This is a genomic window from Saccharothrix sabaoui, from assembly GCF_051756985.1.
In the GTDB taxonomy this organism is placed as follows: domain Bacteria; phylum Actinomycetota; class Actinomycetes; order Mycobacteriales; family Pseudonocardiaceae; genus Actinosynnema.
In genome coordinates this window covers 1-107253 of the sequence record NZ_JBPKJK010000008.1, presented here as the reverse complement: position 1 = coordinate 107253, position 107253 = coordinate 1, and the positions used below count along the sequence as shown (strand labels likewise).

Here is a 107253-nt window from a genome sequence, read left to right as displayed (position 1 = left end):
CGCTCCGGCTCCCCGGCGAACCCGACGTGGTCGCCGGGGAACGCGGTCGGTTCCACGCCGATCGCGGCGGCCAGCGCCCTGGACGTGCGGTCGCACAGCTGGCCCGCCGACTCCTCGCCGATGCCGACCACCACCCGGGACGGCGAGGCGCGCAGCACGTCCAGGTCGGGCGCCCAGAACGCGGTGGGCACGAGCATGGCCGAGTGCTGGTAGTCGGCGTCGGCGACGTCCTGCGGCGACCGCTCGCCGCCGGCCATGTGCTGCACGACCTCCTCGGGCAGGTCGATCGCCGCGAGCGCGAGGAACTTGCGGAACGCGCCCACGTGGTCGCCGCCGAGGTGGGTGGCCGCGATGTCCTCGGTGCGCGCCCGCAGCTCGGCGCGGTCGTCCAGCAGCCCGCTCAGCGGCGGTTCGTGCGCGACGGCGGTGCGCACGAGGTCGGGGCGGGCCTGCACGAGGGCCAGGGCGCTGACCGCGCCGCCGCTGGAGCCCAGCACGGCGGCGGGGCCGGCGTCGACGTGCTCGATCAGCCGGGCGAGGTCGTCGGCGCGCAGTTCCGGCGTCGAGTCGCGCTCCCGGTCGTCCACCGGGCTGCGGTTGATGCCGCGCGGGTCGGTGGTGAGCACGGTGTGGTCGGTGGCCAGCAGGTCGGCCAGCTGTTCGAACGGGCGTGCGTCCATCGGCGCGCCGACGAGCACGACGAGCGGCCCCGTGCCGCGCAGCTCGTAGTGCAGGGACGCGTCCGGGACGCGCAGGGTGCCGGTGGTGGCGGTCATCGGGTTCCTCCTGGTGGCGGGGTCGGTGTTGGGCGTTCGGGGTACTGGACTCCCGCCGTCGGGCAGAATCGTCGGTCGTGAGCGAAGTTTTTCCGGCACCCGTCCCGGAGGACCCCGACGTGGACCGCGCGCGGGCCGGCGACACCGCCGCGTTCACCCGTCTGGTGCAACCGCTGCGGCGGGAGCTGCACGCGCACTGCTACCGGGTGCTCGGCTCCGCCCACGACGCCGACGACGCCCTCCAGGACGCGCTGCTGCGCGCGTGGCGCGGCTTCGCCCGGTTCGAGGGGCGCGGTTCGCTGCGCGGGTGGCTCTACACCGTCGCCACCCACGCCTGCCTGGACGCGGTGGCGAGCCGGGCGCGGCGCGCGCTGCCCGTCGACCTCGGCCCGTCGAGCGAGCGCGCCCGGCCGGACGACGCGCCGCGCACGGACGTGGCGTGGCTCGGCCCCTACCCGGACGTGGTCGGGCCGGACGGCGCGGTCGCCCGGCGCGAGGCCGTGGAGCTGGCGTTCGTGGCGGCGCTCCAGCACCTGCCGGGCAACCAGCGGGCGGCGCTGCTGCTGTTCGACGTGCTGGGGTTCTCGGCGGCCGAGATCGCCGAGACCCTGGGCACGACCACGACGTCGGTGAACTCGGCGCTGGCCCGCGCCCGCCGGGTGGTGGCCGAGAAGGCGCCCTCGGTGGGCGGGCAGCGGTCGCTGCACCGCGTCGGCGACGTGCGGCTGCGCGAGGTCGTGGCCGGGTTCTGCGCGGCGCTGGAGCGCGGTGACGCGGACGCGATGGTCGCGCTGCTCACCGAGGACGTCACCTGGTCGATGCCGCCGCTGCCGCACTGGTACCGGGGCGTGGACGCGGTGATGGACTTCGTGGTGCGGGTCCCGATGACGGGGTGCGGTTCGTGGCGGCACCTGCCGACGAGCGCGAACGGGCAGCCCGCGGTGGGCTGCTACCTGCGGCGGCCGGGATCGGCCGGGCCCCACGAGGCGTGGGCGGTCACCGTGCTCGGGCTGCGCGGCGACCGGGTCGCCGAGGTGGTGTCGTTCATCGGGGCCGAGCACTTCGCGCTGCTCGGCCTGCCCTCGTCACTGCCCTGACCCGGCCGGTCCCGACGTCGCCGCAGCACCCGCGCGGTGCTACTGGTCGGCGGTGGGGTCCCCGCGCAGCAGCGGCGTCAGGGCGAGACCGGCGAGGTTGGCGGCGGCGGCGCTGGACAGGGCGATGGTCCAGCCGACCGGCCCCAGCGGGGTGCAGCCGAAGAAACCGCTCACGCCCGGCGTCTGGACCACCCCGGCCAGCGCGGCGGCCGATCCCAGGCTCGCGGCCAGCACCGCGCGGTCCGCGCCGCCGGTCAGCAGGGTCTGGCCCAGCTGGGTGCCGACGAGCGCCACCAGCGCCACGGTGCTCGCCCGGCGCGCCCGGCCGGTGACCCTCGCCGCCGCCCACGCGGCGGTCGCGCCGAGGGTCGTCGTCACCGCCCGCGCGGTCACGTCCCGGGTCAGCGCCGACCCCAGCGACGACGTCGGCCCCTCGCGCAGCAGCTCCGGCACCGACTCGCCGTCCGGCCTGCTCAGCGCGATGGCCATGGCGGGCGCCAGGTCGGTCAGCAGGTTGACCAGCAGCAGCTGCCGGGCGGTCAGCGGCGAGCGGCCGGTCAGCGCCGACCCGAGCACGCTGAACGCGATCTCGCCGAGGTTGCCGCCCAGCAGGATCGCCAGCGCCTCCCGCACCGACGCCCACATCGCGCGGCCCTCGACCAGGGCGGCCACGATCGTCTCCAACCGGTCGTCGGTGACGACCAGGTCGGCCGCGGCGCGGGCGGCCGGGGTGCCGCGACCGCCCAGGGCGATGCCCACGTCGGCCAGCCGGATCGCGGGGGCGTCGTTCGCGCCGTCACCGGTCATCGCGACCACGCGGCCCAGCCGCTGGTACCCCTCGATGATGCGGACCTTCTGCGCGGGCGTGCAGCGGGCGACGACGTCGGCGGTGTCCAGCAGCGCGTCCAGCGACTCGTCGTCGAGGGCGTCGACCTGCGCGCCGGTGACGACGGTGACCGGGCCGTCGCCGTTGACCTCGGTCGCGATGGCCTCGCCGGTCGCCGGGTGGTCGCCGGTGATCATGACGATCCGCACGCCCGCCGCGCGCAGGGCCGCCGCGGCGGGCGGCGCGCCCTCGCGGACCGGGTCGGCGAGCGCGACGAATCCGACCAGCCGCAGCCCGCGCACGTCGTCGTCGGTGACGCGGTCGCGCCGGAACCCGGTGCGCTCGGCGACGGCGAGCACGCGGTGGCCGCGCGCGGCGAGCCGGTGCACGCGGGCGTCGAGCCGCCTGCGGGTGCGGGCGTCGAGGTCGCAGCGCGGCAGGACGACCTCGGGCGCGCCCTTCGCGCTCAGCACCCCGGACGCGCCGAGCACCGCGTGGTACCCGCGCGACGGTTCGAACGGCAGCGCGTCGACCGGCACCCACCCCTCCCCCGGTCCCACCCGGACCGAGCGCGCGCCCTCCAGCACGGCCCGGTCGGTCTGGTGGGCGAGGTCGGCCGGGTCGTCGGCGCACGGCGTGGCGCGCACGGCGGCGGCCAGCACCTCGCGCAACCCGTCGTCCAGGACGCCGGGGGCGGCGGTGCGGCGGCCGTCGTCGACGAGGCCGACGGCGAGCCTGCCCTCGGTCAGCGTGCCGGTCTTGTCGAAGCACAGCACGTCCACCCGCCCCAGCGCCTCGATGGTGCGCGGGTTGCGGACCAGCGCGCCGTGCTCGGCGAGCCTGCGCGCGGCGGCCAGTTGGGCGGCGTTGACCAGGAACGGCAGGCCCTCGGGCACCGAGGCGACGGCGAGGTTCACCGCCGCGCCCATGCTCTGCCGCAGCGGCACGCCGCGCAGCAGGCCCAGCCCGGTCACCGCGGCGGCCGACCCGAGCGCGACCGGCATGGTGCGGCGGGTCAGCTCGGCCAGCCGCGCCTCGACCCCGGTGGTCGGCCTGGCCCGTCGTGCCGCCGCCATGCCGCGGCCGACCTCGGTGGCGTCGCCGGTGGCCACGACGACGGCCAGGGCCTCGCCGGCGGCGACCGTGGTGCCCTCGTAGAGCATCGACGAGCGGTCGGCGAGGTCGGCCGCCACCACCGGCGCGACGCCCTTGGGCACCGGGAGGGACTCGCCGGTCACGGACGACTCGTCGGCCTCCACGCCGTCGCCCCCCAGCAGCCGGCAGTCGGCGGGCACCACGTCGCCGGCGACCAGCCGCACCACGTCGCCCACCACGAGGTCGTCCGAGGTCAGCTCCTGGTCCCGGCCGTCGCGCACCACCGTCGCCCGCACCGCCGACCGCGCGAGCAGACCGGCCAGCGCGCGGTCCGTCACGACCTGCTGCACGCCGCCGATCAGCGCGGACACCCCGACGACGCCCGCCACGAGCGCCGCGTCGACCGGTGACCCCACGGCCGCGGAGAGCGCCGCGCCACCCGCCAGCACGGGTGTGAGCGGGTTGGCCAGCTCGGCGAGGAACGCGGCGCCGAGGCTCGTGCCGACCGACCCCGTGCCGGAGGACGTGCGCAGCCTGCGCTGCGCCTCCCGCCCGGTGAGCCCGCCGGGCCGCGACCCGACCCGCTCCAGGACCGCGGACACCGGCATCAGGTGCCACGGCTCGGTGCCCGGCATGCACGGGACGTCCCGCCCCTCCAGCGCGCGTGCCCGCCACACGCCGTCCGCGAACGCCAGCGCGGACGCGCCGTCGACGGCCCGCGAGGCGCGCTGGGCGGGCACGCCCTCCCGGCTGCCGAGCGCGCCGACCGCGCCGATGCCGGTGGCCGCCTTCGCCAGCAGGAGCCCGTCGCGGTCGACCCGGCGCGCGGCGGGCACCGCCTCGACCAGCAGGACGGCCACGTCGGGGTCGCGGACCACGACGTGCGCGCCCCACGGCGGCGGCGAACCGTTCCGGTGCACGCCGACGCCGCAGTCCGCCGACCCGAGGGCCCGGCGGTCGTCGGACACGACGAGGACCACGTGCCCGTCGGCCTGGAGCCCGCGCACCGCGCCCACCAGGCCGTGCCCGGACGGCACCACGTCGTCGGCGAACCGGACCGGGCAGCGGTCCCGGTCGGTGGCGACCACGACGCGCAGCCCGGCGTCCCGGGCGGCGGCGGCGAGCGCGTCGACGGCGGGGGTGCACTCGGCGTCGACCCCCAGCAGGGCGCGCAGGGCGGTGCCCTCGACCAGGCCGAGCACGGCGGCGTGCCCGGCGAGCGCGCGCCGCTCGGCGTCGTGGCCGGTCACGCCGAGCCGGTCGAGCGGGCCGAGTGCCCAGTCGCCGTCACGCCGCACCGCCGCGGGGTCGGTCGGGTCGAACAGCGCGAACGCCCGCTCGGCGAGTTCGCCGGTGGTGGGGGTGGATGCCTCGGCGGCGGCAGGGCCGGGTGCCGCGTCGGGGGCGAGGTCGAGTGCCGTGCCAGCGGCAGGGCCGGGTGCCTCGGCGGCGGCAAGGTCGGGCGCCGCATCGGCGGCAAGGGCGGAGGTCTCGTCGTCCGCGTCGGGGGCGGAGTCGGCGGCGCGGCCGGCTGCACCGGCGGCGGTCGCGAGGTCGGCCGGACCGGCGGCGATCGCAGAGCCGGCCGCATCGGCGGCGGTCGCAGGACCGACGGCGGCCCGGCTGACGGCAGCGTCGGCGGCGGTCGCGAAGTAAGCGGCGGCGGGATGGGTGGCGGCGGGGTAAGTGGTGGGGTCGGCGGCGGTGGTGATGTCAGCGGCGGCAGCGGCACCGGCGGGGTCCGCGGTGGGCTGCTCGGGGGTGGAGATGGGGATCAGGTCGGTGAGGGTGGAGCGGCCCGAGCCGAGGGCCGCGTCGTCGAGCAGCAGCACGTCGACCCCGGCCAGCCGGCGCAGCACGGAGCGGTCCATCACCAGGGCTCCCCGGCGGGCCAGCACGCGGCCCAGGCCGGCGGCGAACGCGGCACGCCCCACCGACGGGGCCTTGGGCAGGCTCGCCACCGCCAGGGCCGCCGCCCGGCGCGGGCCCGTGAACGGCACGGCCGCCGCCCCCGCCGCGACGCCGGCGGCGATCGCCCGGCGCGCGTACCGCTCGACCGGCCCCTCCGGGAACGGCGCCGGCCGCTCCGCGACGACCGGTTCGGCCTCGGCGTCCTCGGGCCCCTTGATCAGGTCCGCCTCGGCGGCGCACCACGCCCGTTCGTGCGCGCGGACCTCGCGCCACTGCTGCACGCGCTGCGCCACGTCGAGGAGGGTGCCCTCGCTGCGCGACGCCAGGCCGTGCACGAGCGCGGCGACCACCGACCTCGCCGTGTCCGCGCGCTCACGCCCCTGGAGGCGGTCCGCGACCAGGTCGCGCAGGTCGGGGTGCAGGTCGATCGCCGAGGTCAGGGCGGTCAGCTCGGCGGGCAGCGGTGCCCACGGCGCGACCTTGGCGACGGCGGCGAGGGCGAGTCCCGCGGCGTCGGCGGCCAGCGCGGACAGCAGCCGGGTGCCCTTGAGGCCGTCGGCCGGGTGGTGCAGCTCGTCCTCGACCAGGCGCTCGTCCTCGGTGGCGGGTTCGGCCTCGGCCCGCTGGACGAGCGCGACCAGTTCGGCGGTGGCGGGCGGCGGGTCGGCCACCGCCACGACCACGCGCGCGGACGGCGCGTTGACCCGGGCCCAGCGGACGCCGGGGTGCTCTTCGAGGGCGCGTTCGACCCGGCGCGCCACCCGCTGCCCGCGCGGGCCGCGCACGCCGTGCGCCTCGATGTGCAGCCGCCCGGGGCACGACCACACGTTGCGCCGCTCCCGCCGCGTCACCTGCTCCAACGGGGTCAGCGCCCACCCGAGCAGGCCCTTGGTCACGCGTGCGGGGTCGATGCCCAGGAGTTCCACCGTGCCTGTTTTCCCGCGCTGACCTGCGACTACGCCCCACGATCGGGTGACCCGATGATCATCGGATTGGGCCGTCCGAGCGAACTTTGTGTACCGGTCGTGGAAAAGGGCAACCGGATCGCGTGGTTCTCGACCTCAAGGGGGCGGTCGTGCGCGGACACCTGGTCATCCTCACCGCGGTCCTGGGCCTGGTGGCCGCCGGGTGCGGCGGGGTGGGCGCCTCCCCGGGCGACGCGCCCAACGCCCTGGTCACCATGGGCTTCGGGCTGCCCGACGAGCACGCGACGGCGCGCGTGGCCGTGTTCCGCGAGGCCAACCCCGGGGTGGACCTGAGGATCGTCGAGGGCGCGTTCGACGAGCAGCAGTTCCTGTCCGCGGTGGCCGCCGGCGAGCCGCCCGACCTGGTCTACGCCGAACGCCGCAAGCTCGGCGGGTACGCGGCGCGCGGCGCGGTGCAGAGCCTGGAGGACTGCGTCCGGGAGCAGGGCGTGGACGTGGGCCGGTTCCGCGAGGCGGCGGTCCGCCAGGTCACCTACCGGGGGCAGGTCCACGGGCTGCCCGACTTCGCGGGCGTCCGCCTGCTGATGCTCAACAACACCGTGCTGCGCGAGGCCGGCGTGGACCCCGCCTCGGTGTCCACGACGGACTGGGGCGCGCTGACCGCGCTGACCGACCGGCTCGCGCGCCGCGACGGGAACAGGCTCCAGCGCATCGGTTTCGACCCGAAGGTGCCCGAGTTCCTGCCGATGTGGGCCGCCGCCAACGGTGCGCGGCTCGTCGGCGACGACGGCCTCGACGTGCGGCTGGACGACCCGCGCGTGGTGGAGGCGGTCCGGTTCGCCGCCGACCTGGTCGAGCGGCAGGGCGGCTGGGCGTCGTTCAAGGCGTTCCGCGACACCTTCGACCAGTTCGGCGCGGCGAACCAGTACGCGACCGGTCAGCTCGCCGCGATGCCGATGGACTCCTGGTACCTCAGCACGCTCGCCGCGAACTCGCCCGAGGCGGACGTCGGCGTCGCGCCGTTCACCGACCGGGAGGGCCGCCCGGTGACCGAGCTGGGAGGGCAGGCGTGGGCGATCCCCAAGGGGTCGCGGCACCCGGACGCGGCGTGCCGCTTCATCGCCACGATGACGGCGACCGACACGTGGGTGACCGCGGCGACCGCCCGCCGGGACGCCCTGGCGAAGGCGGGCAAGCCCTACGGCGGCACGTTCACCGCCAACCGCGAGGCCGACGAGCGGATCTTCGGCGAGGTGTTCGACCCGAAGGGCAACCGCATCCTCGAACGGGGCGTGCCCGCCGTCCTGGCGTTGCAGGACGCGGCGTTCGCGATGCCGCCGAGCCCGGCGGCGAGCGAGCTGGTGCGCGCCTGGGAGGGCGCGGTGAACCGGGTGCTCACCGGCGGCCAGGAGCCCGGCGAGGCGATGGCCCAGGCGCAGCGGGAAGCCGAACGCGCCCTCCGGCGCGCGGGCGGGAGGTGACGCGGTGGCCGCGAGGACGGTGACCGCGCGCGAGGCGCGGGCCGGGTGGCTGTTCCTGCTGCCCTGGGTGATCGGGTTCCTGGCGTTCACCGCGGGGCCGATGCTCTACAGCCTCTGGCTGTCGCTGACGCACTACGACATGCTCAAGCCGCCCACCTACGTCGGGTTGGAGAACTACCGCGAGGCGGTCGCCGACGAACGGGTCGGCACGGCGCTGTGGAACACGGTGTTCTTCACCGCCCTGCACGTGCCCGCGCAGGTCGCGCTCGCCCTGGGCCTCGCGTCGCTGCTGCGCCGGGCGGGGCGGTCGGCGGGTTTCTTCCGCACGATCGTGTACCTGCCGGTGATGACGCCCCCGGTGGCGCTGGCCGCGCTGTTCCTGCTGCTGCTCAACGGGCAGAACGGCGCGGTCAACGAGTTCCTGTCCTGGTTCGGGTTCACCGGGCCGAACTGGACGACCGACCCCGCGTGGATCAAGCCCGGCCTGGTGGTGATGAGCCTGTGGACGGTCGGCAGCACGGCGGTGCTCTACCTCGCCGCGCTGACCCGCGTTCCCCTGGAGCGCTACGAGGCGGCCCGCCTGGACGGCGCGTCGCCGTGGCGGCAGTTCTGGCACGTGACGCTGCCCGGCATCAGCGGCACGGTCTACTTCACGGTGGTGGTGAACACGATCGCCTCGCTCCAGGTGTTCACCGAGGCGTACGCGATGTACTTCGGCGCGCGGGCCAAGCAGTCCGCCGAGGGCGACGCGGCGCTGTTCTACGTCATCCACCTGTTCCAGGAGGCGTTCGGGTCGCTGCGGATGGGCTACGCCTCCGCGCTGGCCTGGTTCCTGTTCGTCGTGATCGCGGTGGTGACGTTCGTGCAGGTGCGGGTGTCGAGGCGGTACGTCCACAACGAGGGTGAGCGCCCGTGAAGCGCGCAGGGGTCGTCTCGGGGCTGCTGGTCGTCACGCTGGCGTTCGGCTACCCGTTCTGGTGGCTGGTCAGCGCGTCGCTGAAGGACCGGGCGCACGTGTTCGACAACGCGCTGCTGCCCCGGCCGTTCTCGCCGCGGAACTACGTCGAGGTGTGGCAGGCGGTGCCGCTGACGACGTGGATCGGCAACAGCGTCGCGATCGGACTGGCCGCCGCCGCGTCGGCCACGGTGGCGAGCGCGCTCGTCGCGTTCGGCTTCGCGATGTTCCGCTTCCCCGGCCGCGACGCGCTGTTCGGCGTCGTGCTGGCGACGATGATGCTGCCCGGCGCGGTCACCATGGTGCCGGTGTACCTGGAGTGGCACGCGCTCGGCCTGGCCACCACCCAGGTCCCGCTGTGGGCGCAGAACCTGTTCGGCTCGGCGTTCTACATCTTCCTGCTGCGCCAGTTCTTCCTCGGCCTGCCGCGCGAGGTGTTCGACGCGGCCAAGGTCGACGGCGCGGGCGCGTGGCGGCTGTTCACCGGCATGGCCCTGCCGCTGGCCAGGCCCGGTCTGGTCGTGGTGTTCGTGTTCGAGCTGAAGGCCGCGTGGACCGACCTGGTCAAGCCGCTGATCTACCTGCGCGAGACCGAGCTGTACACGGTGCCGCGCGGCCTGAAGGCCGTGCTGGACCGCTTCGGCGAGGGCGGTGAGGAGCAGTGGGAGCTGGTGCTGGCGGCGAGCACGATCGCGACCGTGCCGATGGTCCTGCTGTTCCTCGTGGCGCAGCGGTACTTCGTGCGCGGAACGGTGACGCAGCACGTCGAGCAGTGAGCCGCCCGTGCCGCGGCGGTCACGATCTGTGCCGGTCAGGCCGTTCGCCGACCTCGTTCCGGTGAAAACGAGATGTTGATTACACCTCGTCAATGCGTTGTCCGGACCACCCGGTCGGAGAGGATGACGGGGTGACCAAGGCACAGAAGATCGCAGCGGCGTGGTCGGGCCTGTCCGCTGCCGACCTGACAGACGAGGTGAGGCACCTCGTGCAGACGCGCGACGCCGGCGCGCGGGCCATCTGGGTCGCGGTGCGCGAGAACGCCGTGCTCGCCGCGCGCGTGCGCGGGTCGCTGGCGGGCCTCAAGGCCGAGTACCGCGGTCACCGCGACGAGGCCATGTGGCTGCTGTGGGTGAACCAGGTGCAGCAGCAGCTGGCCGTGCCCGCCGCCGCGCCCGCGCCGGCGCCCGCCCCCGTCCAGGACGAGGTCGCGGACGACGACGCCGTCGTGGAGATCTCGCTGCCCGCGCCCGCCGCGCCCCGCCGGGCGGGCGCCGCGCCCGCCCTGCTGTTCCAGGAGCCGCTCTCCTCCTGACGGCCTGACGGCCGCACGACGCCCCATCGGCGTCTGTGGCCGGGCCGGGACGCCCCCTAGGCTCGTCGGTGTTCCCGTTCGGGGGGAGGACCCGTGACCCAGGAGGCGGCGCGCAAGGTCGACCGCGGCGAGCCGGTGGTCGGCTGCCCCGTCCGGCTCGACCCCGACGGGGTCTGGCGCATCACCGGCTACGAGGAGGGCCGCGCGTTCCTGCGCGCGGGCGGCACCGTGCAGGCGGGGCTGGGGATCGAGACCGTCGAGAAGATGCCGTCGCACATCCGTCGCCCCGTGCTCTACCGCGACGGCCCGGAGCACCGCGAGGACCGCAGGCAGACCGCGCGGTTCTTCACGCCCCGCCGGGTCGACGAGACCTACCGGCCGATCATGGAGCGGGTCGCGGACGAGCAGGTCGCGCGACTGCGCGCCGAGGGCGTCCTCGACCTCGCCGACCTGGCCTTCCGGGTGGCGATCGACGTCACCTCGGCGGTCCTCGGCCTCACCGAGAGCAGGCCGGGCATCCAGGCCCGGCTGGAGCGGTTCTTCCCGGAGAAGTTCGGCCGGCCCGGGTTCACCAGCCTGGCCGGCCTGCGCACGATCACCCGGCAGACCGTCGGCTGGCTCGCGGTGTACTTCGCCGACGTGCTCCCGGCGGTGCGCGCCCGCCGCGCCGCCCGGCGCGACGACCTGGTGTCCCACCTGCTCGACGAGGGCTGCTCGACCGGCGACGTCCTCGGCGAGTGCCTGACCTTCGCCGCGGCGGGCATGGTCACCACCCGCGAGTTCATCGTCGTGGCGGCCTGGCACCTGTTCACCGACGACGCGCTGCGCGCGGGGTACCTGGCCGCCGACGAACCCGGCCGCCTCGCCGTGCTGCACGAGGTGCTGCGCCTGGAGCCGGTGATCGGCCACGTGCGCCGCCGCACCACGGCCCCGGTCACCGTGGGCGGCACGACCGTGCCCGAGGACGCGCTGGTGCACGTCCACCTCGACACCGCCAACGTCGACCCGGCGGCGGTGGGCGACGCGCCGTTGACCCTGCGCCCGGGCCGGGCCGTGTCCGGCGGCGGCGCGCCGACCGGCCTGACCTTCGGCGACGGTCCGCACCGGTGCCCCGGCTCGCACATCGCGGTGCTGGAGGCGGACGTCTTCCTGCACCGCCTGCTCTCGGTCGACGGCGTCCGCGCGCTCGGCACGCCGACCGTGTCGTTCAAGGAGGACATCGCGGGCTACGAGCTGCGCGGGCTGCGGGTCGCCGTCGGGTGAACGGCTTCAGCGCTGCACGACGGTGGTCAGCTCGGTCAGCCCGCAGATGCGCAGGACCGGCAGCAGCAGGCGGCCGGCGATGAGGCGGATGTCCTCCGCGTGCGCGAACAGGGCGTTGAGGGCCGCGCTGTCGAGGTAGTCGACCCCGGTCAGGTCGACCGTCAGCGGTGTGCCCGCGGTGAGCCCCTCGGTCAGCGCGTCGGCGAACTCGGCGACGTTGGACAGGTCGATCTCGCCGGTCGCGGTCAGCGTCGGCGAGCCGTCGACCCCTCGGGAGTGGGTCACGGTCAGATCGGTCATGTGATCCTCGTGTGCATCTCGACGGTGGTGCCGGCGGCACCGTGGTGGACGGCGACGTCCCGCATCAACGCCCGGATGAGCGGGATACCCCGTCCCCGGTAGGTGTTCACCCGCGGCGCCCTCCACCGGCCGCCGTCCGCCACGGTGAGGCGCAGCTCGTCACCGTCGAGGGACACCCGCAGCCGGACCGTGCCGTCCGCGCCGCCCCGGTAGGCGTGCTCCACGGCGTTCGCGCACGCCTCGCCGGCGGCGAGCAGCACGGTGTGCTCCTGGTCCTCGGTCAGCTCGCAGCTGCGCAGCCAGGCGCGCAGGGCGTGCCGGACGGGGGCGAGCTGCGCGGTGTGGGCGGCGAAGTCCACGGTCAGCGGCGCGGGGTGCCGGTAGACGAGCAGGGCCACGTCGTCCTCGAACCCGCCGGGCGGGGCGAGGTCGGTCATCAGGCGGGTGGCGAGGGCGTCCACCGAGGCGGCCCGGCCGTCCCGCACGACGGCGCCCACGTCGGCGATGCCGTCGTCCAGCGCGCGGCGGCGGCGCTCCACCAGGCCGTCGGTGTAGAGCACGAGGGTCGAGCGCCCGGGGACGGCGGTCCGCGCCTCGGTGCGCGCCCGGTCGGGGCGCACGGCCAGCGGGATGGACCGGCCGCCGTCGAGGAGGCGGGTGGTGCCGTCGTGGTGCACGAGCACGCCGGGCGGGTGGCCGGCCGCCGAGTGCACCAGTTCGCCCGTGGCCGGGTCGAGCACCGCGCAGAACACGGTCGTGGACAGGGCGCCCGGCAGCGTCGCGGCGAACCGGTCCAGCGCGCCGAGCGCCTGGGCCGGCGACGGGTCGCGCAGCAGCAGCGCCCGGCACGCGCTGCGCAGCTGCCCCATCACGGTGGCCGCCTCCAGCCCGTGGCCCACGCAGTCGCCGACGACGATGCCGATCCGCCCGTCGGGCAGCCCGATCGTGTCGTACCAGTCGCCGCCGACCTTCAGCGGGCGCGTCGCGGGCTCGTAGCGCACCGCGAAGCCGTCGGGCAGGTGCGACGGGCCGAGGATCGCCCGCTGGAGGGCCAGCGCCGTCTCGCGCTGCTGGTCCATCTGGTGCACCCGGTGCAGGCCCTGCCCGAGGTGGCCGGCCAGCAGCGCCAGCAGGGTCCGGTCCTCGGCGGAGCACGGCCGGTGCTCGCCCAGGTCGATCCACAGCACGAGCGCGCCGCGCGGGTGGTCCAGCGCGATGCCGGCCGCGCCCGTGCCGTCGACGCGGGTGGTCAGCGCGGGTCCGGCGCCCAGGGCGAGGGTGGCGTCGCGCAGCGCGGCGGGCAGGTCCTCCCAGCGGGCGGGGCCGTCGGAGGCCACCACCTCGGGCGGGTCGGCGGCCACCGCGACGGCCAGGACGCGCCGGGCGTCCCACAGCGACCGCAGCTCGTCCACCGCGCCCCGGACCGCCTCGCCCAGGCTGTCCGCCCGCGACAGGCGCACGCTGAGCGCCGCCAGCGCCAGGTCGCGCTGCACGGCGTAGTGCTGGGCGGTGACGTCGCGGAACGTGCCGACGATCACCTGCCGGCCGGTGTCCGGGTCCTTGACCCGGCTGAACGCGGCGGCCACCCACAGCCGGTGGCCGTCGCGGTGGGTCACCGGGATGGTCGCGGCCCCCCGGCCCTCCTCCAGCATCCGGGAGACGGCCCGGTCGGCGCGGGCCAGCGCCTCGGGCTCCGCGCCGGGCGCCAACCACCACGGGTGGCGCGGCGCGTACGGCAGCCCCTCGGGGCCGTAGCCGAGGATGTCGGTGAACGCGGCGTTGACCTCGACGACCGCGCCGTGCTCGTCGCAGACGAAGAAGCCCTCCTGCAACGAGTCGATCAGCGCCGAGCGCCACGCCGCGTGGCGGTTGCGCAGCCGCGCCAGCCGCACGGTGGTCCGCACGCGGGCCAGCAGCTCGGCCGCCGAGAACGGCTTGACGAGGTAGTCGTCCGCGCCTGCGTCCAGGCCCTCGATGGACGCCTCCTGCCCGGCGCGCGCGGACAGCAGGAGCACCGGCACGCCGGCCGTGCGCGGGTCGGCGCGCAGCGCGGCGACCAGCTCCAGCCCGTCCAGCCGGGGCATCATCACGTCGCTGACCACCAGGTCCGGCGGGGACGCGCGCGCCGCGTCCAGCGCCGCCCGGCCGTCGACGGCGGTGGTGACGCGGTAGCCGGGCGCGAGGAGTCGCCGCAGGTAGTCGCGCATGTCGGCGTTGTCGTCGGCGACCAGGACGCGGGCGGGTCCCTCGTCGCCCGCCGCCGGGACGTGCCGCGGCAGCGGGCCGTCCACCTCGGCCGCGGCGTCGTCGGCGGGCAGCAGGCGCAGGGCCTCCCGCACGAACGGCTCGGCGGCGGCCGACACGGTGACGGGACCGGCGAGGTGCACGACGTCGTCGGCGGGCAGGTGCGCGGAGCCGAACGGCAGGCGGACGGTGAACGCCGTGCCCCGCCCCTCGGTGCTGGTCGCGGTGACCACCCCGCCGTGCAGGCCGACCAGCTCGCGGACCAGCGCGAGGCCGATGCCGCTGCCCTCGTGGGAGCGGGCGCGGGTGTTGCCGACGCGGTGGAAGCGCTCGAACAGCCGCGGCACCTCCGCCTCGGGCACGCCCACCCCGGTGTCGGCGACGGTCAGCACGGCGTGGTCGCCGTCCTGGCGCAGCACGACCCGCACCGAGCCGTCGAACGTGAACTTGAGGGCGTTGCTGAGCAGGTTCAGCACCACCTTCTCCCACAGCTCGCGGTCCACGTGCACCGGCCGGTCCAGGGGTGGGCAGTCCACCTCGAAGGCCAGGCCCGCGCGCTCCACGGCGGAGCGGAAAACGGCGGCCAGCTCGGTGGTGAACGCGGCCAGGTCGAGCGGCTCGTAGCGGGCCCGGAGCCGACCGGCCTCGATGCGGGAGAAGTCGAGCAGGGTGTTGACGAGCTTGCCCAGCCGCAGCCCGTTGCGGTGCACGGCCTCCAGCTCCTCGCGGGCCGGGTCGTCGGCGGGCAGCCGGTCGCGCAGCTCCGCCACCGGCCCCATGATCAGGGTGAGGGGGGTGCGGAACTCGTGGCTGATGTTGGAGAAGAACGCGGTCTTGGCGCGGTCCAGCTCGGCCAGCTCCTCGGCCCGCCGCTGCTGGGCCTCGTAGGCGAGCGCGCCGTTGACCAGGGACGCGGTCTGCCGGGCCACGAGCTGGAGGAACGACTCGTACGCCTCGTCCAGCGCCCGCGCGGCCCCCGCCGCCAGCACGATCGCGCCGACCGGCGCGCCGCCCGCGTCACCGGGCAGCGGCAGCACGACGGCCTCGGTGGGCCGGGTCCGCCAGTCGCCGGCCGGCACCTCGCCCGCCAGGTCGCGCAGCACGACCGGCCGGCCGGTGCGCAGCACCTCGCGGACCGGCCACGGCTGGTCGACCCGCGCCCCGGCGGGGGTCGTGGCCACCGGCTCGTCCTCGCGGTCGTCGCCGGTCGCGAGGTGGATCGCGGCGAACGGCACGTCGCGGCTCGACCGCTCCAGCACCCGCGCCACCAGCTCGCACGCCTCGACGGCGCCGCGCGCCCCGCCGGCCAGCGCGCCGAGGTCCTGGAGCACGGCGAGCCGCCGTTCGCCGACGACCCGCTCGGTGGTCTCGCTGACGGCGGTGAACACGCCGCGCACCACGCCGTCGTCGTCGTGCAGGGGGCTGTAGGAGTAGGTCCAGTAGGTCTCCTCCCAGTAGCCGTGGCGCGCCATCGGCAGCAGGAGGTCCTCGGACCAGGTGGCCTCGCCGGAGTCCATGACGGACCGCAGCATCGGTCCGATGGTGGGCCAGATCTCGCTCCACACCCGCTCCCCCGGCTTGCCCAGGGCGGGGTGCTTGCCGCCGAGCAGCGGGAGGTAGGCGTCGTTGTAGAGGAACGTGAGCTCCTCGCCCCACCAGACGATCATCGGGAACCGCGAGGTCAGGCAGATGCGCACGGCGGTGCGCAGGGTCGCCGGCCACGTGTCGGGTCCCGCGCCCCCCGGCCAGGGGTGGGCGCGCATCCGCCCCGCCATCTCGCTGCCGCCGGGGAACAGCAGCTCGGCCCGTGGTCGACTCTCCGGCACCCCGGCATCTTGCCCGGTACCGGGGAGATCCACATGATGAGCGACGCCGCGCCCGCCCGGTGGGTGGTGACCGGGAGGAGCATGGTGACCGTGCGTATTCGTGACGACACGTCGACGGCCCCGCGGTGACCCCCGTCGTGCCCGGCGGGTGGCCCGGTGACGCGGAGGTGCGCACGGCGCGCCTGCGCCTCGAACCGGTGCGCGCGGCGCACGCCGCGGCGATGGCCGCGGTGCTGGCCGACCCCGCGCTGTACGAGGTGACCGGCGGCGACCCGCCCGACGTGGCCGACCTGGAGCGCCGGTACCGGCGGTGGGAGCGGCCGGTGTCCGACGACGGTCGGGAGGGGTGGCTGAACTGGGTGGTGCTGGCCGGCGGGGAGGCGGTGGGCACCGTGCAGGCGACCACGTGGTCCACCGGGGCCGGGCCGGCCGCCGAACTGGCGTGGGTGGTGGGCGTGCCGTTCCAGCGGCGCGGGTACGCGACCGAGGCCGTGGGCGGGGTGCTGGCGTGGCTGCGGGAGCGCGGGGTGCGGGAGGTGCTGGCGCACGTGGCGCCGGGGCACGCGGCGAGCGAGGGCGTCGCGCGGCGGGTGGGGCTGCGGCCCACCGGCGAGTTCCGCGACGACGGCGAACAGCTCTGGCACCAGGTCCAACACGTGGATGCGGGATTCCTCCCACCACGGCCGGCGGTGTGACCGGCCCGTCCACACCCACCGCCGCGTGCACCCCACGCTCCTCCGTGGTGGGACCGATCCCCAGGAGGAGGTCACCGTGGGTGAGCGCATGGTGCCGAGCCTCGCGGCGGACCGGGACTGCGACTCGCTTGTGAACCGTGGACGGAAGGAGCTTCGCGACAAGTTCCGCGACTTGCTTGAGCAGGCCGGCGGGACCGGACGGCGGCCTCCCGGTGTTATCGCCCTGGCGAGGGCAACCGGTGTGTCCAGGTGGCGGGTGGAAATCACGCTTGCCGAACTGCGCGGCATCGCCAGGCGTCCTGCTGCGTGAAGTGGAGACGGGGTGGCGATGGCCGACTGGCGATCGTGTCGCCTTGCAGGGCATCGCGGGCGCCGTCGTCAGAGGTGGCGATCGGCGGGGTTGGACGGGAACAGAGGTTGAGGTGAGCCCAAGTCTGGGCCAGTCAGGTCTTGCCAATCCCGCAGGTCCCGCCAATCGCGGAGATTACCGCCCTACCACCGGTCCTCGGCTGCCGTCATCCGCGGAGGAATCTCGGTGAGGGCGTGGTCAAGTGCGGCCAACTGATCAACGCGGCCGACGAACCCCGCCGGTCGGGACCGAGCTGCCGTGGGGTGGGCGCGGGGTCGGAGTGGGGGTGGACCGCGCAGGTTACTGTCGAAAGCGGGATCGGCGATCACCCGCCGGAACACCGTATCGCCGGTCCGTCGCCTCAACATGCTGACTTCGCAGGGAACGACGCGAGAGGACCGACGTCAGCCGCATCACCCGACCACCGATATTCGACACTGGAACGAACCGAATAAAAAAGGACACCATGGCCTGTAAAGTCGCTGGTCATGAAGTGTCTTCCCCGCGCGAGCGGGGGTGGTCCTTCCTCCCGGGAAACCACCAGGGCGGGGAGGGGGTCTTCCCCGCGCGAGCGGGGGTGGTCCCATCGACCCGAGGACGTGGCCGTGATGGCACCCGTCTTCCCCGCGCGAGCGGGGGTGGTCCCAGCGGCGACGACGAGGACGGTACGCCCAACGTGTCTTCCCCGCGCGAGCGGGGGTGGTCCGTTGGTGTGCCCGTAGTAGCCGCCACCGGGCAGGTCTTCCCCGCGCGAGCGGGGGTGGTCCGGAGCTGATCGACAGGCACTGGCTGCGCCCGGTGTCTTCCCCGCGCGAGCGGGGGTGGTCCTGGACAGTCCGTCCGCGGTAACCGCGCCGGGCAGTCTTCCCCGCGCGAGCGGGGGTGGTCCGGCGCCCACGCCGTCACCCTCACCGCGAACACCGTCTTCCCCGCGCGAGCGGGGGTGGTCCCCGGCTCGCCGTGTCCGGCGCGGCCCTCAACCTGTCTTCCCGCGCGAGCGGGGGTGGTCCCGGGCGCACCGCGTTCGCCCGCGGCGAGCGTGAGTCTTCCCCGCGCGAGCGGGGGTGGTCCAGACACCCTTGGCTGCCCCGCCTGCGGACTTCGTCTTCCCTGCGCGAGCGGGGGTGGTCCGGCGGAGACCACGTCGGCCCCGCTCAGGGCTCGGGTTCGCGATACCGTCGTGCTTCCTGGCGGCGGTCCGTCCGCTGTAGCTACTGGCGCTGCTGCTGTCGGGCCTGTTGGTCGCGCCGATCTTCATCAACACCTTTCTACTGGTGGACAAGAAGATTGCCGTCGATTCCCGCAACGAGGCCGACAACTGGATTTCGGCCAGCACCAATCTTTTCAACGCCGTCATCACGGTGATCGTCGGTACCTACGTCGCAGGAGGTCAATGGATCGCAGCACTCGGCGTGCTCAGCGGGTGCGCAGCAGTGGGTCTGGTGGCCGCCTTGCTGACCCGCGTCCGGTCCGATCGGGCGATCGGACCGCCACCCGCCCTCACCGGCTCGGACGGCGAAACCCGCCTGGCCGTCGCCTACCCTTCACCCGTGTTCGATGACGCTCGCAGCTGGCAGGCGGTGTTCGCGCAGATCGTCAACCGGTCGCACCTGGCGACCGCGGGCGGCCTGCCGGGCATCCTGGACGAGGCGACCGCGTCGGTCGGGATGTCGGCGGAGCTGTACCTGGTCGACCTGGGGCAGCGGGACCTGCGCCCGGTCCGGCCGCGGGGCGGGACGTCGATGTCGATCGAGGCGACGCTGGCGGGGCGGGCGTTCGCGAAGCTGGAGATCGCGGCCTCGACGGCCGAGGACGGGGCGGCGCACCTGTGGGTGCCGGTGCTCGACGGCACCGAGCGCCTCGGCGTGCTGCGGATCGACCTGCCCGCGGGTGCCGATCCGCACGACCGCGTACTGCGCGAACGCTGCTGGGCGCTGGCCGGGCAGGTCGCGCACCTGGTGCTGAGCAAGCAGCTCTACAGCGACCTGTTCCACCGCGTCCGGCGCACCCGCCCGTTGTCGGTGGCCTCCGAGCTGCTGTGGCAGCTGCTGCCGCCGAAGGTGTTCGCCTGCGAACAGGTGGTCATCGCCGCGGCGATGGAGCCCTACGACCAGGTCGGCGGCGACGGCTACGACTACGCCGTGGACGAGGGCCGCGCCTACGTGGCGATCTTCGACGCGATGGGCCACGACCTGCACGCCGGCCTGACCACCTCGATCGCCCTGGCCGCGACCCGCAACGCCCGCCGCGCGGGCGCGGACCTGGTCGGCGCCGCCGAGCTGGCCGACGACACCATCGCCGCGCACCGCCCGTCCGACTCGTACTCCTACGCCACGGCCTTCCTGGCGCACCTGGAACTCGACAGCGGCGAACTGCACTACCTCAACGCCGGGCACCCGCCGCCCGCGGTGCTGCGCGACGGACGGGTGGTGCGGCTGCTCGACGCCCCCGGCCGCACCCCGCTGGGCCTGGGCGAGATGAACACCACCAAGCCCGTCGTGCTGCGCGAGCAGCTCGAACCCGGCGACCGGGTGCTGTTCTACAGCGACGGCGTGGTCGAAGCCCGCAACCCGCGAGGCCAACAGTTCGGCCTGGACCGGCTCGTGGACCTCACCGAACGCCACGAGGCAGCCGGCCTGCCCGCCCCGGAGACACTGCGCCGCGTCGTGCGCGCCGTGCTCGACCACCAGGGCGGACAGCTCCAGGACGACGCCACCCTGCTGATGCTGGAGTGGACCACCACCGACCAGGCCACCCTCCTGCCCGCTCTGTAACCCGCCCCGCCGGTACCGACGCCTCGGCGCGGCACTCCGCCGAGGCGAGCTGCTCGAACCCGGCCACCACACAGCCGCTTCAACCATCCGCCGCGTGATCAACGCCTGTACGTACCGCCCGCGCCCGGACGTGACACCGGTACCTCGTGGCGGCGGTTCCCCTGACTTCGCCTGGCCGGTCCGCCAACGCGGTGAGCGCCTCGCGGTCGTCCGGACTCAGCGCGCCGCAGGTACCGGCCAGCACCGTGCGCAGATCTGCGGCGCGCTCGCCGAGGTCCAGCGCGTCCAGCGGCGCGGCGCGCAGCTCCTCGACCAACTCCTCCACCGGGTGGTCCTCCGCCCGGGCGGCGACGATGCCCAGCGCCAGTGGCAGGCCCGCGCAGTGCCGGATCAGTTCGTCCACCGGGCCGGGCAACCGGGCAGGTGGCTTTCGGCGGCGGCAGCCGGAGTGGCCATCCTCCCAACCGAAGCCGCCGCCGTCGCCGCCGCTGCCAGTGCCGTGCGAATCGTTGAATCCGCAGGTCAGCACGGCCGTACCCCGACCATGTCCGGCCCCGCAGGTGGCGCCGAGCGGGCGGTGAAGGTACCGACGGGGTTCCGATGAAGCCGAGAACGTCGTCCCCGCCGATGGCGACGTTGGTGTCGACGCAAGTTTTCACGTGAACGCACTTCTGACCGATGTCGAACGACGCGGTGCGGGGCGGGCCCAGGTGGTGGCCCGGACCGTGTTGTCACCACGCGGTCCACGGCCTGCTGGACCAGGGCGTCGAGCTGTTGGAATGCGCGCGACGCCTGGGCGTGTCGCTCAACACGGTCAAGCGCTACGCCCGCGTCCCCTCTGATGGTGGACAAGCAAACGAAGCTTCCGGCGATGGCCTCGCCCTTGGTAGGAAGTCGTCCACCAGGAGCTTCGTTACGCTTGCGGCCCGCACCACCCGGTTGGAAACGACTTGGTCATGGAGGCATCTCAGTGGTGGCCGTGGCTGACGAGGGCATCGCCGGTCTCCTGCCGGGCACCGGTTCTCGTCGAAACCGCTCCGGAAGTCCAAGCGGTGTTTCCGGCGTACCGACTGGCACGACGGCATCGGTCGAGGTCGTGCGATCCCTTCCGCCCGCTCCGCGGCGCGGGGGTTCTGGACAGCCGACGCGCCGGCGCCTCCCGGTCGGGGGCTACACCCCTGTGGCAGCCGTCTCGGCGGCCTCGATCGCCGACTTGAAGTCGGGGGCGGCTCCGATCTGGGCGAGCATCACGCTCGTCGCGTTGTAGCAGTTGAACCTAGCGATCTTCCCCTCACGGAGGTACCAGAGGTCCGCCGCCGGCATGTCGATGCGCCTACCGGTCGGGCGGATGTCGCCGATCGGGGTCGGGAACCCGCCGAGGTGCGTTCCCTGGATCCGCAGTTCGACGGCAACGACATCGCCGAGCGCGCGGACTTCGAGCAGTTCGCGGTGGATGTCGGGAAAAATGCCGGCGAGGCCCGTCAACGCCTGAGGGATCTGGTCCCCGCGGAAGGTCTGGGAATTCGGCACGTCGTTGAACGTCCCGTCCTCGGTGAACAAGGCGTGAAAACCGGCTCCGTCGAGGACGTTCCCTTCCGCCAGTCGGTACGCCTCGCGGACGATCTCTTCGTTGCTCTTCACTTCTACTCTCCTGTGATTCTTCGCATCGCTGTAGGGAACAAGTCGCCGCCGCCCGGGCGGCGGCGCGGGCCCAGGGGCTCGCGGGCGGCCCGGGGTCGGGTGACGACGCTGTCCGCCAGGGCGACGACGCCTCCGACGTGGTCTTTCCGATGCGCGCCCAGTCAAGCTAGCAAGTTTTTGACCATATGGTCAATAACGTAAGCTGGCTCACGTGCCTCGTCCCCGCAAGTTCCGCGAGAGTGATGTCATCAGCAACGCCAGCGAGGTGTTCGCCGTGCGCGGCCTCGCCGCTGCGACACTGGATGACCTGGTGCGGGCGACCGGCCTGGGGAAGCAGAGCCTGTACAACGCGTTCGGCGGGAAGCGGGAGTTGTTCTTCCGGGCGCTCTCCGAGGATCGGGAGGAGGCGACGCGCGCCGTCTCGGAAGCGCTCGGGCACGATGGCGCTTCGCCACTAGAACGAATTCGGGGTCACCTGCTCACGATGGCGATCGAGTTCAGCAGCAGTGATCGGCGGGTCTCGCTCACCACGCGTGCGCTGGTCGAATCGACCGGTGAGGAGGATCCGCTCTCGACGGCCACGAAGGCCGGCATCGAACAGCTCGCCGGGATCTACGCCCGATGCCTGGAACACGCTCGGGAGAACGGGGATCTCGCGGAGGACGTGAACGTGCAGTCGCTGGCGCTCTACTTCGTCGCCGTCACCCGGGGGATGGAGTTGCTCGGCCGCGCCGGTGTCGGCCGCGGCGTTCTCACCGCGGTCGCACTCGACGCGCTTCGCGCGCTCCGCGGTCAGCGCATGGAAGAGGCCGGTGATCGCCCGTCCGTGCGGGAGTGACCGCCGACGTCCGGCCGCTGCCGAGGTGAACCCCCTTCGGCAGGTCCGCACACCCTCCGCCGGGTCGGTTGTCACCGGTCGTGGAAGTCGCTGTGATCCGGCTGGACATCGAGCACCTGCCCGGTACGGCGACACCGAAACCGTTGTGGCTCTGGTGCTCGACGACCGGTCGGGAAGCCACACCCACCGCGGCCCGGATGGATCGGTTGTGGCAGACGTTCCTGCTTCGGTTCGATCTGGAACACGGGACTTGGGACTTCACCCAATGCCGGGTAGTTAAGGATTTCCGTTCTCCTGCAAGGAAGTCGGCGACCAGGTCGTGGCGGCATAGAGACCGGGGTCGATCTTGTGGATGAATCGGCTGTCGGCCCATCGGGAGAGCTGTCTGTACATGGTGTCGAGGGTGGTGTCGCCGAAGTGGAGCGCGATGTCGCGGGGTCGCCAGAGACGGGTGGGATCTTCCTGCAGCAGGATCAGAATCCGGTGCCTGCGACGCTCGGCGGGGGTGATGTTGCGGTCGTCCCGGGAAGCGGTGGGCAGCGCGGGCTGCGGGTGCTCACCCGTGGCCGTCGGGACGGGAGGAGCGCGGCCAGGACCCGACGCGCGATGACCCCGGCGTGTCCGGTGTCGTCGGAGACGATGCCGGCTGCCTGGACGACCTGGTCGCGGGCGGCGTGCAAGGCGATGGTGAACCCGCAGCGGTCCGGGTCGGTGCCGGGCCGGGACTCAGCGGCGTCGACCATGACGGTGCGCAGGAGTTGGTGGAGCGTGAGCAGGGACCACATCTCCTGCTCGAGCCCGGCCGGGTCGCCCGAGCGCAGGACGCGTCCGCCGGTGATCGTGTGGCGCAGGGCGTAGTACGCCGATTCGTGTTCCCACCGCTGGTGGTAGAGGGCGACCAGGACGGCGGCCGGGTAGCGGCGGGCGTCGGTCAGGGTCGTGACCAGCCGATAGGTGCCGGTGAACGTGGTCCCGCCTGCCATGGTCACGGTGATCCGCGCGTCGACGACCCGCACCCGCACGGCGCCGATCGTGGACAGGTAGGAGCCGTCGACGAGACGGGCCAGGACGGGGATGCGCCGGTTGTCGCGCAGCCGTCCCAGGATCTTCGCGCCGGTGGCGTGCACGTCGGCGAGGAAGGCGTTGCTGTCGAAACCCTTGGCCCACAACACCACCATGTCCGGGGTGAGAAGGTGCGGCAGGCGTCTGGCGTAGTCGGTCTCGCCCTCGCGGGTGGGGCCGAACACCGCGCCGATCAGCGCTCTCGTGCCGGTCTCGACCAGTGTCATCAGCTCCACCAGGGGGTAGCCGCCGTTGCCCGGGGAATCGAGCCAGGCCCGGTTACGGGCGGTGTCGGGGACCCTGATCGAGCTGCAGCCGTCGAAGGAGACCATGCGGTAGGTCCCGAACCGGACACCGGGCGTGCAAGGTTGGGCCAGCGGCCCGGACAGCACCTTGAACAGGCGGCGCATCGGCGCGCCGCCGAGTCTGCGACGCAGATCCCGCAAGGCTTTCGCCGACGGCTCGGCCACCGCGAGACCGGCCAGTCCTCCGATCAGCTTCTGCCAGACCAGCCGGTAGCCGACCTCCGGGAACAGGCACATCGCCAACAGGAAGTAGATGGGGCTTGACCCGTCTTGACGGACATCCTGATCCTCACCCCGTCCGTCAGGACGGGTCGACCCCAGACCCGTTCGCTTCGACCTTGGGTCGTGGTACGCAGACACGAGCAACCGATGAGACCTGCCCGAACGCCACGGGCCGCGGAAGACGGTCCACGACCGGTTCCGGCGCCGGTCGCGCGACGGCACCCTCACCGCACTCGTGACGAAGGTCCGCGTCATCGCCGAGGCGATCGACGAACTCGACCGCGAGGTCGCCAGAGCCCGCCGCACGACCACCACCGCATCCCGCACAGGGGTGGTCGGGGCGTGCGGCGGGCACGGCGAGCCAGGTGATCGCGCCATCGGCCGCTCCCGCGGCGGACCCACCACCAGGACCACCTGACCTGCGACGGCCGCGGCCGAACCGGGTGATCGCGGACAAGGGCTGCTCCAGCCGCGCCATCCGCTCCCACCTGCGCCGGCGCCGCATCCCGGCCACCGTGCTCATCCGGCTTCGAGGGCAGGTACTAGATGAGGCCGGAGCGGACCGCGGCGGCTACGGCGTGGGCTCGGTTGCGGGCGTTGAGGCGGGTCATCAGCTCGTAGATGACGTTCTTGACGGTGTGGGCCGAGCAGGACAGCGAGTGGGCGATGGTGGCGTTGTCCAAGCCGTCGGCCATGAGGTGGAGCACGACGACCTGGCGGTCGGTGAGGGCGGGCAGGTGTCGTGGTTTCGTGAGCATGCCCCGACCGACGACCCGGACCAGGAGGTCGTGGGGCAGGCGACCGTCGCCGTCGTGGAGGGAGTGCAGGGTGTTGAGCAGGCGGGTGGGGGTGGCGTGGGCGGAGCGGAGGAGGGCGTCCGCGCCTGCCCGCACCGCCCGGGCGGCTTCGGCCGGGGAGAAGGTCTCGGCGATGACCAGTACCCGGCGGGTGGTGGGGCGGCCCGAGGCGTCGAGGGCTTCGTCGACCGTGCGGGCGGCGGCCAGGACCACCGGGGCGGAGGCGTGCTCGGGGGTGGGGGCGATGGCTATGCCGGCCTGTCGCAGCGTGGCGAGCAGGCGGTCGCGGGAGGTCGGGTCCGGGGTCCGGAGGCACACGCACAGGAGGTCGACGGCGGTCATAACAGGCCCGTCCGCAGGGCGTAGGCCACCGCGTGGGCGCGGTTGCGGAGGCGGAAGCGGTTGGTGATGTCGTGGACCACGCTCACCACGGTGCGCGCCGAGTAGGACAGTTCACGGGCGATCTCCTCGGTTTCGCGGCCTTCGGCGACCAGGCGCAGGACGCTGCGCTCGCGGTCGCTGAGAGCCGACGCCTTCCGGTCGGTCGTGGTGGAGGCGGTCGTCACCAGCCTGCCCAGCATGTCCGGCGGAACCGTGGAGTCGCCGCTCGCGGCGGCGAGCACGGTACGCGCCAGCCTGCCCGCGGTGGCCTCGGAGCGACGGAGCAGCCCGCGGGCGCCCGCGGCGATCGCGTGCAGCGCCTCGTGCGGCGCCACGTCGGTCGCCACCAGCACCACCTCGGGCCGGTGGTCCGCGCCGCGCACGGCGCGCACGAGGTCCAGGCCCTGTTCGCCGATGTCGTCGACGATGACCACGGTGACCGCGGCCGGCCGGCCGGGCAGCACGACGACGAGGTCGGGACAGCTGTGCAGCGCCGCTATCGCCCCGGCTTCCAGCATCGGGTCGAGCGCCACCGCGTTGACCGGCACCGGTTCACCCATCGATTCCTCCTCAACCGTCCATCAAAACCCCCGGCTACAGGATCGGCGGTCGGCGGTCGACCACGCATCGGTCCCGTTCCCGTACTTTCGCGTGGACCGGCTGAGCTGGGCGGACATCCGCCGTTGCGCCATCCGTGGCGACGGCGCGCCGCATGCGGGAGCGGGCCGGCGCAAGAGTGTGGGGGTCGGACACGCATGACCGCGCAACACACCGGTGGCAGGCTCTTCGGCATGCCGAAGCCTGTCCACCCGACCACCGCGGCCGTCCTTCCCGAGGCGTGGTGGTTGCCGGGTCTGGCCCCTCATGAACGCGGCGGGCACGCCACCTCCGGGTCCGCCGCTCGACAGGACGACCGCCGAATCGCGCTCCCCCGCGGCTGCACCGAGCCCGGACCGGGTCCCGGGACCGCGTGTGACGAGCTGCTCGGTGGTCCTCCCACCGGGGTGCGCCGCCCGGACTGGGCGGCCACGGTGGAGCGGGTCGTGCGCCGGGCGGCACCGGTGAGGACGGCGGTCGAGCTGGGCGGGACCTGGCGCGCGGCGTTCACCCGCGTGTTGCGGCCGTTCACCGACGACGCCGTCGCCCGGATCACCGAGGGCTCCGGCGCAGCGGCCCCGCCGGGGGTGCTGGCAAGTACCGGCACCGCCCTCGGCGATCGCCTCGTCGACATCGCCGCTCGCACGCTCGTCACCGAACTGCGGCGGTCGCGGGCCGGGGACGAGAGGAGCGCCCGCCCCTGGACGGGGCTCCCCGGCTTCACCCGCCACCTCAGCTCCCCCGCCGGGCTGGCCGAACTGGTGACCACCTACCCGGTGCTGGCCCGACTGCTCGCGCAGGCGTGCGACCGCACCGCCGTGGCGACGCTGGACCTGCTCGACCGCCTCGCCGCCGACCGCGCGCTCGTGGTCGACTCCCTGCTCGGCGGCACGGACCCCGGCCCGGTCGCCGCGCTCGTCCCCGGGGACCGGCACGGCGGTGCCCCACCACCGGTGCTGGTGCGGTTCGCCGACGGCAACCGCGTCGTCTACCACTCGCACGACGTGCTGGCGCAGGTTCGCGTGGGGGAGTTCGTGGGCCTGCTCGCCGGGGTGGTCCCCGACTTCCGCGTCCGCGCCGCGCGGGCCCTGCCCCGACCGGGGTACGGCTGGTCGGAGTTCGTGGCCGGGAACGGCGTTCCCGACGCTTCGGCAGCCGGCCGCTTCCACCGCGGACAAGGCGCGCTCCTGGCGCTGCTGCACCTGTTGCGGGCGACCGGCCTGCACCACACCAACGTGGTCGCCGACGGTGACACACCGGTGCTCGTCGACGTCCAGGCGCTGTTCGACCCCGACGTGGCCCCGTCGCCCGACCACGACCCGGCCGAGGAGGCGCTGCGGGCCTCGGTGCACCGCATCGGTCTGCTCACCGGCCCGGCCGGTCGGCCCTCGACCCCCGGCGACCACCGATCCGCGCTGCTGACCGGTTTCCGGCAGGCCTACGACGCCATCACGGCCTACCGCGGCACTTTCGCCGAGGCCATCGCGGCCTGCGCCGACATCGACGTGCGGGTGCTCGCCAGACCGGTCGCGCACTACCGCGCGGTGCTGGACGAGACCACGCGCCCGGAGGTGCTGCGCGACGCGCTCGACCGGGACCGGGTGCTGTCCGCGCTGGTGGCGGACCGGACCGGGATCCCGGCCCAGCTCGCCGACCACGAGGTCACCGCCCTGCGGAACGGCGAGGTGCCGGTGTTCACCGCGTCCGCCGGTCGCGGTCGGCTGCGCGCGCCCTCGGGCGCGCCGCTGCCCGTTCCTCTCCCCCGGTCCGGCGTCGCCGCGTCGATCGACACGTTGTCCGGGCTGGACGAGGTGGACCGCGCGAACCAGGAGTGGATCATCTCGGCGGCGCTGGCCACCCGCCACCGCGTGACAGCGCACCCGACCGCCGCGCCGATCGCCGCGCCGCGCGTCGGGCCGGTGGTCCACCCCGACCAGCTCATCGCGGCGACCTGCGCCGTCGCCGACCGGCTCGTCGTGCGCGCCTTCGGCGGGGACCGGGTGAACTGGCTCGGTGTCGAAGCGGTCGCGGACCGCCGGTGGTCGCTGTCGCCGCTGGGCGTCAGCCTCGGCAACGGCAGCCTCGGCGTCGCCGTGTTCCTGGCCCAGCTCGCCGCCGTCACCGGCGTCGCCCGCTACGCCGACCAGGCCGTGCGCGCCGTCGCGGGCACCACGGGGATGGTCGACGCGTTCGCCGGCAGGCCGGACCTCGTCGACGCCGTCGGCTGGGGCGGGCTGGCCGGTCTGGGCGGCGTCGCCTACGGCCTGGGGCGGCTGAGCCTGCTGCTCGACGACCGCGCCCTGCGGCACCGCGCGGCGCGCCTGGTGGCGCTCGCCGACGGGTCGGTGCCCGCGGTGACCGAGCCGGGCTGGGTCGGCGGGCTCGCCGGGTGCCTCGCCGCGATGACCGCCGTGCAGGTCGACCTCGGGCTCGACGGGGCGGGCGAGGTCGCGCGCGGCTGCGCCGATCGGCTCACCCGCCTCGTCGACCGCCCCGACCGGGACCGGGCACGGTTGCCGGTGGCGTTCGCCGACGGGCTCGCCGGGATCGGCTGGGCGCTGGCCACCCTCGGCCCCGAGACCGCGCACCGCGATGCGGGGTCGCGCCTCGGGGCCAGGGTCGCCGAGGACGTGGCCGCGCGCGGCGCCCCGGTGCCGGACGCGTGGTGCCGCGGCGGCGCGGGCGTCGCGCTGGTGGGCGCGGGGACGGCGTTCGCCGACGGTCCGGTGCGCCGGGACCTCTCCCTGTGCCACGGCGAGATGGGGGTGCTGGAGGTGCTGGGCCTGCTCTCGGGGTCGCGGGCGCGCCACGACCCGACGGCCGATGCGCTGCGGCGCCGCACCGGCCAGGTGCTCGACGTCCTGCGCAGGTACGGGCCGGCGTGCGGGGTCCCGGGCACGACGACGACCCCCGGCCTGCTGACCGGGCTCGCCGGCATCGGGTACGGGCTGCTGCGGCTGGCCGCGCCCCGGCGGGTGCCGTCGATCCTGCTGCTGAGCCCCGCGGCGATCACCGCAACGGGATAGCCGACTGCGGCGAAGCGTGAATGTCGCGGACGCGAGCCGGGGCCGGGTCCACGGGTGTTTCCGGTGCGCCGGTCGGTGGTAGTGAATTGCTGCCTGCGGACGCCCCGGAATCGCTTTCAGCCCAACGGATCCACATCCTTCATCGGTTAACAGTTTTCCATGTGGATTCACACTCGGGTGCTAATATCCGATTGTGGCTCATCGTTCGACGGAACTGGTCGGTCGTGAACGGGAACTGCACGTGATCGCCGACGCGATCGCCGACGCGGGCAACGGGCGCGGCCGGACCGTCTTCGTCACCGGTGAGCCCGGTATCGGCAAGTCGCGGCTGCTCTCGGCCGCCACCGAACTGGGGCACGCGGCGGGCATGGGCCTGCTGCGGGGGCGCGCCAGCAGCATCGGCCCGACCGCACCGTTCCGCCCGCTGACCGAAGCGATCCTCTACCTGCTCCGCGCGGAACCGGTGGACCCCGCCGAGCTGGGACCGTACGGGCCGATCCTCGGCCGGATCGTGCCCGGGTGGGGCGAGCCGCCCGCGGGGTACGACGGCGACTCCCTGGTCGTGCTCGCCGAGTCGATCCTGCAGCTGACCGGCCTGGTCGGTCGCGGTCGCGGCTGCCTGATCGCCCTCGACGACCTGCACGACGCCGACGCCGAGACGCTCTCCGCGCTCGAGTACCTGGTGGACAACATCGACCGGCAGCCCGTCCTGCTGGTGGTCGCCCTCCGCGACGAGGAGTGCGCCGCGCGCGTACTGGCCGCCACGGCGGCGCAGCGGGGGCGCTGCACGCCGATCGAACTGGACCGGCTGACCCGGGCCGATCTGCACCCGCTCGCCGGTTCCTGCCTGGAGGTCGACCCCGACCGCGTCCCGGACGACATCGTGGACCTGTTGTGGGCGGGCAGCGCGGGCAACCCGTTCACGGCCGAGGAACTGGTCACGATCATGGCCGACGACGGCGTGATCACCAGCGACGGGGACTCGTGGTCGCTCGCGCCGGACCTGGCCCCGACGCTGACCGCCGGGCTGTCGCGCCCGCTCGCGCGGCGGGTGGCGGGCGTCGGCCCGCGGACCCGCGAGGTGCTGGCGGTCGCGGCGACGTTCGGCTCGCGGTTCCCGCTGCCGGTGGTGCGGCTGGTCACCGGGCTGACCGACCACGCCCTGCTGAGCCTGCTCCAGGACGACCTGGCCGGTCACCTGGTGGCGCCGGACGAGCAGTCGCCCGACTGGTACGCCTTCCACCACCAGCTCAGCCGGGAGGCGGTCCTGGCGCAGCTCGGCGACGGCGAGCAGGCCCGGCTGGCGGCCTCGGTCGCCGACGCCGTCGACACCCTCCACCCCGACCACCCCGGCGAGTGGTGCGAGGTGGCGGCGCGGCTCCGGCTGGACGCGGGCGACCGGCAGGCGGCGGGCAGGCATTTCGCCGAGGCGGGCTGCCGCGCCTTGGCGCTCGGCGCGGCGAAGTCGGCCGCAACCCTGCTGACCAGGGCGTGGGAACTGCTGGCCGAGGAGCCGTCGACCCGGGCCACCGTGCTGGGCGAGCTGGTGCCCGCGCTGGCCGAGGCGGGGCTGGTGGAGCAGGCGCTGGCCTCGGTCGGCGACGCGCAGCGCGTGCACGACCTGATCCCGCGGCAGCGCGCCGCCCTGCACACCCAGCTGGCCTGGGCGGCCACCGTCGCCGGGCTGGCGGACCGGGCGCAGTCGCAGGTGGAGGCGGCGCGGGCGCTGCTGGCGCCGGACGCGGCGGCCGAGGACACCGCGCCGCTGGACGTGGTCGACGCGCACCTGGCCCTCGACCGGGTCGGGACCGGCCAACTGGGCGCCGCGGAGCGGATCGCGCGCAAGGCGGTGGCCGTCGCCGACTCCGCGCCGCTGCCGGTCGTGGCCTGTCAGGCGTGGCAGCTGCTCGGCTCGATCGTCCGGCACCGCGACCCCGACGAGGCCACGGTGTGCCTGGAACGCGCCCATTCCCTCGCGATGCGGCACGGCCTGCCGATCTGGCAGATCCACGCGCTGATCCGGCTCGGTGACGACGACGCGCTGCGCCACGGCGACGTGGCCCGGCTGGAGCGCGCCCGCGACCGGGCCCACCGGGCGGGCGCGGTCACCGCACGCCACCAGGCCGACGCGGGCATCGCCCTGCACCTGATCCTGCGGGGCGAGTACGCCGCCGCCCGCGCGCTCATCGACGAGGTGCACGCGTCCACGAGCCGATTACACCTGCTGGACACCACCAGGCGCATGACCCTGCTGCGCGCGGTGCTCGCCGCGCACGAGTGCGACCGCGCCGGGGTGGACGACTCGATGGCCGAGTTCGTGCGCCGCGGGGGCAACACGACGTCGCACGCCGCGCACGTGCACGGGCTCTCCGGCGCGTTCTGCTCGCTGCTGGAGGAGGACCGCCCGCGCGCCCTCGCCGACACCACCCGCGCGGTGTCCGGCGTGCACGACGGGTCGAGCATCCACCACCTCTCCGGCCGCCACGGCCTGCACGTGCTGCTGCGAGTGCTCTCCGGTGACGCGGACCGGGCCGAGCACGGCACGGTGACCTCCGACCCGGCCAGCGCGCTGCGCTGGGACCGGCAGTTCACGGCGTTCGCCGACGCGGTCCTGCTGGGCCGCTCGGGCCGCACCGCCGACGCCGCGCGCGCGGTCGCCGCGGCCGAGGACGTGGGCGAGCCCTACCCGATGGCCCGCAACCTGGGTCTGCGGCTGGTCGGCGAAGCGGCGCTGAAGGACGGCTGGGGCGACCCGGCCGCGTGGCTGCGGACCGCCGAGACCTACTTCTACGGCCGCGGGGTGACCACGGTGGCGGACGCTTGCCGCGCGCTGCTGCGCCGCGCGGGTGCGCGGGTGCCGCAGCGGCGCACCGGGGTCGACCGGATCCCACCCGCCCTGCGCTCGGCCGGGATCACGCCGCGCGAGTACGAGGTGCTGGGCTGGCTGGTCGGGCGACTGGGCAACCACGAGATCGCGGCGCGGCTGCACCTGTCCCCGCGCACGGTCGAGCGGCACGTCTGCAACATCATGACCAAGACCGGGCAGCCCAACCGGATCGCGCTCGGGGCGTACGCGGCGGCGTTCGTCGGCCGGGACGCGGCCGAGCGGGACTGACCCGCGCCGGCTCGGCGCGCCGCGGGAAGGGCGCGCAGACGGACCGGCCGCGGTGGCGCGGGTCACCGATCGGGCCGGTCGACCGCGACGAAGCGCAGCTCCGAGGTGTACCGCGCGCCCGCGTCGTCGACCAGCCACGCCTGCTCCGGGGTCGGCAGCATCTCCGTCACCACCACCCGGCCCGCGGGGGCGCGGCGGGCGAGCCTGCGCACCGCCTTGGCCAGCACGTTCACGTACACCGGCGCGTCGAAGTCCACGTAGAACGGTCGTGGCTCGCCGGGCAGCACCGCGAACGCGAACCGCGGCAGGCCCAGCGACCTCGCCCACGCCCTCGCCAGCACGAACCGCCGCGCCTCCGACTTCTGCTCGGCGAAGGTCAGCGCGCCCACGTCCACCGACCAGGACTCCCGGGCCACCACCAGCCGGTCGACCGCCACCCGGGGCGTGTGGTCGGCGTCGGCGGGCAGGACCTGGAACAGGTCCATGGCCAGCGTGGTGAGCACGTGGCCGAACACGTCGAGCACGGGGAACTCGGCGCCGTCGGGCAGCACGGCCACCAGGTCGCCGCCGCGCTCGCGCACGCGGGCGTCGGCGCTGAGCACCGCGCGGTCGCGCCGGAGGTCGGCCGTGTTGTCGACCAGGGCGACGCGGTAGTCCTCCGGGCGCGCCAGCGAGTAGTGGATGCGGGTCGACAGCCGTGACCGGTGCTCTTTGGGCAGCACCGGCAGCAGGCGCGGACCGGGGAAGTCGGTCGTCGTCTCGGCCACCAGCTCCCCCGGCGCGGGGTGCTGGTTGACGAACAGGGACGCGCCGAGGGTGTTGGCCGCGACGTGCAGCTCGCCGAGCACCAGGTCGACATCCCCTCGGCGCAGGTGCTCGTCGTCGGCGGCGACGACGAAGACGTCCGGGCTGGCGTAACGGGCCGCGCCCCAGCGGGCGCCGGGCTCGCCGAACGCCTCCCGCACCCGGTCGGCGATGTCGGTGCCGCGGACCCGGACCCGCCGGGCGCCCGGCGCGATGTCGAGGACCCGCGCCCACCTGGTGGACAGCGCGCGGCGCAGCGACTCCGCCTCGGCCGCCGCGGTGCCGTGCAGGACCGGCATGCACGCGAACCAGAACGCGGCCAGGTCGACCGACCCGGCGGCGGCGAGGTCCGCGTGGACCCGCCGGACGCCGTCCAGCACCGCGTCGGCCAGCCGCGCGGTCAACCAGGACGCGGCGGTCAGCAGGAGGTCGAGCGGGGCGAGGGCGGTCAGCACCCCGGCCCCGACGCGGGTGCTGCCCGCGCGGACGCAGTCCGCGTACACCAGTCCGCGGCCGGGCGCGGTGCCCGCGCCCTTGGTGCGGGTGGTGGCCGCGCCGGTCACCGCGGTGAACTCGCAGGCCAGGGCGTCGAGCGCGGCGGGCAGGTCCGCGTGCGCCGCCGTGCGCACCTGGTCGCGGGCGCGTTCGAGCCCGTCGAGCACCGCGAGGCCGCGGTGGCGCAGATCGGCGTCCCCGACGCCGGTCAGCCACGCACGCAGGTGCCGCTCCGGACGGGCCCCCGCGGGCAGGTCCAGCCGCTGGACGACCCAGCGGCGGCGGCACAGCTCCGCCAGCGCGGCGGCGACGTCGACCCCGTCCCCCAGCTCCCGTTGGATCGCCTGCTCGGTGCGGACGCCGTCGCAGAGGTCGAGGACGCCGCGCAGCTCCGCCGGGATGGTCGTGGGGGGCAGGCCCGGCAGCACGACCGCGCCCCCGTCGACGTCCTCGTCGACGCGGACGAACGGGACCCGGCGCGGCGCGATCCACCGCCGCGCGGCCGGGTCCGCGCTCAGCACGCCCGCGAGCGCGTCGACCGACCAGCTGGAGAAGTACACGGTGGACCGGGCGACCAGGCCGCGACCGGCGTCGACCTCCAGCCCGGGGATCGTTCCGTCCCACCGGCCCCACCCCACCGGGCCGAAGAAGCCGATCGTGTCGTTCTTCACGCAGAACCGCTGCCAGTAGTGCGCCACCAACTCCTCGCGCTGCCGGGGCTTGCTGGTGCGGCCCGCCGCGGAGGGGCGCCACGCGGTGAACGGGTCGACACCGGTCCGCAGCGCGGCGGGGTTCTGCCACTGGACCGCTGCCCGGAACGCGGGCAGGGCGGCCACCGCTTGCAGCTCGACGGCGGTTTCCACGGCCGACTCGGCGAACCGCTCCTCGAACAGCTCCCACGTCGGCCCGGAGAGAACCGGACCCAGCTCGTCGGCGGCCGCGGCGAGCCCGTCCGGGGCCAGCCTGAGCACGCCGTCGGCGGGGAACCCCGCACCGCGCACCGCGAACTGGTCCCACAGCCGCCACCGCTCGCTCAACCACACCATGCCGGTAGCACTCCTCACGTCGTCGGGGTCGGGCGGCGCGCGGGCTGCCGGGGCGTGTTCCCGCCGGAGACGATGACGGCGACCCGCCCGCGCGGCCGGGCGAGCAGCGCACCCGCGAGGGCGGCGCTGCCGCTGGGCTCCGCCGCCACGCCGTTGCGGTGCAGCAGGTCCATCGCGTCGAGGATGGCCTCGTCGGTGACCGAGAGCATCGCGTCGACCCGGTGCTGGACGATCGGGAACGGGATCTCGCCGGGGCGCTGGCCGCGCAGCCCGTCGGCGACGGTGTCCGAGGGCGGGACCTCGACCGGGCGGCCCGCGGCGATCGACCGGGCGTAGCGCGGCGCACCGGCGGGCTCCACACCGGTGATGCGCGTCCGCGCGCGCAGCCCGTCGGCAGCCAGGCACACCCCGGCCAGCAGGCCGCCACCCCCGGTCGGCACGAAGATCTCGTCCAGGTCCGGGACGTCCTCGAACACCTCGAGCCCCACGGTCCCCGCGCCCGCGACCACCAAGCGGTGGTCGGAGGACGGCACGAACACGGCCCCGGAGTCGAGCGCGAGCTCGCGCGCGCACCGGTCCCGCTCGGCCACGCCGCCGGGCACCTCGACGACCGCGGCGCCGAGCCCGCGGACGACGTCCAGCTTGTCCGCGCGGGCGCCCGCCGCGACGACCACCGTCACCTCGACGCCCAGCGCGGCGCCCAGCCGGGCGACCGCGATGCCGTGGTTGCCCGACGAGCCGGTCACGACCCGGGTGGCGGCCACGTCGAGCATCGCGTTGGCCGCGCCGCGCGTCTTGAACGAACCGCCGAACTGCAGGTGCTCGGCTTTGAGCAGGAACCCCGGCACGCCGTCCGGCGACAGCAGGGGCGTGCGGCGGACCCGGCCCGCGATCCGCCGCGCCGCGGCGAGCACGCCCGCGGCGCCGGAGCGGTGCACGTCGACGGTCATCGGCCGGACTGGTCGACCGCGACGAACCGCAGCTCCGAGGTGTAGCGCTCCCCCGCGTCGTCGACCAGCCACGCCTGCTCGGGGGACGGCAGCATCTCGGTCACCACCACCCGGCCGTCGGCGTCGCGGCGGGCCAGGCGGCGCACCGCCTTGGCGAAGACGTTCACGTACACCGGGGCGTCGAAGTCCACGTAGAACGGTCGCGGTTCCCCGGCCAGCACCACGAACGCGTACCGCGGCAGACCCAGCGACCTCGCCCACCGCCGCGCCGCGACGAACCGGCGCGCCTCGGTCTTCTCCTCGGCGAAGACCGCGTCGGCCACGGGCACCGACCACGACTCCCGCGCCACCACCAGCCGGTCCACCGACACCCGCGGCGAGTGGTCGGCGTCGGCACGCAGGGAGAACCGGTCCATGACCCGGTTGGTCATCGCGTTGCTGAAGACGTCGAGCAGGTCGAACTCCGCGCCGTCGGGCAGCACGGCCACCAGGTCGTCGCCGCGCTCGAGGACCTGGACGTCGGCGCTGAGCACCGTGCGCTCCCGCCGCGGGTCCACGGTGTGGTCGACCAGTGCCACGTAGTAGTCCTCCGGCCGGTCCAGGGCGATGCGGCTGCGTGCCGACCACCGCGGCGGCTGCTCCTTGGGCAGCATCGGCAGCAACCGCGGGCCGGGGAAGTCGGTCGCGGTCTCGGCGAGCAGCCGGTCGGCGTCCGGGTGCTGCATCACCCACAGCGACGTGCTGGTGGTGTTCATCGCGATGTGCAGCTCGCCCAGCACCAGCTCGAAGTTCCCGCGCGCCACCTCGGCGGCGTCCTCGGCGACGACGAACACGTCCGGGCTGACGTAGCGGGCCTGCGGCCAGGTCGGTCCCGGCTCCCCGAACTCCTCGCGCACCCGGTCGGCGATGTCCTCGGTGGACCGCTGGACCCTGCGGGCTCCGTCGGGGACGGCCAGAACCCGCGCCCAGCGCGCGCGCAGCTCGGCCTGGATCAGGTCGAGGTCGGCGATCGACTCCCCGTGCGGTGCGGGCAGGCACTCCATCCACAGCGAGGCGAGGTCCACGGTGCCGCCCCGGCCGCGCAGGCGCTCGTAGACCTGCCGGACGCGGGCGCCGACGGCCTCGGCGAACCGGGCCGTCATCCAGCGGGCGGCGGTCAGGCACAGGGTGAGCGGCGTCAGCGCATCGCGGACGTCGGTGCCGAGGCGAACGGTGGCCGATCTGCGGCAGTCGGAGTAGATCAGCGCGCGGCACGGCGCGGTGCGGGTGCCCTTGGTGCGCTGCGCGGCGACCTGGGTCAGCTCCTCGAACTCGGTCTCCAGCGCGGTGAACGCCGCCGACAGGGCGTCGGCGTCGGTGCCGGCCGCCCGGATGCGCTCCGCGCCGCGTTCGAGCACGGCCACCTTGGTCAGCGCGTCCCGCCGCGCGGCGGGGTCGGCCACCCGGTCCAGCAGGTCCCGCAGGTGCCGCTCGGGGTGCGCGCACGTCGGCACTTCCAGCCGCCACACGAGCAGGCGCCGGCGCACCAGCCCGTCGAGCACGCCCACGACGGCGTCCTCGGTCACCTCCTCGCCGAGGTTGTCGGACACGTCCGCCGCGAGCTGCCCGGGCAGCCGGGTGCCGTCGCAGCGGACGAGCAGTTCCCGTTCCAGCGGCTCCAGCCACCGCGGCGGCACGCCGGGCATGCGCGCCTCGCCCCCGCCGACGTGCCCGCCGACGTGCCCGTCAACGCGGACGAACGGCACGCGGCGCGGCGCGATCCACGCGCGCATCCGCGGGTCTGCGCCGATCACGCGTGCCACCGCGTCGACGGCCCAGCTGGAGAAGTAGACGGTCGATCCGGCGACCAGGCCCGTTCCCGGGTCGACGTGCACGCCGCTGACCGACTCGTCCCACCGGCCCCAGCCCACCGGGCCGAAGAAGCCGATCGTGTCGTTCTTCACGCAGAACCGCTGCCAGTAGTGCGCCACCAGCTCCTCGCGCTCGCGCCGCTTGCTGGTCCGGCCGTCGACCGACGGGTCCCACGCCAGGAACAGCCCGATCGCCCTGTCGAGCACCGCCGGGTTCTGCCAGGCCACCGCAGCCCGGAACGCCGGTGTCGCGGCGATCCGCTGCAGTTCACGCACGTTGTTCACCATCGCCTCGGAGAGCAGGTCCTCGAAGGCCGTCCACTCCGGGCCGGTGAGCGGGGAGTCGTCGTCGAACTTGTCCGCGGCCTCGGCGAGACCGGAGGGCGCCAGTCGCAGCACGCCCGAGGCGGGGAACCCGGGGCCGCGCAGGGCGAACTCCGTCCAGAGTCGCCACTGCCCGCCCGGCAGGAACACGTCGTCAGTCATGGCTCGGCCGCTCCCCCTGGATGTCGGCGCCCGCGCACCACTCCGGTACGGCGCGGGCGCTGTGGTACTTGTTCTGGGCCTGCGCGAAGGCGCGGCCGGCCGGTCCGTCGAGCACGTCGGCGGCGACCTCCTCGCCGCGGTGGGCGGGCAGGTCGTGCCGCTGCGCCACCACGGCGCCGCTGTGCTGGGCGTTGACCTCCGCCCGGTCGGGGAACCGCTGGTCCGGTCCGTGGCCCAGGGGCGTGCGCAGGCGCAGTTCCGCGCCCGGGAACCGGGAGGGCGCCGGCGCCGACGCGGTGTTGTCGCCCTCGCCGACGTGGAGGACGCGCACCCCTTTCACCCGGCCGAACAGCTGCGCGCCCAGCCGCAGCGCCCCGGCCGAGAAGGCGGTCCGCGTCCTGGTCGAGGTCTTGCGGAACAGCACACCGACGACCGGGTCGCGCAGCGTGCGCCCGCCCGCCCGCTCGCCGAGGGCGTGCTCGACCCCGCGGTGCGCGATCCAGCGCAGGTCGGCGTCGTCGAGGTCGTCGGTGGAGATCAGGTGACGACGTGCGGGGTCGGGCATGGCAACCTCCGTGGTGTGCTCGCCCCAGCGTGCTGCCCGCGGCGGTCGGGCCGGCAGGGAAGGAACGGCAGCATCGGGTGCGTCTGTGTGGCCGGGAACGGGGTGGCCGGGAACGGGGTTGGCCGGGAACGGCATGGGCAAGCCCGCGGGGGTGGACGTGGACGCCGCCGTCGCGCACGCGGTCCGCGCCGGGTCGCTCCGACGGCCCGGCGCTCAGCAGGTCGGCAGGAACCCCGGTGGCCTGCGAGCACGCGCGACCTGCTCGAACGCGTAGGCCAGCGCCAGCACCGCGGGCTCGCCGTAGCGGCCCGCCATGATCGACAAGCCGACCGGCAGCGCGCCGACGAACCCCATCGGGACGGTGGCGTTGGCGTAACCGGACACCGCGGCGGGCGTGGACGAGCCGAACAGGTACCGGTCGCCCTGGCCCAGGGTGGTCCGCCACGCCGGGGCGTTCGTCGGCGCCGCGACCGCGTCCAGCCCGTGCGCGCGGAGGGTGTCGTCCAGCCCCCGGCGGGCGGCGCCGCTCGCCGCCGCGCGCAGGCGCAGGTACTCCGGGTCGCCCGGGTTACCCGAGGTGGCCTGCGCCTCCTCGAACAGCTCCTGCCCGAAGTGGCCCATCTCGGCCTCCGCGTTGGCCTCGTTGAAGGCGATCAGCCCGGCCAGGTCCGGCGGGTGGTCGCCGGGAGTCGCCGCCAGGTACCGGTTGATGCCGTGCTTGAACTCGTGCGTCATCGCGGGCAGCTCGGCGCGGCCCACCGCGTCCAGCTCCGGGATCGCCACCTCGACCGCGGTCGCACCCGCCGACTCCAGCAGCGCCACGGCGCGGGCGAAGGCCACCATGGTCTCCGGGCTGGTGCCGCGGGTCGGGTCCCACACACCGATCCTCTTGTCGCGCAACGCGTTCGGGTCCAGGAACCCCGTGTAATCCGGGCGCTCGGGGGCGTGCGCGGTGGCCGGGTCCGCGCCGTCGCGGCCGCTGAGCACGCCCAGCAGGATCGCCGCGTCGGTGACGGTGCGGGCCATGGGCCCGGCGGTGTCCTGCACCCCCGAGATCGGCACCAGGCCGTGGCGGCTGACCAGCCCGGTGCTCGGCTTGACGCCGACGACGCCGGTGGCGCCCGCCGCGGTGACGATCGACCCGTTGGTCTCCGTGCCGACCGCGACCGGGGCCAGGTGCGCCGCGACCGCCGCCGCCGAACCGCTCGACGAGCCGCAGGTGTTGCGGTCGAGCGCGTACGGGTTGGCGGTCTGCCCGCCGACCGCGCTCCACCCGCTGGAGGAGCGCCGGTCGCGGAAGTTCGCCCACTCCGACAGGTTGGCCTTCCCGAGGACCACCGCCCCGGCGGCGCGCAGCCGCCGCACCAGGTGGGCGTCCGCGGCCGGCCGCGCCCCGAGCAGGGCGAGGGAGCCCGCGGTGGTCGGCTGCCGGTCCGCGGTGTCGATGTTGTCCTTGAGCAGCACCGGGATGCCGTCCAGCGGCCCGAGCCGCCCGCCCGCGCGCCTGCGGCGGTCGCTCTCCTCCGCCAGGCGCCGGGCGTCCGGGTTGGTCGCGACCACCGCGTGCAGGCGGGGGTTGAGCGCGCGGATGCGGTCCAGGTAGAACGCGGTCAGCTCGGCCGAGGTCAGCCGACCCGCGTCCATCGCGCGGTGCAGGTCCGGGATGGTGGCCTGCTCCAGGTCCACCCCGGCCACCTCGGGGCCGTGGACGGCGGCGGTACCGGAGGTCACGGGCCGACCTCCTCGGTCGCCTCCATGAGCGTCGTCAGCAGCCCGGCGAGGTTCGCCACGTGCGGCGGGCGCAGCACGCCCATGTGGTCGCCGCCGACCCGGTGGATCTTGAGACCGCCCGGGGCCAGCTTGACCCAGCGGTCCTGGTACTGCGCGTAGGTCTGCCCCTGGTTGGTGCTGTGCAGGCCGTCGGCCAGCTCGTCGCCCACGAGCAGGTGGGTGCGCCCGGGGTAGGGGCGCTGGCGGTAGCCGAGCATCGCCTGGGTCAGCTCGCGCCACACCCGGATGCGGCGCGGCCAGAACGTGTCCCCGGGGTTGGGCGGCTCCTTGGTGCCCTCGTCGATGATGTAGTCGAGCACCTCGGCGAACTGGCGCCGCACCTCGGCGACCTCCTCGGCGCTGGTCGCGACGTCGAGCTGTTGGAGCAGGTTCTCGCCGCGCAGGAAGACGGCGGTCTCCTCCCACATGCTCTCCCGCTTGTAGAAGTCCTGGGCGGGGTCGAGCAGCATCAGCGTGACCTGGTCGCCGTCGCGCTGCATCACGCGGGCCATCTCGCCGGTGACCAGGCCACCGGCGCACCAACCGAGCAGGTGGTACGGGCCGTGCGGGCGCAGCGCGCGGACCTGCTCGACGAACAGCGCGGCCACGCTCGCGATGCCCTGCGGCGGCGGGGTGTCGCGGTGCAGGCCGGGCCACTCCAGCGCGGCCACCGGCCGGTCGACGCCGATCCGGTCGGCCAGCCCCCTGTACCACAGGCCGCCACCGGGGTACATGCAGAACAGAGGGGGCTTGTCCCCGGTGCGGCGCAGCCACACCACGGCCTCGCCCGCCCACGACGCCGCCGACTCCACCGACGCGGCCAAGGTGGGCGGGAAGCCGCCCTGGATGGCCGGGTCCACCGCCGTGGCCAGGTCCATCACCGTGCGGTTGGCGTAGAAGTCGCGCAGCTCCACCGGGAGGCCGTGCTCTTCGCGCAGCTCCACCAGCACTCGGATCACCAGCAGCGAGTGCACACCGAGGTCGCTGAAGGGCACGTCGACGCCCACCTGGTCGACGCCGAGCGCCTTGGCGAGCACGGTGGCGAGGATGTTCTCCACCGCCGTGCGGGGGGCGAGCGCGGCGCGGGCCGTCGCCGCCGGCTCCGGCAGCGCCTTGGTGTCGAGCTTGCCGCTGGGGGTGGTGGGGAGCTCGTCGAGCACGACCCACGCCGACGGGACCAGGTATTCGGGCACGACGCCCGCGAGCAGGTCGGGCAACCCGGCGGGGTCCGGTCCGCCCTCGTCCGCGGGCACCAGGTAGGCCACCAGCTCCTGGTCGCCGTGGGCGGTGCGGCGGGCGCGGACGGCGACCTCGCGCAGCGCGGCGCAGGCGCGCAGCACCGACTCCACCTCGCCGAGCTCGACCCGGTAACCGCGGATCTTGACCTGGTCGTCGGCGCGGCCCGCGAACTCCAGCACGCCGTCGGGCCGGTACCGGACCAGGTCGCCGGTGCGGTAGAGCCGCTCGCCGACCGCGTACGGGTCCGGCACGAACCGGTCCGCCGTGAGGTCGGGGCGGCCGCGGTAGCCGCGGGCCAGCTGGGCCCCGCCGATGTGCAGCTCACCGAGCACGCCGATCGGCACCGGCCGCAGGTCGGCGTCCAGCACGCGCAACACGGTGTTCGCGGCCGGGCGGCCGATCGGCACCGGCCCGGCGTCGAGGTCACCGGCCGGGCGCACGTGCGCGGCGCAGCCCACGGTCGCCTCGGTCGGACCGTACTCGTTCTCCACCAGCGTGTCCGGGGCGTGCCGGGTCCAGGCGGCCAGCACGTCCCTGGTCAGTTCCTCGCCGCCGACGACGAGCCGGTCGGTGGCCGCGGCCAGGGCCTCGGCGGGCAGCAGCCGGGCGAGTGCCGCCAGGTGCGACGGGGTGACCTTGACCAGCCCGAACCCGCCGCCGCGCAGGGCGTCGACGAGCCCTTCGATCGCGGGGGCGCCGTCGTCGGGGGTCAGGGTCACCGGCCTGCCCGCCAGCAGCGCCGGGAACAGCGAGGTGACCGGCAGGTCGAAGGCCATCGACGAGTACAGCGGTGAGCTCCCGGCGGAGTCCGCGCGCCAGCACAGGTAGTTGACCAGGTTGCGGTGCTCGACCTGGACGCCCTTGGGGGTGCCGGTCGAGCCGGAGGTGTAGATGACGTAGGCCAGCGAGCGCGGCGCGGCGGTCCGGCCGAGGTCGTCGGCGGGCTCCGCGGCGATGGCCGGGTCGGCGACCAGGACCGCCGCGCGGTCGGGCACCCGGTCGGCGAGGGCGTCCTCGGTGACCACGGTGGTCGCGCCGGCCTCGGTGAGCACGGCGGCCAGCCGCTTCGCCGGGTGGCCGGGGTCGAGCGGCAGGTAGGCCGCGCCCGCCTTGAGGACGGCCAGCAGCGCGGTCACCAGGTCCGGGCCGCGCCGCAGCAGCACGCCGACGAGGTCCTCCGGTCCGGCTCCCCGGCGGCGCAGGTGGCGGGCCAGGCGGTTGGCGCGGGCGTTGAGGTCGGCGAAGGTGACCTCGGTCCCGTCCGCGCACCGCAGCGCGGTCGCCCTCGGGGTCGCGGCGACCCGGCGCTCGAACAGCTCGTGCACGCAGGCGTCCGGGTACTCGGCGACCGGGCCCGCCGCGAACGACAGCAGCCGCTCGACCTCGGCGTGCGCGAGTGCGGCGCCGCGGACGTCGCCGTCGGGATCGGCGGCCATGGCTTCGAGGACCCGCCGGTACATCGCGGCGAGCGCGGGCGCGTGCGCCGGGGCGATCCGGTCGGCCTGGGCCCGGAAGTGCAGGACGCCGGGGAAGCTCCACACGTCGACGCCGAACCCGTTGTAGCTCTCGTCGACGATCTTGGCCGTCTCCACCCGGCGGGTGTCGAACACGTGGAAGTCGAGGTAGGCGAAGGAGATGTCGACCAGGGGCCGCTCACCGCCCCAGCGGCGCTGGAGCTCGCCGAGCGGGAACCTGCGGTGCGGCCAGACCGCCACCTCCTCGGCGAAGACCTGCCGGACGAGCCCGGACCAGGTCGTGGCGGTCAGGTCGACGCACACCGGCAGCGGGTTGAGGTGCATGCCCCTGGCCAGCTCGCCACCGGGTTCCTCCAGCCTGCCGTTGTGCACCAGCCCGGTGTGGAACCGGCGCGTGCCGCCGATCGTGCTCAGCACCGTCAGGTGCGCGGCGAACAGCACCGACTTCAGGGAGGAGCCCGCCGCGGCGGCCAGCGCGCGCAACCCGGGCTCCAGGTCGGAGTACCGCACGCTGACCTGGTGCGGCAGGCCGTCGCGGCTCGCCGGCGCCGCCCAGCCGGGCGGCAGCTCGACGCGGCCGAAGCGGTCCAGCCGGTCGCGCCAGAACTCCTGGTCGGCTTCGTCGGCGATGGCGCGCTTCTCCAGCGCGATGAAGTCGGCGAAGCGCACCGGCACCCGGGACGGGACGCGGGGCGCCACGCCGTCCCGGCAGGCGCGGTAGGTGTCCAGCAGCTCTTCGAGCAGCGAGTGGTGGCTCCAGCCGTCCAGGACGGCGTGGCACTCGACGAACGCCAGCGTCCAGCGGCGCTCGGCGGTCTGGTGGGCGTGGAAGCGCACCATGGGCGCCTCGGTCACGTCCAGCGGGTGGCGGCGGGCCTCGGCGACGAACTCGGCCAGGGCGGCGTCGGCCCGGTCCTCGGCGAGGCCGCGCAGGTCGTCGTACCCGACGTGCATGGGGGCGTCGCGGTGCACGAGCTGCATGGGCTCGCGGAAGGTGGTCAGGTCGAAGCTGGTGCGCAGGATCTCGTGCCGCCGCACCAGCAGCGCCGCCGCCTCGCGCAGCGCGGGCAGCGCGAACGGGGCGTCGTCGACGACCGGGAACAGCGTGACGTTGTGGTAGAGCCCGACGTCCTTGTCCGCGACCATCTCGTAGACCATCGCGGTCTGGCCCATGGACATCGGGTAGGCGTCGGCCAGGCCCTCCGGCAGCGCAGCCCGGTCGGCCTCGCCGACCAGTTCGAAGGGGGCGACCCGGTGGTCGTCGACCGGGCCGACTGCCGCTCCGGCGACCCGGGTGAGACCTTCGACGGTCTGGTGCAGCATCAGGTCCTGCACCGTGACCGGCAGGCCGCGTTCGCGCAGCGCGCCCACCACCTGGATGGCCCGGATGGAGTCGCCGCCGAGGGCGAAGAAGTTGTCGTCCACGCCGACCGGCCCGACGCCGAGCGCGGTGCCCCACAGTTCGGCCATGGCCTGCTCGGCCGGGTCGCGGGGGGCGACCCGCTCCGCGCGCGGGGCCCGGCCCGTCGCGGGGTCGGGCAGCGCCGCCCGGTCGACCTTCCCGTTGGCGGTCACGGGGAACCGTTCCAGCAGCACGAAGGCCGCCGGGACCATGTAGGCGGGCAGGACCGCGCCGAGGTGGTCGCGCAGGTCCGCGGCGTCGACCCGCCGATCGGCGACCGGCACGGCGTAGGCGACGAGCTGCTGCTCCCCCGAGCCGGGCGCGCGGCGTGCGAGCACCACGGCGCGGGCGACCGCGGGGTGGCCGGTGAGCGCGGCCTCGACCTCGCCGGGCTCGATGCGGTGGCCCCGGATCTTGACCTGCTCGTCGGCGCGGCCGACGAACTCCAGGTCGCCGTCGGGGGTGCGGCGGGCCAGGTCGCCGGTGCGGTACATCCGGGCACCGGGGCGCGGGGCGTACGGGTCGGGCCCGAACCGGTCGGCGGTGAACACGGTGCGGCCGAGGTAGCCGAGGGCCAGGCCCGGCCCGGACACGTACAGCTGGCCGACCACGCCGACCGGCACCGGGTCGAGGTCGCGGTCGAGCAGGTAGAGGCGCAGGTCGGGCAGAGGCACGCCGATGGGGCTGCGCGCCCCGGCGGCGACGTCGGCCGCCCGCAGCCTGCGGCGGGTCACGTGCACGGTCGTCTCGGTGATCCCGTACATGTTGACCACGGCGGGTCGTTCGTCGCCGAAGTGGTCGAACCACGGCGCCACCTCGGTGGTGTCGACGGCCTCGGCGCCGAGCACGACGGTCCGCAGCGCCAGCGAACTCGGCGGTGTGCGCGCCTCGACGACCGCGTCGACCAGCCCGCGGAACGCCGACGGGGTCTGGTTGAGCACGGTGACGCCCTCGGTGACGAGCAGGTTGAGGAAGTCCCACGGCGAACGGGACACCGCGAACGGCACGACGACGACGCGCCCGCCGTGCAGCAGCGCGCCCCACAGCTCCCAGACGGAGAAGTCGAAGGCGTAGGAGTGGAACAGGGTCCACACGTCGTCCGGGCCGAAGCCGAAGTCGGCGGCGCTGGACCGCAGCAGCCGCAGCACGTTCGCGTGCGTGACCGGGACGCCCTTCGGCCTGCCGGTCGACCCGGAGGTGTAGATCACGTACGCGACGTCGCCCGGCCCGGCCAGGGGCTCGGGGGCGGTGTCGGGCCAGTCGGTGTCCACCTGGTCGAGCAGCACGGCGGTGACCCGCTCGCCCGCCGGCCACTCGACGAGCCCGCCGCGGCTGATCACCACGTCCACCCGGGCGTCGGCGCGCATCACGGCCAGTCGGTCGACGGGCTGCTCGGGGTCCAGCGGCACGTAGCCCGCCCCGGACTTGAGCACCCCGAGCAGCGCCACGACGAGGTCCGCGCCCCGGTCGAGGCTGACGCCGACCAGCCGCCCGGGGCGGGCGCCGAGGGAGCGCAGCCGGTGGGCCAGCCGGTTGGCGCGGGCGTCGAGCTGGGCGTAGGTGAGGTGCTCGCCCGCGGCGGTCACCGCGACGGCGTGCGGGGCGCGGGCGACCTGCGCGGCGAACACCTCGCCCAAGCCCTCCTCGACGGGGAGGACCAGCTCGGGACCGTTGCCCGCGGCCAGCAGCCGGGCGCGCTCGGCGTCGGGGAGCATGGTCAGCCCGGTGGCGCGGCCGTGCGGGTCGGCGACGATGCTCTCCAGCAGCCGGACGAAGTGGTCGGCCACCCGGCGGGCGGTCGCGGCGTCGAAGAGGGCCGTCGCGTACCCGAGCAGGCCGGTGATCGAGCCGTCCGCGCGGGTGGCCAGGGTGAGGTCGAGGTCGAACTTGGCCACCTCCCACCCCACGGGCTCGGGCTCGGCGCCGAGGCCGGGGAGCGACCGCGGCCCGCTGTCGTCGACGAGCTGGAACACCACCTGGAACAGCGGCGTGCTGGACGGGTCGCGTACCCCGGCCAGCTCGTCGACCACCAGGTCGAAGGGCACGTCCTGGTGGGTGTAGGCATCCAGGGCGGTGTCGCGCACCCGGGCGAGGAAGTCGGTGAAGGACAGGCGGTCCGACAACCGGGCGCGCTGCGCGATCATGTTGACGAACATGCCGACCAGGCCCTCGGTGGCGGCCTCGCCACGCCCGGCGACCGGGCTGCCCACGACCACGTCGTCCTGCCCGCAGTAGCGGGCGAGCAGGAGCTGGAACGCGGCGAGCAGAACCATGTGGGGCGTGGCGCCCTGCGCCCGGCCCAGCCGGGTGAGCGCGTCGGCCAGCGGGGCGGGCACGGTGACCGGCTCGGCGGCACCCGCGCTGTCCCGGACGGGCCCGCGGGGCCGGTCGGTCGGCAGTTCCAGCGGGGTGGTCGAGGCGAGCTGCTCGCGCCAGTGGTCGAGCTTCCCGGCGAGTTGCCCGGCCGCCAGGAGGTCGCGTTGCCAGGCGGCGAAGTCCGCGTACTGGACCGGCATCGGTGGCAGCGTGGACGGTGAACCCGTGACGAGCGCCGAGTACAGGCTGTCCAGTTCGGACAGGAGGATGGTCTCGGAGGCTCCGTCGGAGGCGATGTGGTGCACGGACAGGAGGAGCACGTGGTCGTCGTCGGAGAGCCGGACCAGCAGCGCCCGCAGCGGCCAGTCGGCGGCCAGGTCGAGCGGCCGGGTGCCCGCCTCGACGAGGACGCCGGTGAGCGAGTCCGGCTGGGCGGCGATGTCGACCAGCTCGAAGGGCACCGGTCCGGGCGGGTCGATCACCTGTGCCGGCTCGCCACCGGTATCGCCGACGGTGTAGCGGGTGCGCAGCACCTCGTGCCGGGCGACCAGCGCGTCCAGGGCACCGCGCAGCGCGGGCACGTCCACCGCGCCGAGGCGCAGCCGCACCGGGATCAGGTAGTCGGCGCCGCCCGGCCGCATCTGCTCCAGCAGCCACAGCCCGCGCTGCGCGCACGACAGCGGCAGCGGCCGGTCGCGGGGTGCGGGGGTGATCCCGCTCGCCGCCGCGGACCCGAGACCTCGCAGCCGTCGCCGCAGCAGCTCGTCACGGGGATCGCGCCGGGTGTCCGATCGGGTGTCCATTGGTCCGCCCTTTCCTGTCCGGCCACCGAAGACCCGGAGCCAGGGGTGATCAGGGCGAGGATGTCGCGCCGCCGCGGTCGCGCGGCAGGGTGAGGGCGGTGCGCGTACGCGCACCCGGCGCGACGCAGGTGTGCCGATCCTTCTCTGGGCACGGGCGCGCGTGCCCGCGAGCATCTGGCCCATGGGCAACCAGGCGCCGCCGCTGCACCGCAACCGCGACTTCGTCCTGCTCTGGACCGGGTCGGCGGTGTCGATCCTGGGTTCCAGCGTGTCGAGCATGGCCTACCCGCTGCTGGTGCTCGCGCTGACCGGGTCGGCCGCCGACGCCGGTCTCGCCGGGTTCGTGGCACTGCTGCCGCAGCTGCTGTTCCAGGTGCCCGCGGGCGCGGTGGTCGACCGGTACGACCGCAGGCGCATGATGATCTGGTGCGACGTGGTGTGCGCGGTGGTGCTGGGCACGCTGGTGGTGGCCCTGCTGCTCGACCGGCTGACCATGCCGCACATCCTCGTCGTCGGCTTCCTCGAAGGCACGTTCGCGGTGTGCCACCGGCTGGCCGCAGCGGCCGGCGTGCCCGCGATCGTGCACCCGTCCCAGCTGGCGCGGGCGCTGGCGCACAACGAGGCGCGCCGCCGGGGTGCGGCGATGCTGGGCAGGCCGTTGGGCGGGGTGCTGTTCGGCTTCGGGCGCGCGGCGCCGTTCGTGTTCGACATCGCCAGCTACGCCGTCTCGGTGGTGACCCTCGGGCTGATCCGCAGGGACCTGCAGGCTGAGCGGGGCGCCGTCGCCCGCCGCCCGCGGCTCGCGGAGTTCACCGAGGGCGCGGTGTGGTTGTGGCGGCACCCGTTCCTGCGGACCACCACGCTGCTGATCGCGGGCAGCAACCTGCTGTTCCAGGCCCTCTTCCTGGTGGTGATCGTGATCGCCACCGAGGGCGGCGCACCGCCGTCGGCCGTCGGGGTGATGCTGGGCGTCCTCGCCGTCGGCGGGGTGCTGGGCTCGCTGGCCGCACCCGCGGTGTCCCGCCGGCTGTCGCTGCGCGCTGTGGTGGTCGGGGCGAACGCGGCGTGGCTGCTGCTGCTGCCGGTGCTGGCGCTGGTGCGGGACCCGCTCGCGCTGGGCGCGGTGTTCGCGGCGATGGCGTTCGTGGGGCCGCTGTGGAACGTGTCGGTCTCGGCCTACCAGCTCTCCGTCACCCCGGACCGCATCCGGGGCCGGGTGCTCGGCGCCGCGGGCATGATCTCCTTCGGGACCGTCCCGCTCGGCTCGCTGGCGGGCGGGCTCCTGATGGGCTGGGTGGGGGCCGCGGCGACGGTGTGGGTGCTCACGGGGTGGATGGCGGTGCTGGTGCTGACCGCGGTGCTCAGCCCGGCTGTGCGCACGGCCCCGGCCCCGGCCGACGCGGGGTCGCCCGCTCCGGCGGTGCCGTAGCGGGCGACCCGGTCGTGCGCGGCGGGACGCGGGAGGGTCAGGTCCGGGCGAGCTCGTCCAGCGGGACCTCGCCGAAGTGCTCGGCGACCCAGGCGTCGTTGTAGATGGTGTCCAGGTACCGCTCGCCGCGGTCGGGGAGGACCAGGACGCAGTTGGCCCCCGGCGGCACGTGGTCGCGCACGCGGTCGACGGCGGCGACCACGGCTCCGGAGGAGCCGCCCGCGAGCAGCGCCTCCCGGGCGGCGAGCCTGCGGCAGCCCCGCACGCTGTCCACGTCCGGGACGTGCACGACGAGGTCGGCCAGGTCGTCGCCGTGGTGGTGCGGGCGGACCGCGGCGCCGTGGCCGGGGATCAGCCGCGGACCGGGGGCGTCACCGAAGATCGCGCTGCCCGCGGCGTCCACCGCCACGATCGTCACCGACAGCTCGTTGGCCCGCGCGTACTCGGCGCAGCAGCGCAGCGTGCCGCAGGAGCTGGTGGCGCAGAACAGGAAGTCCAGCCGGCCGGGGACCTGCTCGACGATCTCGCGCATCGTGGTGCGGTGGGCCGCCGGGTTGGCCGGGTTGGAGTACTGGTCCGGCCAGTAGGCGTGCTCCAGGCTCGCGACCAGCTCGCGGATGCGGCGGATGCGAACCGGCAGGTAGTCGCCGGTGACCGGGTCGACGTGCTCGACCACTTCCACCTCGGCGCCCGGGGCGCGCATCACCGCGGGGTTCTGCCCGTTGACGCGGGGGTCGACCACGCAGACATCGACAGCGCGGCGCGGTCCTTGCTGCTACCGCCGGGGTTGTGGCCTTCGAGCTTGGCGAAGAGCCGGAACCCCGCCGACGGGTGGAGCTTGGTCAGCTCGACCAGCGGTGTCGCGCCGACGGCGCCGAGCACCCCCGCCGGCGCGGGCCCTGCCAGGTCCGCGGTTCCCGCCGGGTTCACGGGGCGGTCGCGTCCAGCTGCCTGCGCAGGCTCAGCGGCCGCATGTCGGTCCACACCTCGCCGATGTGGGCGAGGCACTCCTCGCGGTCGCCGCGCGTGCCCTCCGCTCGCCAGCCTGCGGGCAGGTCCCGGTCGGCGAGCCAGACCGAGTACTGCTCCTCGTCGTTGACCACGACCAGGTACGTGCGCTGGTCGGTCCGCTCCTCGGGCATGTCATTCTCCTGGAAGTCACCGACGCGCCCGGGTGTCGGGCCGCCGCGGGCCGATCCTGCCCGCGGCGGCGAACGCGGTTGCAGAGAAGAACGCGCAGAACGGCGGGCACGCCCGGTGCGCGCCGTGCTACCCGTCATTCTCTTCTGGGCGCACCGGGCGGGCGGACACGATGGCGGACATGTCTGCACCGTCCGCATCCGCGGCACACCAGCCCACCGGGCCGGAGAGGCCCCTGCCCTTCGTGATCACCCCGGCCGCGGGCGAGGTGGGCGATGCGGCCGCCGTCGCGGCCCTGCGGCCCGCCGTCCGGGAGCGACTGCTCGAACACGGCGCCGTGCTGCTGCGCGGGTTCTCCGTCGACGACGTGGACGGGTTCGACGCCACCGTCCGCGCGCTGGCCGGCCCACCGCTGACCTACCACGAGCGGTCCTCGCCCCGCAGCACGATCAAGGGGCAGGTGTACACCTCGACCGACTACCCGGAGGCCGAGGAGATCTTCCTGCACAACGAGAACTCCTACCAGGCCGCCTGGCCGATGAACCTGTTCTTCTACTGCGTGCGGCCGCCGACGACGCTCGGCGCCACCCCGCTGGCCGACACCCGGCGTGTCCTCGCCTCGATCGACCCCGCGGTGCGCGAGGAGTTCGCGGCGCGCGGCTGGACCGTGGTGCGCAACTACACCAACGCGTTCGGCCTGCCGTGGGACCAGGTCTTCAACACCGACGACCGCGCCGAGGTCACCGCCTACTGCGCCCGCAACGGCGTGGAGGCGGAGTGGCTCGACGGAGGCGGCCTGCGCACCACCGCCCGGCGCCGGGCCGTGCACCACCACCCGACCACCGGCGAGGCGGTGTGGTTCAACCACCTCACGTTCTTCCACGTGACCACGCTGGCCGAGGACGTCTGCGCGGGGCTGCGGGCGATGCTCGCCGACGAGGACCTGCCGACGAACACCTACTACGGCGACGGCGGCACCATCCCCGACGACGTGGTCGCCCACCTGCGCGAGTGCTACCGCGCCGCGACGCGGCGCTTCGACTGGGAGCGCGGCGACGTGCTGATGGTCGACAACATGCTCTCCTCGCACGGCCGCGAGCCGTTCACCGGGCCCCGGAAGATCGCCGTGGCGATGGCCGGGCCGGTGACCGGCGAGAACGCTTGAGCGTCCCGACCACGAAAGGCAGGACCAGGTGGGAAGCGGTGAGGTGCACCCGCTGTCGTCGGCGCAGGAGCAGCTGTGGTTCATCGAGCAGTTGCGCTCCGGCGCGACTGTCGAGTACCTGCTGCCCGCGGCGCTGCGCCTGCGCGGCCCGCTCGACGTCGAGGCGCTGGCCGCCGCGCTGACGCGGATCGCCACGCGGCACGCGGTCCTGCGTTCCCGGTTCGACGTGGTGGACGGCGTAGCGGTGCAGGTCGTCACCGACCCCGCACCGGTCGAGCTGTCCGAGGTGGACCTCCGGGCCCGGCCGGCCGCCGAGCGGGAGGGGCTGCTGCGGGAGGTCCGGCTGCGGGACCTGCGCACCGGGATGGACCTGCGCGCGCGGCCCCCGTGGCGGACCACCCTGGTCCGCATGGACGACGACGACGCCGCCCTGCTCGTCACCGTGCACCACATCGCCTTCGACGGCGTGTCGTGGAGCGTGCTGGCCCGGGAGCTGCACGCCTTCTACGGCGCACCGGAGGACCCCGCGCCGCTGCCGCCCCTGCCGTTCCAGCATCACGACGCCATGCGCCGCCGGGACGCGGGGGTCGACGTGGACGGGCTCGCCCACTGGACCGAGCGGCTGGCCGGGCTCCGTCCGCTGGAGCTGCCCACCGACCACGCCCGGCCCGCGCACTGGGTGGCCGACGGCGACGCGGTCACCTTCACCGTGCCCGCCGACCTCGCCGACCGGCTGCGCTCGCTGGGCCGCGCGCACCGCGCCACGCCGTTCATGGTGCACCTGGCCGCCTTCCAGTTGCTGCTCGCCCGCTACGCACGCCAGGACGACGTCGCGGTCGGGGTCTCGGTCTCCACCCGGCGCCCGGACGAGCTGCCGCTGATCGGCATGTTCCTCAACACGCTGGTGATGCGCGGCGACCTGTCCGGCGACCCCTCGTTCGCCGAGCTCGTCGAGCGGGCCAGGGCGACGGCGCTGGCCGCCTACGCCCACCAGGACGTGCCGTTCGACCAGGTCATCGCCCGCTTGGCACCGACGAGGGACCCGGCGCGCAACCCGCTGTTCCAGGCGGGCATCGCCTGGTACGACACGCGCCGCCGGCCGTACGCGCTGTCCGGCCTCGACGTCGAGCTGTGCCCGCCGCTGTGGGCGGGCTCGGCCTTCGACCTGTCGCTGCACCTCGCCCGGTTCGCCGACGGCTCCGTGCAGGGCCAGCTGATCTACCCCAGGGCCCTGTTCGACCGCGCCCGCGTCGAGCGGATGGCCGCCAACCACCTCCGGCTGCTGAGCGAGGTCGCCGACGCGCCGCAGGCACCGGTGCACGCGCTCGACCTGCTCGCCGACGGCGAACGGGATCGGCTGCGGTCCGCCGGGACGGGCGCCGTCGCCACCGACCGGCGCTCCCTGCCGGAGCTGTTCTTCGCCCGAGCGGCGCAGACCCCCGAGGCCGTCGCCGTCGTGTCCGACGCGGACGAGCTCGGCTACGGCGAACTCGCGGCCCGCGTCGACGCCCTCGCCCGCCACCTGCGCGCGCTCGGGGTCACCCGCGAGACGCCGGTCGGCGTGGCGATGGAGCGCGGCACGGACCTGGCCGTCGCGCTCCTGGCGATCCTCACCGCGGGCGGCACCTACGTCCCGCTGCCGCCGGAGCACCCCGCCGAGCGGCTCCGCCACGTCGTCGTCGACACCGGCATCGCCCTGGTGCTGTCGAACACCGCGGTCGACACCGGGCTCCCGGAGTCCCTCACCCGCCTGGACCTCGACGAGCACCGCGACACCGGCGACCTCGCGGGCGCACCGGGCGACCACCCGGTGATCCACGGCGCGCAGACCGCCTACGTCGTGCACACCTCCGGGTCCACGGGCACGCCCAAGGGCGTCGCGGTCACCCACGACGGCATCCGCAACCGCGTCCTGTGGTCGGTGCGCACGCAGCTCACCGCGGCCGACCGCGTCCTGCACAAGACCACGACCGGGTTCGACGCCTCGGTGTGGGAGCTGCTGGCACCGCTGGTCGCGGGCGCCACCGTGGTCATGGCCCCACCGCAGGCGCACCGCGACCCCGCCGCCATGGCCGCGTCGATCACCCGTCACGGCGCCACGGTCCTGCAGCTGGTCCCCTCGGTGCTGCGCCTGCTGCTCGACGAGCCCACCTTCGGCGGGTGCGCGTCGCTGCGACTGGTCTGCTCGGCGGGCGAGGCCCTCCCGGTGTCGCTGTGCGAGCGCCTGACCGCGCTGCTGGACGTCGAGGTCGACAACACCTACGGCCCCACTGAGTGCTCCATCGACGCGACCGCCTGGCGCTACCGGCCCGGCGGCACGGGCACGGTGCCCATCGGCACGCCGCTGAGCAACACGCGGGTGTTCGTCGTCGACGACGCGGACCGGCTCGTGCCGATCGGGGTGCCAGGTGAGCTGTGCGTCAGCGGCGACGGCCTGGCCCGCGGCTACCTCGGCAAGCCCGGCCAGACCGCCCGCCAGTTCACCCCGCACCCGTACCCGCTGGTCCCGGGCGAGCGCTGGTATCGCACCGGCGACCTGGCCCGCTGGCTGGACGACGGCACGGCGCTGGAGTTCCTGGGGCGCGTCGACCACCAGGTCAAGATCAACGGCGTGCGGATCGAACCCGCCGAGGTCGAGGCCGCGCTGTGCGCACACCCGGACGTCACCGCCGCGGCCGTGGTCCCCCGGCGCACACCGGCCGGCGACACCACCCTCGTCGCCTACGCGGTGCCGACCGGCGGCGCCACCCCGGCCGCCCTGCTCGACCACCTGGCCGGGCGGCTGCCCGCACCGATGCTCCCGTCGGCCGTCGTCGTCATCGACGCGCTCCCGCTCGGCCCGACCGGCAAGCTCGACCGCGCCGCGCTGCCCGCGCCGAACGCCGCGGCCGAGCCGGCCCCGCACGACCGGACCGCACCGACCACACCGGCGGAGCAGGCCGTCGCCCGCGCGTTCGAGGAAGTGCTCGGTGTCGAGCACGTCGGCGCCCGGGACGACTTCTTCGCCCTCGGCGGGCACTCGCTGATGGCCATCCGGCTCATCCTGCGGCTGCGGCGCGAGTTCGGCGGCGAGCTGACCATCGGCGAGCTGTTCGACGACCGCACCATCGAGCGCATCGCCGCCCGGCTCGACGCGGCCCCCGCCCCTGGCGCGGCCACCCAGCCGATCCAGCCGGTCCCCCGCGACGGCGACCTGCCGCTGTCGTTCGCCCAGCGGCGGATCTGGTTCCTCGACCAGCTCGACCCGGGCAGCGTCGAGTACCTCGTCCCGCTGGCGCTGCGCCTGTCCGGCCCCCTGTCGATCGAGGGGTTCCAACGCGCGCTGGACCGGGTCGCCACCCGGCACGAGGTCCTGCGCACCCGCTACGTCGACCAGGGCGGCGAGCCCACCCAGGTCGTCGACCCGCCCGGACCGGTGGCGGTACGCGTGCTCGACCTCACCGGCAGGCCGGACGAAGCGCTCGAAGCGCTCCGGCACGCCTCCGGGCTGCCGTTCCGGCTCGACCGCGAGCACCCGCTGCGGGCCACGGTGATCCGCGTCGCCGACGACGAGCACCTGGTCGCCCTGACCATGCACCACATCGCCGTGGACGCGTGGTCGACGGCCGTGCTGTTCCGCGACCTCGACGACGAGCACGGCGCGCCGCTGCCCCTCCAGTACGCGGACTTCGCCGCCTGGCAGCGCCGCACCCAGGACCGGAGCCGCCAGCTGGCGTACTGGACGGACCGGCTGGCGGGTCTCACGCCGGTGGAGCTGACCACCGACCGGCCGCGTCCGGCGCAGCGCGACCCGCGCGGCGACGTGGTGTCGGTGACGGTCCCGGCGGGGGTGGCCGCAGCCGTGACCGACCTGGCCGCCCGCCGCGGCGCCACACCGTTCATGACCCTGCTCGCGGCGTTCCAGGCGCTGCTCGGCCGCCACACCGGCCGCACCGACGTCTCGGTCGGCACCCCGGTCGCGGGCCGCACCCGCCAGGAGACCGAAAACCTCGTGGGGCTCTTCACCAACACCCTGGTCCTGCGGACCGACCTGGCGGGCGCACCGACGTTCACCGCGCTGCTCGACCGGGTGCGCCGCGACTGCACCGACGCGTTCGCCAACCAGGACGTGCCGTTCGAGCACCTGGTCGACGCGCTGCAGCCCGACCGCGACCTCTCCCGCAACCCGCTGTTCCAGATCATGTTCGAGCTGGAGGACCTGGAGCGCCGTCCGGGCACGCTGCACGGCACCGCCGTCGAGCGGGTCCAGGCGGGCGCCTCGGTGGCCAAGTTCGACCTCACCGTGTCCGTGCAGCAGCGCGACGGCGGCGAGCTGCGGTGCGTGTTCGAGTACGCGACCAGCCTGTTCGACCGGGTGACCGTCGAGCGGATGGCGGGGCACTACCTGCGGCTGCTCGCCGCCGCCACCGCCGCCCCGGACCGGGAGCTGGCCGGGATCGACGTGCTCGGCGACGACGAGCGGCGGCTGCTGCTGCACGAGTGGCCCGACCCGGACGCCGACCGGCTGGCCGAGCTGGACCCCGCCGGGGAGCACGACTCGTGCGTGCCCGAGCTGGTCGGGCGGCAGGCGCGGCTGCGCCCCGACGCGGTGGCCGCGGTGTGCGGCGACCGCGAACTCACCTACGCCGAGCTGGACGCGCGGGCCACCCGCCTCGCCCGGCTGCTGCGCGAGCGCGGGATCGGCCCGGAGACCGTCGTCGGGGTCTGCCTCGAGCGGTCGCTGGACGCCGTGGTGGTGTGGCTGGCCGTGCTCAGGTCCGGCGGCGCGTACGCCCCGTTCGACCCCCGGCACCCCGCCGAGCGACTGGGCTTCGTGCTCGCCGACGCGGGCGCCCGGCTCGTGGTCACCACCCGCGAGTTCGCCGACCGGTTCGCCGGCTACGAGGTCGTGGTGGTCGACGGCGACCTGGCGGACCCCTCCGACGCGGACGAGCCGCTGCCCGCGCCCCACCCGCGCGGCCTGGCCTACGTCATCTACACCTCCGGCTCGACCGGGCGCCCCAAGGGCGTGATGACCGAGCACCGGTCCTACGCCCACCACTGCCGCGTGATCGCCGACGCCTACACCATCGGCCCGGACGACCGGGTGGTCCTGCTCTCCGCGCTCACCTTCGACGTGTCCATGGACCAGATGGGCGCGACCATGCTCGCGGGCGCGACGATCGTGGTGGGCGACCCGGTGCTCTGGTCGCCGGCGGAGCTGCCCGCCCGCCTGGCCGAGCACGAGGTGACGATCATCGACACCACGCCCGCGTACTACCGCGAGGCGATGCGCTACGACCCGCACCTGCTGGCGGGCCTGCGCCTGATGAACGTCGGCGCCGACGTGGTGACGGTCGACGACGCGCGGCGGTGGGCGGCGACCGGGCTGCCCGGGCGGTTCCTGTGCAGCTACGGACCCACCGAGGCGACCATCTGCTCCCTGCTGCACCCGGTGGCGGACGACCTGGCCGGGCAGCCCGCGGGGGCGGCCATGCCGCTGGGCCGCGCAGTGGCGGGCACCCGCGCCCACGTCGTGGACGCCGACCTGCGGCTGGTGCCGATCGGGGTGCCCGGCGAGCTGTGCCTCGGCGGGGTCCGGCTGGCCCGCGGGTACCACGACCGCCCCTCCCTCACCGCGGAGCGGTTCGTCCCCGACCCGTTCGGCCCGCCCGGGACCCGGCTGTACCGCACCGGTGACCTGGTCCGCCACCGCCCGGACGGCACGATCGAGTTCCTGGGGCGGATCGACCAGCAGGTGAAGGTGCGCGGGCTGCGCATCGAGCCGGGAGAGGTCGAAGCCGCCCTGCTGCGGCACGACGAGGTGGAGGCGGTCGCGGTGGTCACGGCGACCGGACCGTCCGGCGACCCGCTGCTGGCCGCCTACGTCGTCGGCGGGCCGGGACCGGACGCCCTGCGGGAGCACCTGCGCGCGCTGGTGCCGGAGTACATGGTCCCGACCCGGTGGGCGCGGCTCGACGCCCTGCCGATGACGGCGAGCGCGAAGGTGGACCGCAAGGCCCTGCCCGCCACCGCGCTGTCCGCACCCGACGTCGGGGGGCACGAGGAGCCGCGCAACCCGACCGAGCGGATCATCGCCGACATCTGGTGCCGGGTCCTCGACGTGGACCGGGTCGGGGTCACCGACGACTTCTTCGCGCTGGGCGGGCACTCGCTGCTGGCCACCCGGGTGCTCGCCCAGGTGCGCCAGGCGTTCGCCGTGGACCTGCCGCTGCGCCGGGTGTTCGAGTCCGCCACGGTCGCCGGTCTGGCGGAGTCGGTGGCGCGGGCGATCGAGGACGAGATCGCGGGCCTGTCCGACGCCGAGGTGGCGCGGCTGCTGCCGAGCGAGGCGCCGTGACCTTCGTCGACGACGTCCTCGCCCAGGCCGGGCGCGCTCCGGCGGCGGTCGCGGTCCGCACACCCGACGGCGACCTGACCTACGCCGAGCTGGCGGGCGGGATCGAGCGGCTGGCGCAGGTCCTCGCCGGTGACGGGCTGGCGCCCGAGCAGGTCTGCGCCATCGCCGTCGAGCGCACCGTCGACGCCGTCGTCGCCATGGCGGCGGTCGCGCGGGCCGGCGGCGCGTTCCTCGCCCTGGACGCCGACCTGCCGCCCGCCCGGCTCGACGCCATGTGCCGCTCCGCGGGTGCGCGGCACCTGGTGACGACGGCGGCGCTCGCCGGGCGGCTGGCGCTGCCGGTCCCCGGACCGGCCGTCCTGATCGACCGCCGCACGCCGCCCGTGCCCGCGGTGCGGTTGCCGCCGGTGGGGCCGGGCGGGCTCGCGTACGTCAGCCACACCTCCGGGTCGACCGGCATCCCGAACGCGGTGCTGGTCGAGCACCGCGGGCTGCGGTCCTACCTGCGCGCGTTCGCCGCCGACAACGGGTTGGGCCCGGCGACGACCGCGCTGCAGGTCGCCCCGATCGGCTACGACGCGTCGATCCGCGACGTGTTCGCCCCGCTCGTCGCCGGCGGCACCGTGGTACTCGTGCCGCGCTCCCGGCTGCTGCGGCCGGAGGAGTTCGCGGAGGTGGTGCTCGGTTTCGGCGTCACCGCCCTGCTGAGCGTGACCCCCTCGTTCCTCACCCACCTGATCGGCAGCGCGACCGCTGCGGACGCGCTGCGCGGGGTCGAGCTGGTCGTCTCCAGCGGGGAGTCGCTGCTGCCGTTCCTGGCATCCGGGGGCCGGGCCGCGCTGCCGGGCAGGCTGGTGAACCAGTACGGCCCGACCGAGTGCACCATGACCTCGACCCGCCACCCGGTACCCGCCGAACCGCCGTCCGACGTGGACGCCATCGGAGTGGCCATCGACGGGGTGTCGGTCCGGCTGCTCGACGCGGACCTGCGGCCGGTGGGCGACGGCGCGGTCGGCGAGGTCCACATCGGCGGCGTCGGGGTCGCCCGCGGCTACGGCGGTCGACCGGACCTGACCGCGGACCGGTTCGTCCCGGACCCGTTCGGCCCGCCGGGCGCGCGGATGTACCGCACGGGGGACCTGGCCCGCTGCGCCGAGGGCGCTCTGGTGTACCTCGGCCGCATCGACCGCCAGCTCAAGATCCGCGGTCACCGGGTGGACCCCGCCGAGATCGAGGGCGCGCTGCTGGCCCACCCGGCGGTCACCGGCGCCGCCCTCACCGCCGCGGGCGACGACCGCGGGCGCACCGCCCTCACCGCCCACGTCGTGGGCGACCTGGCCGAGGTGACCGACGCCGCGCTGCGCGCCCACCTGGCCGCGTCGCTCCCGCCGCACATGATGCCGCGCCGCTTCGTCCGCATGGACCGCCTGCCCACCACGCACAGCGGCAAGATCGACCGGAAAAAACTGGCCCGAGGCAACGAGAACGGAACACGATGATCTCGACCCACGATGTCCCCGACCTGATCGCCGACCTCTACCGGAACGCCCTCGGCGATGCCGCGCTGGACGCCGACAGCGACTTCTTCGAAGCGGGCGGCGACTCCCTGGCCGCCTTCCAGATCACCGCCGGGCTGCAGACCGCCCTCGGTGTCGAGGTCCCGGTGGCCCTCGTCTTCGCCTACCCCTCCCCCAGGGACCTCGCCTCCGTCCTCGCCGCGGACGACCAGTCCCCCGCGCCCGGGGTTCGTTGACGGACCGGGCCGCACTCCGCCCCGGCACGACCCCGCACAGATCCCGGAGCCCGGGTCGTCTTCCGAGAACCGGCCACCGGGTTCCGTGCCGCGGTGGTGGGGGCTTGATCGGGTCGAGCGGCTGATGAGCCAGGCCGGTGCCCGATCGGGTGGAACGGAGGATCTCGCTCAGGACAACGGGCCGAGCAAGGCCAGGTCCGGTGGTACGAGGCTGGTGGACAGCACCAGTTCGCGCAGCAGGTCGTCGTTGAGCGTGTTGCCGACGGGTTCCCCGACCTCCTCGCGGAGCAGGCCGTGGACACCACCGGCCGACAACCGCGCGCGGACGTCGGCGATCATGTGCTCGACGCGCTTGGCGCTCCAGCCGGCGTCCGGCTGGGGGACTGTAAAACGAGTGGCTCTGACCCGTAGTCGGTGGTGACGCTGTGTATCTGTCAGGGTAGGAGGATGCGGTGGCGGAGGAGGTCGAATCCGGCGCGTCCGTGCATCTGTCTCATGATCCTTTTGGTGCGGGTGTTGACGCCTTCGGTGCGGCCGTTGTGGTAGGGCAGGGTAAGGGCAGCGTCCACGGCGGACCGGTCGATCTCCAGACCGTTGGTGAGACTGCGCAAGTACGGTAAGTCGACGGCGCGGGCCGCTGTGATCCACTCGGTGAGTTTCGCGTCGTTGCCCGCGGCCGGTGTCAGCAGGGCGGCGAAGCCACGTACCAGGCCGGCGAGCGCGGTCATCTCCGGGCAGGCCGCGGTGATCTTTTCCAATAACTCCGTGTCCTTCGGACGCAGGTTGTCGGATTTGGTAAGCAGGAGGCTGCTTGCATGGCGGGAGGTGGTGACGGGGCGCTCGCCTTCGGCGCGGCCCTGGTTGAGGTAGCGGACCAGCAGGTTGGCGCTGCCGGTATAACCCAGCTTCCGGATCTTGGCGAGCAGGCCGGTGACCGGGACCGCGGGATCGGCCGCGCGGCGGGCGCGCAGATGCTCGCGGTAGGGGTCGACCAGCGTCGGACGGTAGGTCGGGGCGATACGCAGAGTGTGGGGTTCGGGCATGCGGACGTAGCGTTTGACGGTGTTCAGGCCCACGCCCAGGCGCCGCGAGCAGTCGAGCAGACCGACACCTTGATCGAGCAGCTCGTGGACCTTGTTCCAGCGCTCGCGGACGGTCTGCTCGTGAACCCCGCCCGGGCGTGGCGGGTTGAGGGTGGCCCAACATCCGGCGTGCGCACGGACCTCGACCAGGACCTTGTCGCAGAGATTGCGCCACAAATGCCATCGGTCGCTGACCTGCACCGCGTTGGGCAGGGCACGTCGGACGGCCTCGGCGTAGGTGGCCGAGCCGTCCCTGCACACGACCTCGACACCGGGATGCCCGCGCAGCCAGGACTCCAGGGTGGTGGCGTCGCGGCCGGGCAGGACCGCGACACGGCGACCGGTCTCGGCGTCGATGACGATCGTGGCGTAGCGGTGCCGGCGGCGCAGGGCGAAGTCGTCCACGCCGATCACCCGCGGAACCACCAGTTCTGGCAGCGGCAGGCGCCACAGGTGGCGCAACGCCGTGCTGCGGGACACCGGCACGGCCAACAGGCCGGTCAAGCGCGCGGCCGCCCTACCGCACAACTCCCGCGCCACCTGGGATGTCTGCCGGACAAGCCGCACCGTGCGGCGTTGGTGGCGCTCCACCAGGCCGGGAACCTGTTCCCGGAAGGTCTGCCGCGGGCAACCCCGAGCCGCGCAGACCAGCCGCCGGACCCGCAGGTGCACGACCACCTGACGGCTGTCGACCGGCACGTCCTTGAGCGTCCGATGGTGGTAGCCGTGCACCTTCGCCGTCGCGGTCCCGCACCCGGGACACGGCACGGCCGCATCCTGGGTACGGGCCGTGACCACCACCATTCCGCCACCGTCCGCCACGTCCTGGACGATCAGCGCCGACAGCCCGGAAAACACCGTCCCCACAAGGGAACCGACATCCATCACAAGATCATGATTGCGGATGGTTACTCCACGTCACCACCGACTACGGGTCAGAGCCGCTCGTTTGACAGACCCCCGGAGTTCGTCGATCGAGCAAGCGCCTCTTGTTCGATCGCCTCTCTTGCGACGGAGAAGGGTCGCCCAGAGGCCGTACGGGGGTTCGTTCGGCCCGTTGCGTCAGAGCGAAATGACGGGGCTGTAGATCTGCGGAATCTCGGTGATGGTGTTGTCGGGCCAGAGGACGGCGGCGATGGCGCCACTCTCGTAGGTCGCCGACACGTGCGGCGACGCGGAGGGAAATGCGTTGGCGAACGCCGCGGAAACCCTGTGGCTCTCGGTGGCGGCGACCAGGTTGCCGTTGCGGTAGAGGCCGACCGCGATGTAGATCTCGGGCATGACGTGGGTGCAGTTCAGATTGCCGAATGCCTGTTCGCCACCGCCCGAGCCGCCGTACCACCGGTTGGGGAGGGTCGCGCTCAACGTGCAGGACCAGACGCCTCTGGACACCGTGGCCGTGGTCTGGACGGAGACGTTCGAGGTGTGCGTGGACAGCGCGGGTGTGCCGAGCCTGGAGGCTTCGGTGTCGGCGTGTGCGCCGGGACCGGCCGCCACCAGCGCGGCGGTCGCGATCACGACGGCGGCGAGTCGGCCCAACTGGGAGCGCGGCTGCCTTTTACGTGTTTCCATGTGCGTCCTCAACGTCGGGGGCGATTGACTCGGGTTCTGGGAGCACTCAAGCTATCCGCCTCCCGATCGGATCGTAAATGCGCTTGCCGGGTGACGACCATTCGGCTCGCAGCCACCGGGAACCGGCACTCCGCCATGCGGCGAAATGGGAATACGACAAATACAGTCCGAGCTGTCCGCATAAATCGCGCGTGAAAATATTGCAGGACCGGACTACGCCATTTGGCGCGCCAACGACCGCTCCTTGTCGACGGGCGACTCAAGGGACATCAGCCCGACCGGCACGATCATTCGCGTGCGCCACCACCGCATTCCGATGACAAGGCGAGTGCGGGTGTCGCTGTCTTATGGGGCGGGTGCAGGCGGTGCCGTGTCGTCGAAGGCCGGGCCGGAGGTCATGGCATTCCTGTCGGGCGGCACCGTCGCAAGCGTGCCCTCCCATCGATGTGAGAGGCCGACCGCAGGTACGGGATGTCTACACCGGCATCCGGATTTCCCCCGCCAAGGCTTCGATCTTCAAGGCGCATGGGCGAGGGGGCCTGTGCGACTTGCAGTGGCGGCTGTCCGGACAGGCATGTCGAGCCTCACGGCACCCATGGGGGCGGGCACCGTGCATCGCTGTTGTTGCGGGGGGTGCGGGTACACGACGCCCGTTCTCGGTCGGCGGCGTTGGCGGAAGGGACGTCGGCAGCTGCTTGGCGTTCGGTGACCTCGAAGAGGTCACCGAAGGTGGCCGGTACGAGCGCGGCCAGCGTCGGCGATGAACTCCGGTCTCGATTTGAGTTGTCTGGTCGTGCCCCTGCTGACGGTGGATCGGTTGACGCCCATGCGGTCGGCGAGGGCGTAGTTGAAGCGGATGTCGGCCGATCTCATGGTGCGGGTGAACCGCGGGAGGCGGAGCTTGATGACGAAGGCCGTGGTCGACGAGCCAGCCGCGCCCCGCGGCTGCCGGCGCGCCGCTGGTGGGCAATGTGGAGGCGTATCCCTTGAGCGCACCGGGGGTCGTAGCGGTGCTGGTTCTGTGTTGCGACCGGTGACCGAGTTCGTCGCGGCAGGCGGGATCGGGGTCGTTGCGGCCCTTGTCGTACGGCGGTTCATGTTGGCGCGGCCGGTGCGGTGGCTCGGGATCGCACCGGCCGCAGGGTTTGCCGTGCCCTATTCGTCGTGGGTCGTCGGGTGGTCGATGTTCTTGGCCGGGCCGGTGATGATCTCGAAGAGGTCTTCGAAGTTCGCCGGTGACAGCAGGGTCAGGGCTGCGGCGATGAAGGCCGGTCCGGGTATGAGTTGGCCGGAGACGACGCGGGAGATGGTGGAGCGGTGGACGTGCATGGCGTGGGCGAGTGCGTAGTCGGAGCGGTATCCGGCTGCTTTCGCGGCGGCGGTGAAGGCGAAGACACGTAGCTTGACCGTGGGACGCATGGGAGCGGTCATCCTCGCGCGGAGTGGCTGATGACGGCGAGCATGCGGGCGGGTCCTGGGCCACCGGTGGTGTGGCGTTGTTGCGAGGGCAGGGGGATGCCTTCGGCGAGGCGCCACGCGGCGTCGCAGTCGGTGCAGGTGGGCCAGCACCACTGCTGTTTGCTCGCGCGTCCGGTGGGAATCGTCAATTCCGCTCCGCAGAGCGTGGCGGTGTGCTGGGTGGGGAAGGCGTCGTGGTGCACGGCGTGGCGTCGGCCGTCGTGGGGTTGCCAGCGGAACGGGCGCGGCGTGGTCATCACCGGTTCCTCTTGTCGTAGGCGTAGGCCCAGTGGGCGATGACCTCCCGGGACTGGGCTTCGGGCAGGGCGCGGGCGTGGAGTTCGCGGATCCTGCGCTGGTGGTGCTCGACCTCGGCGGGGTGGTCGTGGAAGACGACGGCGGTGCCGTTGTCGCCGTAGGCGAGGGGGCGGGTGGGCGGGTCGAAGGTGAGCAGCGCGGCGTGGTGGGCCAGGGCGGGGTGTGCTCGTGCGGTGAGGGGGATGACGTGGGCGGTGACGTCGGGGCGGCCGGTCATCAGGGTCAGGTGCAGCAGTTGGTCGCGCATGGTGGCGCGATCGCCGACGACCAGGCGCAGGGCGACCTCGTGGATGTGGAGGACGGTGATCGGTCCGCCGTCGGGCTTGAACACCTTCTGCCGTGCGATGCGGGCGTCGACCAGGTCCTTGTCGCCGGTCAGGGCGTGGGCGTAGGCGGGGGTCTGGGCGAGGGCGGGGATGGTGAGGGGGTCGTAGGTGGTGATGGTGGTGGCGGCGCGTTCGTGCAGGGTCAGGGCGGTGAGGCTGTCGGGGTGGCCCGCGTGGGTGCGGGTGAAGGTCCCGGTGTCGGGTTCGTGCGCGATGGCCATGACCCGGTCGCGGGTGGGCTTGTCCGCGGCACAGCGGCCGACGAGGGTGGCGATCTCCCACGGGCTGGTGCCGCGGCTGCCGGTTTCGAGTTTGCTCAGCTTGCCCAGTGACCAGCCCAGGCTCTCGGCGACGACGGCGGAGGACAGGCGGGCACGGTGGCGGATGCGGCGCAGTTCCTCACCCAGCTCCCGGCTGCGGGCGGTGCTCAGCCTCGTCGGTGCGGTCTTCTCGTCGGTGTCCATGGTGGTTCCTCGATGTGCTCGGATGCCGCGGCGGGCGGCGGTGCTCGGGGCGGGTTCAGTCCCACTGGGGTGCGGGCCAGGCGGGTAAGCCGAACTCGGCGGGCACCGGCACGTCCGGCCCGGTCCCGGAGCATGCGGTGGTCGTGGCATCGACGAGGCGTCGGGCGGCGTCGTCGCGGGGGACGGCCCCGTTGAGCAGGGAGCGGGCGCGGGTGAAGTGGGAGTGTGCCGTGACCGGCTGGTCCAGTGCCCGGTGCGCCTGACCCAGCAGGGCTTGGCAGGCAGCCCGGTGCACCGTGGTCAGGGTGGTGTCGCCGAGGCGGCGGTAGACGGCGTCGGCGGGCTGGAGGTAGGCGTCGACGGCGTGCCCTGCCCGGCCGCCGGCGAGCATGACCGCGCCGAGTTCGCGCAGCGTCCACGCCCGGTGCACGTCTTCGGCGAGGCGGTGCCGGACCTGGAGTTCCAGGAACTCGTCGAGCGCGTCGGCCACCTCGTGCAGGCGCCCCAGGGCACGGTCGATGCGGGCCAGTGAGCCCAACGCCGTCAGGTAGCCGGTGAACGTCGTGGTCGACAACGCCGACTCGACGTCCGACCTCGCGCGCCACACCGCCAGCTCGTGCACGCCCATCGCGTAGGCCGGTCGGTAGTGCCCGCCTCGGGCGTAGAACCGGGCGGCGCACCGCAGCAGCTCGGCCACCGCGACCGAGGTAGGCTCACGCGCCGCCAGGTCCAGGCTCACCGCCGCCAGTCGTTCGACTTGTCCCGCCGCGGTGTCGACCGAAGTGGAGACCCACTGCCGGGCCAGGTCACGGGCGAGGTGGTCGTACTTGCCTTGTTCCGCGCGGCCCCAGGGCGGGCTCGGCTCGCGGTGCGGTGCGGTCGTCACGATCGTCCGTCCCGAGGACTGTCGAGCCGGTCGAGGACGAAGCCGAGGGTGTCTTCGAGGGCGTGGTCGTGGCCGTCGGCGGGCAGCAGCCGGTGCGGCAGGCCGAGGTCCCGGAGGACTTCGCCGACGTGGTGGTCGGCCAGGCGGCGGAAGTCGGCGTCCGGGTCGCGGGGCTTGTCCGTGCCGAGCGGGATGCCGGGATCGAGGGTGGTGCGGTAGAGCAGGTCGTAGTGCACGCTGTGGTCGCGGACCACGCTTTCCAGGCGGGCGTACACCGCCGGGTCCGGTCGCTCGTCGCGGTCGGCCAGCGCGGCGCGGTAGTAGCCCAGCGCGTCGGGGACGGCGCGGTCGACCAGGACGACGTCGCCGTGCGGCCACGCCTCCAGCTCGTCGCTGACGCCCCGGGTGATGATCCACAGGGTGGAGGCCCAGGTGTGGTTGCGCAGGATCGGCAACCCGACCCGCTGCGCCCGCTCCCCCAGGTCCGCCACCGTGCAGACCTGCAGGTGCTCGCGCCGCAGCTCGTGGGCCAGCCGGGCCAGGAAGGTGGACTTGCCGGTGGAGTGCGTACCCGTCACCGCCACCACCAGCGGCTTCTCCACCTCCGGCGTCACCACAACCCCTCCCCCTGCTCCTCGACGGGCAGGAAGTCCCTCAGCGCCGCGACCCGCACCAGGCCGTCCCAGCCGAGATCGCTGTCTGCGAGCAGTGCCCGGAAGAGTTGCCAGACGCACCAGGTGTCGTAGCCGGCGCGGTGCGGGCGCTGCCCGGCGACGTCGGCGGTGTCCAGGTCGGCGTGGGCGACGAGCTTGTCCAAGCCGTAGCCGGGCAGACCCGGCCAGACGTGGCGGGCCAAGCGCAGCGTGTCGAGCACCATCGGCGGCCGCCACGCGGGCAGGTGCGCGCCGAGGACCCGGTACTCGGTGGTGGCGTTGTGCGCGACCAGCGTCCGACCGGCCAGGGCGGGTTCCACCTCGCGGGCCACGCCGTGCCACGGCGGCGCGTGCTCGACGTCGTCGTCGTCGATGCCGTGCACGCGCCGGGCCATCGGCGAGATCGGCGCGGCGGGCCGCACCAGCCAGGTGCGCAGGTCGCGTCCACCGACCGGGCCGTCGTCGACGGCGAGGACGGCGATCTCGACGATCTGCGGCGGCTGCCCGCCGTTGCCCTCCAGGTCGACCACCACCAGCGGACGACCGCGCAGCACGGCGGGCAGGGCGGGGCGCGGGGTGGTCATGACGCCTCCGTGACGGTGGGCCAGCCGAGGTCGGCGCGGCCGTGGCGGTGCGGGTGGTGGGGCTTGGTCACGTCGTGCACCTGGTAACCGAGGCTGTGCTGCATCAGGTAGCGGCGCTGCTCGTCCAGACCCTCCACCACGACGGCACGATCGGTGACCGCCAGCAGCCTGCCGCCCAACCCCTGCGCCATCACGGACACCACGCCGGGCTCCGGCCGTACCCGTGCCGCCTCGCACCGCACCAACTGCCCGACGGGGCAGATGTCGCACAACTCGCGGACGCCGACGTGCCCGTTGTAGTCCGGCACACCGTGGGCGTAGGCCACCGCGCAGGAGGTCTTGCGGAACAACACCGCGTCCCCCGCCGGTCGTCCGGCTGCGGCCAGCAGGATGCGGGCCTCCAGGTGCTCCGGGAGGATCTTGCGCCGCGCCTGGTCCTCGTAGGGTTCGGGCAGGCCGTGGGAACGGTAGTAGTCGCGGATCTCGTCGCGGTAGAACAGGCCGGTGAACACCGCCGCGTGCGCGTGCCGGCTCAGCTCCAGGCCGCGTGCGATGTGGGCGTCGGAGTCGTTGAGGCCAGGCACGATCGGCCGCCAGTACAACACCACCCGAAACCGCTCCGCGTGCGTGAACGCCGTCTTCAACGACTGTGCCGCGATGCTTGAGTCCACCGGCTCGACCCGCTCGTCGTCGATCCCCGAATGGGTGACCAACAAGGTCACCTTCAGGTTGCGCAACGCGTTGAGCGCCGCGCAGTCCTCCGGCTCCACCCGCCACCGGGTGATCACCAGCACATGATTGGTCAACCCTCGCTCGTCCAGCATCCGCAACACCCGCAGCAGGTGCGGCTTCACCGCGGGCAGCATCGGGTCGGTCGCCCGGTTGAGCAACTGCACCGGCGTCACGTGCGGCCGGAAGAACCGGTGCCCGGTCAGCACCTCGACCGCCGCCTCGTCCGACATCAGCGCACGGGGCACCTTCATGCCGAAGTTGCCGAACAGGTGCCGCACGCAGTACCCGCAGTCCAACGGACACCCGACGATCCAGTTCAGGCTCAACCCCGACTTCCGGTACTCCACCACCTCCCGCAACTCCGGCCGCAACCCCGCCGCTTCCGCGTCACCGAGCAACCGCACACCCGACCTGGTCCGCACCCCGACATGGTCGGCGTCCATCACCCACCCCTTTCGAAACACCGGAATCCGTACGCACACATTTCAACCAGGACCGGTACAGTCAGGGAACAACGCAAACCACGACACGCGGTATTTGCCCCCTATTTGCCCCCTAGCGCAGGCGGAGGCGACATGAGCGACGACGAACACCCCGACCCGACCGAACCCGCCGGTGTCCGACTCGCCCACGAGATCCGCCGACGACGCACCGCAGCTGGCCTCAGCCAACCCCAACTGGCCCAGCGCATCGGCTATACCAGGCAATACGTCTCCCTAGCCGAACGTCCGGACCACAACCTCCCCTCCGCCGAGATCGTCAAGGCCATCGACGGCGCACTGGGTACCGATGGCGCGCTGATCGCACTTCGCGAGCAAGGGAAACACGAACAGAACCAGCGGCGGCTGCACTCGACCGCAGGCTCGACGACAAATGACGGACCCCCGGCCGTCGACGTTGCGAATAAGCAACGCCCCCTTCCGAGCGGGATATCCGTCGCGAGATCCGGTCCTGGCGTGTCGCGTTATGCTGAAGCGCTAGTGGACAGGTTGCACCGCACCTACCAAGCCGCCCGCTACGACGAGGTCGTCGACGCGCTGCCCGGCACGCTGCAGACCGTCGACTCGATCGTCGCCGACAGCAGCGGCAGCCAACGGCGCCAAGCCCTGAGCCTGCGGTGCCAAGCCTCGATCGCAGCGGCCAAGGTCGCCACGAAGGTCGGCGACGGCATCGCCGCCTACGAGGCCGCCGAACAAGCGCGCACCGCCGCGGAAGCCGCCGACGACGTCTTCGGGCAGGCGTCCGCCGCCTACCAACTGACCTGTGCCCTGCTGCGCCTGGACGCCGCGGACGAAGCGGAGCACCACGCGGTGGAAGTCGCCGGGAGCATCCGCGGACAAGATCCGCACAGCTGCACGTGGCGCGGTGCGCTGGTGCTCATCAGCGCCGTCATCGCCGCCCGCAGGGGCGACACCGGCGAAGCCGATCAACGACTGGAGCACGCCGGACGACTCGCGGCCCTGCTGGGACACGACGGCAACATCGGCTTCAGCGCGTTCGGGCCGACCAACGTCCGCATCCACCGCGTGTCCGCGGCGGTGGCGGCAGGCGATCCGCACCGGGTGCTCACCGAGGCCGAGCACGTCGACGTCACTTCCCTCCCACCGGGCCTGCACGGCCGACAGGGACGGTTCCACCTGGACAACGCGTGGGCGCAGGCGCAACTCGGCGAGGACCCGCCGGCGGTGATCCACCTGCTGGAGACCGAACGCGTCGCCCCGCAACTGCTGCGCACGCACCGGACCGGACGAATGCTCGTACGGGAACTCATGGCACGCGAGCAGCACCGGAAGACACCCGGCCTGCGCAGCCTGGCCCAGCGCATCGGCGTACTCGCATGAACGACACCGCCCGCACGGTCTACCTGGTCGTCACAGCAGCACCACCGGTACTCCGCATCGACCGGCTGATCGAGTCCCTCCACGCCACCGACTGGCAGGTGTGCGTGATCGCCACCCCGACGGCAGCCTCGTGGCTGGACCTCGACGACCTGGCCCACCGGACGGGGGCACTGATCAGAACCCATGCCGGCCTACCCGGACAGCACGACCCGCTCCCCCGCGCCGACGCACTGCTCGTCGTCCCGGCAACCTTCAACACCATCAACAAGTGGGCACACGGCATCAGCGACAACCTCGCCCTCGGCCTGCTCAACGAACTGCTGGCCACCGACGTACCGATCCTGGTGGCCCCCTGCGTCAAGCAACTGCTTCGCGACCACCCGGCCTACGCCACCAGCGTGACCACACTGACCGCCATGCGCGCGGTGTTCATGGACGCCGATCTGGTGACAACCCGATCTTCCGATGGCCTCGCCACCTTCCACTGGGAGCAGATCGCCACCACGTTCGACGAACTCACCGGCGCTTCGGGCGAAACTGCCCGCTGTTCAGCACAGCGGGAGGCGATGTGACCGACAACGAGCACTTCTCAGCACCTGAACCCGCCGGTGTCCGGCTCGCCCACGAAATCCGTCGACGCCGTACCCAGGCCGGGCTCAGCCAACCCCAACTGGCTCGCAAGATCGGCTATACCAGGCAGTACGTCTCCCTCGCAGAACGCCCCGACCACAACCTCCCCTCCGCCGAACTCGTCAGGGCGCTCGATGACGCCCTCGGTTCAGGCGGAGCTTTGACCACGATGCGAGAGCAAGGAAAACGCGAGCAGGAGAGTGTGCGCAGGAAATCAGCAGTCAGCCAAGCGAAATGGCAGCACCCGCCATTCGCGACAACAACGCATGAACCGGCCGCGGAGATCACAACGGACTTTCGCGCGATCGAATCGCTCGACAGGTTGAAGTTGGACGTACCGCTTCGACGACGAGCAGGTCAGGCAGAGGTTGAACAGGTAAAGCTGATGAGCGGTGCACTGGCCTCCAGTGAGAACCTCTACGGCGGCGGTATGGCGGTCGAGGCGGGTATCGCCCACCTGCGTTGGGCGTGCCGGACGCTGGAAGCGCAGTCCCACCCCGCGGTCACGTCGTCCCTGTTCGAGGCTGTCGGGAACCTGGCCGGCGTGGTGGCCTTCTCCGCGTTCGACATCGGTGACCACACGAGCGCGTCGCGGTGCTTCCGGATCGCCTTGTCGTGCGCCGAGCAGGGTGGTTCGTGGGAACTGCGCGCGGCCACTCTGACCGACATGGCACGCCAGGCCATCTACCTGCGCGACTTGGACGAGGCCCTGTCACTGATCGAGTTCGCCCAGGTCCGCGCCGACCGGTTGACGACCACGGCCAGGGCTGTGACCGCAGTGGTCCGCGCCCGCGTGCTGGCCATGTTGGGCCGTCACGACGAAGCCAGGGCGGAGATCGACCGCGCCGACGCGTACTTCGCCGAACACCGAGCAGCCACCGCTCCGCCGTGGCTCGTCTACTACGACGATGCCGAACACGCCGGCAGCAGTGCCCGGGCACTGATTCCCGTCGCTGTAGCCCGCAAACAGCCCGCAGAGGCCGCCGAACGCCTGACCACGGCGATCCGCCTGCACAGCGACGCCTACCCGCGTTCACGCGCGTTCTCCACAACGCGGCTCGCCACCCTGCACATGGCGGCAGGAGACCCACACGAGGCCGTCGCACTCGGGCAACAGGCGGTCGCGGGTGCCGCGAGGTTCCACTCCCGGCGGATGAACGAGGAGCTGCGCGTCCTGATGCACACCGCCCGACGGCACCTGTCGATCACCGGCGTAGCGGACCTGTCGCACTCACTGGCATTGGCCACCGGTGATGCCTGACCTCGGCACTGGAGCACCTCTTCCCGCGTATGACGTGCTCAGCAAAGCGGGCGTCGAAGCGGGTGTACCCACCATCGGGGCGGAGCTGATCCGTGACGGCACCAACGTCCTCTACCGCTTGCCGGACGGGATCGTCGCCCGTATCGGCCCCGCGGGCTCGTACCGCACCGCCGCACACTCGGTCCGCATCTCGCGCTGGTTGGCCACCACCGCTGTACCGGCAGTCCGTGTCGCGGACCATGGCCAACAGCCCGTCTTGGTCGAGGACCGGCCCGTCACCTGGTGGGCGCAACTTCCCGAACACCGGCACGCCACCCCCACCGAACTCGGAGCAGCGCTCAAGGAAGTCCACGCACTGGCAGTACCCGCCCTCCCGCCATTGCCCGCGTTCGACCCCTTCCACGAGCTGGACCAGGTGATCGCCGCTTCCGCCGCAGTCACCGACCGAGACCGGGCCTGGCTCACGGACCTCATAGCCGCGCTACGTCACGAGTACTCGGAACTGCTCTCCGAACTGCTCCGCTGCACCATCCACGGTGACGCCTGGCAGGGCAACCTGGCTGTCCCCGAGAACCATGCCCCCACGCTGATGGACCTCGACCACTTCGGACTTGGTCCCCGTGAGTGGGACCTGATCCCGCTGGCCGTCGACCGCACTGACTTCGCCCGCATCACTCCTGCGGAGTACGAAGCGTTCGTCGACGCCTACGGCGGCTATGACGTGACCGGCCATCCCGGCTATCGCACACTGGCCACCATCACAGAACTTCGTTGGATCGCCTTCGCCATCCGCAAGGCCAAGACCAGCCCGAAGGCAAGGGGTGAAGCCGAGTACCGCCTGGCATGCCTGCGCGGTGACATCGAGCGCCCTTGGCGGTGGACCGCATTGTGAACACCGACATCACCGCACCAAATCAGCTGCACAACGCATCTCAACAGACGGGGGCGACATGAGCGATGAACACCCCGACGCGACCAAACCCGCTGGTGTCCGACTCGCTCACGAGATCCGCCGACGCCGCACCGAAGCCGGGCTCAGCCAACCCCAACTGGCCCGGAAGATCGGCTACACCAGGCAATACGTCTCACTGGCCGAACGTCCGGACCACAACCTCCCCTCCGCTGAACTCGTCAAAGCCCTCGACCAAGCCTTGAACGGCAAGGGTGCTTTGACAGCGCTGCGCGAACTGGGCAAACGAGAGCAGGAACGACAGCGACGCCAGTCAGTGCGCAAAGATCCTGACGTCCCGGAAACGCGCACGTCGACTCAACCCGCGTTGAGCCGTTTCACGGAAACACATGTCGACGACGCCATCCGACATCTTCGCGAACAATGGCACCTGCTCGTCAAAACGGACAACCTGTTCGGTCCGCGCTTCGCCATCACGTCGGTGCGGGAGCACATCGACCTGATCAACGAGATTGCGGCGACGGTCCGGGGAGTTCCTCGACGTGAGGTGGTGGGTCTGGCCGCCCGGTACGCCGAGTCGGCGGCGTGGTTGTACGAGGACGCCGGGGAGGCTGCCCTGGCGTTGCACTGGACGGACCGGGCGATGGAGTGGTCCTACGAATCAGGGCAGCGGACGATGCCGGCGTGGACGCTGTTCCGCCGTAGTCAGCAGGCCACCACCGACGCGGACCCGGCGCGGGTGATCGGCATGGCCGAGGCGGCCGGCCGGGACGCGGCGGTGCTGTCGAGCCCCATGCGCGCGGCCATCACCCAGCAGGAGGCGCACGGGTACGCGCTCGACGGGGACGAGCGCACCGCCCACCGCAAGCTGGACCAAGCTCACGAGTGGGCCGCGCGCGACGATCAAGGCGACGCGCGTGACGGGCACGGGTCCTTCTGCACCGGTGACTACCTGGAACTGCAACGCGCCCACTGCTGGTCGGTCCTCGGCAGGCCCGACAAGGCGATCGCGCTCTACGAGAAGGTGCTTCCCGCGCTCCCGGCGGCCTACCGCCGGGATCGGGGGACGGCGTTGAGTCGCTTCGCGGCGGCCGCGGCCGCTGTCTGCGAGCCGGAACGGGCCGCGCGGCTCGCGGACGAGGCCCTGGACATCGCACGCAGCTCCGGCTCGCGGCGCACAGAACGCGAAGTGCGGGACGTGGCCGTCAGGCTGTCCGTGCACGGCCACTTGCCGACGGTGAACGCGTTCCGCGCCAAGGCGCTGTCCGGGGATGCGCGGTGACGGCGTCGGAGGCCGAGGTCGCGGCGATGCGGAGGGCGATCGTGCTCTCGGCGTTCGGTCTGGGCACCACCAGCCCCAACCCGCCCGTGGGGTGCGTGATCCTGGACCGGCACGGCCACGCGGTCGGCGAGGGCCACCACGTCCGCAAAGGTGAGGCGCACGCCGAGGTCCACGCCCTGCGGGCGGCCGGAGAACGCGCCCGTGGCGGTACCGCGGTGGTCACCCTCGAACCGTGCAACCACCACGGCCGCACCCCACCCTGCCGCCAGGCGCTCCTCGACGCCGGGATAGCCCGAACGGTCATCGCCCTGATCGACCCCACCTCGCGGGAAGAAGGCGGCGCCGCCCGCTTGGGTGCGGCCGGGGTAGACGTGGAAATCGGGCTGCTCGCCGACTCCGCGCGCGTCGTCCTGCGGCCGTGGCTGCACAGCCTGACCACGGGACGTCCTCACGTCACCTGGCTGTACGAAGTCGATTCCCAGGGGCGGGTGCGCACCGCCGGTGAAGCACTGCGGACGTTGCACCGCACGACCTTCGACGTGGTCCTGGACGATGCGGGTGGCCTCTCCGAAGGCGTGCCGAACGGTCACGGCGGAAGCGCCTTCGCCCTTCCGGTGACGACCGCGGACGAGCCCGCACGACTCCTGGCGGCGCTGCACGAAGGAGGCGCGCGATCGCTGCTGCTCGCGACCGCCCCCCGAACGGCACACCGGTTCCTGGAAGCCGGTCTGGTCGACGCGACGACCTTCTACGCACCGTCCTCAACTAGACCTGTGACGAAGGCGACCGAAGCAGCACGGGTGCACAACGGCTTCAAGCTCGAAAGAGTCGAACGGCACGGCGACCACCTGCGCTTCGACACCACATAGGTCCTGCCCGGGCCCAGTGGATCGGTGTCCTGACGTGGACCACACCCCACGGTCGCGTCCTGGATCGACCTCGACGAGACAGCCACCGCGGCAGGAACCGCAGTCAGGGTCGCCACGAGACCACCGGGAAACCAGAACCCGCTTCCTCGACCCGACGCCGTGCTCGTCGTGCCCGCCACTTTCAACACCATCAACAAATGGGCGAGCGGTATCAGCGACAACCTCGCCCTCGGCGTGCTCGACGAACTCCTGTCCACCGGCGTACCGGTCCTCGTCGTGCCCTGCGCCAAACAGCCGCTCCGCGAACATCCCGCCTACCGGCCCAGCACCCAGCGGTTGATCGACGCCCACGCAACGTTCATGAACCCCGACCAGGTGACCACCCGCGCACCGGACGGACTCACGACCTTCCACTGGAACCCGATCCTCGACGCGTTCACGCGGCTCACCGCATGAGCCAGGTCGGCGCAACCGACGGACGCGCCGACCACAACCTGCCCTCACCCGAGATCGTCAGGGCCATCGACCGCGCCCTGGACGCGGGAGGGGTTCTGGTCTCGCTGCGGGAGCAGGGTAAACGCGAGCAGGAACGCCTGCGTCGGGAATCGGCACCACGAGAGGCGGAAGACCGAAGTCGGGCATCAGTCGAGAGGGGCCAGGACGTGCTGCCGTTTCCCACTGCGGCGGACATCGATCCCCGGGTACTCGCGGATGCCTTGACGCACTCCCGCATCGACGGCACGGCATTCGATCACATGGAACGCGCCGCAACCACAACGGTTGCGTTGTCGCGTGGCGGTCCTGTCGGGGTGCTGGCGGGGATCGCCGGTCACCTCGACCTCGACCGCCACAGTGACGCCGATCGGTACTTCGACCTGGCCGGGTTGGCGGCACTCGAAGCGGAATCCCCCGATCTCGCGGCCTGGGTGCTCGCGGTCCACTCGCTCGGCCCCTTCTTCAGGGGAATCACCGGAACGGACTTCTTCGACGCGGCGCGACTGGACGGCATGGCGGGCACCACCCACCTCCTGCTGCGCTGGACGGACCACGCCGCACCGCTGTTGCGCTCCGCGCTCGAACGACGCGCCCACACCGACGTCGAAGGACGGGCGCTGCTCGCCCTGGACCTGGCGGAATGCCACCTCCACGACGACGAACCGGACGAAGCGGCACGAGTGGCCACCACCGCGCTGGAGTGGGCCGGAAACACCATGGTCGACCCCATCCTCACCCGGGCGGAGAGCATCCGGGCCCGTGTGGTTCGCTCGATCGGCCCCGCGGGCGCGCGGAGCCTCGACGCCCGACTGCGGGAGGCAGTGCGTGACTGAGGACCCGGCGCGGTGGACGGTCCGGGGCACCCGCAGGGTCTACGCCTCCGAGTGGGTCAACGTCGACCTCGACGACGTCGAGATCCCCGGCGGCCCCCGCTTCGAGCACCACGTCCTGCGCTTCCCCCGCGCCTCCGTCGGAGCCGTCGTGGTCGACCACGACTGCGTCCTGCTGCTGTGGCGACACCGCTTCACCACCGACACCTGGGGATGGGAGATCCCCGCGGGCTGGTCCGACGACGGCGAAGACCCCGCCACCGCCGTCGTCCGCGAAGTCCGCGAGGAAACCGGCTACCAGCCCGGCGAGGTCACGCCCCTGGTCACCTACAGCCCCATGACCGGCATCAGCACCCAGCGGTACCGCGTCTACCTCGCCACATCCGCAACCCCGGTAGGCACACCCGACGCCACCGAGGCCAGTCGGATCGAATGGGTCCCGACGGCCGAACTCCCCCGTCTCATCACCGCGGGACACATCACCGACGGCCCGTCACTGACCGCTCTCGCCGTCTACCTCGCCACCGGGCTCGATCACGGAAGGAACGTTGCCCGATAGCGGCATTCCCGCCCAGGCCGCTGGTACCACGTCCCACTTGCTACCGAGCCCACAGGACGACACTGCCTGCCACGAACGCACCGGGTTGCGGCCGGTGGCCGACGGTGTTCGAAGAAGTCGGCCGGGGACGTCGTGATGCCGAGGCAAAGCCCCCGTCGGGTACCGGCGTAGATCGCGCTTACCCGGCGCGCTGCGCACCCGTCACGGCGGAGGTGCCGAGGTCGGACTTGGGCAGCGAACGTCCGGCGGCAGCGGCTTCGGCCCAGGTCGTGGTGTCGGCGACGGCGGCGAAGTTCGAGTGGAACAGTGCCATCAGCGTGGTGTGGACCGTTTTGGCGTCGACGAAGCCGGCGTCGTTGGCGATGTTGATCGCGCCGGTGGCGTCGGAGAGGACCTCGGCGGCCAGTCCGTGCGTCTCGGCTTCGGCGGCGGAGGCGAGCACGCAGTTGTTGGTCATGTAGCCGACGAGGGTGACGGTGTCGATCCCGTGTTTCCGCAGCCAGGCGAGGAGGTCGGTGCCGGCGAACACGGTGCCGTACTGCTTGACGACCGACTTCCACTCGTCCGTGCGGCGACTCGCGACTTCCGGGTGCAGTTGGAAGCCCGGCCGGGTGGGGTTGAACACGGGTGCGTCGTCGCCCGCCGAGTGCTGGACCGCGACGACGGGGATGCCGGCGGCGGTGGCCGCGTCGATCGCCCGCGTGATCCGGGGCAGTGAGTCGGCGTGCGGCGGGTACTGGATCTCCAGCGGCCCGCCGAAGTACTCCTGCTGCACGTCGACGACGACGAGGGCGCGGCGCGGGGTGGTCATGACCGGTGTGCTCCTTGCTGTCGGTGCCGCCGCTCGTACGGGCGGCACGTCGAGTCTGCGGGCCGGGACCTTCGCCGACCATTGACACGTGTGCGTCGTTACGATGGAATCGTGCCAACCTCCGGAGGTGCTCTGCGCGTCGCCGTCTACGCCTTCGACGGCGTCACGATGTTCCACCTCTCCGTGCCGCAGCTCGTCTTCGACGAGGTCAGGCGGCAGGGGTTGGGCGACTGGACGACGGTGCTGTTCTCCGACCGCGCCGGGTCGATCCGCACCGCCGAGGGGTACCCGATCGGCGACGTGGCCGGTCCCGCGGCGGCCGAGGACGCCGACGTCGTGGTCGTCCCCTCCTGGTTCGAGGACGGGCGCGCCACCGGCCCGGTACTGCGGCGGACCCTGGCGGAAGCCCACGGCCGCGGCGCCACGATCGCCGGGCTGTGCCTGGGGGCCGTCGCCGTCGCGGACGCGGGCCTGCTGTCACGGCGTACCGCGGTGACGCACTGGCAGGCCGTCGACATGCTCGCCGCACGCCACCGCGACGTCGACGTCGACGCCTCCGTGCTCTACGTCGACCACGGCGACGTGCTGACCTCCGCGGGCACGGCCTCGGCGATCGACGCCTGCCTGCACCTGGTGCGGGGCAGGCTCGGCGCCGCCGCGGCCAACCGGGTCGCCCGCAGCCTCGTGGTGGCCCCGCACCGCGAGGGCGGACAGGCGCAGTACATCGAACGGCCACTGCCGGCGCAGTCGGCGAACGACCCGATCGCCGCCGTGCTCGACTGGGCCCTGCGACACCTGGCCGAGCCCTTGCCGGTCGAGCGCCTGGCCGGTGTCGCACACCTGAGCCGACGCACCTTCATCCGCGCGTTCCAGGCCTCCACCGGGACCACCCCGGCGGCGTGGGTCCGGCTCCGGCGCCTCGACGAGGCACGCCGACTGCTGGAGTCCACCGACCTGCCGATCGACCAGGTCGCCGCCGCCTGCGGCTTCGGCAGCACGGTCACCCTGCGGCAGAGCTTCGCCACCGCCTTCCACACCTCGCCGTCGGAGTACCGTCGACGCTTCGACACCCGCACCGCGGACAACAACAGCGCCGATCAGGTACACGGTTGATCAGCAGCTCACCGGCGGGCGTGAGCCATCCGTCCACCCCGGCGAGGCAGCGCACCACTGAGCGGGACAGGGGAAGAGCCTCCGGTCGACCACCCGGTGATATCGGCGTCGTAGGTGACCAACTCGTGGGCGGGGTTCCGTGGCCCGAGAAGGTGATCACCACGACGTCATCGGAATGACAGGTCGTGCGAGCCCCTCGAGTTCACGTACGAGGCGATCGCGAGTGGCGAACTCGTCACGCAGGTGGACGTTCGCCCCACCGAGGTTGTCGCCGAAGAGGGCGTGCAGGGCAGCAGTTTGCGATGATCCATCCGTCACGGGCGCACCACTTCAGTCGGTCTTGCAGGCCAGGACACCTCGTCCTCGATCAGGTCGTAGGGCGGCTGGCCCACTCGTGCAGGTGTTTGCAGAAGTCCGCTACGGCCACGCTGTCGGCGAACTCGGCGTCGTGGTCACCGCCTTGCCCCAGGTTCTTCTGCGGGCTGTCGATCACGAGGAAGCCGGGGTGGGCGCTGCCGGTCTCCCAGGCGATTTCGAAGAGGGACAGGGCCCAGGCCAGGGAGATCAGGGTTCGTCCGCCTGATTTCGACAGCGTCTTCCAAGCCGACGATCTTCACGTGATCAAGAGCGAGCCGCAGGCGCCCCGGATGAACGCCCACTGCGAACGGGTCATCGGCACCATCCGACGCGAACTCCTCGACCACATCCTGATCCTGGGTGAGAACCGTGCACGCCAGGTCCCCGAGATCTACGAAGACCACTACAACCGACACCTCCCCCACCAGGCTCGAGACCGGCTACCGCCCGAGGCTCAGCAGAACCCTCCCGCGGTATACAACGCGGCGTGCGCCTCGGCGTCGGCGTCGGTGACATCGGTGGGCGCGAACGGGGAGCCGGTCAACTCGGTGGGGACGACCTGGCGGGCGTCGGGGAACGCTCCCAGCACGGCTCGCCCGGTCACGGGGCGCGGGCCGCGCTCGATCATCGACAGTCGTCGCCAGGAGCGCACCTCGCGGAGCCGACGGCCGATGTGGTTGTCCGACGTGCGCATCTCCGGAGCCGGTTCCGGGGTAGCGGGGTCCGGTCGGCACACCGGTCGGGTGACTGCGCTCGGCTCGGGAGGCGTCCCACCACCCGGGCTCCCGAAGTGGTGCTCGCTTCCACGGCCGTCGAATGCGAAGATCTTCCGCCTATGCGGCAGATCACCGGCGGGGTCCGGGCGGGGTACGCGACCGGGTCCTTCGTGACCGGCGCGTTCGGCACCGTGCCCGGGTTGCTCCTGCTGCCCTACCTGACCGACGGCCTCGCCGTGCCCGCCGCCGTCGCGGGGCTGCTCGTCCTCGTGCCGAAGGCGTGGGACGTGCTGTTCAACCCGGTCGCCGGCCGGATCAGCGACGCGGCGGGCGTGCGGCGGCCGTTCCTGCTGCGCGGCGGGCTGGCCACGGCGGTGCTGTTCGCGCTGCTGTTCGCCGGGCCGTTCACCGGCGCGGGCGCGGCGGTGTACGTGGCGCTGGTGTTCCTGCTGTGCGCGACGGCGTACGCGTTCTTCCAGGTGCCGTACGTGGCGATGGCCGTCGAGATCACCGAGGACTACGACGAGCGCACCCGGCTGATGGCGTGGCGGATGGCGTTCCTGGCGCTGGCGATCCTGGTCAGCGGCGCGGGCGCGCCCGCCGTGCGCGACCTGTTCGGCTACCCCGCGATGGGCGTGGCGGTGGCGGCGCTGATGGTGGCGGGTACGGTCGCCACCCACGTCGGGACGCGCGGGGTGCCGGCGTCGCGGCGGGTGGCGTCCTCGGCGTCGTTCGGGGAGCTGGTGGCGGCGGTGCGCGGGTCGCGGGCGTTCCGGCTGCTGCTGGCCGCGTTCGTGGTGCAGGCCGTCGGGCTGGGCACGATGCTCGCGGGCGTCGACTACTTCGCGCGGCTCGTGCTGGGCGACCGGTCCCTGCAGACACTGCTGTTCGTCGGGTTCGTCGGCCCCGCGCTGCTGGTCATGCCGCTGTGGCAGCGGGTGGGCGCGCGGTGGGGCAAGCGGGCCGGGCTGGTCGCCGCGTCGCTGCTGTTCGCGGTCGCCGTGCTCGGCCTGCTGGCCGCCCCGGTGCTGCCGGTCGGCGCGGTGCTCGGCCTGATGGCCGTGGTCGGCGTCGGGTACGCGGGCATGCAGGTGTTCCCGCTGGCCATGCTGCCGGACGTGATCACCGCCGAGGAGCGGCGCGTCGGCGTGACCAGGGCCGGCCTGTTCTCCGGCGTCTGGACGGCCGGCGAGACCCTGGGCCTGGCGCTCGGCCCCGGCGTGTACGGCCTGGTCCTGGCCCTCGGCGGGTACGTCGCGAGCACCGGCGGTTCGGCCGCGCAGCCCTCCGGCGCGGTGACCGCCGCGCTGCTCGGATTCACCGCGATCCCCGCCGTGCTGGCGGTCGCGGCCCTGCCCCTGCTGCGTGAGGAGAGGTCCGGATGACGTCGCCGGAGTCCGTCCTGGCCGAGCTGCGCGCCCTGCGGGAGGGCGACCTGCCCACCCACGGCGGTCGCACGCTGGCCTACGTCTACGACAGCGCGGTGCCCGGCCTGGACGAGCTGGCGGCCTCGGCGCACGCGCTGGCGTCGTCGGTGAACGGGCTCGACCCCACGGCGTTCCCGAGCCTGCTGCGGCTGGAGAACGACGTGGTGCGCACCGCGGCCCGGTTGCTCGGCGGCACCGACGCGACGGTCGGCACGGTGACGTCCGGCGGCACCGAGTCGTGCCTGCTGGCGGTGGTCGCGGCCCGCGACGCTCGGCCCGACGCGCGCGAACCGTCGATCGTGCTGCCGGAGACGGCGCACGCGGCGTTCCACAAGGCGGCGCACTACTTCGGGCTGCGGGTCGTGCCGGTGCCGGTGGACCCGGTGACCTACCGGGCGGTGCCGTCGGCGATGGCGGCGGCGATCGACGACTCGACCGTGCTGGTCGTGGCGAGCGCGCCGTCCTACGCGCACGGCGTGCTGGACCCGGTGGCGGAGATCGCCGGCATCGCCTCGGCCGCCGGTGTCCGCTGCCACGTGGACGCGTGCATCGGCGGGTGGGTGCTGCCGTTCGCGGCGGGCGTCGAGCCGTTCGACCTGTCCGTGCCGGGGGTGACGAGCCTGTCGGTGGACCTGCACAAGTACGCGTACGCGCCGAAGGGGACGTCCGTGCTGCTGCACGCGTCGGCCGACCTGCGGCGGTCGCAGTACTTCGCGAGCGCGGCGTGGCCCGGTTACACGATGCTGAACCCGACCACGCAGTCCACCCGTTCCGGTGGTCCGCTGGCGGCGGCGTGGGCCGTGCTGCGGCACGTCGGTGAGGACGGGTACCGCTCCCTGGCGGAAACCGCCCTGTCGAGCGCCCGCACCCTCCGCGAGGGCGTGGGGAAGGTCGACGGCCTGCGCGTGCTGGGCGACCCGGTGTCCACCCTGCTGGCGGTCACCGCGACCGACGACGACTTCGACGTGTTCACCGTGGCCGACGAGATGAAGGCGCGGAACTGGTACGTGCAGCCGCAGTTCGCGTTCGGCGCCTCCCCGGCGAACCTGCACCTCACCGTGACGGCGGCCAACGCGGGCCACGAGGAGGAGCTGCTGACCGACCTGCGCGACTCCGTGGCCGCGGCGGTGGCCGCCGGACCGGTGCGGGTCGCGCCGGAGGTCGTCGCGTTCATCGGCTCCCTCGACCCCGACGCCCTGACCCCGGAGGAGTTCGGCGGCCTGCTGGCCGCGGCGGGCATGACCGGCGGCGCCGGGCTGCCCGACCGGATGGCGGCGGTGAACACCCTGCTCGCCGCCGCCCCTCTCCGCCTGCGCGAACGCCTCCTCGTCGAGTTCCTGGGCGGCCTGTACTCGTAGGGTCACCGGCACCGCGGCCCGGAACTGCCGCGGCGCGACCGCTACGCGGCGGTTCCGGCGGCCTCCGGGGCGGCCCGCACGGGACGCCGGTCCCGCCCGGCGTGGCCGAACCGGCGCATCACCGGCCGTTCGACGAGGTGGAACAGCAGCGCACCCACGAACAGCGTCGCGACGAACAGCACGAGCACGACCAGGGCGGCCGTGAGGTCGTCGTGCGCACCGCGCAGCAGCCAGCCGCCGTAGATGACCACGAAGCCCTGGCAGAGGTAGAAGCCGAAGGAGATGTCACCCAGCCACTGGGCGGTCCGGCCGCGCAGGGCGCTGCGGGTGCCCTTCACGTCGGCCGTGGCGGCGGCGCAGATGAGCGCGCCGAGCGGGATGGCGGTGGCCACGTTGAAATCCCACACCACCGGCGCGTGCAGCGCGGCGACGTACCCGACGACGGTCAGCAGCGCCGCGGGCAGGACGCCGATCGAGGGCCACCGGCCGGTCACCACGATCCGCGCCAGCACCATGCCCAGCACGAACTCGAACAGGCGCGAGGGCGGGAAGACGTAACCGAACCAGAACTGGAGGTCCGAGAGCGGCGCGCCGGCGGTGCGGGCGCCCGGGACGACGTACTGGGTCACGAGCTGGAGGGCGACCATGCCGGCGACCACGAGGCCGGCCCAGGTCCACAGGCGGCTGTCGGCGATGCGCTTGATGCCGCGCAGCAACGCCGGGAACAGCAGGTAGAAGAGCAGTTCGCAGCACAGCGTCCAGGCCGGCACGTTGATGCTGCGGTGGATCTCGACCTGCGGGAAGAACGCGTGCACCAGCAGCAGGTTCGGCAGGTAGGCGATCCACGGCGTGATCGCCGAGGCGAACAGCAGGAGCGTCGCGGCCCACGTGACCACGTGGTTGGGGAAGATCTTCAGCACCCGACGGCGCCAGAACGGTCGGGCCGCCTCACCGTCGCGGGCCGACCAGGTCAGCACGAACCCGCTGAGGATGAAGAAGAAGGAAACGCCGACGTAGCCCGCTTTGCCGAACAGCCACGCCAGGTCCTGGGCGGTGCCGGGATCGCCGAACGGGGAGAGCATCGCGTGCGGCGCGATCGGCGAGGGCATCATCACCGTGACGTGGAAGAGGAACACCAGCAGCGCCGCGACGAACCGCAGCCCGGTCAGCGACGGCAGTCGCGCCGCTCCCGGCACGAGGTGGACGGGCGACCCGGACGGCACCGGTTCGGTCGAGGCCATGCTTTTTCCTTGCTTTCCCCGCTCGGCGAAGCGGCAACAACACGACGTGAGAAAAGGACCACCGGAAACCCGGCGCTAATATATGTCCACTCCCGTCGACGGACAAGAACTTCGACGAAGCGAATTAAATGACCTTTTCATGTCCCCTGCGGAGACCGCCGGTAACGCGCGGGTTTCACCGGTGAAGAGCGGGGATCATCGGTGACGACGTCCGGCGACGCTGTCGTCGACATCACGACCGCATCAGCCGAGTGACCCTCGACCGGGTGGTTGTCACACGGTCGACGGCGCAGCCGAGCCGCACGGGCGGGATTCCCGGCAGGTACGACGGCGGTATCGCGCCACCTGCGCGATCATGGACCCATGCACCTCGATCTGAGCGGGAAGACGGCACTGGTCACGGGTTCGACGCAGGGCATCGGCGAGGCCATCGCGACGGGCCTCGCCCGGGCGGGCGCGCGGGTCGCGGTCAACGGCCGCAAGCCGGGCGCCGTGGACGAGGCCGTGGCGCGCATCCGCTCCGCCGTGCCCGGCGCCGAGCTGGTGGCCGCCCCCGCCGACGTGGCCGCGGCCGAGGGGGCCGAGGCGCTGGCGTCCGCGCTGCCCGAGGTGGACGTGCTGGTCAACAACGTAGGCATCTTCGGCGCCACGCCCGCCCTGGAGATCACCGACGACGAGTGGCGGCGCTACTTCGAGGTCAACGTCCTGGCCGCCGTCCGCCTGACCCGCGCGTTCCTGCCCGGCATGCGCGACCGGGGCTGGGGCCGCGTCCAGTACATCGCCAGCGACTCGGCCGTCGTCATCCCGGCGGAGATGATCCACTACGGCATGTCGAAGACCGCCCTGCTGGCCGTCTCCCGGGGTTTCGCCAAGGAGGCGGCGGGCAGCGGCGTGACGGTGAACTGCGTCCTGGCCGGCCCCACCCACACCGGCGGCGTGGAGGACTTCGTCTACCAGCTGGTGGACGGGGCCCTGCCGTGGGAGGAGGCGCAGCGCGAGTTCATGCGCCTGCACCGCCCGCAGTCCCTGCTGGGCAGGCTGATCGAGCCGGAGGAGATCGCGAACCTGTGCGCGTACCTGGCCTCGCCGCTGGCCTCCGCGACGACCGGCGCGGCCGTGCGCGTGGACGGCGGGTACGTGGACTCGATCCTGCCCTGAGCCGCCGTCACCACTCGGTGTTGATGATCGCCTCGACCAGCACCTCCCCGTCCCGGGTGAGCGCGACGGTGCGCGCGGCCTCGTCCAACCGGACCAGGCCGCGCGCCTCCAGCGAGCGGAAGCGGCCCAGCCACGGGTCCGCGAACAGCGAGCGCCCCGGGAAGCGCCGCCCGTGCACGGCGTCGTCGAGCGGTTGGAGGGTGGACAGGGCCATCTTCACCGCGCGCGACTCCTGCCCCTCGGGCGTGAAGCGGGTCGCGGAGCCCAGCGGGATGCGGCCCGCGGCGACGGTCTCCGCGTACCGCTTCGAGTTCACGTCCGTGATGGCCTCCGAGGCGCGGCAGCTCGAACTGCCGCCCAGCCCGATCGCCACCTCCGGCTCCTGGCGGTCCTGGTCGACCATGATGGACTTCCACTTCTCCGGCCCGAGGCCGTCGCGGGCGAAGTACATGGTGGGGTGCTCGGTGTAGCCGCAGCCGCGCAGGCCGTCGGTCAGCACCTCCCGCATCTGGTACTGCTCGCCCAGCGTCGGCCAGCGGTGCCCCTTGTCGACCAGGCGGTCGCGGTACTCGGGGAGCTGCCACGCGGCGGGCTTCTCCCCCGTCACGCCGGTGCGCGAGTCCGCGTAGGAGGCCAGGTGCAGCTTGGTGCACACCACGGCGGGCACCTCGTTCTCCAGCACCACGTCGAGGTCGCGGCGGACGCTGTCCAGGGTCTGGTCCAGCAGGCCGTACATCAGGTCGACGCTCACCCACTCGAACCCGGTCGCCTTCGCGTTGCGCACGAAGTCCAGGCACATGTCGGCCGTGTGCTCGCGACCGCTCTCGCGCAGCACGTGGTCGTCGAACGACTGCACGCCGCTGGACAGCTTGGTGCAGCCCAGCTCGCGCAGCAGCTCCAGCTTCGAGGGGGTGAACGTGCTCGGGTCGCCCTCGAAGCGGACCGTGGTGCCGCCGGTGAAGCCGAAGTTCTCGCGGTAGAAGTCCAGCAGGCGGCGGATCTCCGGTTCGGGCAGCAGCGAGGGCGTGCCGCCGAAGACGTTGAACTCGCCGACCTCGGCGCGGGCCAGGTTCGGCACGGCGGCCAGCCACAGCCGGGCCTCGGCGATGTTGAGGTCCACCCAGTGCGCGGCCCGCTCCCGGGTGACCTCCGCGGGGCCCTTCACCACGACCACCGGGTACTGGCAGAAGCGGCACCGGTAGGCGCAGGTCGGGATGTAGGACCACAGGTGGATCGGGCCGGCGGACGGCAGCTGCGCGTCCAGGTCGGCCAGGAACTCCTCGGGTGCGAGGCCGGGCACGTCGCCGGGGAAGACGTGCGCCCCGAACGGGTCCTCCTTGACGTAGTCCAGCAGGTGCTGGTTCTCCGGCGCCTGCAGGGCGTCCAGCACCGCCGGGCGCGGCCACGCCGGGTCGAGCACGTGCAGCGAGTCGACGGCCTGCTCGTAGGTCAACGTCATCAGAACACCCCTCCGTTGCCGAAGTAGTTGTGCGCCTCGCCCGACTCCCGGTCCTCGCAGTAGTAGCGGACGAACTCGGCGAACCGCTCGGGCGGCACGTCCCGGAAGCAGGGCGGCAGCGGCGGCGGGTAGCCGATGTCCTCGCCGACGTGCAGCCGCAGCCGGGCGAAGATCTCGTCCGCGAACTCCAGGTACAGCCGGTAGGACGGCGTCTTGTAGGAGTGGATCGGCGCGAAGTCGGTCACGCGCATCTCGTCGCGGATCTCGGCGATCCGCCGCCCCAGGCGCTCGGCCAGGTCGGCGCCGAAGAACTCGACGACCGGCTCGTCCTCCAGCAGCGACGGCGTGAGCAGTACCGGCAGGATCGTGTTCTTGGGCGTGAAGTCCTTGATGGAGAACTCCCACGCCAGCCGCGCCTGCTCCTCGGTGAGGTCACCGGCGGCGGTGGCGGGCGGTTCGGGGCGGATGTCGCGCATGACGATGATGCCGTCCGACCCGTAGGCGCGGCCGGTGACGACCTCGTCGATCGCGTGGTCGATGCGCCGCGGGTTGATCTCCACCCGGGAGCGCGGCGCGTAGGTGATGGGACCGCCCGCGTTCGCCACCTTGATCCCGAAGTCCCAGTCGTCGGACAGGTGGTTGACGAACTCCCCGTCCTGGAGCTGGTAGAACACCTCGATGCCACCGACCCGCTCGTAGGCGTCGCGCTCGACGGCGAAGCCCTTGCCGTCCGGGAAGCCGCCGAACAGCGAGAACGTCACGGCGCGGCACCGCAGGGTGCGCTGGATCGCGTCCCACAGCCGGGGGCGTCCGGTGAAGTGGTCCGGGTTGTAGTAGTAGTCGCAGACCGCGATGGCGGCCTTGGACGTCTCCACCGCCGCGAGCAGCTCGGACAGCCAGTGGGGGTCCACGCGGCAGTCGGCGTCGGCGGAGACCAGGTAGAAGCGCTCGCCGACGTCGGTGCCGGGCCGGTTGCGGCTGCGCGCGGCCGCGAACTCCATGCCGGCGCGGCGGGCGCACGACACGCCCTGCTCGGGTTCGTGGATGACGTGCACGGCCAGGTCGGGGTGCGCGGCGGCGAACGCGCGGGCGATGGCGACGGTGTCGTCGGTCGAGTTGTTGTCGACCAGCACCACCTCGTAGAGGTCCTTGTCCAGCGGGCCGTCGCCGTCGCGCTGGTCGTGCAGCGTGCGCAGCACCTCGTCCAGGTTGGCGGCCTCGTTGTAGACCGGCAGCACGACGCTCATCCGCGCGCGGGGCTTCATCGGCGGCGGGTAGAGCCGGTCCAGCAGCCCGGCCGCGACCCCCTCGCCGAACAGCGCCTCCCCCGCTTCCCGGTTGTGCTCGACCACTTCCGCTCGCTTCCCCTCGTCCGTGATCAGCTCCGCCACCTCGTCGGCGAACGCGCGCGTCGGCAGGTCGTGGACGCGGACGTCCAGCACCGGCGCCCGGAACCCCCTGTCGCCGTACACCGCGTCGTACAGCTCGTAGCGGCTGGTGGCGTAGGGCGTGCCGGAGGCGACGGCCTCGCTGATCGGGTTTCCGTAGCTCTCGTAGTCGTAGGAGGTCAGGAAGGTCACCAGGTCGGCGTGCGCGAGCAGGTCGCGGACCGAGTAGCGGCCCTCCAGCCGGGTGTCGTACGGCGTCAGCCACCCGCCGAACACCACCCGGTCGCGCACCCCGAGCCGGGTCGCCAGGTCGACCAGTCGCGCGTGCTCCCCCGGCGCCTCGGCCACGTCGCCCGCGACGAACAGGTGGGCGTCGAGCCGCTCGGCGAGCGCCGCCAGCAGGTGGACGTCCCGGTCCACGCGCTTCTGCGGGATGATCCGCGTGACGCGGGCCAGCAGCGCGGCGTGCTCGGGGATGCCGTGGTCGCGGCGGAACGCGGCGTTGCGCCCGTCCACCTCGGCGGTGCGGCAGGTGAACGTGTTCGGCAGCACGTCGATGTTCACCAGGTCGGGCACCCAGTCGAGCGTCCGCGCCCGCGCCTGCTCGTGCAGCGCGAAGTAGTGGACGTGCGGCGAGTTCCGCGGCGCGGGCGTCGTCGGGTACGGGAACCGGCCGTACTTGGCCGCGCCGGGCTCGCTCTGCCACATCAGGTCGTGGTCGCGCCACAGCACGAACCGGCCGAGCCGGTGGCGCGCGCCGTAGCGCTCGATCGCCCGGTAGAGCGCCCTGGTGTAGGTGATGTTCTCCGGCAGCGTGCCGTTCTCGACCACGACGAGGGTCACGCCGAGGCGTTCCCAGGTCTCCTCGATGCGGTGGGCCACCTGCTCCGCGATCCGCTCGACCTCGCCGAGCAGCCCCGGGTCGCCCCTCTGCACCACCTCGGTCAGCACCCGTTCGACGAAGTCCCGGTCGTAACCGGGAACGTCCTCCAGGTGCTCGACCCGGTCGAGCGTCACCCAGTCCGGCAAGAGCGCGGCCTCGTCGCGGTAGGGGCGGAAGAACGCGTTCTTGTCGGCCTTGATGTCGTAGCCGAGGTCGAGGTGGACGCGGTAACGGTTGTCGCCCCTCAGGAGGCGGGCGGTCTTCAGGAATTCGACGACCACGCCGGACAGCGGGGTCGCGTCGAACGAGACACCCCAGAGCACCGTCATCGGCAAGGACTCCAGTGTCGGCTGCGCGAGTGCTTCCCACGCTACCCGGGGTGGGACCAGTAGAATTCCCAGCGAAACCGCGCCATACATGAGGACCGGTCACCTCGCCACCGCACCCGGTGGCGGCGCGGTCGGCGCAGGTGAGCGGTCAGTTCCCGGCGTGATCGGCCCCCGGACGACCACCGGGACGGGACTTCGGCAACGCGCAGGCGGTCACAGCCCCCCGAGGTCGAGGTCGCGCATTCCCGGCAGCTCGTACCCCTTTTCCTCGTCCCACTCCACGTCGAGGTCGTCCAGGTGCACGCGCCACTCGGCGTCCGGCAGCGCGCGGCGCAGTGCGGTGACGGAGTCGAGCACGTGCACGACGACCGGCCCCAGGTGGGCCGGGTCGAACGGCATCTTCGTGGACCCGGCCAGCACCTCGCCGTCGCCGTTGTCAGGCCGGTCGTAGAGGTACAGGCCCTCCTCGTCGTCGAACGGGAAGCCCTCGTGGTGGGCGGCGACGACCCGCCCCACCTCGGCCGCCTCGTCCTCGGTCAACGGCACGGCCCGGCGTGCGGAGTAGTACAGGGAGACGCTCACCCGTTGAGCCTAGGCGAGCGGCACGCGCGCCATGGCGTTCCGGATCGTGACGGCGGGGTCGGGCGAGTTCATCCCCAGCTCGCGGAGGCGATCGGCCACCTCGGTGATGGTCGTCGACAACGTTGCCGCTGCTTCGACCAAGTGCACGAGGGGCACTGGTTCTTCCCCCCGCAACCACGTGTCGGCCCCGTTGAGCGAACTCGACAGGAGGACCACGTCCTGAGCGGAGAACCTGGCGGGCAAGTGCGTCGTGTCGACGTCGAAGCCGTACTCCACCAAGCGGGCTACGACGTTGTCGTCAGGCGAGACGGACAACCGCAGGTAGCGCGCGATGTGGTGCGGTTTGATCGGCTCATCGGTGGTCAGCCACGGCGCGACCCCGTCGACGTCCGACGACAACAGCACCTCGTCTTCTTTCACCGGGCGGGCCACCAAGCGCTCCGGGCACCGGAACCCGTGAGTCGTCAGTCGTTCGGCCACAGCCGCCACGGGCGTCCCGGTCACCGAAGCGGCCTTCACCACGTGTCCGGGCGGGACCGGAACCGATCGGTCCAGCCACGGCGGCGATCCGGCGATCCCATTGCTCAACACGACGGGGTCGTACCGATGGTCGAAATGTGCCCCGTTGCTGCTCGACTCGACCTCGAAGCCGTACTGCGCCAGTCTGCGACCGACCTCGTCCACGTGCATGCCGAGCTTGTCCGCGACCCACCACAGGTGCACGAAGGGGATGGACGACCCCAAGGCCAGCCATGGCCGCACACCCGAACAATACGAGGACACGAGGTGCACGTCCTCCCGCTTGGGGGACGAGGGAAGGAGGTCGAGCACGGTCAGGTCGAACCCGTGGTGCTGAAGACGACGAGCGATCTCCTCCAGGCTCAGTCCCAGACCGAAGAGCCCGTTCAGCACCTGCCCCGGCGACGCCACGCCGGAGTGTTCGTCATAAGCGCAGACTTCGCCCACGCTGTTGAACAGGAGCCCGAGGTCCACGCGATCGGGTACCGACTCTGCCGAGAACCGCTCGACGACCAGGTCGGTGAAGCCCAACGCGGAAGCGCGGTGCGCGACTTCACGTGGTGTGCTGCCGGTCCGCTGTGCGATCGTCACGATGTCGTGCGGCGAAAGACGCTCGTCAGCGGAGCGCCATGAACGGGCGCTTTCGAAGATGTGCGAGACGACCGCGAGGTCCGACGGACGTGCCCGCAGCAGCCGGTCCACCTCGATCAACTCGGGCACGATCTCCAGCAAGCCGCTCAAGGCCGCGTTGGGGCTGTTCACGAGCAGGCGCCAGAGGTACACGTGGTCTGCCAGTCGGGTGAACGGCACCACTTCGAGCAGTCGATCCGGAGGGGTGACCCCCTGGACGGACCTGCGGTCCGGATCGAGCACCACGTGCAGGTCCTGCGGGAACGAAACAGCTTCACGCGGAACTGCCCAACCCCGGCGTTCCGCGCGCGGGTGGGACGTCCGGGGCTCGCGAGAACTGGCGATGTCCGCCAGCCTCGGTATCCACCACCCGACCTCGCTCATCCACTGCAGGGTCGGCATCGGGGTGGCCGAGTCCGTCATCTCGTCCACCCCTCGGACGAGGAGGTCCTCCACCGCCGCCGCCACGTCGTCCACGACCTTCGTGCGGTCGACGGAAAGGCGCGGAGCCGCCTTGCCGGTCAGGTTCACGACGCAGCCGGTGAACGGGCTGTCGTCGTCCGGTCCCGCCAGTACGCCGTGCCGGAGGTCCGGATGGGCCAGTAGGCCGTCCACGAGCAGCGCGCCGCCCCATTCACACCACACGACCTGACCACCGACAGCCGGTATGAGGATGCCGTGGGCGTTGATGCCGTGTTGTTCCCAGGGCTGACGTCGCCGTCCCTTGAACACCCCCGGTTCCCACCGCTCGTGCTCGGCGTCGTGCGATGCGACGGTGTCGAACTCGGCGATGCCGAGGACTTGGCGCAACACCTGCACGCAGGAGGTTCTCCCCGCGTTCCGCAGGTACAGCCGGATGGTGGTCCCCGGCTCCGCCCGGTCGGCGACCGGCTGGATCTGGAACAGGTGGCCGGGACCGGAGATGGTGGCCCGCAGGGTCCGACCAGGTCGGCCGCCGGTGCGGGCCGCGCGGCACGTGGTCACGGTGATCTCGTCGGCCAGCATGAAATAACTCAGAACGCCGATGCCGAAACGGCTGTTCGGGAACAGCTCGACGGGCGGGTCGAGGCTGTTCCAGTCGGCTTGCTCGTCGCGGAACTCGGCGAGATCGGCGAAACGGGCGCCGGCTCGGGCGAAAACGCCCTTCAGCTCGGGTTCGCCCATGCCGATGCCGTTGTCGGCGCACTCCAGGTAGGCGCGGCCGTTCTCCTCCACACCCTGGGTGAACAGGATGCGCCCTTCCCACGTCGTGGCCCGGCACGCGGTGCGGTGCAGGTACTGCTCGCGGGCACGGCGGTAGCGGCAGGCGTCGAGGGCGTTCTGGTACAGCTCACGGACGGCGAGGTTCCGGTCGCGGTAGAGTTGTTCGCCCATGAGCAGCTCGCGGACGCGGTCGTCGTCCAGGCTGAAGCGGCTCCAGCCGCTGAACTCGGGACGGCCGTCTGCGTCACGCGCGGCATCGACCCCGCTCGCCGAGGCCCTGGCGGGCAGTTGGCCGAGGACGGTCAGGGTGCTGTGCACCTCGGCGGCACGGCGGACGGCGTCGAGCAGGGAGTCCACCCGCACGGTGTGCTCGCGGAGGGCTTCGATCACGGCACCGTGCTGGCAGTCCGCTTTGAGGACCAGGTTGTCGGCCTCCGGAACCCACACGGCCTTCGCGACCGCCCGGTGCAGGCGGTCGACGTCGACCGGGGCAGGGATGCCCAGGTGCCACGGGATGGTGTCCGACAGGTCGGTGATCGGGACCGAGGTGGTGTGCGCAACGGCGAGCAGCAGACCGAGCAGGGGCACTCGGACGTGCTCTTCATCGGGTTCACCGCCGTAGAGGGTGTCCTGGTGCGTGATGCGGTTGAGGCGGTCCGTGCCGCAGAGCGCCTGTGGTTCCAGCCGCAGGCCGTGGAGGAGTTCCCGGACCCGATCGGTGCTCAGCACCTCGCCCAAACCCGCCTCGACCACCCCGACCTCGGCGAGCAGCGCTCCGACCGCACGCGGTTTGACGAGTTCCGCACGTTGCCGAACCCACCGGTTGAACAACCACCAGCCGATCTCGCGCCGGGCGTTCGGCCGGTCGGGCAGCGCGGGCAGCAGCGCGCGGTCGACCAGGCGGGAGTTCTCCGCCAGGTGGTCCTGGTAGTCGGCGCGGTCGCCTTCCGCGCGGTGGCGAGCGAGGTCGACGGGGTCGATGGCGCTCAGCTTCGCGGCGGCGGCGCACCACAGGGTGTCGTTCAGCAGCGGGACGACCGCGAGCAGCGCGGCCTCCGCCGGGTCGAGGAGCAGGGACGTCGTGCCGAGTTTCTGCTTGAGCAGCCAGCCGATCCGCTTGGCGAACCGCTCGGCCTGGGAGGTGTCCAGCCACGGGTCGTCGCCCAGGACGTCGACAGCACGGCGCCGGACCTCGCCGAGACCACCGGCCACGAACGCGATCCGGTCGCGCAGGTCTGCTGTGTCCCGCTCGGCTTTGACGTGCGCCCACGCCTCGGCGCGCACCGCGAGGTCCACCCAGGGGTCAGCGGGTGACGCGGGTTCGGGTGGGCGGGAGCCGTAGTAGTTGTTGTTGACGGTGTCGATCTTGTTGGCCTGGACCACCGGTGCGTTGACGGTGCCGCTGATGTCGTTCCTGGTGTCGTCGCCACCACCGGTGATCGCCAATTCCGCTACCCCCTCGCATCGCTCGGAGGCTAGCGCGCGCAGGGAGGTGAGAGGGCCTCACGTGAGAGGGCTGCCGCGGGCGCGGCGGGCCGCCGCTCTGCCGCGCCCGCGGCCCCGGTCGGGTCAGTACCCGACCTGGAAGGTGGCGTCGGCGCGGTCCGACGCGGTGGTGACGGGGTCGATGCGGAGGAGGTGGTTCGCGTGGCGGAGGTGGCGGTCCGGGTAGTTGTGCGAGCGGAACGAGGTCCAGGTCGGGTCCGCCAGGCCGGCGACCTGGGTGAAGGTGGCGTCGGCGGCGAAGCCGGCGCTGCCGTCGTTCGCGGCCAGGCCGACCACGTGGTTCGAGTGCCTCAGGTAGCGGTCGGGGTAGTTCACCGAGCGGAACGAGACACCGGTGCCCGCCAGGCCCGAGACCAGTCGCCACTGGGAGTCCTGGTACGGGTCGAACGGGTACGGGTCGATGCGGGCCGCGTTGTTCCGGTGGCGGACCAGGTGGTCGGGGTGGCTGTACGACTTGATCCTGTTCCAGGTGGGCGCGCCCCAGCGGGTGACCAGGTTGTCGTACTCGGTGGTGGTGATGCCGCAGATGGTGGGGTGCTTGGCGTTGAGGGGCTGGGTGTACCGGGCCTTGGTCAGCGGCGTCCAGGAATCGGTGCCGATGTTGCCGGAGCGCCAGGCGTACAGCTCGCCGTTGACCGGGGAGAACGAGTCGCCCCACAGCCACCACTCGTTGCGGTCGTGCGCCTTCACCACGACCGGGGCCTCGATGCCGCCCGTGACGACGCCCGCCGTGTAGGTGGTGAAGCTGCCGGGATTCAGGGTGGACGAGCGCGCGCCGTAGAGGCGGCCGTCGACGAAGCTCTTGTAGTACAGGTAGTTCATCCCGTTCCCGACGTGCACGGTGGCGTCGAGGACGTTGAAGCCCGGGTCGAAGAAGAGCTGTGGCGACGACACCGTGACGAAGTCGGTCGTGTAGTTGACGTAGAACGCGTCGCGGCCGCCGCTGTTGGCGGAGCAGAGGATGCCGTACCGGTTGCGGGAGGCGTCCCAGAACGCCTCGGGCGCCCAGGTGTGGGTGGGCATGGAGTGCAGCTTCAGGCGGCGGTAGCCGGTGAACGTCCGCAGGTCGGCCGAGTCCCAGGCGTGGACGTACTGGTTCTGCCGGGTGAAGTCGGTGCCGGTGAGGTCGGTGGCCAGGACGACGAACCCGCCGTTCTGCTTGCGCATGATGAACGGGTCGCGCAGGCCGCCGGTGCCCGCGGTCGGGGTGGCGACCGGGTTGCCCTGGTTGAGCGGCATCCAGTGGAGGCCGTCGGTGCTCACCGCGAGGTGCAGGGCGTACCGGTCGGCGAGCTTGTCCGGCGACTCGGTGAAGTAGCCCATGACGTAGGCGGCGTCGCCGGGGGCGGCGGACGCGGTGTGGCGCAGGACCGAGGACAGGGCGACGGCGGACGCGCCCCCCGCCAGGAACGTGCGTCGGTGCAGCATGGCAGGTGCTCCAGGGGTGGGTGGTGGCCGGCGGTGGGAGAGGACCGCCGGCCACCTGGTCGGGGGCGGGGTCAGGCCGCGGGTTCGCCGGACGGCACGGGGAGCTGCGCGCCGAGGCGGACCGGGGTGCCGAAGTTCGGCGTGCCGTCGGCGTTCCAGGTGAACTTCTGGGCGCGCGTCGAGCGGTTCATGTCGCAGCCGCCGGAGGCGCTGTCGTTGGCGTGGTAGACGATCCAGTCCTCGGTGCCGTCGGGCGACTTGAAGAAGCCGTTGTGGCCCGGGGCGTAGACGCCGTTGCCGTCGTTGCGCTGGAACACCGGGTTGGGCGACTTGCTCCAGTGCGCCCGGTTGAGCGGGTCGGTGCCGGTGAGCGTGAGCAGGCCCAGCTTGTAGTCCGGTCCCCAGCACGCGCTGGCCGAGTACACGATCATCGTGCGGCCGTTGCGGTACAGCGGTTCCCCACCCTCGTTGACCGGGTGGGTCTGCCGCTCCCACGACAGCGTCGGCTGGCTGATCGTGCGCCGTGAGCCGCTGATCGTGTACGGGTTCGACAGCGGGGTGATGGTCAGCGACTGGGTGCCGTCGGTCGCGCTGCCCAACAGGTACAGCTTCCCGTTGTGCTGCAGGACGCTCGGGTCGAGCTCCCAGGTGTTGCCCAGGTCGGCCTTGAAGCTGTACGGGCCCATCGGGTCGGTGCCCGCCGACTCCAGCACGTGCAGCCGCTGCGTCGGGTTGAAGTCCTGGACGTTCTGCCCGGCCACGTAGTACAGGTACCAGCGGCCGTTGAGCAGGTGGAACTCCGGCGCCCACATGTTGCAGCACCCGTTCGGGCGAGTGAGGTTGAAGATCACCTGGTCGGACGCGGTCGACAACCCGGCCAGGGTGCGCGAGCGGCGCATGGTGACGGTGGAGTTCCACGTCGTCGTGGCCAGGTAGTAGTACCCGTTGTGGTGCTGGAGCCACGGGTCGGGGCCGTTGCGCTTGATCGGGTTGGCGAACGTGCCCGCGGCGCTCAGCTTGACCGCCTGCCACTGCTGGTTGGCGGCGCCGGTGTCGGGCCACTGGATGACCTGCGCGCCGTCGGCGGTGGAGAAGTCGAGCACGTCGACGGCCTTGCCGCCGGCCCGGTTGAGCAGGCGCACGTGGCCGTTGTCGGAGTCGGCGAGGCGGAACTGCTGGCCGGTGCGGTCGGCGTCGGCGTTCTGCACCAGGCCGGTGCGGTCGGCGGTGGACGGGAAGTCCAGCACCTTGCCGCTGTGGCGCGACCTCAGCCGGTAGTAGCCGCCGCCGGAGTCGACGAACCGCCACTGCTGCCACGCCCCGTCGTTGCGGGCGTACTGAGAGATCCGGGCGCCGTCGTTCGTGGCGAGGTCGTAGACGTCGAGCGCTTTGCCGCTGTTGCGGTTGACCAGGACGTACCAGGCGGTGGTGTCCACGGTGGCGGCGGCGGCCGGGGGCACGGCGACGACCGTCCCGGCCAGCAGGACCGCCGTGGTGGCGAGGACGAGTGACGATCTCATGGCTCAGCTCCCTGCGACGCTGCACGGGTGAACGCGATCGGGTCACGTCCGGAGAACGGACGCGGGGTCTCGTGGTCGGGCGGCGCGGCGGCGGTGCTCGCGCACCGGCACTCGGGATCTCCGTCAGCCGGGTCGTACTGCTGTTAACGCTAACAGCATCAGTGCGCCGCGCTCAATACCCGGTTCCCTCCCGCACGTCGCCAGGCCCTTGGCGTCGAACGGGTTCGACGAACGTCGACGCGATGGCCTTACCCGATCCGTGTTAGCGATAACAGGGCCGAACTGCGGTAAATCGATTCCGCAGCCGCACCGCGCACGGATACACGCTGTTCTTGACCGTTGCCACGAGCCGGGGAATTTCTGCCACCGACACTCTTCAATCGTGACGGGTGATCGGGTGGACACGCGCAGCGACGTTCCATAGCCAAATTAAATAGTTCGCGCCCCAAGTCATAAATGGCCGGTTCGACCGTTCAGTGGCTTCCAGTTCACGAGAACCACCGCGTAACGTTGCGTCCCGGCAAACCCGCCCACATCCGCCAAGGGCTGGAGATCACCGCACCATGAACGTCGAGAACGCGGATTACCGCGAATTCCTGGTCGTCCTCAACGACGAGGAGCAGTACTCGGTCTGGTTCGCCGATCGGGATCTCCCGCCCGGTTGGCGCGCCGAAGGCACGCGCGGGACCAGGGAAGAGTGCCTGAGCCACATCGACTCGGTCTGGACCGACATGCGCCCGCGCAGCGTTCGCGAGCACCTCGCGGCGCACCGCGGCTGACGCGGCACGCCCGACCCCTCAATCACCTCGCGCCCGTCACCGACGGGCGCCTGAAGTCGACCGCGGAATCGGTCTCCGGTAATCACCGGCGGCCGGTTCGGTCGCGCGTGCCAGAAAATATTCTCCGGGGAGGCCAGTGGTGCACGAGGATTCGGTACCGCGGCTCGCGCCCGCCCTTCCGCTGCAGAGCGGAATGATCGCGGCCGGGTTGCGGGACCCGTCCGCCGGGACGGACGTCATCCAGTGCGTCCAGCATTGGCCGCACGGCCTGGACACCACCGCCCACCTCGCCGCGTGGCGCGCGGCGATCGAGCGGCACCCGCTGCTGCGCACCCGGTTCACCTGGCGCGCCGACGGCGTCCTGGAGCAGTGGGCGGGCCCGGCCGAGGACGTCCCGGTGCTGGTGGACGACTCGGTGACCGACCTGGACGCGTTCCTCGCGGCCGACCGCCGGGCCGGGGTGGACCCGGTGTCGGCGGCCCCGCTGCGCGTGGTCGCGCTGCCCGGTGACGTGGTCGTCGCGACCTTCCACCACGCGATCCTCGACGGCCGCTCGCTGGCCGCGTTGCTGGGCGAGGTCGACGACGACTACGCGGCACGCCTGGCGGGCGGCGCGCTGGAGTTCCCGCCCCGCCCCGACTTCGCCGACTACGCCCGCTGGTACGACGCGCGGACCGCGCCCGACCACCCCGGGCACCTCGCCGACCAGCGGTTCTGGGCCGCCGAACTGGCCGGGACGCCGGAGCCCGGACCGCTGCCGCTGGAGCACGCCGGCCCCGGCACGCCGGTGATGGCCACCGCCTCGCTCGCCCTGTCCGACGCCGAGACCGGGGCGGTGACCGCGCTGGCCGCCGAGGTCGGGGTCACCGTGAACACGGTCGTGCTCGCCGCGTGGGGACTGGTCCTCACCGCGCACGCACGCGGCGGCGAGGCCGTGTTCGGCGTGACGCGGGCGGCCCGGCACGGCACCGTCGAGGGCGCGCGGGACATGCTGGGCCTGCTGCTGGCGACCGTGCCGCTGAGGCTGCCGGTGGACCGGGACGCCCCGGTCGCCGACTGGCTGCGCGACGTGCGGGAGCGGTCGGTCCGCGCCCGCGACCACCAGCTGTGCCCGCTGCCCGACATCCAGCGGGCGTCCGGCCACGAGACGCCGCTGACGCGCAGCCTGGTCCTGTTCGAGCGCAGCGAGATCAACACCGTGCTGGCCGCGCGGCCCTCGTCGCCGCCCGGCAGGCGGGTGCGCATCCTGCGGACCCCCGGCTACGCCCTGACCCTGTACGCGTTCGCCGAGCCGCGCCTGAGCTTCCAGCTGATCCACGACACGGGCCGGTTCCCGGCGTGGGCGCCGGACGCGCTGCTCGGGCAGGTCCGCTCGCTGCTCGCGGGCATGGCCGAGGCTCCCGGCAGGCCGGTGCGGGACCTGGTCGAGCCGCGCGGGGCGGAACGGGCGCGGCTGCTGGAGCGGTGGAACGGGACCGACGTGGAGCTGCCCGCCGACGCGACCGTGCCGGGCCTGTTCGCCGAGCAGGTGTGGCAGCGGCCCGACGCGGACGCCGTGTTCGACGGCGAGCGGTGGCTGAGCTACGCCGAGCTGGACGAGCGGTCGAACCGGCTGGCGCACGTGCTGGTCGAGCGGGGCGCGGTCGCGGACCGGCCGGTGGGGCTGGCGCTGCCGCGCGGCGCGGACCTGGTGACGGCGATGCTGGCCGTGCTCAAGACCGGCGCGGCCTACCTGCCGCTGGACCCGGCGAACCCGGCGGCGCGCGACGCGGCGGCCCTGCTCGGGTCCGGCGCGCCGCTGGTGGTCACCGACCGGCCGCGCCCGCTGCCGGACGGCGTGGCCGCCGTGGTGCTGCCCGAGGTCGACCTCGACGCGCGACCGGCCTCGTTCGACGTCGTGCCGGTGCACCCGGCGGGCGTGGCCTACGTCAACCACACCTCCGGCTCGACCGGGCGCCCCAAGGGCGTCGCCGTGCCGCACCTGGGCGTGGTGCGGCTGGTGACCCGGCCGAACTTCGCCCGCTTCGGGCCGGGGCGGACGTTCCTGCACCTGTCGGCGACCGCGTTCGACCTGACCACGCTGGAGGTCTGGGGCGCGCTGCTGACCGGCGGCCGGGTGGTGGCCGCGCCGGAGTGCCCGGTCGAGCCGGCGGTGCTGGCGGCGCTGCTGCGCGAGCACCGGGTGAGCGTGCTGTGGCTGACCGCCGGGCTGTTCCACGCCCTCGACCCCGCGCTGACCGCCGACGTCGAGCAGCTGCTGGCCGGTGGCGACGTGCTCGCGCCGGACGCGGTGCGCGCGGCCCTCGCGGCACGCGGCGGCAAGCCGGTGGTCAACGGCTACGGGCCCACCGAGAACACCACGTTCACCTCGTGCCACGTGATGACCTCGCCCGACGAGGTGGGCGCGACCGTGCCCATCGGCACGCCGGTGCAGCGCGGCTCGGTGTACGTGCTGGACGAGCTGATGCGGCCGGTGCCGGTGGGCGTCCCGGGCGAGCTGTACGCCGGCGGTGACGGGCTGGCGCGCGGCTACTGGGCCGCGCCCGCGCTGACCGCCGCGAAGTTCGTGCCCGACCCGTTCGCGGCCGAACGGCCCGGTGGGCGGCCGGGCGGGCGGCTGTACCGGACCGGCGACCTGGCGCGGTGGCGGCCCGACGGGGTGCTGGAGTTCCTGGGGCGCGCGGACCGGCAGGTCAAGGTGCGCGGGTTCCTGGTGGAGCCCGCCGAGGTCGAGGCGGTCCTGCGCGAGCACCCGTCCGTCGGGTCGGTCGCCGTGCTGCCGGTCGGCGACGGGGAGGCGCGGCACCTCGTGGCGTTCGTCGTGCCCTCGGGCGCGTTCGACGTCGACGCGGTGCGCGGGCACGTCGCCGAGCGGCTGCCCGCCTACCTGTGCCCCGCCCGGTACGTCCCGCTGCCCGAGCTGCCGCTGAACCGCAGCGGCAAGGTCGATCGGGCGGCCCTGAACCTGGTCCGCGCCCCGGGCGCGCGGGGCGCGGACCGGACCCCTCCCGCCACCGGCGCGCAGCGCCGGCTGGCCGGGCTGTGGCGGCGGTTGCTGGACGTGCCCGAGGTGTTCGCCGAGGACGACTTCTTCGCGGTGGGCGGCAACTCGCTGCTGGCGGTGCGGCTGGCGTTCCGGGTGCGCGAGGAGTTCGGCGTGGAGGTCCCGGTGGCCGAGCTGCACCGGGCCCGCACGCTCGCGGGCTGCGCCGCCGTGCTGGACGCGGCGCTGGACCGCCCACAGCCCGACTCCCCCGCACCGGGCGCCTCCGGGGCGGGCGCCTCCGGGGCGACCACTTCCGGGGCGGGGCGGGCGGCGGGCATCACGCGCCGCGACCGGTCCGCCTACCGGGTGCCCCCGCCCCGGACCGCCGCCGAGGACGTGCCCGACCACCTGGTGGTCCCGGGCGGCACGGGCGACTGGGCGGCGTGGCGGTGGGTCGGGCTGCGCGGCACCGGGTTCGGCGTCGAACCGCTGCTGGCGGTGGCGAGCCCGGACGCGGCCCGCGCGGCGGAGGACGTGCTGGCCGCCGAGGACGCGCTGGGCGAGGCGCGGTGGACGGCGTTCCGGGTCCTGCGGGAGGTCGAGGACCGGGCCACCGGCGAGCAGCGCTCCGCCCTGCGGCGGATCGGCCGGCTGGTCCGCAAGGGCCGGTTCGCCGAGGCGCGGGCGGCGCTGGACGGCGTGCGCGCGGTCACCGTCACCGCGCCCGTGCCCGACCCGGCGGGGGCCGTGGTCGGCGACGCGGCGGTCGAGGCGGTGGCGACCGAGGCCCGACCGGCGGCCGAGGTGCAGCTCGTGGTGCCGCACGCGGGCATCGCCGAGGTGGACGGCGCGCTCGCGGTGGCCGCCGCGACCGCCGCCCGCCACGAGGCGCTGATGGCCGACTACGCGGTCCGGTTCGAGGAGGGCCGCCGGGCGGCGACGGACGTGCTCCGCGTGGTCAGCGGCGACCCGAAGTTCCGCGAGGCGGTGGCGTGGCAGAACCCGCGCGCGCTGCGGACCGCCGTCGACGCGCTGCACCGCGCCCTGGGCGGCGACCGGCCCCCGACGCGCAACGTCGACTACCGGCGCTGGGAGCACACCGTCGTCAGCTACCTCCAGCGGTACTGCGCGAAGAACGACACGATCGGGTTCTTCGGCCCGGTCGGCTGGGCCCGGGTCGAGGACGACGCGCCCGCCGCGCTCACCGCCCGCCCGGGACCCCGGCTGGTCGACTCGCGCACGACCTACCTGGAGAACTGGGCCGTGCAGCAGCTCGCCGAGGCGCTGACCACCGACGCCGTGCGGCCCTGGGCGGTGCCGAGGCGGATGCCGTTCGTGGACGTCGTCGGCGACACGGTGCACGTGCCGATGACCGGGCCGGTGCGGCTGCCCCCGCCGGACGCCGCCGTGCTCGCCGCGTGCGACGGGGTGACCGGCGCGCACGCGATCGCCGCCCGGCTCGGCAGGCCCGAGCGGGACGTCCTCGACACCCTCGAACGGCTGCGCCGCGCCAAGCGGATCGCGTGGACCCTGGAGGTGCCGCCGGAGGCGCTCGTGCCGCAGGACTCCCTGCGGGAGCAGGTCGCGGCGATCGGGGACGACGCGGCGCGGGCGACGGCCGAGGCCGCGCTGGCCGAGGTCGAGCGCGGCCGGGCGGAGGTCGCGGCGTCCGTCGGCGACCCGGACCGGCTGGTGGACGCGATCACCGCGCTCCAGGAGACGTTCACCGGCATCACCGGCGCGGCGGCCGTGCGCCGGCCCGGCCTGTTCTACGCGGGGCGGACCGTGGTGCACGAGGAGTGCCGGCGCGACCTGGACGTCACCCTCTCCCCCGCGCTGCTGGAGACGCTGTGGTCGCCGCTGTCGCTGGTGCTGGAGGCGGCGCGCTGGTTCACCGGCGCGGGCGCGGCGCTCTACGGCAAGGCGCTGCGCGAGGTCTACCGGGAGCGGGTGGCCGCCACCGGCTCGGACCGGGTGCCGCTCGCGGACTTCTGGCTGTGGGCCAACGACACGATCTTCCGCCTCGACGAACGGCTGGTCGAACGGCTCGTGCGGGCGTTGCAGCAGCGCTGGGCCAGGGCGCTGGGCGGGCCCGCGGGCGGTCGCGAGGTCCACCACCGCGCGGACGACGTGCGGGACGCCGTGCTGGCCGCGTTCGCCGCGCCCCGACCGGGGTGGCGGGGCGCGGTGCAGCACAGCCCGGACGTGCTGATCGCCGCGCGCGACGCGCAGGCCGTGCGGGACGGCGACTACCGGTGGGTGCTGGGCGAGGTGCACCCCGGCGTGAACACCGCGCGGTCGGCGCTGTTCGTGTCGCAGCACCCCGACCCGGAGCAGCTGCGCACCGCGATGGCCCGGGACCTGGGCGGGCCGCGGGTCGTGCTGGCCACCACCCGCGAGGAGGGCGGCACGCCGCAGCGGCTGGCCGACGCGCTCGTGCTGCCGAGGGACCTCAAGATCGTGTTCGGGCACGACGCGTGCGGGCCGGGCCTGGCGGGCGCGGTGCCGGTGGGCGCGTGCGAGGTCGTCGAGGTCGGCGGGCGGCTGCTGGCCCGCAGCCGGGACGGCCGGGTGGACCACGACCTGGTCGAGCTGCTCAACGAGCAGGTCATGGCGCAGCTGGTGCAGCACTTCCGGCTGCTGCCGGCGGGCGGGCACACGCCCCGGGTGAGCGTCGACCGGCTCGTCGTCGCCCGCGAGGGCTGGCGATTACCCGCCGGGAGGTCCGCGTTCGCCTTCGCCGCCGACGAGGGGACCCGCTTCCTGCGCGCGCAGGCGTGGCGCCGCGAGCACGGGATGCCGAGGTTCGTGTTCGTCAAGAGCCCGGTGGAGCACAAACCGTTCTACGTGGACCTGGAGAGCCGGCCGTCGGTCGAGCTGTTCGCGCACGCGGTGCGCGCGCTGGACCGCGAGAAGCCCGGCGCCCCGATGGGCGTGGGCGAGATGCTGCCCGGTCCGGACCAGCTGTGGTTGACCGACGCGCACGGCGCGCGGCACACCGCGGAGTTCCGGGTCGTGGCGGTGGACAGACGTGGTTGGCCGGACAAGGGGGAGGAACCGCGGTGAGCGCAGTGGTACCGGAGGGTCGGGCGGACGAGGTCTTCCTGTTCCCCGCGTCGTCGGGGCAGCGCAGGCTGTGGCTGGTCGACCAGCTGCTGCCCGGCAGCCCCGTCTACAACATCGGCTGGCGGGTCGGCGTCGACGGCCCGCTGGACGTCGCCGCGCTGCGCGCCGCCCTGGACGCCCTGGTCGCGCGGCACGAGGCGCTGCGGACCCGGTTCGCCGTGGACGACGGCGTGCCGGTGCAGGTCGTGTCGGCGACGTCGCCCGTGCGGCTGCACCTGGCCGACGCGCCCGACGTGGACGCCGCGGTGCGCGCGGAGGTCGGCCGGCCGTTCGCGCTGCACGACGGGCCGCTGCTGCGGGCGACCTTGCTCAACGGCGACGTGCTGGTGCTCGTGCTGCACCACGCGATCGCCGACGGCTGGTCGTGCGCGGTGCTGTTCGACGAGCTGGCGGCGCTGTACGCGGCCGAGGTGGGCGGCGCGCCCGCCGACCTGCCCGAGCTGCCCGTGCAGTACCCGGACTACGCGGTGTGGCAGCGCGAGCAGGCCGACGGGGGCGCGTTCGCCGCCGACGCCGAGCACTGGCGGCGCGCGCTGGACGGCGTGCCGACCGTGCTGTCGCTGCCCGCCGACCACCCGCGGCCGGCGGTGCCGACGGGGCGCGGCGCGGAGCTGCGCGGTGACCTGGCCGTCGCCGACGGGTCGTTCGCGCGGCTGCTCGCGGTCTTCCAGTGCGTGCTGCACCGGGTGACCGGGCAGGCCGACTTCCTGGTCGCCACGCCCGTCGCGGCCCGCACGCGGCCGGAGACCGAGGGGCTGGTCGGGTTCGTCGCGAACACCGTCCCGCTGCGCGCGACCTTCACGCCCGGCACGACGTTCGGCGAGGTCGTCGCGGCGGCCGAGGCCGCGACCGTGGCCGCGCTGGCGCACCAGGACCTGCCGTTCGAGCAGCTGGTGGACCTCGTCGCGCCGGAGCGCACCCTGGCGCGCTCCCCGCTCGTGCAGGTGATGTTCGCGGTCGAGCCGGTGCCGCCCGCGCGGGAGGCGGGGCCCGTGACGTTCCGCCCGGAGGCCGTCGCCAACGGCGGCGCGAAGTTCGACCTGTCGCTGACCGTCGAACGGGCCGGTGACCGGTGGTCCGCGCGCTGGCAGTACGACACCGAGCTGTTCGACCCCGCGTCGGTCGAGGCCCTGCACGCGGTGTTCGCCGCCGCCGTGCACGCCTCCCCCGGCGACCGGGTCGCCGAACTGGTGCTCACCGACCGCGACCACGGCGAGCGGGCCGCCCCGGTGCCCGCCGGGACCGCCGCCGAGCTGGTGCTCACCGCGCTGGCCGAGGACCCGGACGGGGTCGCGGTCGAGGGCGAGCTGACCCGCGGGGAGCTGGACCGCGCCGCGAACCGCCTGGCCCACGTGCTCCTCGCGGCCGGCGCGGGACCGGACCGGCCGGTGGCGCTGTGCCTGGACCGCGGCGCGGCCGTGGTCACCGGCATCCTGGCCGCGTGGAAGGCCGGCGCGGGCTACCTGCCGCTGGACCCGACGTGGCCCGCGGCGCGGCTCACCGCCATGGCCGCCGGCTCCGACGTGCCCGTGCTGGTCACCGACGGCGCGGCCCGCGAGGTCACCGGGCCGCTCGACGGGCCGTGGACCGAGGTCGACCTGGACACCGCCGACCTGGCCGGGCAGCCCGGCACCGCCCCGGACGCCGTGCCGCAGCACCCCGGCAGCCTGGCCTACGTCATCCACACCTCGGGCTCCACCGGCACCCCCAAGGGCGTTCGGTGCACCCAGGGCGGTTTGGCCGCGCTGCTGCGCGCCATGGTGGAGCTGACCGGCCTCGGGCCGGACGACCGGCTCGCGTCCATCACCACGCCCGCGTTCGACGTGTCCACGGTGGAGATGCTCGCGCCGCTGGTCACCGGTGCGACGCTGGTCGTGGTGCCCGCCGACGACGTGGCCGACGGCGCGCTGCTGCGCGAGCGGATCGCGGCGACCCGCGCCACCGTCGTGCAGGGCGGTCCGGCGAGCTGGCGGATGGTCGTCGCGGCGGGCGGCGTGCCCGCGTGCGTGCGGCTGGCGATCAGCGGCGGCGAGGCGATGACCCGCGACCTCGCCGACGACCTCCAGCGCGGCGGCGCGGTGCTGATCGACGGCTACGGCCCCACCGAGACCACGGTGTACTCGGCGGCCGGCGTCGTGGCGCGCGCGCCGGACCCGGTGCGGCTCGGCCCGGCGGTGCGCGGCACCTCGCTGCACGTGCTCGACCCGCTGCTGCGCCCGGTGCCGCCCGGCGTGATCGGCGAGCTGCACATCGGCGGCGCGGGCGTGGCACGCGGCTACCACGGCATGCCCGGGACGACCGCCGACCGGTTCCGGCCCGACCCGTTCGGCGACACCCCCGGCGGGCGCCTGTACGCCTCCGGCGACCTGGTCCGGCGGCACGCCGACGGCTCGCTGGAGTTCCTGGGCCGCGCCGACCGGCAGCTCAAGGTCCGCGGCTACCGGATCGAGCCCGGCGAGGTCGAGGCCGTGCTGCGCGCCCACCCGGACGTGGCGCAGGCCGTCGTCGTGGCGTGGTCCGCGCACGCGGCCGACGTGCGGCTCGTCGCCTACGCGGTGCCCGCGGGGGACGTCGCGGACGACGAGCTGCGCCGCCGGCTGCGACCGCACCTGGCGGCGGGGCTGCCGGAGTACATGCTCCCGGCGTCGATCGTCGTGCTGCCCGAGCTGCCCCGCACCGGCACCGGCAAGATCGACCGGGACGCGCTGCCCGCCCCGGTGTGGACGACCGAGGACGTCGAGCGCGTCGAGCCGCGCGACGACACCGAGCGGCGCATGGCGCGGATCTGGCGGGACGTGCTGTCCATGCCGGCCGACTCGCCGCTGGGCGTGCACGACAACTTCTTCGCCCTGGGCGGCCACTCGCTGACCGCGACCCAGATGCTGGCCCGGGTCCGCGCCGCGCTGGGCGCGGACCTGCCGCTGGCCGCGCTGTTCGCCGCGCCGACCATCGCCGAGCTGTGCGCCGGGCTGACCCGCGGCACGGCGGCGCGCGGTCCCGTGCCGCTGATCGACCAGCTCGACGAGCTGTCCGACGCCGAGATCGACCGGCTGCTGGGCACCCTGGCCGACGAGGACCTCGCGTGAGCCGGCACGCGCTGGTCGTCGGCGCGGGCCTGGCGGGGTCGCTCACGGCCGTCTACCTGGCCCGGCGCGGCTACCTCGTGCGGGTGCTGGAACGGCGCGGCGACCCGCGCGCGCCGGGCGTGCGCGAGGAGGGCCGCTCGATCAACCTCGGGCTGTCGCAGCGCGGCATCGTCGCGCTGCGCGAGATCGGTCTGCTCGACCGGTTGGCGCCGCTGACCGTGCCCATGCGCGGCCGGGTCGTGCACCTGCCCGACGGGCTGCGGTTCCAGCCCTACGGGTTGGCCGAGGACCAGATCCTGCACTCCGTGCTGCGGCACGACCTCAACGTGGCGCTGGTCGACGAGGCCGAGCGCCGGGGCGTCGAGTTCCGGTGGGGGCACCGGGTCACCGCCGTGGACCGGGCCCGGCCCGCGGTCACCGCGCTCGGCCCGGACGGCGAGGAGACGCACACCGCGGACCTGGTGGTCGGCGCGGACGGCGCGTTCTCCGCCGTGCGCACCCACCTCGGCCGGGGGCGGCGGGTGGACCTGCACCAGGAGTTCCTGGAGTGGGGCTACAAGGAGCTGCTGATCCCGGTCGGCGACGACGGCCGGCCCCGCACCGAGCTGCGCGCGCTGCACGTGTGGCCCGGCGACGACGGGCTGATCGTGGCGCACCCCAACGCGGACGGCTCGCTCACCGCGACGGTGTTCCTGCCGTTCGACGGCGAGCACGGGTTCGCCGGGCTCACCGAGCCGGACCGGGTGCGGGACTTCTTCGCCCGCCGCTTCCCCGACACGCTCACCCTGATCCCGGACGTGGTGGCGCAGTTCCTCGACCACGAGGCCGCGAGCCTGGTCACCGTGCGCACCTCCCCGTGGCACGTCGCCACCGACGAGGGGCGCGGGACCGTGCTGATCGGCGACGCCGCGCACGCGGTGTACCCGTTCTTCGGGCAGGGCATGAACGCCGCGTTCGAGGACTGCTCGACCCTCGACCGCTGCCTGGCCGCCCACCCGCACGACCTGCCGCGCGCCCTCGCCGAGTTCGAGGCCGCCCGCAGGCCGCACACCGACGTGCTGGCCGAGCTGTCCAAGCGGAACTTCGTGGAGCTGCGGGACCGGCTGCGCTCGCCGCTGTTCCTGGTGCGCAAGAAGCTCGACCTGGCGCTGCACCGGCTGTTCCCGGACCGGTGGGTGCCGCTCTACACGCTCATCGCGCACACCACGACGCCCTACGGCGACGCCCTCGCCCGCGCCCGCCGGCAGGACCGCCTGCTCGGCACGGCCCTGGGCGCCACCGCAACGCTCGCCGGCGCCACCCTCGCCGGGCTCGTCACCCGCTCCCGCGGCACCCGGTCGCGGGGCGGGAGGAAGGTGAAGTGATGCTGGTCCACCCGACCGGCCAGGCCCACCACCTGGTGGAACCGGCCGACTTCGCGGGCACCCGGCTGCCCGAGGAGGTCGCGGCGCACGAACTGCCGCTGCGCACCGTCCTCGCGTGGGCCGACGAGTACCTGGGCGGCCCGCACCCCGACCTCGGCAGGCGGGGCGCGGTGTGCCCGTTCACCGACACGTCGTTGCAGCGCGGGCTGTTCTACCTGTCGGTGCGCCCCGGCACCCCGGAGAGCACCGACGAGCTGGCCGCGCTGCTGCTGCACTACCGCGACTGGTTCACCGAGCTGGAACCGCGCACCGGTCCGGGCGCGCAGTTCAAGACGATCCTGGTGCTGTTCCCGGACCTCGTCGAGTTCGACGTGGTGGACCGGACCCAGCAGCTGCTCAAGGCGGAGTACACGCGGATGGGGCTGATGCTGGGCGAGTTCCACCCCGGCCCGCCGCAGAAGGCCGGCCTGTGGAACCCGGCCTTCCGGCCGCTGACCAGCCCGGTGCCGCTGCTGGCGATCCGGCACATGGTGCCGACCGACTTCCCGTTCCTGCGCGACGACGACGAGACCGTCGCCGCCTACCTCCAGCGGTTCGGCGACCGCGTGCCCACGCACCTGCGCGGTGACGTGCGCGCCGCCGCCGACCGGCTCGCGACCACGGCGGGGAGCTGACCATGACCGACCGGAC

The 107253-nt window shown here is 73.5% G+C and carries 72 protein-coding genes, 2 pseudogenes and 1 CRISPR repeat array; of the genes and pseudogenes, 37 read left to right on the top strand and 37 right to left on the bottom strand.

The window, feature by feature from the left end; all coding sequences use genetic code 11:
- A partial coding sequence (locus tag ACR807_RS04470; RefSeq protein WP_438919903.1) for an alpha/beta fold hydrolase occupies positions 1 to 776 on the bottom strand: 776 nt, incomplete at its 3' end.
- Positions 777 to 853: 77 nt separating this feature from the next.
- Here ACR807_RS04470 and ACR807_RS04465 point away from each other — a divergent pair.
- Complete coding sequence (locus ACR807_RS04465; protein ID WP_438919902.1) at positions 854 to 1873, top strand: sigma-70 family RNA polymerase sigma factor; 1020 nt, start codon at positions 854 to 856, stop codon at positions 1871 to 1873.
- Between the two features lie 39 nt (positions 1874 to 1912).
- Here ACR807_RS04465 and ACR807_RS04460 read toward each other — a convergent pair whose 3' ends face one another.
- Positions 1913 to 6631, bottom strand: coding sequence for an HAD-IC family P-type ATPase (locus ACR807_RS04460; RefSeq protein ID WP_438919901.1), 4719 nt, complete (start codon positions 6629 to 6631; stop codon positions 1913 to 1915).
- Between the two features lie 149 nt (positions 6632 to 6780).
- Here ACR807_RS04460 and ACR807_RS04455 point away from each other — a divergent pair, with 149 nt between their 5' ends.
- From ACR807_RS04455 to ACR807_RS04435, 5 genes are all read left to right on the top strand, one after another.
- Complete coding sequence (locus ACR807_RS04455; RefSeq protein ID WP_438919900.1) at positions 6781 to 8112, top strand: ABC transporter substrate-binding protein; 1332 nt, start codon at positions 6781 to 6783, stop codon at positions 8110 to 8112.
- 4 nt (positions 8113 to 8116) lie between these two features.
- Positions 8117 to 9028 (top strand): carbohydrate ABC transporter permease, encoded by a 912-nt coding sequence (locus ACR807_RS04450; protein WP_438919899.1) that lies wholly within the window; start codon positions 8117 to 8119, stop codon positions 9026 to 9028.
- Positions 9025 to 9843: a carbohydrate ABC transporter permease gene (locus ACR807_RS04445; protein ID WP_438919898.1), complete on the top strand. Its 819-nt coding sequence runs from the start codon at positions 9025 to 9027 to the stop codon at positions 9841 to 9843. The genes ACR807_RS04450 and ACR807_RS04445 overlap by 4 nt, the downstream gene beginning before the upstream one ends.
- Positions 9844 to 9974: 131 nt before the next feature.
- The gene (locus tag ACR807_RS04440; RefSeq protein ID WP_438919897.1) at positions 9975 to 10379 is read left to right on the top strand and encodes a hypothetical protein; all 405 of its coding nucleotides are present in this window, start codon (positions 9975 to 9977) and stop codon (positions 10377 to 10379) included.
- A gap of 93 nt (positions 10380 to 10472) precedes the next feature.
- The gene (locus tag ACR807_RS04435) at positions 10473 to 11642 is read left to right on the top strand and encodes a cytochrome P450 (RefSeq protein WP_438919896.1); all 1170 of its coding nucleotides are present in this window, start codon (positions 10473 to 10475) and stop codon (positions 11640 to 11642) included.
- Between the two features lie 6 nt (positions 11643 to 11648).
- Here the strand turns inward: ACR807_RS04435 and ACR807_RS04430 are convergent, their stop codons facing one another.
- Both ACR807_RS04430 and ACR807_RS04425 read right to left on the bottom strand, forming a co-directional pair.
- Positions 11649 to 11942 (bottom strand): STAS domain-containing protein, encoded by a 294-nt coding sequence (locus ACR807_RS04430; RefSeq protein WP_438919895.1) that lies wholly within the window; start codon positions 11940 to 11942, stop codon positions 11649 to 11651.
- Positions 11939 to 16012 (bottom strand): SpoIIE family protein phosphatase, encoded by a 4074-nt coding sequence (locus ACR807_RS04425; protein WP_438919894.1) that lies wholly within the window; start codon positions 16010 to 16012, stop codon positions 11939 to 11941. Before ACR807_RS04425 ends, ACR807_RS04430 begins: the two co-directional genes overlap by 4 nt.
- Before the next feature lie 125 nt (positions 16013 to 16137).
- On the opposite strand from ACR807_RS04425, the gene ACR807_RS04420 reads away from it, so the two are divergent.
- From ACR807_RS04420 to ACR807_RS04410, 3 genes are all read left to right on the top strand, one after another.
- Entirely contained in the window at positions 16138 to 16707 is a 570-nt protein-coding gene (locus ACR807_RS04420) for a GNAT family N-acetyltransferase (RefSeq protein WP_438919893.1), read from the top strand.
- 76 nt (positions 16708 to 16783) lie between these two features.
- A complete protein-coding gene (locus ACR807_RS04415) occupies positions 16784 to 17017 on the top strand; it encodes a hypothetical protein (protein WP_438919892.1) in 234 nt (77 codons plus the stop codon).
- Between the two features lie 534 nt (positions 17018 to 17551).
- A CRISPR array of direct repeats spans positions 17552 to 18187; the repeat unit is 28 nt; unit sequence GTCTTCCCCGCGCGAGCGGGGGTGGTCC.
- Between the two features lie 419 nt (positions 18188 to 18606).
- Complete coding sequence (locus ACR807_RS04410; RefSeq protein WP_438919891.1) at positions 18607 to 19830, top strand: PP2C family protein-serine/threonine phosphatase; 1224 nt, start codon at positions 18607 to 18609, stop codon at positions 19828 to 19830.
- 79 nt (positions 19831 to 19909) lie between these two features.
- Here the strand turns inward: ACR807_RS04410 and ACR807_RS04405 are convergent, their stop codons facing one another.
- Positions 19910 to 20359, bottom strand: coding sequence for a hypothetical protein (locus tag ACR807_RS04405; protein ID WP_438919890.1), 450 nt, complete (start codon positions 20357 to 20359; stop codon positions 19910 to 19912).
- A gap of 641 nt (positions 20360 to 21000) precedes the next feature.
- Positions 21001 to 21471, bottom strand: coding sequence for an ester cyclase (locus tag ACR807_RS04400; RefSeq protein WP_438919889.1), 471 nt, complete (start codon positions 21469 to 21471; stop codon positions 21001 to 21003).
- Positions 21472 to 21682: 211 nt separating this feature from the next.
- Between ACR807_RS04400 and ACR807_RS04395 the strand changes: the two genes are divergently transcribed.
- Positions 21683 to 22309 carry a TetR/AcrR family transcriptional regulator gene (locus ACR807_RS04395; protein WP_438919888.1) on the top strand — a complete coding sequence of 209 codons (627 nt, stop codon included), beginning with the start codon at positions 21683 to 21685 and terminating at the stop codon, positions 22307 to 22309.
- A gap of 473 nt (positions 22310 to 22782) precedes the next feature.
- Here ACR807_RS04395 and ACR807_RS04390 read toward each other — a convergent pair whose 3' ends face one another.
- Positions 22783 to 24153 (bottom strand): transposase domain-containing protein, encoded by a 1371-nt coding sequence (locus ACR807_RS04390; RefSeq protein WP_438919887.1) that lies wholly within the window; start codon positions 24151 to 24153, stop codon positions 22783 to 22785.
- On the opposite strand from ACR807_RS04390, the gene ACR807_RS04385 reads away from it, so the two are divergent.
- Positions 24134 to 24316: a hypothetical protein gene (locus ACR807_RS04385; RefSeq protein WP_438919886.1), complete on the top strand. Its 183-nt coding sequence runs from the start codon at positions 24134 to 24136 to the stop codon at positions 24314 to 24316. The genes ACR807_RS04390 and ACR807_RS04385 overlap by 20 nt on opposite strands.
- Positions 24317 to 24440: 124 nt before the next feature.
- Here ACR807_RS04385 and ACR807_RS04380 read toward each other — a convergent pair whose 3' ends face one another.
- Both ACR807_RS04380 and ACR807_RS04375 read right to left on the bottom strand, forming a co-directional pair.
- A complete protein-coding gene (locus ACR807_RS04380; RefSeq protein ID WP_438919885.1) occupies positions 24441 to 25037 on the bottom strand; it encodes a helix-turn-helix transcriptional regulator in 597 nt (198 codons plus the stop codon).
- Entirely contained in the window at positions 25034 to 25636 is a 603-nt protein-coding gene (locus ACR807_RS04375; RefSeq protein ID WP_438919884.1) for a LuxR C-terminal-related transcriptional regulator, read from the bottom strand. Before ACR807_RS04375 ends, ACR807_RS04380 begins: the two co-directional genes overlap by 4 nt.
- A gap of 231 nt (positions 25637 to 25867) precedes the next feature.
- On the opposite strand from ACR807_RS04375, the gene ACR807_RS04370 reads away from it, so the two are divergent.
- Entirely contained in the window at positions 25868 to 28699 is a 2832-nt protein-coding gene (locus ACR807_RS04370) for a type 2 lanthipeptide synthetase LanM family protein (protein ID WP_438919883.1), read from the top strand.
- 193 nt (positions 28700 to 28892) lie between these two features.
- The gene (locus ACR807_RS04365) at positions 28893 to 31814 is read left to right on the top strand and encodes an ATP-binding protein (RefSeq protein WP_438919882.1); all 2922 of its coding nucleotides are present in this window, start codon (positions 28893 to 28895) and stop codon (positions 31812 to 31814) included.
- A 62-nt stretch (positions 31815 to 31876) separates the two neighbouring features.
- Here the strand turns inward: ACR807_RS04365 and ACR807_RS04360 are convergent, their stop codons facing one another.
- From ACR807_RS04360 to ACR807_RS04335, 6 genes are all read right to left on the bottom strand, one after another.
- Entirely contained in the window at positions 31877 to 34159 is a 2283-nt protein-coding gene (locus ACR807_RS04360; RefSeq protein WP_438919881.1) for a lantibiotic dehydratase, read from the bottom strand.
- A 14-nt stretch (positions 34160 to 34173) separates the two neighbouring features.
- A complete protein-coding gene (locus ACR807_RS04355; protein WP_438919880.1) occupies positions 34174 to 35109 on the bottom strand; it encodes a threonine ammonia-lyase in 936 nt (311 codons plus the stop codon).
- Positions 35106 to 37445, bottom strand: a complete 2340-nt coding sequence (locus ACR807_RS04350; RefSeq protein WP_438919879.1) for a lantibiotic dehydratase — start codon at positions 37443 to 37445, stop codon at positions 35106 to 35108. The genes ACR807_RS04355 and ACR807_RS04350 overlap by 4 nt, the downstream gene beginning before the upstream one ends.
- Complete coding sequence (locus ACR807_RS04345; RefSeq protein ID WP_438919878.1) at positions 37438 to 38010, bottom strand: hypothetical protein; 573 nt, start codon at positions 38008 to 38010, stop codon at positions 37438 to 37440. Before ACR807_RS04345 ends, ACR807_RS04350 begins: the two co-directional genes overlap by 8 nt.
- A 213-nt stretch (positions 38011 to 38223) precedes the next feature.
- A complete protein-coding gene (locus ACR807_RS04340; RefSeq protein WP_438919877.1) occupies positions 38224 to 39741 on the bottom strand; it encodes an amidase in 1518 nt (505 codons plus the stop codon).
- Complete coding sequence (locus tag ACR807_RS04335) at positions 39738 to 47015, bottom strand: non-ribosomal peptide synthetase (protein ID WP_438919876.1); 7278 nt, start codon at positions 47013 to 47015, stop codon at positions 39738 to 39740. Before ACR807_RS04335 ends, ACR807_RS04340 begins: the two co-directional genes overlap by 4 nt.
- Positions 47016 to 47196: 181 nt before the next feature.
- On the opposite strand from ACR807_RS04335, the gene ACR807_RS04330 reads away from it, so the two are divergent.
- Positions 47197 to 48444: an MFS transporter gene (locus ACR807_RS04330; protein WP_438919875.1), complete on the top strand. Its 1248-nt coding sequence runs from the start codon at positions 47197 to 47199 to the stop codon at positions 48442 to 48444.
- 37 nt (positions 48445 to 48481) lie between these two features.
- On the opposite strand, the pseudogene ACR807_RS04325 reads toward ACR807_RS04330, so the two are convergent.
- A pseudogene (locus tag ACR807_RS04325) lies at positions 48482 to 49326 on the bottom strand (pyridoxal-phosphate dependent enzyme).
- Positions 49327 to 49370: 44 nt separating this feature from the next.
- Positions 49371 to 49586 carry an MbtH family protein gene (locus ACR807_RS04320; RefSeq protein ID WP_438919874.1) on the bottom strand — a complete coding sequence of 72 codons (216 nt, stop codon included), beginning with the start codon at positions 49584 to 49586 and terminating at the stop codon, positions 49371 to 49373.
- Between the two features lie 179 nt (positions 49587 to 49765).
- Between ACR807_RS04320 and ACR807_RS04315 the strand changes: the two genes are divergently transcribed.
- The 4 genes from ACR807_RS04315 to ACR807_RS04300 are packed head-to-tail and all read left to right on the top strand — an operon-like array spanning position 49766 to position 58842.
- Complete coding sequence (locus ACR807_RS04315) at positions 49766 to 50749, top strand: TauD/TfdA family dioxygenase (protein ID WP_438919873.1); 984 nt, start codon at positions 49766 to 49768, stop codon at positions 50747 to 50749.
- Between the two features lie 28 nt (positions 50750 to 50777).
- On the top strand, positions 50778 to 57089 hold the full coding sequence (locus ACR807_RS04310; RefSeq protein WP_438919872.1) for a non-ribosomal peptide synthetase: 6312 nt from the start codon (positions 50778 to 50780) through the stop codon (positions 57087 to 57089).
- Positions 57086 to 58588: an amino acid adenylation domain-containing protein gene (locus tag ACR807_RS04305; RefSeq protein ID WP_438919871.1), complete on the top strand. Its 1503-nt coding sequence runs from the start codon at positions 57086 to 57088 to the stop codon at positions 58586 to 58588. The genes ACR807_RS04310 and ACR807_RS04305 overlap by 4 nt, the downstream gene beginning before the upstream one ends.
- Entirely contained in the window at positions 58585 to 58842 is a 258-nt protein-coding gene (locus ACR807_RS04300; protein WP_438919870.1) for an acyl carrier protein, read from the top strand. The genes ACR807_RS04305 and ACR807_RS04300 overlap by 4 nt, the downstream gene beginning before the upstream one ends.
- Before the next feature lie 168 nt (positions 58843 to 59010).
- On the opposite strand, the gene ACR807_RS04295 is transcribed toward ACR807_RS04300, so the two are convergent.
- The 10 genes from ACR807_RS04295 to ACR807_RS04250 all read right to left on the bottom strand — a co-directional run bounded on the left by ACR807_RS04295 (position 59011) and on the right by ACR807_RS04250 (position 67360).
- Positions 59011 to 59181, bottom strand: a complete 171-nt coding sequence (locus tag ACR807_RS04295; RefSeq protein WP_438919869.1) for a hypothetical protein — start codon at positions 59179 to 59181, stop codon at positions 59011 to 59013.
- Positions 59182 to 59276: 95 nt separating this feature from the next.
- A complete protein-coding gene (locus ACR807_RS04290) occupies positions 59277 to 60809 on the bottom strand; it encodes an ISL3 family transposase (RefSeq protein ID WP_438919868.1) in 1533 nt (510 codons plus the stop codon).
- A gap of 177 nt (positions 60810 to 60986) precedes the next feature.
- Positions 60987 to 61496 carry a hypothetical protein gene (locus ACR807_RS04285; RefSeq protein WP_438919867.1) on the bottom strand — a complete coding sequence of 170 codons (510 nt, stop codon included), beginning with the start codon at positions 61494 to 61496 and terminating at the stop codon, positions 60987 to 60989.
- A gap of 1155 nt (positions 61497 to 62651) precedes the next feature.
- Positions 62652 to 62915, bottom strand: coding sequence for a helix-turn-helix domain-containing protein (locus ACR807_RS04280; protein WP_438919866.1), 264 nt, complete (start codon positions 62913 to 62915; stop codon positions 62652 to 62654).
- Between the two features lie 8 nt (positions 62916 to 62923).
- Positions 62924 to 63211 (bottom strand): HC3 family zinc finger protein, encoded by a 288-nt coding sequence (locus ACR807_RS04275; RefSeq protein WP_438919865.1) that lies wholly within the window; start codon positions 63209 to 63211, stop codon positions 62924 to 62926.
- The gene (locus tag ACR807_RS04270; protein WP_438919864.1) at positions 63211 to 64062 is read right to left on the bottom strand and encodes a helix-turn-helix domain-containing protein; all 852 of its coding nucleotides are present in this window, start codon (positions 64060 to 64062) and stop codon (positions 63211 to 63213) included. Before ACR807_RS04270 ends, ACR807_RS04275 begins: the two co-directional genes overlap by 1 nt.
- Positions 64063 to 64117: 55 nt before the next feature.
- Positions 64118 to 64948, bottom strand: coding sequence for a hypothetical protein (locus ACR807_RS04265; protein WP_438919863.1), 831 nt, complete (start codon positions 64946 to 64948; stop codon positions 64118 to 64120).
- The gene (locus tag ACR807_RS04260) at positions 64945 to 65565 is read right to left on the bottom strand and encodes an AAA family ATPase (RefSeq protein WP_438919862.1); all 621 of its coding nucleotides are present in this window, start codon (positions 65563 to 65565) and stop codon (positions 64945 to 64947) included. The genes ACR807_RS04265 and ACR807_RS04260 overlap by 4 nt, the downstream gene beginning before the upstream one ends.
- On the bottom strand, positions 65559 to 66185 hold the full coding sequence (locus ACR807_RS04255) for a 3'-5' exonuclease (protein ID WP_438919861.1): 627 nt from the start codon (positions 66183 to 66185) through the stop codon (positions 65559 to 65561). The genes ACR807_RS04260 and ACR807_RS04255 overlap by 7 nt, the downstream gene beginning before the upstream one ends.
- On the bottom strand, positions 66182 to 67360 hold the full coding sequence (locus ACR807_RS04250; protein ID WP_438919860.1) for a radical SAM protein: 1179 nt from the start codon (positions 67358 to 67360) through the stop codon (positions 66182 to 66184). The genes ACR807_RS04255 and ACR807_RS04250 overlap by 4 nt, the downstream gene beginning before the upstream one ends.
- A 132-nt stretch (positions 67361 to 67492) precedes the next feature.
- Here ACR807_RS04250 and ACR807_RS04245 point away from each other — a divergent pair, with 132 nt between their 5' ends.
- The 9 genes from ACR807_RS04245 (at position 67493) to ACR807_RS04205 (ending at position 75594) form a co-directional block, all read left to right on the top strand.
- Entirely contained in the window at positions 67493 to 68758 is a 1266-nt protein-coding gene (locus ACR807_RS04245; RefSeq protein ID WP_438919859.1) for a helix-turn-helix transcriptional regulator, read from the top strand.
- Entirely contained in the window at positions 68755 to 69330 is a 576-nt protein-coding gene (locus ACR807_RS04240) for a flavoprotein (RefSeq protein WP_438919858.1), read from the top strand. Before ACR807_RS04245 ends, ACR807_RS04240 begins: the two co-directional genes overlap by 4 nt.
- Positions 69327 to 70649: a helix-turn-helix transcriptional regulator gene (locus tag ACR807_RS04235; protein ID WP_438919857.1), complete on the top strand. Its 1323-nt coding sequence runs from the start codon at positions 69327 to 69329 to the stop codon at positions 70647 to 70649. Before ACR807_RS04240 ends, ACR807_RS04235 begins: the two co-directional genes overlap by 4 nt.
- 34 nt (positions 70650 to 70683) lie before the next feature.
- Positions 70684 to 71541, top strand: coding sequence for a phosphotransferase family protein (locus ACR807_RS04230; RefSeq protein WP_438919856.1), 858 nt, complete (start codon positions 70684 to 70686; stop codon positions 71539 to 71541).
- Between the two features lie 58 nt (positions 71542 to 71599).
- Positions 71600 to 72841, top strand: a complete 1242-nt coding sequence (locus tag ACR807_RS04225; RefSeq protein ID WP_438919855.1) for a helix-turn-helix transcriptional regulator — start codon at positions 71600 to 71602, stop codon at positions 72839 to 72841.
- The gene (gene ribD, locus ACR807_RS04220) at positions 72838 to 73710 is read left to right on the top strand and encodes a bifunctional diaminohydroxyphosphoribosylaminopyrimidine deaminase/5-amino-6-(5-phosphoribosylamino)uracil reductase RibD (protein WP_438919854.1); all 873 of its coding nucleotides are present in this window, start codon (positions 72838 to 72840) and stop codon (positions 73708 to 73710) included. The genes ACR807_RS04225 and ribD overlap by 4 nt, the downstream gene beginning before the upstream one ends.
- Positions 73711 to 73869: 159 nt before the next feature.
- Positions 73870 to 74166 carry a flavoprotein gene (locus ACR807_RS04215; protein ID WP_438919853.1) on the top strand — a complete coding sequence of 99 codons (297 nt, stop codon included), beginning with the start codon at positions 73870 to 73872 and terminating at the stop codon, positions 74164 to 74166.
- Entirely contained in the window at positions 74163 to 75038 is an 876-nt protein-coding gene (locus ACR807_RS04210) for a hypothetical protein (protein WP_438919852.1), read from the top strand. The genes ACR807_RS04215 and ACR807_RS04210 overlap by 4 nt, the downstream gene beginning before the upstream one ends.
- The gene (locus ACR807_RS04205) at positions 75031 to 75594 is read left to right on the top strand and encodes an NUDIX hydrolase (RefSeq protein ID WP_438919851.1); all 564 of its coding nucleotides are present in this window, start codon (positions 75031 to 75033) and stop codon (positions 75592 to 75594) included. Before ACR807_RS04210 ends, ACR807_RS04205 begins: the two co-directional genes overlap by 8 nt.
- 178 nt (positions 75595 to 75772) lie before the next feature.
- Here ACR807_RS04205 and ACR807_RS04200 read toward each other — a convergent pair whose 3' ends face one another.
- Positions 75773 to 76405 carry an isochorismatase family protein gene (locus ACR807_RS04200; RefSeq protein ID WP_438919850.1) on the bottom strand — a complete coding sequence of 211 codons (633 nt, stop codon included), beginning with the start codon at positions 76403 to 76405 and terminating at the stop codon, positions 75773 to 75775.
- Positions 76406 to 76516: 111 nt separating this feature from the next.
- On the opposite strand from ACR807_RS04200, the gene ACR807_RS04195 reads away from it, so the two are divergent.
- Positions 76517 to 77518: a GlxA family transcriptional regulator gene (locus tag ACR807_RS04195; RefSeq protein WP_438919849.1), complete on the top strand. Its 1002-nt coding sequence runs from the start codon at positions 76517 to 76519 to the stop codon at positions 77516 to 77518.
- Positions 77519 to 77885: 367 nt separating this feature from the next.
- Here the strand turns inward: ACR807_RS04195 and ACR807_RS04190 are convergent, their stop codons facing one another.
- Positions 77886 to 78011 (bottom strand): hypothetical protein, encoded by a 126-nt coding sequence (locus tag ACR807_RS04190; protein WP_438919848.1) that lies wholly within the window; start codon positions 78009 to 78011, stop codon positions 77886 to 77888.
- 124 nt (positions 78012 to 78135) lie between these two features.
- Here ACR807_RS04190 and ACR807_RS04185 point away from each other — a divergent pair.
- Positions 78136 to 78312: pseudogene (locus ACR807_RS04185) on the top strand (integrase core domain-containing protein); the annotation flags it as partial.
- Positions 78313 to 78329: 17 nt separating this feature from the next.
- On the opposite strand, the gene ACR807_RS04180 reads toward ACR807_RS04185, so the two are convergent.
- Entirely contained in the window at positions 78330 to 78569 is a 240-nt protein-coding gene (locus ACR807_RS04180; protein ID WP_438919904.1) for a hypothetical protein, read from the bottom strand.
- A 141-nt stretch (positions 78570 to 78710) separates the two neighbouring features.
- Between ACR807_RS04180 and ACR807_RS04175 the strand changes: the two genes are divergently transcribed.
- The gene (locus ACR807_RS04175; RefSeq protein WP_438919847.1) at positions 78711 to 79976 is read left to right on the top strand and encodes an MFS transporter; all 1266 of its coding nucleotides are present in this window, start codon (positions 78711 to 78713) and stop codon (positions 79974 to 79976) included.
- The gene (locus ACR807_RS04170) at positions 79973 to 81376 is read left to right on the top strand and encodes a pyridoxal phosphate-dependent decarboxylase family protein (protein ID WP_438919846.1); all 1404 of its coding nucleotides are present in this window, start codon (positions 79973 to 79975) and stop codon (positions 81374 to 81376) included. The genes ACR807_RS04175 and ACR807_RS04170 overlap by 4 nt, the downstream gene beginning before the upstream one ends.
- Before the next feature lie 41 nt (positions 81377 to 81417).
- Here ACR807_RS04170 and ACR807_RS04165 read toward each other — a convergent pair whose 3' ends face one another.
- A complete protein-coding gene (locus ACR807_RS04165; RefSeq protein WP_438919845.1) occupies positions 81418 to 82617 on the bottom strand; it encodes an acyltransferase family protein in 1200 nt (399 codons plus the stop codon).
- A 363-nt stretch (positions 82618 to 82980) separates the two neighbouring features.
- Here ACR807_RS04165 and ACR807_RS04160 point away from each other — a divergent pair, with 363 nt between their 5' ends.
- On the top strand, positions 82981 to 83775 hold the full coding sequence (locus ACR807_RS04160) for an SDR family NAD(P)-dependent oxidoreductase (protein WP_438919844.1): 795 nt from the start codon (positions 82981 to 82983) through the stop codon (positions 83773 to 83775).
- A gap of 7 nt (positions 83776 to 83782) precedes the next feature.
- On the opposite strand, the gene ACR807_RS04155 is transcribed toward ACR807_RS04160, so the two are convergent.
- The 6 genes from ACR807_RS04155 to ACR807_RS04130 form a co-directional block, all read right to left on the bottom strand.
- Positions 83783 to 85234, bottom strand: a complete 1452-nt coding sequence (locus tag ACR807_RS04155; protein ID WP_438919843.1) for a radical SAM protein — start codon at positions 85232 to 85234, stop codon at positions 83783 to 83785.
- The gene (locus ACR807_RS04150) at positions 85234 to 87834 is read right to left on the bottom strand and encodes a glycosyltransferase (RefSeq protein ID WP_438919842.1); all 2601 of its coding nucleotides are present in this window, start codon (positions 87832 to 87834) and stop codon (positions 85234 to 85236) included. Before ACR807_RS04150 ends, ACR807_RS04155 begins: the two co-directional genes overlap by 1 nt.
- Before the next feature lie 213 nt (positions 87835 to 88047).
- Positions 88048 to 88416 carry a hypothetical protein gene (locus ACR807_RS04145; RefSeq protein ID WP_438919841.1) on the bottom strand — a complete coding sequence of 123 codons (369 nt, stop codon included), beginning with the start codon at positions 88414 to 88416 and terminating at the stop codon, positions 88048 to 88050.
- A 9-nt stretch (positions 88417 to 88425) separates the two neighbouring features.
- The gene (locus ACR807_RS04140) at positions 88426 to 92214 is read right to left on the bottom strand and encodes a wHTH domain-containing protein (RefSeq protein ID WP_438919840.1); all 3789 of its coding nucleotides are present in this window, start codon (positions 92212 to 92214) and stop codon (positions 88426 to 88428) included.
- Between the two features lie 123 nt (positions 92215 to 92337).
- Positions 92338 to 93702, bottom strand: coding sequence for an AbfB domain-containing protein (locus ACR807_RS04135; RefSeq protein ID WP_438919839.1), 1365 nt, complete (start codon positions 93700 to 93702; stop codon positions 92338 to 92340).
- Between the two features lie 71 nt (positions 93703 to 93773).
- Entirely contained in the window at positions 93774 to 95222 is a 1449-nt protein-coding gene (locus tag ACR807_RS04130; RefSeq protein WP_438919838.1) for a family 43 glycosylhydrolase, read from the bottom strand.
- A 563-nt stretch (positions 95223 to 95785) separates the two neighbouring features.
- Between ACR807_RS04130 and ACR807_RS04125 the strand changes: the two genes are divergently transcribed.
- The 5 genes from ACR807_RS04125 to ACR807_RS04105 all read left to right on the top strand — a co-directional run bounded on the left by ACR807_RS04125 (position 95786) and on the right by ACR807_RS04105 (position 107237).
- A complete protein-coding gene (locus ACR807_RS04125; RefSeq protein WP_438919837.1) occupies positions 95786 to 96001 on the top strand; it encodes an MbtH family protein in 216 nt (71 codons plus the stop codon).
- Positions 96002 to 96140: 139 nt separating this feature from the next.
- Entirely contained in the window at positions 96141 to 102053 is a 5913-nt protein-coding gene (locus ACR807_RS04120; protein ID WP_438919836.1) for a non-ribosomal peptide synthetase, read from the top strand.
- Positions 102050 to 105199, top strand: coding sequence for a non-ribosomal peptide synthetase (locus ACR807_RS04115; RefSeq protein ID WP_438919835.1), 3150 nt, complete (start codon positions 102050 to 102052; stop codon positions 105197 to 105199). The genes ACR807_RS04120 and ACR807_RS04115 overlap by 4 nt, the downstream gene beginning before the upstream one ends.
- The gene (locus ACR807_RS04110) at positions 105196 to 106563 is read left to right on the top strand and encodes an FAD-dependent oxidoreductase (RefSeq protein WP_438919834.1); all 1368 of its coding nucleotides are present in this window, start codon (positions 105196 to 105198) and stop codon (positions 106561 to 106563) included. Before ACR807_RS04115 ends, ACR807_RS04110 begins: the two co-directional genes overlap by 4 nt.
- Complete coding sequence (locus ACR807_RS04105; protein ID WP_438919833.1) at positions 106563 to 107237, top strand: DUF6875 domain-containing protein; 675 nt, start codon at positions 106563 to 106565, stop codon at positions 107235 to 107237. The genes ACR807_RS04110 and ACR807_RS04105 overlap by 1 nt, the downstream gene beginning before the upstream one ends.
- The last annotated feature ends 16 nt before the right edge of the window (positions 107238 to 107253 follow it).

Coding starts and splice junctions, on each gene's coding strand:
- ACR807_RS04430 (WP_438919895.1), bottom strand. CDS start 11,942: ATGACCGATCTGACCGTGACCCACTCCCGAGGGGTCGACGGCTCGCCG.
- ACR807_RS04390 (WP_438919887.1), bottom strand. CDS start 24,153: ATGACGCGGACCTTCGTCACGAGTGCGGTGAGGGTGCCGTCGCGCGAC.
- ACR807_RS04380 (WP_438919885.1), bottom strand. CDS start 25,037: ATGACCGCCGTCGACCTCCTGTGCGTGTGCCTCCGGACCCCGGACCCG.
- ACR807_RS04375 (WP_438919884.1), bottom strand. CDS start 25,636: ATGGGTGAACCGGTGCCGGTCAACGCGGTGGCGCTCGACCCGATGCTG.
- ACR807_RS04370 (WP_438919883.1), top strand. CDS start 25,868: ATGCCGAAGCCTGTCCACCCGACCACCGCGGCCGTCCTTCCCGAGGCG.
- ACR807_RS04360 (WP_438919881.1), bottom strand. CDS start 34,159: ATGGTGTGGTTGAGCGAGCGGTGGCGGCTGTGGGACCAGTTCGCGGTG.
- ACR807_RS04355 (WP_438919880.1), bottom strand. CDS start 35,109: ATGACCGTCGACGTGCACCGCTCCGGCGCCGCGGGCGTGCTCGCCGCG.
- ACR807_RS04350 (WP_438919879.1), bottom strand. CDS start 37,445: ATGACTGACGACGTGTTCCTGCCGGGCGGGCAGTGGCGACTCTGGACG.
- ACR807_RS04345 (WP_438919878.1), bottom strand. CDS start 38,010: ATGCCCGACCCCGCACGTCGTCACCTGATCTCCACCGACGACCTCGAC.
- ACR807_RS04335 (WP_438919876.1), bottom strand. CDS start 47,015: ATGGACACCCGATCGGACACCCGGCGCGATCCCCGTGACGAGCTGCTG.
- ACR807_RS04330 (WP_438919875.1), top strand. CDS start 47,197: ATGGGCAACCAGGCGCCGCCGCTGCACCGCAACCGCGACTTCGTCCTG.
- ACR807_RS04320 (WP_438919874.1), bottom strand. CDS start 49,586: ATGCCCGAGGAGCGGACCGACCAGCGCACGTACCTGGTCGTGGTCAAC.
- ACR807_RS04315 (WP_438919873.1), top strand. CDS start 49,766: ATGTCTGCACCGTCCGCATCCGCGGCACACCAGCCCACCGGGCCGGAG.
- ACR807_RS04300 (WP_438919870.1), top strand. CDS start 58,585: ATGATCTCGACCCACGATGTCCCCGACCTGATCGCCGACCTCTACCGG.
- ACR807_RS04295 (WP_438919869.1), bottom strand. CDS start 59,181: ATGATCGCCGACGTCCGCGCGCGGTTGTCGGCCGGTGGTGTCCACGGC.
- ACR807_RS04290 (WP_438919868.1), bottom strand. CDS start 60,809: ATGGATGTCGGTTCCCTTGTGGGGACGGTGTTTTCCGGGCTGTCGGCG.
- ACR807_RS04285 (WP_438919867.1), bottom strand. CDS start 61,496: ATGGAAACACGTAAAAGGCAGCCGCGCTCCCAGTTGGGCCGACTCGCC.
- ACR807_RS04280 (WP_438919866.1), bottom strand. CDS start 62,915: ATGCGTCCCACGGTCAAGCTACGTGTCTTCGCCTTCACCGCCGCCGCG.
- ACR807_RS04275 (WP_438919865.1), bottom strand. CDS start 63,211: ATGACCACGCCGCGCCCGTTCCGCTGGCAACCCCACGACGGCCGACGC.
- ACR807_RS04270 (WP_438919864.1), bottom strand. CDS start 64,062: ATGGACACCGACGAGAAGACCGCACCGACGAGGCTGAGCACCGCCCGC.
- ACR807_RS04255 (WP_438919861.1), bottom strand. CDS start 66,185: ATGACCACCCCGCGCCCCGCCCTGCCCGCCGTGCTGCGCGGTCGTCCG.
- ACR807_RS04250 (WP_438919860.1), bottom strand. CDS start 67,360: ATGGACGCCGACCATGTCGGGGTGCGGACCAGGTCGGGTGTGCGGTTG.
- ACR807_RS04245 (WP_438919859.1), top strand. CDS start 67,493: ATGAGCGACGACGAACACCCCGACCCGACCGAACCCGCCGGTGTCCGA.
- ACR807_RS04240 (WP_438919858.1), top strand. CDS start 68,755: ATGAACGACACCGCCCGCACGGTCTACCTGGTCGTCACAGCAGCACCA.
- ACR807_RS04225 (WP_438919855.1), top strand. CDS start 71,600: ATGAGCGATGAACACCCCGACGCGACCAAACCCGCTGGTGTCCGACTC.
- ACR807_RS04210 (WP_438919852.1), top strand. CDS start 74,163: ATGAGCCAGGTCGGCGCAACCGACGGACGCGCCGACCACAACCTGCCC.
- ACR807_RS04200 (WP_438919850.1), bottom strand. CDS start 76,405: ATGACCACCCCGCGCCGCGCCCTCGTCGTCGTCGACGTGCAGCAGGAG.
- ACR807_RS04180 (WP_438919904.1), bottom strand. CDS start 78,569: ATGCGCACGTCGGACAACCACATCGGCCGTCGGCTCCGCGAGGTGCGC.
- ACR807_RS04175 (WP_438919847.1), top strand. CDS start 78,711: ATGCGGCAGATCACCGGCGGGGTCCGGGCGGGGTACGCGACCGGGTCC.
- ACR807_RS04170 (WP_438919846.1), top strand. CDS start 79,973: ATGACGTCGCCGGAGTCCGTCCTGGCCGAGCTGCGCGCCCTGCGGGAG.
- ACR807_RS04165 (WP_438919845.1), bottom strand. CDS start 82,617: ATGGCCTCGACCGAACCGGTGCCGTCCGGGTCGCCCGTCCACCTCGTG.
- ACR807_RS04160 (WP_438919844.1), top strand. CDS start 82,981: ATGCACCTCGATCTGAGCGGGAAGACGGCACTGGTCACGGGTTCGACG.
- ACR807_RS04155 (WP_438919843.1), bottom strand. CDS start 85,234: ATGACGTTGACCTACGAGCAGGCCGTCGACTCGCTGCACGTGCTCGAC.
- ACR807_RS04150 (WP_438919842.1), bottom strand. CDS start 87,834: ATGACGGTGCTCTGGGGTGTCTCGTTCGACGCGACCCCGCTGTCCGGC.
- ACR807_RS04135 (WP_438919839.1), bottom strand. CDS start 93,702: ATGCTGCACCGACGCACGTTCCTGGCGGGGGGCGCGTCCGCCGTCGCC.
- ACR807_RS04130 (WP_438919838.1), bottom strand. CDS start 95,222: ATGAGATCGTCACTCGTCCTCGCCACCACGGCGGTCCTGCTGGCCGGG.
- ACR807_RS04125 (WP_438919837.1), top strand. CDS start 95,786: ATGAACGTCGAGAACGCGGATTACCGCGAATTCCTGGTCGTCCTCAAC.
- ACR807_RS04105 (WP_438919833.1), top strand. CDS start 106,563: ATGCTGGTCCACCCGACCGGCCAGGCCCACCACCTGGTGGAACCGGCC.